This window comes from Pararhizobium sp. P1_E7 (assembly GCF_056405855.1).
Map to the genome: position 1 here is coordinate 173,015 of NZ_JBFUBH010000003.1, position 110,246 is coordinate 283,260.

Consider the following 110,246-nt stretch of genomic DNA (forward strand, 5'->3'; position numbering starts at 1 on the left):
TGGTCGAAGTCTTCAAGCGCTGGGGTTTCCCGGTCAATCCGTTGACGCAGCGGCTGTCATCGATCGAGGCCATCCTCGAACACTATAACGACATCGGCCTCAAACGTCCCGATCTCGACTACGATATCGATGGCGTCGTCTACAAGGTCGACCGGCTCGATCTGCAGCAGCGCCTCGGCTTTCGTTCGCGTTCGCCGCGCTGGGCGACAGCCCATAAGTTCCCAGCCGAACAGGCCTTTACCACCGTTGAAAAAATCGAAATCCAGGTTGGCCGCACCGGCGCGCTGACGCCGGTCGCGCGGCTGACGCCGGTCACGGTCGGCGGCGTCGTCGTCACCAATGCGACGCTGCACAATGCCGATTATATCGAGGGCATCGGCAATGGCGGCGAGCGCATCCGCGAGGAGGAACATGATATCCGCGTCGGCGATACCGTCATCGTCCAGCGGGCAGGGGATGTCATCCCGCAGGTGCTGGATGTGGTGATGGAAAAGCGCCCGGAGGGTTCCGAGCGTTATGCATTTCCAAAAATCTGCCCGGTCTGCGGCAGTCATGCGGTTCGCGAGCGCAACGAAAAGACGGGAAAACTCGATTCGGTGACGCGCTGCACCGGCGGTTTCGTCTGCCGCGCGCAGGCTGTCGAGCACCTGAAGCATTTCGTCTCGCGCAACGCATTCGACATCGAGGGGCTGGGGTCGAAGCAGATCGACTTCTTTTTCGAGGCAGAGGACCCGGCACTATCGATCAAGACCGCGCCCGACATCTTCACGCTGGAAAAGCGGCAGAATGCATCCGCCCTGACAAAGCTTGAAAATATCGACGGTTTCGGCAAGGTCAGCGTCCGCAAGCTCTATGACGCGATCAACGATCGCCGGGAGATCGCCTTGCATCGCCTGATCTATGCCCTTGGCATTCGCCATACCGGCGAGACCACGGCAAAGCTTCTGGCCCGCTCCTACGGCAGCTACACCGCTTTTGCCGATGCGATGAAAGCCGCCAGCGATATCACTTCGGAGGCCTGGAGCGATCTCAATACGATCGACGGCATTGGCGAGGTCGTCGCCCGCGCGATCGTCGAGTTTTTCAAGGAGCCGCGCAATATCGATGTCGTCTCGCGCCTGCTCGACGAGGTGACGCCGCAGGACGCCGAGGCGCCGGTAGCAAGCTCAAGCCCGGTCGCTGGAAAGACCGTCGTCTTTACCGGCTCGCTGGAAAAGATGACCCGCGACGAGGCCAAGGCGATGGCCGAACGGCTGGGCGCCAAGGTCGCAGGCTCCGTGTCGAAGAAGACCGACCTTCTGGTCGCAGGCCCCGGCGCCGGTTCGAAGCTCGAAAAAGCCCGCGAACTGGGCGTCGAAACCACCGATGAGGACGGCTGGTTTGCCCTAATCGGTGGGTAATCGCCATTCCCTGGCCGTAAGAGCTTTCCTCAACCCCCTGTCTTCTCTATGAGGGCTGCCAGATTATGACAGTTTCGTGACAACGCGAAGATAGGTGGATGAACAATGCTGGGTTGGTTTCGCAAGCTCCTGCCGCGCGAAGACAAGTTCTTCGAGCTTTTCGAAGCACATTCGCGCACCGTCGTCGGCGCAGCCGGCGCCTTGAAGGCACTGCTTGCCGGCGAGGGCGATCTTGATGCGCATTGCGACCGGATCGTAACACTCGAAGACCAGGCCGATGCGATCACCCGCGATGTTCTGCTTGCCGTTCGCCTGAGTTTCATCACGCCTTTCGATCGCGGCGACATCAAGGACCTGATCCAGTCGATGGACGATGCCATCGACATGATGCACAAGACGGTCAAGACCATCCGCCTGTTCGAGCAGAAGTGTTTTGATCCCGGCATGCGCGAAATGGGCGTTCTGATCATCGATGCCGCCCGGCTGATCGCAGAAGCCGTCCCGCTGCTCGAACGCATGGGCGCCAATGTGCCGCGCCTGACCGCCATTGCCGAGGAGGTCAACCGGCTTGAGGAGCGCTCCGACCGGCTGCACGACGAAGGGCTGAAGGACCTGTTCCGCCGCCACGGCACGTCCAACCCGATGGGCTATATCATCGGCAGCGAGATCTATGGCGAGCTCGAGAAGGTGGTGGACCGGTTCGAGGATGTCGCCAACGAAATCAGCGGCATCTTGATCGAGAACGTCTGATGGACGCTACGCTCGCCTTTCCGCTGCTCGTCGCCCTGATCGGCGTCGCGGTGTTCTTCGATTTTCTCAACGGCCTGCACGATGCCGCCAATTCGATCGCCACGATCGTCTCGACGCGCGTCCTGCGGCCGCAATATGCCGTCATGTGGGCGGCGTTCTTCAATTTCATCGCCTTCCTGTTCTTCGGCCTGCACGTCGCCGAAACGCTGGGGACCGGCATCATCGACCCGTCTATCGTCACGCCGCAGGTGATCTTTGCCGCCTTGATGGGGGCGATCATCTGGAACATCGTCACCTGGGTTTTCGGCATCCCGTCAAGCTCGTCGCACGCGCTGGTCGGCGGACTGGTCGGCGCCGGTCTTGCCAAGACCGGTGGCGATGCGATCGTTCTCTCAGGCCTTTTGAAAACCGTCGGTGCAATCTTCATGTCGCCGATGATCGGTTTCACGCTGGCGCTGCTGCTCGTCCTCATCGTTTCCTGGGTCTGCCTTCGCCAGACGCCGTTTGCCGTCGACCGCAGTTTTCGCGGCCTGCAGTTCATCTCGGCCTCGCTCTACTCGCTCGGGCATGGCGGCAATGACGCGCAGAAGACCATGGGCATCATTGCCGTGCTGCTGTTCAGCCAGGGCTATCTCGGGCAGACCTTCTATGTGCCGTTCTGGGTGGTCATCACCTGCCAGTCGGCAATGGCGCTGGGAACATTGTTCGGTGGTTGGCGTATCGTCCACACGATGGGCTCGAAGATCACCAAGCTCAATCCGATGCAGGGGTTTTGCGCGGAAACCGGCGGGGCGATCACGCTGTTTGCGGCGACATGGCTGGGCATTCCGGTCTCGACCACGCACACCATCACCGGTGCCATCATCGGTGTCGGTGCTGCAAAGCGTGTCTCGGCGGTGCGCTGGGGACTTGCCGGCAATATCGTCATCGCCTGGGTCGTCACCCTGCCGACGGCAGCGCTGATCTCCGCCCTGTTCTATTTTGCCGCGGGGCTCCTGTAGCCGGCAAGCTCGCGCGCAACCGGCCGTAGCCGCCGAAAGACGGCTCTGGCCGGTGCGGCCCCGAGCTTGCAAATTCGGYGCGACACCCGCCGTCAAATAGTGTCCTATGGGGGCAGGCGGTCAAAGAACTGCCGGTGTCAACAGAACCCGAGGAACACGCAAGCGATGAAACTGGCCACTCTGAAAGACAGTACCCGCGACGGCAAACTCGTCGTCGTTTCCAAGGATCTGACCCGCTGCTCGGAAGTCGGCCATATTGCCCGCACCCTTCAGGCCGCGCTTGACGACTGGGCCCATGTCGGCCCCCGGCTGGCACGGGTTGCCCTTGGCGTCGAGACCGGCGCGCAGCCGACCATCCGGTTTCACGAACATGACGCCGCTTCGCCGCTGCCGCGCGCGTTCTTCTGGGCCGGCGGCTCCGGCGGTTTTACCGGTCCGCGCGATTCCATTTCGGTAAGGGACGGCGCGCTAGGCATTTCGATGACCGCCCAGCTCGCGGTTATCGTCGATGACGTCGATGCGCAGGCCGGTGCGGATGAAGCAAAGCAGGCCATTCTCCTGGTTTTGCTGGCCAACGATGTTTCTGCAGATGGCACTGTTACCGCTTCTTCCTTCTCGCCGGTCGCCGTCACGCCCGATGAATTGGGCGAGGGGGCGGATATTTCCCTGCTCGTTCGCCGTAGCGGCAAGTCAATCGACGGTGGCAAGGGCAGCGCCAAGGACGGCACCGATGCCGTGGCCGGTGCGGCCGGTACGCGGCCGCTGGTCGCCGGCAGCATCGTTGCAACCGGTTCGGGCCGCGTCACGTCGGCCCTATCCTCAGGCGACGTGGTTCGCATTGAGGCGAACGATCGCAGCGGACATTCCATCTTCGGCGCTATCGAGCAGACGGTCGAAACCAGCCGCAAATGACGGGATCGGGTTCCGGGGCGCCCCGGAACCCGATTTTCCGCGGGACAATTCGTAGCCTTCAATTCTTGAATTGTCTTTTTGCACTGCACACGTTAGGAAACCGCGCCGGGTTTTTTGCGAGGTGCTCGCAGTGAGGACCGGCAAAGGGCCGCCGTGTTGGACAAGGCGGCGTGCTTGCGGATTGGAGGATCCCGAGATGGAAACAATCACCACCATTGCCGATCTGCGCGTCCGCTTGAGCGAACATCGCCGCGCCGGGAAAACCATCGGCCTCGTTCCGACCATGGGTTATCTGCATGTCGGTCATATGGAACTGGTCGCCCGCGCACGGGCGGCAAACGACATCGTCGTCGTCAGCCTGTTCGTCAATCCGCTGCAGTTCGGCGCCAATGAGGACCTGACGAAATACCCGCGCGATCTTGCCCGCGATGAGGCGATGCTTATCGAAGGCGGCGCCGATTTCCTCTTTGCACCCGGCGTGTCCGATATGTATCCGCGTCCGATGGAAACCGTGGTCGATGTGCCGACGCTCGGCAATGAGCTGGAGGGTTCCCTCCGTCCCGGTCATTTCGCCGGCGTAACGACGGTCGTCACCAAGCTCTTCAACATCGTCCAGCCGGACCGCGCCTATTTCGGCGAGAAGGATTTTCAACAGCTGCAGATCATTCGCCGCATGGTCGAGGATCTGGCGCAGCCGGTCGAGGTGGTCGGTGTCGCAACGGTGCGCGAGGCCGACGGTCTCGCCTGCTCGTCACGCAATGTCTACCTGACGCCGGCGGAACGGGCTGCGGCGGCGATCGTGCCGAAGGCGCTGGACGAAGCCGAAAGGCTGATTGCCGGCGGGCTGACGGATGCGGCCGCACTTGAAACAGCAATCACCGATTTTATCGCCGCGGAGCCCTTGGCAAACCCCGAAGTGGTTGCGCTGCGCGATCCGGAAACTCTGCAGGAATTGACGGAAATCGGCGAAACGCCGGTTCTTCTGTTGCTTTTTGTCCGCTTCGGGAGCACGAAGCTGCTCGATAACCGGGTTTTCAACCCAAAAACTGCAAAATTTGCAAAGGTGGCGTGAGCATGAGTGTACAGGCAGTAAAGCGGCGCCTGAGCCCCGGCAGCATCGAGGCATTGAAGGGCGAACGGCCAATCGTGAGCCTGACAGCCTATACGACGCCGATCGCCCGCCTGCTCGATCCGCATGTGGATTTCATGCTGGTCGGCGATTCCCTCGGCATGGTGCTCTATGGTCTCGATTCGACCGTCGCCGTGACGCTCGACATGATGATCGCCCATGGTCAGGCCGTCATGCGCGGTTCTGAAAAAGCCTGCGTCGTCGTGGATCTGCCGTTCGGTTCCTATCAGGAATCCAAGGAGCAGGCCTTCAACAGCGCCGCCCGGATCCTCAAGGAAACCGGCTGCAGCGCCGTGAAGCTCGAAGGCGGCGCGGAGATGGCGGAAACCGTGGATTTCCTGACTCAGCGCGGCATTCCCGTGCTCGGCCATGTCGGGCTGATGCCGCAGCTCGTCAACACCATGGGCGGCTACCGCTCGCTTGGCCGCAACGACAAGGAAGCGGCCAAAATCAGGCGCGACGCCAAGGCCATCGATGATGCTGGCGCGTTTGCCATTGTCGTCGAAGGAACGATCGAGCCGTTGGCCCGCGAGATTTCCGAAACGCTGAGGGCGCCGACCATCGGCATCGGCGCGTCGCCGGCCTGCGATGGCCAGATTCTCGTCACCGACGACATGCTCGGCATCTTCAGTGATTTCAAGCCGCGTTTCGTCAAGCATTTTGCCGAACTGGCGCCGCAGATGTCGGCGGCGTTCGAGGCCTATGCCAACGAGGTCAAGGCCCGCACGTTTCCCGGTATCGAGCACACGTTTCAGGTCAAGCGCTGACGCGCTGAGCGGGCCGGGCGTTGCCCGGCGCCGTTCTGATCAGAAATTTGGATCACTGCATCAAACTTATTGAATTGTTCCGTAGCCGGTCGCGGCCTATCTGTGCGTTTCATCGCGAGCGCACCTCGGCAAACGTGATTTGGCCGATGGCGGCCGCGGCTGCGGAAAGTTTCCTTCATGACAAAAGACGATTTCTGGCAGGGCGTGCGCGGCGGTTTTCCCGTCATGATATCCGCGTCTCCCTTTGGCGCATTGTTCGGTGCGCTTGCGGTCGATAACGGTTTCTCCGTTTTCGATGCCGTGTTCATGAGCGCCACGGTCTTTGCCGGCGCCAGCCAGATGGTCGGCATCGAGCTGTTCGGCCACAACGTCCAGCCCTGGCTGATCGTGCTTTCGGTCTTCGCGGTCAATTTCCGCCATGTCCTCTATTCGGCGTCGATCGCCCGGCATATCCGCCATTTCTCCGGCCTCCAGAAGTTCTTCGCCTTCTTCCTGCTGGTCGATCCGCAATATGCGGAAACGGAAAGGCGGGCAGAGCGCGGCGAGCCGGTGACGTTTGCCTGGTATCTCGGTTTCGGGTTGATCATCTATCTGCCGTGGCAGGTCACGACGCTGCTCGGTGCGATCTTCGGGCAGATGATCGGCGATCCCAAGGCAATCGGTCTAGATGTCCTCTTGCCGATCTATTTCATGGGGCTGGTGCTCGGTTTCCGCAAGCGTGACAACTGGCTGCCGGTCGTGGCGGTCAGTTCGCTGGCATCGGTTGCGGCAATGCATTTCGTCGGATCGCCATGGCATGTCAGCATCGGCGCGATTGCCGGCATCCTGCTTGCCGCCTGCATGCCCCTGTCGAAACAGCACGAAGAACCGGTCACGCTGGAGCATGAGGTCTGATCATGAATAATGCAGAACATATGCAACTGATCTACGTGATCCTTGCCGCCGCCGTTGCGACGTTCCTGACCCGTATCGGCGGCTATGTGATGATCACGCAGATGAAGCGCATCCCGCCGCGCATGGAGGCCGCGTTGAATGCGGTGCCTGCAGCCGTGCTTTCGACGCTGGTGGCGCCCGCCTTCCTCTCCGACGGCTGGGATGTGGTGGCGGCAATGCTCGTCGCTCTGGCTGTGGGCCTGCGCGTTTCGTCGCTCTGGATGCTGCTTGCCGGCTGGCTGGTCGTGATGGCGATCCGGCATGTGCTGATGTAGAAAAGTGCCCGCTCCCTGCGGAGCGGGCTTGGTTCTTAGCGACTCAGCGGCGCGGTCGCTGCTTTCAGCCATTCCAGCACTTTTTCATCGGCGATCAGCGGCGAAAGCTTGTCATGGGTTTCCCTATGATAGGCGTTCAGCCAATCCAGTTCCTCTGCGGTCAAAAGGCTGGCRATCACCAGGCGGCGGTCGATCGGGCAGAAGGTCAGCGTCTCAAAACCCAGCATCGGCAGGTCGCCGCCGTCGATATCGTTGGCTGCAAGCACATGCACGAGGTTTTCGATGCGGATGCCGAACGCGCCGGGGCGGTAATAGCCGGGCTCGTTGGAGAGGATCATGCCGGGCAGGAGTTCCTGCATCGAGGCACGCGATATGCGCTGCGGCCCTTCATGCACCGACAGGTAGGAGCCGACGCCGTGGCCCGTGCCATGGGCGAAATCGGCACCCGCCTTCCACAGTGCGATGCGCGCCAGTGGATCGAGGTCGATGCCGCGTGAGCCTTTCGGAAAGCGGGCGACGCTGATGGCGATCATGCCCTTCAGTACCAGAGTGAAGAAACGGCGCTGTTCCTCCGGCACGGTGCCGATTGCGACGGTCCGGGTAATGTCGGTGGTGCCGTTGATATACTGGCCGCCCGAATCGATCAGGAACATGGTGCCGCCGGCGATGGGAAGGTCGGTTTCGGTCGTGACCCGGTAATGCATGATCGCCGCGTGCTCGCCGGCGCCGGAAATCGTGTCGAAGGAAATGTCCTTCAACGGATTCTGCATCCGCTGGCCGACGCTGGCACGGCAGGCTTCAAGCTTTTCGACAGCTGCAATCTCGGTGATCGTTCCCGGCTGTGTCTGGTCTAGCCAGGCGAGGAATTCGACCATCGCTGCGCCATCCTGCAGGTGGGCGCGGGCGGAGCCCTCAAGCTCGGCGGCGTTCTTGCAGGCGCGGGGCAGGCGGGCGGGATCGACCGCCTCGATCACCATGCCGCCGCTGACGCGGATGCGTTCGGCCAGCGCRAAGGGCGCGTGATCGGGATCGATCATGATCTTCTTGGCCGTTGCCGCAAGTGCTGCGACCTTGTCTTCAAACGACGATGGTGCCTCAAGGCTTGCAAGCTGGGTCAGATAGGCTTCTTCCTCGATGCCGGTCTTGCGCTTGTCGAGGAACAGTTCGGCTGTGCCATCCGCATGGACGATGGCGCGGGCGAGGGGGTGCGGCGTGTGCGGCACGTCGCTGCCGCGGATGTTGAAGGTCCAGGCGATCGACGAGGGGTCGGTCAGCACGACGGCGTCGGCTCCGGCCTTTCCGATCTCCGCAGCCATCGTTGCGAGCTTGTCCTTGGCAAGAATGCCGGAATGATCGAGCGGCTGGATCTTGACGCGGCCAAGCGGTGCGGCCGGCCGGTCGATCCACTGGCGGTCGAGCGGATTATGGTCGAGAAAGACCAGCGCGCCGCCCAGCCGTTCCAGAACCTTTTCAAGCTTGCGAACGTCTGCGCCCGTGTGCAGCCAGGGATCGATGCCGAGGCGGAAGCCCTTTTTGCCGTTATGCTCCAGCCACAGATGCGGTGGCTCGCCGACCAGATCGCCGCCAGTGAAAACGGTGCTGTCGACCTGTTCCTTGAGCTGGGTGACGTAGCGGCCATCGACAAAGACGATCGCCTGGTTCTGCATGATCAGGGCAATGCCGGCCGAGCCGGTGAAGCCCGTGAGCCAGGACAGGCGCTCGGCGCATGCCGGCACATACTCGCCCTGAAACTCGTCAGCCCGGGGCACGAGAAATCCATCGACGTTCAGTGCTGTCAGGGCAGCACGCAGGCTGTTGGTGCGCTCCTTGCCGAATTGCGGAGTGGAGGTGACTTCAAAGGATTGGAACATCTGATTTTCCTGCGATGGGAAGGAGCCGATAGCCGGGCTTGGGCTGTGCGAAGGACATCGATTCCTGAATGGTACTGACACTCTAGCGGAAACAACCAGTGCTGCGAAAGCCCGTCTTTCTTGCTCACCCCTTGACGAATTTCCGGATGACATCCGCGGTCAGCCGCTGATTATTCTGCGCCCATCGGTCTTCCGTGAAGAACACCGGTTCCTTGGCGTCCCAGCCGCTGCACGTGAAGTCTGACTGCCGGGCGAAGAAGGCGACGAAATCTGCTTCGCTATTCCAGCTGGCGATAGGATCACCCACAGTGCATCCACCGTCGTAGATCTCGCGCAGCGTGATTGCATTGCCGGTACGGATCAGTCCATGTCCGCAGTAATCCCGGTGGAATGCGTGGATGAGCCCTGAACCCGATTCGCAGGTCATCAGATGCCGGTAAAGGTCACGTGCGACCCTCGTGCCGAATGTTGCATGGCTGAGCCGGTCCCGGCATTCGAGATGGCGGCGCTCCATCTCCTCTTCCGAGGCGTCTATCAGCGGATAGGGCGGCCATTTGATCTGGTTTTGCTTTTTTCCGCGGCGCATTGACCGGAGCACCGTGCCAAAAATCCAGCCGATCAAGCCCAAGCAGATGAGAGGTATGATCGTCGCCAGCATCTGTCCTCCTGTCTGAACTCTCATATTCATCATACTTATGCACCATGTGCATGGCACCCATGCTGCATTGCAGCTAGACCGATTTCAAAAATAGTCTATAAATCCGCTCAACGAACACGGACGCAAATCTGTTGTTCCTGCGAATGCCTGATGGCAAGAGCTGCACGGTCTGAACATGGTTGGTCATCCTTCTCCTCCTCCCTCCGGGTGGCCAATTTCAGACTGTGAAGAGTCCGCTTGAGCGCTCCTCCTCCTCAAGCTCGCGGACATGACCGGCTTGCCGGTCAGCGGGCGGTGCTTCGGCATCGCCTTTGTATTGAAAACCCGCTTGTCCATGACGGACAGGCGGGTTTTCCTTTTTCAAGCCTTTGAAAATTCAGCCCTTTGAATTCCCCATCCGTCACTGGCGGTCAAGATGGATCGTCACCCAGCCATTGCGCCAGATGGTGCGCACGTGGCGCAGATGCTGGCCATTATAGGCCGAGAGTACCTTCCAGCGCTGCGACGCAAGGATGCCCGAGAGAATGACGGAACCGCCCGGTGCCAGATGGCTTGCGAGCTGCGGCGCCATCTTGATCAGGGGACGGGCCAGAATATTGGCGATGATCAGATCGAACGGGCCGTGCGCTGCGAAAGACGGCGAGTGGAAGCCGGGCGCAGTGATCGTCGTGATACCGGTGGCRATGCCGTTGCGCTTGACGTTCTCGGCGGCGACGCGGGTGGCGATCGGATCGATGTCGGTTGCCAGAACCGGAACCGGCTTGATCTTGCGCGCCGCGATTGCCAGGACGCCGCTGCCGGTGCCGAGATCGAGCGCATTGCGAACCTTGCGGGCGCGCATGACGGTTTCGATCACTTCGAGGCAGCCCGCCGTCGTGCCGTGATGGCCGGTGCCGAACGCCTGGCCGGCATCGATCTCGATGGCGATGTCGTTCAACCGGACCTTGTCGCGGTCATGCGAGCCATGCACGAGGAACCGCCCGGCGCGCACCGGCGACAGGCCTTCCAGCGATTTGGCGATCCAGTCGACATCCGGAATGACCTCACGCTCGATGACGGCATCCGGAAACTGGGCGGCGACAACCTCGGCGAAACGTGCGCGCATCTCGTCTTCTTCGTCGAAATCGAGATAGAGCGAGGCTTCCCAGATATCCTTCTTCTCGTCCATCTCCATGGTTGCGATGGCATAGCCGTCGTCTTCGAAAGCATCGGTCATCAGGTCCATAAGGACTTCGGACAGCTTTTCGGTGGTGGTGATGAAGAGGCGCAGGTCGCTCAATGTCTTTGTCCTTGTCGGCAAGTGCTTGCCGGTGGGCAGTAGCATGAGGGGCGATGCGAGGTAAAGCGCAGCGCCTATTGCGCGCCGGGAATCCAGGGCGGTGGCGGCGTGTCCTGACCGGCAACATTGTGCAGAAACATCGCCGTGAAGCCGGGGATACGGTTTACCAGCGGCAATAGGAGGGAGCGCAGCCCTGTGAGGGCCGGATTTTTCAGGGTGATGAAGGTGGTGTTGCGCCGGGTATCCTTAATGACGGTTTTGATCGCCGGCATTCGGAGCTTTGAATAGTCCTGCTCCCGCCCTTCCGATATTAGAAAGGCAAGCCAGCAGGCGTCTTCGATACCGAGATTCATGCCGCGCGCGCCGGCCGGCGAATGCACGTGGGCGGCATCTCCGGCCAGAAATACATGGCCACGGCTCATGGTCTCGACATGGCGGAAGCTGATGTGGAATTCCGAAACCCAGGTTCGCTCCGACACCATGGCCGGATGGTCGATACGAGTTTCGAAATCCTCGACCGTCGAAAGATAGCGCAGCGTATCCTCACTCACCGGCAGCCGGCCAAGCACACCGGGATTGAGGAAGTTCAACTCGATGAAGCTGGTATCGACCGGCTGCGTGTAGCGGTAGTCGGCGAGGAAAAAGCGGCTCTCGATGGCATTGCCCGGGAAGGCAAACCCAAAGGCCTTGCGCACGACGGAATGGGCTCCATCGGCACCAACCAGCATATCCGGCTCGACCGTCTCCGTCCGGCCATCGCAATGCTGAAGCGTGACGACGGGCTTCGTCACGTCGCCGGACAGCGAGGAGATCTCCGTCAACCATTCAGGAGCGATGCCGAAGGCCGACAGCTTTTGCTGCAGCAGCCGTTCCGTTTCGCCCTGTGGCAGAATCTGGATCGGGCAATAGCGGCTGCGGAAGGTCTCCGTCTCGACCGTCAGCAGCGGTTTTCCGGCGGCCAGTATCTTGAACTTGGTCAGGCGCCGGGCTTTTGCCAGGATCATCGCGCTGACGCCCGAGGGTTCCAGAAGCGTCAGCGTTCTGGCATTGACGCCGAGCGCCCGGCTTTCGTTGATGGGGGTCGGCTCGGCTGCCTTCGCCACGAGGCGGGATTTAAAACCCCGCCGCGCCAGTTCAAGCGCCAAGGTAAGCCCCGTTGGTCCGGCTCCGGCGATCAGAATGGACTTTCCGCTGCGTTCACCCATCCGACCCTCACGACGATCATTTATGTCTTGAGCAGGTTTTCCAGTTTCTTGACTGCCGTATCCGGATTTTCGCCATAGGCGATCGTACCGGTGAACTTGCCCTCGGAATCGAGCAGGAACACCGACGCAGTATGATCCATCGTGTAGTCGCCGTCAGGTTTCTTTTCGTCCAGCGGGACTTTCTTGGCGTAGACGCGGAACCCCTTGACCATGTCCAGAACCTTTTCCGGCGGGCCGGAAATGCCTGTGATGCGCTTGGAGACGTTGGAGACGTACTGGCCAAGCACCTCCGGCGTATCGCGCTCGGGATCGACGCTGATGAAATAGGCCTGCAGCTTCGTGCCGTCCGGATCGACCTTTTCCAGCCAGCCGTTCAGCTCAAACAGGGTGGTCGGGCAGACTTCCGGGCAATGGGTGAAGCCGAAGAACAGGGCCGTCGGCTTGCCAGTGAAAGCGGCCTGCGTGATCGGCTTGCCGGTCTGCGAAACCAGTTCGAAGGGAACGCCGAAGGGACCGGCAGCGATCTGATCCTTGCCTGTCGTCATTTCGTAGCTGATCCAGCCGAGTGCGGCTGCGACGACGGCAACGGCCGCCCAAAGAACGATGCGAAGTGTTTTCATGAGATGTCCGCTCAAAATCTGCCAAGTATTGCTGTTCAGATAGCGGTTTGGCCCGGACGTTGCAAAACATTCACGCCAACAGCGTCAAAATGCGGCAGGTTTCGTCAGAAGCACCACGACATGCCGTTTTCAGCCATCGTCAGCAGCATTTCAGGCCCCTGGACGACCCACCCGAGAAAAGCGGCAAGAGACAGAAGAAGGAGGACACCACCAATGGCAGTGATCATCAGGGTCGGCGGCTGTTTTCCGGCTTCGTTGTTCATGTGGCGATGATATCCTGCCAGCTTCGACATTGAAAGCCGTTTCGCCGGGGATGCCAATGCGGCGGCAGAGCTTTCCAATACGACAATTGGATGATCATTTTAGCAAAAGTTTAATTTCTGTTTGCCATGTTCTGGTTGCGTGAAGGGGGCTGGTGGGAGCCTTAGCCCTCGTTGTCCGTGCCGAAAGCATCGGGTTTCGCCGAAAACTGGGAAGAATTCTGATCATGTCAAATGCAATCAAGCAGTCCGGCGCCTATCTGGAAATCGTTTCCTTTCATCTCGGCGATCAGGAATTCTGCATCGACATCATGGCCATCCGCGAAATCCGCGGCTGGGCGCCGGTGACGCCGATGCCGCATACGCCGCCCTATGTGCTGGGCCTGATCAATCTGCGTGGCGCGGTGATCCCGGTCATCGACATGGCCTGCCGCCTCGGCATGAAGATGACGGAGCCGTCGGAGCGTTCGGCGATCATCGTCACCGATATCGCCGGCAAGCTGGTCGGCCTTCTGGTCGAGCAGGTTTCCGACATGATGACAATCAAGAGCGAGGCTCTGCAGCCGGCGCCGGAGATCATCCCGGAAGCGCAGCGCGCCTTCTGCCGCGGCATCGTCGCCCTGGAAAAGACCATGGTCTGCTTCCTCAATCTCGATACCGTCATTGCCGACGAGCTGGCGCAGGCCGCTTAAGCCGTCATTTGCAAAAAAATGGCAAACACCGTGCGGGAAACCGGGCGGTGTGTTCCCGCATTCGGACGACAGCGCCGCGTGTCGTTCATGACGTGCAAAGGGCGCTGTAGCACTTTAAATTTGCAGCATAATTTTTTCCTCAAATCGATTCCGGTTTCAGGAATTATGCAGTAGATTGATCGTGCGGAAGCCTCGTTTTTCCGCCGCTCCGGGACTATCGTGAATGCGAGATCAAGCCGCCGGACTCTACCCGAATTTGCCGCAGGAATGATGGGAGACCGCCCGTGAAATGCCTCCTGCTTGTCGATATCCAGAACGGCTTCTGCTCCGGCGGAAACCTTGCCGTGCCGAACGGTGAGGATATCGTGCCGGTCGTCAATCGGTTGATCGCAGAAGGCAAGTACGATCTCGTCGTCGCCTCGAAGGACTGGCATCCTGCCGATCACGGCAGCTTTGCCTCCCAGCATCCGGGCAGCAAGCCTTTCGAGATGGGGACTTTGAAAGGCGCGCCTCAGATGCTTTGGCCGGATCATTGTGTCCAGGATACCCACGATGCCGAGTTCCATCCCGGTCTCAACGTGGCAGGCATCGACCACGTGCAGCGCAAGGGCGAAAACCGAGACGTCGACAGCTATTCCGCCTTTCGCGACAATGATCAGTCCGCGCTGACGGGGCTTTCGGGCTACCTCAAGCGGGCAGGGATCGGTACGCTCGATATTTGCGGCCTTGCGACCGATTATTGCGTCAAGGCTTCGGCGCTCGACGCCAAGCAGATGCTGCCTGACGTCGCCGTCCGGTTCATCGCTGATGCAAGCCGGGGCATCGATGCCGCCGGCGTCAAGGCTGCGATTGAGGAGATGACCGCCGCCGGCGTTCGCATCATCGCATCCAAGGATGTTTTCGCGGCGGCATAAGCGGCTGTCTTCGATGCGGCTATTTCGGTGCGCCGTTCGTCCATGTCACAGGCTGTTCGAACAGCGGAATAGTCGAGATCGACATCTTGGCGGAACCGTCGGTCAATTCGCGCGAATGGGCAAGATAGATCAGCGTGTTGTTTTTCTTGTCATAGATGCGGGTAACCACGAGTTTCTTCCAGATCAGGGAAAGCCCCTCGCGGAACACTTCCTCGCCGTCCCGGCCAAGCTCGATATCGCCGATCGTCACAGGTCCGGTCTGGCGGCAGGAAATCGAATTGTTCGACGGATCTTCGAACCAGTTGCCGTTCTTCAGGCGGTCGATGACGCTGCGGTCGAAATAGGTGACATGGCAGGTGACACCGGCGACTTTGGGATCGCTGACGGCATCGATGGTGATGTCGTTGCCAAGCCAATCGACGCCGACTTCCCCCACCGTTTCTGCCTTGGCGGAAAAACCGGCAAGGCTTGCGGCAAGAAGAGCGCAGGCGCTGATGAAGCGGATGGGAAACGGCATTGTTGGCTCTCCGGATGCAGCAAGTTTAAAGCGCTACAGCGACTTCGCGCGTCATGAGTAACGCGCGGCGCTGTGTGCCCAACTCACATAGGAAGGGCGGCCGGCAATGCAAGCGGCGAGCCCGAAAGTCAGCCCATGCTGGACAGGGGTTGTGCCTGTGAGTGCACCGGGCCGACGGCGGCGCGCATCTGCGCTGCAGCACCCGCAAGGGCGCGGGCGCTGGCAAGGGATGCGGCATGAAAGCTTCCGGCGATGCTGAGCCTGTCACGCCCCAGCGCCTTGGCCTCATAGAGTGCCACGTCCGCCTGTACCATGGCGTCTGTCAGCGACCCGCCCGCATCGACCATGGCGACGCCGATGCTCACCGTCAGTCCGATATCCCCGCCCATATTCGCCCTGGCGGGCGTTGTTCTGACCGCAGTGCAGATCATCTCGGCGATCTCCGTCACTTCCAACCGGCCGGCGCCGGTAAGAGCGATGCCGAATTCCTCTCCGCCCAGCCGTCCGAAAATGCCGCGGCCGGCCAGCGTTTCGCGAACGGTCTGTGTGAAGTGCACGAGGGCTGCATCGCCACCGGCATGGCCGTGCTGATCGTTGATCTGCTTGAACCGGTCCAGATCAAGCAGCATGAACGCCGTCTGCTGACCGGATACAGCAGCTGTCGAAAACATCTGCTCGAATGCCGTCATGAAGGCGCGGCGCGACAGGGCGCCCGTCAGATCGTCATGCGCGATCATGTGGCGCAGACTGGCGATCATCCATCCATGCAGCATCAGGATGATGCCCAGAAAGAACAATGGCATGATCAATAAAAGCGCTGCCAGGAAGGCCGCCGTCCAGATCGGTGGTTCGAGGGCGCTGCCAGCCGTGTCGAAACCGGTGCTAGCCGACACGACCCGCAGCGCATGAAGGACCGCGACCAGGAAAGCCAAGACGCAGCAAAACAGCATGTAGGGGGTGATTGCCCGCTCCCTTGGCCAATGGCGCACGATGGTCGCGCTGATCAGGAAACAGATCAGGCTTGAAAGCCCGGCGCTGACCGAGATGCGCGCCGGCGGATTGTCAGCGGCGTAGCTGAAGAATACCAGCGCCGTGGCGACACCGGCAAGGGTGATGCCAATCGGCCATGCCCCAAGCGGCCTGCGGCCGAGGATTTGCTTGAAGCCTCTCAGTATCAAGAGGCCGGCAGCGACCATCAGCGTTCCGCCGACAATCGTATGAAACCACGCCGGCACGACACCTGCCGCCATCGCGACCGATGCTGCGAGCGTCGTCACAAGGCAAGCGGCGCAAAAGCTGGCGACACCCGGAACGCCGGTCTTGCGCAGGGACAAGAGCACGGGAAACATGACCATAAGGGAAATGACTGCAATGGCGGAAAGAAAGCTCATGGGCGGGTATTCCTGCCAAGTGGCGCTCAAAAAAAATTGGTCCGTTCATGCGGATAAGGCCGAATTCGTAATCTCGGCGATTTAATTTTTTCAGCCGAAATTCGCTGCAATTTTAGCCAATCTGGCGACCTCTGCACAATTTCCACGGGTATCTGCGCAAGGGTTGGCCAAGCGCGGCTGCCACCGGTGAAAACGGGGGAAAATCCGGCCGGCGCTTGCCGGTCAGCGGGTGTTCGTTGACGATATCCGGGGCCGCGGCAGAGCCGTCGGGCGACAGGCCGATGTCGAGAAAAAAAACACGGATCATATAAGTGTCTCCTTATTCTCGCCAAAAATTAAGGCTCTGAGACCGGACGCAAATGCAGTTTTTTGAGCTTCAGGTTCAACACAAGCGTTGATGCGCCGGTGTTTCAGGGGGCTTGCCAGACCACGATGTCCTGGGCGGGAAGGGTGCCTTCTTCGCTTTTTTGCCTGCGGCAGGTGCCGCTCCTTCTATGCCCACCATGCTCCCTGATATTTCTTGGGGCCCGTGTAAAGGAATTGGTTACCATACTTTGTCATTCTTTTGATCGACCGGCAGGCCCCGGCAAGCGCGCTTTATCGCGCATCGCGGGCTTTGGACCGGCCTCGGCGGCAATGTGTCTTGTTGCTCTCCGATTGAGTAATGCGTTTCGGGTAACGAGTATCATGGCGTTTGCAGCAGAAAAATGCAGTCACCCAGCATCTTCAGGCAGGGAGGGCGCGCGGGCCAGGCCATCGTCGCGGTTGCTTGCCGGCGCCACCGTTGTCGGCATTGCCGCCTCCGTCTGGATGATTGCGACCTTCGCGGCGATGCAGGGCATGGGGTCTTCGCTGCCGTCCAGCAAAGGGCCACGGCTGGAGGCTTCGCTGGGGCTCAACCCGATCGTGCACTCGGCCCCGCAGCAGCGCGTCGTGCGCCTTTCCAAATTTTCGCGGCTCACCGTTCTGCCGCGCATGAACCTTCTGGCTCGCGCCGCGCCGCAAAAGAGCCTGGCTGCGATCGCCATGGTCAAGCCTGCCGTGGATTTTGCCGAAAAGACGCAGGTGCTGGCACTTGCGAACGCGGCTGCAGCCAGGGGCGACGCCGTCATCACCGGCTCGACACCGGTGACGGCCAATGCGCTCGTCGAGACCGTTTCTCTGAAGGAGCAGGGCCTTGGCAAGCCATTCAACCTGGTCATGCCGGAACCGGCATCGTCGCTGAACGGCATGCTGCCCGATCTCGGGCCGCTGCCGCAGGCAAAGCCGCGAAGCCTTGCTGAGGCTGCCGGCAAACCTGGCGACAAGCCCGAAAAGCCGGCCGCCAAGGAACTCGCTTACGCCAAGCCCGATTTTCCCATGGACGACGACAACGAGGTTCGCCCGACTTTCCGCGGCAAGAAGGGCGTTGCCTACTACGATATCTCCGCCGGCGTGGTCTACATGCCGAATGGCGAGAAGCTGGAGGCGCATTCCGGCATCGGCAAGATGCGCGACAATCCGGCCTATGTTCATGTGAAGATGAAAGGTCCGACACCGCCCGGCACCTACAAGGTGACGATGCGGGAATCGCTTTTTCACGGTGTTGCCGCCGTGCGCCTGACACCGGTCAATGGCGTCGCGCCGCATGGCCGCGACGGCCTGCTCGCCCACAGCTATCTGCTCAGGAACCGTGGCGATAGCCATGGCTGTGTTGCCTTCGAGGAATATCCGCGCTTCCTGAAAGCCTTCAAGCGCGGCGAAATCAGCCAGATGGTCATCGTCAACAGCATGAAGGGCTTTTCCGCGCCCAAGCGCACCTTCGCATCGCTGTTTTCCAAGGGCGCTTAACAGGGCGCGCTTGACAGGCGCGCGCGCAAACAGGTTCGCTTCGATCACGTGATTGGATGCTGTCCCGGCTGGCCGGGACGCTGAAGAGTTTGGCTCTTTCCCGGTCGCATTTCCTCATTTGCAAGCATCTCACCGGGCGAACGCAAGAGTTCCGCTCGCCGGCGCCTTGCATCGGCGAACTGTTGCTGATGAACCAGGAGACAGTATACTTAATTATGTGCTAATATGCCGGTAATGGGAGGGGGCTATGTTAACTCCTTATCGGTTGAGTGTCGTTGCGTGCGGTTTTCTGGTCTACGGCACACTGCCGTTGAGTGCGGCCGAGTCGATCGGCAAGGCAGTCGAGATCAAGACTGCGGTAACGGGGATGCGAGGTGACCTGTCGATCAACGACCCGGTCTTTCAGGATGAGCGGATACGAACGTCCAAATCCGGCCTTGGCCAGTTTATCTTTCGAGATGGTACCAAGCTCGCCGTTGGATGGGGATCATCCGTGGTTGTCGATAAATTTGTCTTCGACGGCTCCAATTCGGTGAAAAAGCTGACGATCAAGGCGGCAAAGGGCACTTTCCGCTGGGTCAGCGGCAATTCCCGGCACACCGCCTATGAAATTTTGACACCGGCCGGAACGATTGGCGTGCGCGGAACCGCATTCGATTTCTATATCGGCGGTGACGGCACGACGGCCGTGGTGCTGCTCGGCGGCTCGGCCAATTTTTGCGGTGCGGGCGGTTGCCGGGAGCTGACACGGCGCTGCGATTCCGTAGTTGCCAAACGCAGCGGTGCGGTGACCGATGTCCGTAGGGTCGATCGCGGCATCTTCAATACGCTCGGCAATGCAAAGGCGCTGCCCTTCCTGTCGGGCAATCAGAAGCTTTCGGCGAGCGGCGGTTACGGTGGTTGCGGACTTGCCAGAGCGATCAAGGTCAAGCCCGACGAGATCACTCCTCGTCTTCCCAAGCCGCTGCGCGCGCCGATCAAGACGCCGGTCAAGCCCGGCAAGGACCCCAAGCCCGATGATAAACCGCACGAGGACCCCGGAAGATATAAGGATCATCCCGACAGACCGGACGGGCATCATGACAAACCCGACGGATCGCATGGCGATCGCGGCAACCACGATAGACCGCAGGGCGATCCCGGCAAGCATGACGGACAGTCCCATAACGACACAGGCGGTGGCCAGGGCGATAATGACAACCGCAACCAGGGGAACGACAACTAATACCAAGTCTCTCTCATCGGGACTTGGTATTGGGACGCGGGTCGTGCTTTAACCGGGGATTGAACCCGCGCCTAGGCGGAATCCGGGACCTGACGTCCGTCACTCGGCCGGCACGTCATCTTTCTTTGCCGTGACGTGCGAAAAATGTTCTGTCCTGCGCGAGATGCGGCGATAGAAATCGGTCAAGTTGACGGGCAGCCCAGCGGCCTTCAATTTTGCCGCCCGCAGAAGTTTTCGCGTAGCCGCCGATCGGGATGCCAAGGCGTCGATCATCTGAGCGTGGATGGCTTTCAGGTCGCGAAATTCTGACGAGAGGGCGAGCCGTTCATCGCCGACGACGGCGAAGGTCCGGGTCCGGGTGCTTTTGCCTTTGAGGGGCAATGCGCCCGCTTCGAGCAAGGCATATCGTGACGCGAGGTTGGCGGTACTCTCCGACACGAGGATGTCGAAACTGACGTCCTTGCAGGCGGACTCTATGCGCGCGGTAACATTGACTGTGTCGCCCACGGCGGAATAGTTGAAATGCGTCTCGGCACCCATGTTGCCGACGCAGGCGAGCCCGGTATGGATACCGATGCCGATGCCGACGGTATGGGCAGGGCCAAAGCCGAAGGCGTCTTCCGCGTTGAGGCGAGCAAGGGTTTCCCGCATCGCCAGTGCGGCATGGACGGCCTTGGCGGGATGATCGCCGACATCGACCGGTGCATTCCAGAAAGCCATGATCGAATCGCCGATGAACTTGTCGAGCGTGCCTTCGTTGGCGATGACGTGGCGGCTCAGCGCGTCGAGAAACGTGTTGAGGAACCCGACGACGGCGGCCGGCGTCAACCGCTCGCTGAGCTCCGTGAAATTCCTGACATCGACGAACATGACCGTCAATTCCCGATCGTCGCCGCCCAAACGCAATGCGCCCTGGGTATGCTCGATACGGTAGAGCAGCGATGGGGAAAGGTAATGACCGAAGGCAAGCCGAACCTCCCGGCGCTCCCGGTCAATCACCAGGAAGCGGAATGCAGTTGCGGCGAAATGCGTGATGGAGCCGCTGACGATCGGCGCCAGCGGGTCCAGGAGAAGCCCGCCATAGTGGAAGGCGAACCAGGAGGCGGCAAGGGCAAGTGCGGTGATCAAAAGGCCACAGGCCAGCGCGACCGCCGGGCTGACGAATGTGGTCAGGATGACCAGCAGGAATCCCGTCACCGCGATGGACAGGATTTCAAGCCCGTCAGCCCAATCTGGCCGCGACAGAAATTGCCCGGACAGGATCTGCTCGACGATCTGGGCCTGAAGCGAAACGCCGGGAACGTTCTCTCCCAGGGCTGTCGTGCGAATGTCCTGAAGGCCGGCGGCCGATGTTCCGATGAAGACAATACTGCCCTGGATGGCTGCGCTTGTTTCGGGCGAGGGACCCTTTTCGTCCAGTATATTCCGTGCCGAAATGTATCTGTCCGCGCTGTCGGGGGTGACATAGAGCCAGAGTTCTCCAGCCGACGTCACCGGGACGACGAACTCACCGATCTTGATCATCGTAATCGTGTCGGGCACGTCGGGTGCATCGGCCAGAATATAGGTCGATGCCCCTTGCGCCACGCGCAATGCTTCCAGTGCCAGATTGGGATAGAGCTGGTCGCCGTCGCTGAGTAACAGCGGCACGGTTCGCACCACGGCCGACGGATCCCCGGGATTGAGACTGATATGTCCAAGGCCGGCGGCGGCGGCCTCGAACTGGGGCCGAAGCGGCGTCGCGCTGTGAATGCGGGGCGGTGCGTGGAAAGGCGGTTCGCCCGTGAAGGCAAAACCGGCCTTCATTTCCGGTCGAAAGTTTCCCTCGTTTGAAAGCGCAAAGCCCAATATGACGGACCTGTCGGTCATCGACTGCGCGAAGATTTCGTCGTTGTCCGGCAAGTGCTCAAGCAGCGCCGGATCGATACCTGCGACATCGCGAACGACCGTGCGCGGCGAAAGGCGGTCCGGTTCCGAGAAGAGGACGTCGAATGCAATCGCTGATGCGCCCATCTGCGAGAGCCTGTCCACCAGTCTGGCGATCCGATCCCTCGGCCACGGCCACTGGCCGAGCTCACGAAGCGATGCTTCGTCTATATCGACCACACGGACCGGCACGTCCTGAAATGGACGCGGCGCCAGGCGTTGATATTCATCGAACGCCACTTCGCGGGCCTGCCTCATCAGCTGCGGATCGCTTGCCCGCAGGATCGTAAGGGCCGTGACGATCACCAGACCGACAATAACGCCAACTTGCTGCGCACGCGTCATGACTATGCCATCCGCCCCCGAGTCAGCTGAGCCTAACACAAGCAATGACAATGGGGAAAACAGGCGTACCTGACACCGGATGCGCCTGCTTCCGATACAGAGACAGGAGCCGCCTGGACCAGAGGTGTCTGAAGGTTAGGGAATTGCCACCGGAAGCACCGTGCTTTAATCCCATCCATACTCTTTGGAGGCGGCTTGAATGCGAATCAATGCAATCACGAATTGGGCCTACGGCGTTACGGTCGTCCTGACCGTGCTTTCGGGCGGTGCGTTTATCCTTTCGGCCAATAGTGCCGATCAGGAGCGCCTCGCAGTTGAAGAGCATCTCGTGTTCGATACGCTTGCGGAGGAGCTCGCACTTGGAGCCGAAGAGCGAAGCGACGAAGCCCGTCTGTATGTGATGCGCGGTGATGAACGCCATCTGCAAGCATTCCATGGCAGGGAGAGCGAGGAGCGCCGCCGCGAGGCGGCCATCAAGGACGCCCGTGCGCAGGGCGCCTCGCCGGCGGAACTGGCAGCGCTTGCAGAGGTTGAGCAGGACGCCGAGGCGCTGGACAAGATCGAGATTGCCGCAGTCGATATCTATCGCGGCGGCGATCGGGCAACAGCGCAGCAAACCCTCTTTGGTCCTGAACATGAACGCCTCCAGACAGATTTGCTGGACAGTGTCGGGCGATTTCGCGCTCTGGCCAATGAAAGGACGAGTACTGCGCTCAACGACGCACGCTTGAGAAGCGATTGGTTTGGTCTTGTCGCCAAGACAATGCTGGCGTTGACCGCTGCGCTTTTTCTCGGTGTTCTCTATTTCGTTCTCAAGCGGCGCATTGCCATGCCGCTGACGCGCATGACCGGCATCGTGACGCGGCTGGCAAGGCAAGACTACGCCGTGGAAGTGCCGCTCGACCGCCGGCGCGATGAAATTGGCGAGATGAACGAAGCCATCCATATTTTCCGAGCCAGCGGTCTCGAGCGCGACCGGCTGGATGCGGAGCGCCGGCTCGACCAGCAGACCAAGGATCTGATCCTGCAGATGATGCACCGGCTGCAGGCCTGCCAGACGCAGAGCGAACTGGCCGATGTCGTGGCGCGGTTCGCACCGCAGATATTCCCCAATCTTGCCGGCCACCTCTATGTCCTGAACGAAAGCCGGACATCGCTGTCGACTGTCGGAAGCTGGCTCGATCCGCATCAATCGGCGGCATCCTTTGCGTCCAGCACCTGCTGGGGGTTGCGCCGCGGTCGGCCGCATCTGAGCAATCGCGGCCAAGGTGATATTGCCTGCCAGCATCTTGGCGAAAGCGACGTTGCCGGTCTCTGCGTGCCCCTGACGGCGCAGGGAGATACGATTGGGCTCCTTTATTTCGAGGAGCGATCCGATGCGACGGTGCAGGTGGAAACCTCGCGTCTCTATCTCGAATTGATTGCCGAGAATATCGGCCTGGCCGTCGCCAATCTGCAATTGCGCGAGAAGCTGACCCTGCTTGCTGTCCGCGACGCGCTGACGGGATTGTTCAACCGGCGTTGCCTGGATGAGGCTCTCAACCGGCAGGCGCGCGATGAAGCGGCAAATCCGCTGGTCTGCTTGATGATCGACATCGATCATTTCAAACGCTTCAACGATGAATTCGGCCATGATGCAGGCGATGTGGTGATGCAATATGTTGCCCAGATCATCATCGACACGGTGGCGGAGGCCGGCAGCGCCTATCGCTTTGGCGGCGAGGAGTTCGCGGTGCTTCTGCCGGGAATAACCGAGGCGGCCGGTTTCGCCTTCGCTGAACAGCTGAGGACCAGGATCAGCACGGCACCCCTGTCGCATCGCGGCCGGATCCTTGGCTCGGTGGCGGTCTCCATCGGCGTGGCATCGTCTCCTGCTGGCGGAACCGTGCCGACATTGCTGACGCGGGCCGACGCCGCACTCTTGAACGCCAAGGCCGGCGGGCGAAACATGACGGTATCGGCGTCGAAGCTGATCTTGAGCGAGGCGCGGGACCGGGCTTGAATTCCGGTGATCTGGCCTGCGGTAGCGGGCCTTTTCGATCTGAACCTTGCGGCTAAAAACCGGCGAAACGCTGAAGCGTTCGCCTGTAAAAGCAAAAACACTTTCAAAAAAAACGCGTACAGTCAAAAATCACCGGCCCGCTATGGTTTCATGACATGCATTCGGGAGAAATGCATGGAAGCATGAACGAATTCTGGGAGGAGCGGTTTTGCTGCAGAGGAATCTGGAAACGGCGCAGGGTATCAGGCCGGAAGATGAACGGCTGGGTGCAGGTGCAACAGTGGTCTATGGTCTGCAGCACGTGCTGACCATGTATGGCGGCATCGTCGCCGTGCCACTGATCGTCGGCCAGGCCGCGGGACTTTCGCCAGCCGAGATCGGGCTTTTGATTACCGCCTCGCTGTTCGCAGGCGGCCTTGCAACGCTTCTGCAGACGATCGGGCTGCCGTTCTTCGGCTGCCAGTTGCCGCTGGTCCAGGGCGTTTCCTTCGCCAGTGTCGCGACGATCGTTGCGATCTTGAGCGGTGGCGGCGAGGCGGGCGGGCTGCCTGCGGTATTGGGCGCCGTCATGGTGGCGTCGCTGGTCGGCTTGCTGATCACGCCGGTCCTGTCGCGAATTACAAAATTCTTTCCGCCGCTGGTCAATGGCATCGTCATCACCACGATCGGGATGACGCTGATGCCGGTGGCGGCCAACTGGGCGATGGGCGGCAACCGCAATGCGCCTGATTTCGGCAGCGTGTCCAATATCGGCCTTGCGGCACTGACGCTTGTTGTCGTGCTTTTGCTGAGCAAGGTCGGCAATGCCTCGATTTCCAGGCTTTCCATCCTGCTTGCGATGATCATCGGAACGATGGCCGCCGCGGTCTTCGGCATGGCAGATTTTTCCAGAGTTGGCGCGGGGCCCTTTGTCGCCCTGCCGTCGCTGTTTCACTTCGGTTTGCCGGTGTTTCATCTGGCCGCAATTATCTCGATGTTGATCGTCGTGATGGTCATCCTCGTCGAGACCTCGGCCGATATTCTCGCGGTCGGTGAAATCATCGAGACGAAGGTGGATTCCAAGCGGCTCGGCAACGGCTTGCGCGCCGACATGCTGTCGAGCCTGATCGCACCGGTGTTCGGCTCGTTCACACAGAGCGCCTTTGCCCAGAATGTCGGGCTGGTGGCGGTGACGGGGGTGAAGAGCCGGTATGTCGTGGCGGCAGGCGGCCTCATCCTGGTGACGCTCGGGCTTTTGCCGGTGATGGGACGGGTGATTGCGGCCATTCCGCCGTCTGTTCTCGGCGGCGCCGGCATCGTTCTGTTCGGCACGGTGGCCGCAAGCGGCATCCGGTCGCTGTCCAAGGTCGATTACAACAACAACATGAACCTGATCATCGTCGCGACCTCGCTCGGCTTCGGGATGATCCCGATTGCTGCGCCGCAGTTCTACCATCAGTTCCCGGCCTGGTTCGAGACGATCTTCCATTCCGGCATCTCGTCCTCGGCGATCATGGCCATTTCGCTCAACCTGTTGTTCAATCACTTCAGGACGGGCAATTCGGACCAGCAGTCGGTGTTTGTGGCGGGAACGGAGCGCAGCCTGCGCTACCAGGACATTTCCGAATTGCACGACGGCGATTATTTCCAGGGTGGCAAGATCTATGACGCCAAGGGCAATGAGGTGCCGATTGTTGCCCAGCCGGGGCGGGCGCACGGGCACTAAATGGGTCCGTATACCTATCGCTGCGCATAAGGGGAAGGGCGTGGTTTTGGACCACACCCGCCGACGTGGATCCTCGGGTCAAGCCCGAGGATGACGGAGTGGAGGATTGGCTGCGGAATGCCTGGCTACGGAATGCTTGGCTCCGGGATGTTTGTTAGCCTGGTGCCCTGTGGAAGTGGTTCTCCGATCTTTCTCGGTCAGTCCCCGAGGTCGTCATCCTCGGGCTTGACCCGAGGATCCACTCCCAAGCATCATCACGGCCATGGCGGGCTATGTTTACATCGTCGCAAACCACAAGCGAGGAACGCTTTACATCGGCGTGACTTCCGATCTGGAGCGCCGCATTTTTGAACATCGCGAAGGCACGACCCCTGGCTTCACCGCCAAATATGGTTGCAAACAACTCGTCTGGTACGAAGAGCATCTATCGATCGGCACGGCGATCCAACGCGAAAAATCGCTCAAGCGGTGGTATCGGCAGTGGAAGATCGAATTGATCGAGGCGATGAACCCGGTCTGGCGGGATCTCTATTACGAGCTTTGGTAGGCTTGGGAGTGGATCCTCGGGTCAAGCCCGAGGATGACGGAGGGGAGGGATGCGCGGTTTAAAGTGGGACACCTCCAGTTTCTGGGTGTCTTGCGACTTTGCTGACCCCAAAAGGTCGTCATCCTCGGGCTTGACCCGAGGATCCACTCCCAGGCCGACCCGTTCCTCACACCCTTTCCACAAACCCGTCCAGCACCCGCTTCTGCCCCGCCCGGTCGAAATCGATCGTCAGCTTGTTCCCCTCGATCCCGGCAATGTTGCCGTTGCCGAACTTGATGTGAAACACCCGGTCGCCGACAGCGAATTTCGAGGGTTCGTCGATCTTGGACTTGGCGATCAGTTCGCCGTCGATGGTGCGGGCCTTGGGGCCTGACTCGCCGTAGCCGATGCGGTCGATGGAAACGCCGGAACGGTTGCCCCAGTTGTCGCGGGTGGCGTCGGTCTTGTTGGCCTGGGCGCGTTTCCAGCCCGGGGTGGAATAGGTATTGGCGAAGGGTTCCTGCTTGTCGAAGCGGGATTGGCCGTAGCCGCCGCGATTATAGCCGCCATAGGACTGTTCGGCTTCCGAGACCTCGACATGGGCGGTCGGCAGCTCGTCGAGGAAGCGCGAGGGCAGGGTCGATTGCCACAGGCCATGAATGCGGCGGTTGGAGACGAACCAGATGTGGCAGCGGCGTTTTGCACGCGTCAGCCCGACATAGGCGAGGCGGCGCTCTTCCTCAAGACCCGAGCGGCCGCCTTCGTMGAGCGCGCGTTGATGTGGAAACAGGCCTTCCTCCCAGCCGGGCAGGAAGACGGTTTCGAATTCGAGACCCTTGGCCGAATGCAGCGTCATGATCGAGACGGCGTCGAGCTCGGCATTCTGCTCGACATCCATCACCAGCGCGATGTGTTCGAGGAAACCGCGCATGCTCTCGAACGCTTCCATCGAGCGGATCAGTTCCTTCAGGTTTTCCAGCCGTCCGGGGGCTTCGGCCGATTTGTCGTTCTTCCACATGTCCGTATAGCCGGACTCTTCGAGGATAATTTCGGCAAGCTCGGTATGCGGTGTGGTTTCAAGCAGGCCCTGCCAGCGCTGGAACATGGTGACGACGTCGAACAGCGACTTGCGGGGCTTGGCCTTCATCTCGTCGGTTTCGATGATATCGGCAGAGGCCGCCAGCATCGGGATGTCGCGCTTGCGGGCATAGTCGTGCAGGGCACGCACTGTGGTATCACCGAGGCCGCGCTTGGGGGTATTGACGATGCGCTCGAAGGCCAAATCGTCGGCCGGCTGGCAGACGAGGCGGAAATAGGCGAGCGCATCGCGGATTTCGAGACGCTCGTAAAAGCGCGGGCCGCCGATGACGCGGTAATTCAAGCCGAGCGTGACGAAACGGTCTTCGAACTCGCGCATCTGGAAGGAGGCGCGCACCAGGATCGCCATGTTGTTGAGCGGGTGCTTGGTGCGCTGGAGCTGTTCGATCTCCTCGCCGACGGCGCGGGCTTCTTCCTCCGAATCCCAGGCGGCGTGCACCTGCACCTTGTCGTCGTTGGGGTCGATGCGGTCGGTGAACAACGTCTTGCCGAGGCGGCCTTCATTATGGGCGATGAGATGGCCGGCCGCACCGAGAATGTGCTCGGTGGAGCGGTAGTTGCGCTCAAGCTTGATCACCTTGGCGCCGGGAAAATCTTTCTCGAAGCGCAGGATGTTGTCGACCTCGGCGCCACGCCAGCCGTAGATCGACTGGTCGTCGTCGCCGACGCAGCAGACGTTCTGCGGCACGCCCTTCGGCCGCTGCGCCAAGAGTCTCAGCCACATGTACTGGGCGGTGTTGGTGTCCTGATATTCGTCGACGAGAATATAGCGGAACTTGTCGTGATACTCGCGCAGCACATCCGGATTGGTGCGGAACATGCGGATCGGATGCAGCAGGAGATCGCCGAAATCGCAGGCATTCAGCGTCATCAGCCGGGCCTGATAGGCGGCATAGAGTTCGCGGCCCTTGCCGTTGGCAAACGAGCGGGCGTCACCTTCGGGGATATCGGCGGGGCCAAGCCCCTTGTTCTTCCAGCCGTCGATCATCTGGGCGAACTGCTTGGCCGGCCAGCGCTTGTCGTCGATGCCATCGGCCTGGATCAGCTGCTTGACCAGGCGCACGACATCATCGGTATCGAGAATGGTGAACGAGGATTTCAGGCCAACCAGTTCGGCATGGCGGCGCAGAAGCTTGACGCCGATCGAGTGGAACGTGCCCATCCACGGCATGCCTTCGACGGCGCCGCCGACGAGAACGCCGACGCGCTCCTTCATCTCGCGGGCCGCCTTGTTGGTGAAGGTGACGGCGAGGATTTGTGAGGGAAAGGCGCGGCCGGAGGCAAGGATGTGGGCAATGCGGGTGGTGAGCACGCGGGTCTTGCCGGTGCCGGCGCCGGCCAGCACCAGAACCGGGCCGTCGAGCGTTTCCACCGCTTCGCGCTGTTCCGGGTTGAGGCCGGAGAGATAGTCGGGCGCGCGGTGCTGGTCGCGGGCTGCCATGGCGCGCGCGGCGATGCCGCCGATAGGCGCAGGCGGGGCCGGCTGCGGGCTCACGCCACGCTGCGGGCGCGGCGCCGGTTCCTCGTCGAAGAAGGGGATATCGTCAAATCCATTGCTCATGCGGCTCAATGTAGTGATTCGGAGCCGAAAGGCCAGAATTCCGTTCTGCTTTTATTCCATAAAGTCCAGCTTCTTTGTGGAGACAACCGTTTTTCCGCCGCGATCAGGGCCGATCATCGGCATTGAAGACGGGATCGACGGGGAGCTGCAGGGCCGTCGCCAGCTGGTTGGTCTTGGCGGCAAGCGCAATGACGCGCAAGAGATCGGCGTGCTGCTCTGACGTCATGCCCTTGGCTTTGGCGGCCGCCGTATGCGAATGGGCGCAGTAGCCGCAGCCATTGGTGACGGAAACGGCGATGTAGAGCATTTCCTTGACGAGAGGATCGAGCGCCGACGGCGTTGCCATCACGGATTTCACCTCCGCCCAGGTCGTTTCGAGCAGGTCGGCGTCGAAGGCGAGATAGTGCCACATGTTGTTGATGAAATCGGATTTGCGGGTGGCGCGGATATCGTCGAAGACGGTTTTCACGCGCGGATTGGTCTCCGGGTCCTGATGTCTGGCGATGGTGCTCATGGGGTCCTCCAATCGCCTGAAGGTAGGGCCGCGAAGGCGTCGTGTCGAGCACCCGTGAGGGCTCAAGGAGCCGAAAAAAGCTTTTGTTACAATTGCGTAATGATGGCATTCTGGCATTGCCTGCAATGCAGCAAAAAGGGATAGTTGCCGGCAATGACGGGTTTCGCGCGCCACCCTGGCCGAAACACGCCTTCATCAATTTGGAGTTTTGCATGCGGCTTTGGAAGCAGCTTCTGATCTGCCTGGTCATTCTCGTCGTCGGCCTTGGCGTCTGGGTTCGCTTCGTGCCGGGTGCCGGTGCGATGCTGGCAAAGGCCGGCGTGCCTCAGCAGCTGCTGGCCTATGCCGCAAAACCGGCGGATGGCGCCAAACAGGGCGAGGGGCAGGGCCAGGGCGGCCAGAACCAGGGCGGGCGTGGCCAGGGCGGCGGTGCACCGCTGGTCGTTACGCAACCGGCCGATACCGCCGTCGTCAACGACCGGCTGAATGCCATTGGCAATGGCGAGGCGATCCTTTCGGTCAGCGTTACGCCGCTTGCGACCGGCAATCTGACGGAAATTCTGGTGAAGTCCGGCGACCTCATCGAAAAAGGGCAGATCATCGCCCGTCTGGACAGCGACGAGCAGAAGATTGCCGCTGCCCAGGCGAAAGTCGCCGTTGACAGCGCCCGTGAAAAGGTCGAGCGCAATCGCAGGCTCGGCAATGCCGTGTCGGTCGCAATCCTGCGCGAAGCCGAATTTGCCATGCAGGCGGCCGAACTGGCACTGCAGACCGCGGAACTGGACCTGAAGCGCCGCGATATCGCCGCCCCCTCCGGCGGTATTGTCGGCATCATCACTGCCCATCCCGGCGACTATGTCACCACGTCGACGCCGATCGCCGTGGTCGATGACCGCTCGCAGATTCTCGTCGATTTCTGGGTGCCGGAGCGGTTTTCCACCAAGGTCACGGTTGGCCAGGATATCTCCGCCACGGCAATTGCGCTGCCAACCTCTGAGCTTTCGGGCGTCATCGACGCCGTCGACAACCGTGTCGATCAGGCGAGCCGCACACTCAGGGTACGGGCGCGGATCGACAATCCCGACGATACGCTGCGGGCCGGCATGTCGTTTTCCGTTTCCGTGCGGTTTCCTGGCGATCACTATCCGACGGTCAATCCGCTGGCGATCCAGTGGAGCGCCGATGGCTCCTTCGTCTGGCGTGTCGAGGCGGAAAAATCGCAGAAGGTTCCGGTCAAGATCATCCAGCGTAATTCCGACAAGGTGCTGGTTGACGCACAGCTTGCCAAGGGCGACGCCGTGGTGATCGAAGGCCTGCAAAGATTGCGCGACGGCGGCACGGTTCGTCTCGTCGGCGAGCAGCGACAGCTGAAACAGGAGCCGCAGCCGGGCGGCGCTGAGCAGAAGGTCTCCGAGGCGGAGGCCAAGAAATGAGCGGCGGCTCCGAGCACACGGGCCCTGGCCGCACAGCCGGTTTTACGGCGCTTTTCATCCGCCGGCCGATTCTCGCGCTGGTGGTCAATACGCTGATCATCGTCGCCGGTCTCGCCGCGTTGAACGGCATCGAGATCCGTGAGCTGCCGCAGGTCGACCAGCTCGTCGTTTCCGTCAACACGACCTTCGATGGCGCTTCGCCGGAAACGGTGGACCGCGAACTGACCTCGGTGATCGAGGGAGCGGTGTCGCGGGTGCAGGGCATCAAGGATATCTCCTCGACCTCGCAATATGCCCAAAGCCGCGTCACGCTGCAGTTTTCCGATACGACCGATATCGGCCAGGCATCCAACGATATTCGCGATGCGCTCGGGCGCGTCACCAATCAGTTGCCCGACGATGCCGACGAACCGCGCATCGTGAAAGCCGATGCCGACAGCCAGCCGATCATGCGGCTGGCGCTGACGTCGGATACGCTGTCGATGGAAGACCTGACGCTGCTGGCGGAAAACGAGATCACCGACCGGCTGGCCGCCGTCGAGGGCGTCGCCGACGTGCAGATCAACGGCGACCAGGAAAAGATATTCCGCATCGACATCAACCAATCGAAGCTTGCCAGCCGCGGCCTGACAGTTGCCAATCTGCGCGCCGGACTTGCCAGCGCATCGATGGACGTGCCGGCGGGCTCGCTGACCAGCGCCAACCAGGACATTTCGGTGCGCGCCACCGCCGACCTGCAGACGCCGGAGCAGTTCGAAAACCTGATTCTTGGCGACAATGTGCGCCTTGGCGACATCGCTACCGTGACGCTCGGCCCGGATATCGGCACCTCGTCGTTGCGCTCGGACGGGCGTCAGGGCATCGGTCTTGGCATCATCCGGCAGGCGCAGTCCAATACGCTCGACATTTCTGAAGGTGTGAAAAAAGCTGTTGAGACCATCGCCGAAATCCTGCCGGAGGGAACGCAGCTCAAGGTTACCAGCGACGACGCGGTGTTCATCGAAGGCGCCATCCACGAGGTGGAAATCGCGCTGGCCGCTTCCGTGCTGATCGTCACCCTGGTCATCTACATGTTCCTGCTCGACTGGCGGGCGACACTCATCCCGACGCTGACCATGCCGATTGCGCTGGTCGGTACCTGCGCGGCGATCTATCTTGCCGGTTTCTCGATCAACATCCTGACGCTGCTGGCGATCGTTCTGGCGACGGGGCTTGTGGTCGACGACGCGATCGTGGTCCTGGAAAACATCGTGCGACGGCGTGGCGAGGGCATGGGGCCGCGTGCCGCCGCCGTGCTCGGCACGCTTGAAGTGTTCTTCGCCGTCATTGCGACAACGGCGACGCTTGCTGCCGTGTTCGTGCCTTTGTCGTTCCTGCCGGGCCAGACGGGCGGGCTGTTCCGCGAGTTCGGCTTCGTGCTGGCCTTCGCCATTCTCCTGTCCGCCTTCGTGTCGCTGACGCTGTGCCCGATGCTGGCGTCGCGCATGCTGAAACCCCATGGCGAAAATCACGGCCACACCGGCATCATGCGCCGGATCGGCGCTTTTGCCGCCGGGTTTTACCGGCGAACGCTGCGGGCCTGCCTCAATTCGCCATTGGTGGTCTTCACGGTCGCCATCATGGTGACGGCTGCCGGTGCCGGTGCCTTCACGCTGTTGAAATCGGAGCTGACGCCGACCGAGGATCGTTCGCGTATTATGGTCCGGATCCAGGCGCCGCAGGGCGTTTCGCTGGAATATACCCAGGCCCAGATGCGCCGCGTCGAGGATGGATTGAAGCCGCTGGTCGACAACGGCGAGATTGCCAATGTCTTTTCGGTTTCCGGTCAGGGCGGATCGGTCAATACCGGCTTCATGGTGCTGACGCTCGCCCCTTGGAGCGACCGCGACCGCACGCAGCAGCAGATCTCTGCCGATATCACCCGGATAACCGCGAATATTCCCTCGATCCGCGCCTTTCCGATCCAGCCGAACAGCCTTGGCATTCGTGGTGCCGGCAATGGCCTGCAGGTGGCGCTTGTTGGCAACGACTATGCCAAACTCGGCGATGCCGCCTCAAAGCTGGTGCGGCAGATGGAAGACAGCGGCCGCTTCGAGAACGTCCGCCTGAACTATGAGGCCAACCAGGCCCAGCTCTCGGTGACGATCGACCGCGAACGCGCGTCCGATCTCGGTATCGATATCGCCGGTCTGTCGGCAGCACTGCAGGCGATGCTCGACGGCAACAGCGTGCTCGATGTCTATGTCGAGGGCGAATCCTATCCCGTCAAGCTGTTGTCGACGACCAATCCGGTCAATGACCCGACCGACCTGCAGAATATTTTCCTGAAGACCGGCGACGGCAAGATTGTGCCGATGTCGACCATCGCTTCGGTCGAGGAAAAGGCTGTTGCGCCGCAATTGTCCCGGCAATCCCAGCTTCGCTCCGTTTCTCTGTCGGCGGGCCTGACCTCCGGTCTCGCACTGGGCGACGCTCTCACGATGGTGGAGCAGATGGCCGAACCGCTCTTGCCGCCCGGCTCGCGTGTCGTGCCGCTGGCCGAAGCTGCGACGCTGAACGAGAATGCCAATGGCCTCTTCGTCACCTTCGGCTTTGCCCTCGTCATCATCTTCCTGGTGCTGGCGGCGCAGTTTGAAAGCCTGATCAGCGGCCTGATCATCATGTCGACCGTGCCGCTGGGGCTTGCCTGCGCAGTGTTCGCGATGCTTTTGACCGGCAATACCCTCAATATCTACAGCCAGATCGGGCTGGTGCTGCTGGTCGGCATCATGGCCAAGAACGGCATCCTGATCGTCGAGTTCGCCAACCAGCTGCGTGATCGCGGCGAGGACCTGCGTTCGGCGATCGAGAACGCGGCGAATATCCGCCTTCGACCGGTGATGATGACGATGATCGCCACCATCACCGGCGCGGTACCGCTGGTGCTGGCGAGCGGTGCTGGCGCTGAGGCCCGCATTGCACTCGGCGGGGTGCTGGTCGGCGGTCTCGGGCTTGCAACCGTCGTCACGCTCTACCTGACGCCGGTCGCCTATCTGGTCATTGCGCGTTTCACCAAGCCGCATGTTGATGAGGAGCGGCGGTTGCAGCGCGAGATGCAGCATGCCGCGACGCTGCAGCTGGCGGAGGCTGCGGAATAGCTTTGGCGGCGACGGCGTTCGCGTTCGCCGCCGTCCGTTTTCCTCCCTCCCGAACCCATTCGCACAGTCTGTTCGCCCTGTGTCCGGACTGTCTCACTTTGTCGCAATTCTTTGCTAAACCCGTCGTGTAGCAGATGAGGTTCTGGACAAAGTGATTCCGATTTGCACAGTAGAGCGTTGAAATCTAAGAATTTCCGCGACGCTAGGCGGCGGTTCGGGGGAGGCATATGGCATTGAAGGCGATCAGGGCGGGCATCCGCAACGAAACCGGCATAGCAGCCGCTCTACGGCTGTTGGGCGAGCGGTTTGGCGATCGCTTCCAGACCGGCGAGGCTATCCGCGCCCAGCATGCGCATACGACCACCTATATTCCCGCACAGCTTCCCGACGGCGTCGTCTACCCGGATGACACCGCCGAGGTCGAGGCGATCGTCGCCATTGCCAGTGAACATGGCGTTCCGCTGATCGCTTTCGGCACCGGCTCGTCGCTGGAAGGCCATGTCAACGCACCGCATGGCGGCATCAGCGTCGATATGAGCCGCATGGACAAGGTGCTGGAGGTCAATGCCAGCGATTTCGACTGTACCGTCCAGCCGGGGATCACCCGGGAAGCGCTGAACATCTATCTGCGCGATACCGGCCTGTTTTTCCCGATTGACCCGGGCGCCAACGCCTCGATCGGCGGCATGGCCTCCACACGGGCTTCCGGCACCAATGCGGTGCGCTACGGCACGATGAAGGACAATGTGCTGGCGGTGACTGCGGTAACGGCGGGGGGCAAGGAAATCCGAACGGCCCACCGCGCCAAGAAATCATCGGCCGGCTACGATCTCACCCGTTTGTTCGTCGGGGCTGAAGGCACGCTTGGCATCCTGACGTCGATCACGCTTCGGCTGCAGGGCATTCCCGAACTGATCGCCGGTGGCGTTTGCTCGTTTCCATCGGTGGGCGACGCCTGCAACACGGTGATCCTGACCATCCAGTCGGGCATTCCGGTGGCGCGCATAGAATTGCTCGATGCCTTGCAGATGAAGGCGAGCAATGCCTATTCGGGGCTGACCTTTCCGGAAGCGCCGACGCTGTTTGTCGAGTTTCATGGAAGCGCGGAGAGCGTCGCGCTGCAATCGAAGCAGTTCGCCGAGATCGCCGCCGAATTCGGCGGTTCCGAATTCAAGTGGACTGCCAACACCGAAGAGCGGAACGCGCTGTGGAAGGCGCGGCACAACGCCTATTGGGCACAGAAGAGCCTGGCGCCGGGGCTGGCCATTCTGTCCACCGATGTCTGCGTGCCGATCTCGCGGCTTGCCGATTGCGTCGAGGCGACGCATGAGGATATTGCCGCGCACGGGCTGATCGCGCCGATCGTCGGTCACGCGGGAGACGGCAATTTCCATGTCGGGCTGTTGTTCGACGACAAGGACGATGCCGATATTGCCAAGGCGGAGGCCTTTGTCGCGCGGCTGAATGGCCGGGCGCTGGAGATGGATGGAACCTGCACCGGCGAACATGGCATCGGCCAGGGCAAGATGCCGTTTCTTCAAGACGAACTCGGTGATGCGCTCGATCTGATGCGGCAGGTGAAGCGGGCACTTGATCCCGGCAATATCTTCAATCCCGGCAAGATTTTTGCCATGTGAAAACGATGGGTGGGTGTTAAGGAGTGGTAGGCGCTAAGAGGCGCGTTATCGTCAGCGGTCGAATGGGATAGGATTTTCAACTGGTGCTTTCGCGAATTCTGGTCTTTGTCGGTGGTCTTCTGGTCGTGGCGCTGTTTGCCGCGCTGATTGCCCCGCTGTTCGTGGACTGGACGGATTTCCGCAAGGACTTCGAGCGTGAGGCGAGCCGGATCATGGGCAAGCCGGTGGTCGTTCACGGAAGCGTCGATGCCCGCCTGATTCCGTTTCCTTCGGTAACCCTCAATGACGTGCGTGTCGGCCAATCCGAAACGGGCGAGCCGCTGATCCAGGTCGAGCACTTCAAGATGAATGCCGAGCTTGCGCCATTCCTCTCCGGCGAAGCCCTGATCTTCGACATGCGGCTGGAGAAACCCAAGGCGAAGATCAGGCTTTTGCCCGACGGCACGCTCGATTGGGCGCGGGGGCGCAAGGCGTCGATACCGGCCAAGACCGTGATTCTGGAAAACGTCGCCATCACCGGCGGCCAGATCGATTTCATCGACGAGCAGACCGGCCGGACCCGGCGCGTCACCGGGCTTGAGGCCGATCTTTCGGCCCGCTCGCTTGCCGGTCCCTGGAAGATGGAAGGCCGCGCGGCGCTGGACGGCGAAGCCGGCAGTTTCGCCTTTTCCAGCGGCGAGGCTGACGAAACCGGCACGCTTGGACTGCGCTCGCGGCTGACGCCTGACAAGCGGCCCTTCGGCGTGGAACTCGACGGCGATCTGAAGATCGTCGATTTCAAGCCGGTCTATCAAGGCAAGTTCACGCTTACGGAAAACAAGCCGGCGGAGGCACAGAAGACGCAGGACAAATCGGCCGCCCTGCGGGTGACGGGCGGTTTCGAGCTGACCAATGAACGCATTCGCGTTCCTGATTACCGGCTGGAAATCGGCCCGAAGGACGATCCCTATCTGGTGACCGGTGAGGCGACGCTGGATACCGGCAAGGAACAGGAGTTCCTGCTTCTGGCCGATGGCCAGCAGATCGACGTCAGCCGTATCGGCAATGCAGGTGCTGCCGGCAAGACCGGTCGCGATCCTGCGCTTTCGGTGCGGCAGAGACTTGCGGCGATCACGGCGATCGCAGCCGACATTCCGATCCCGCAAGTACCCGGCCGGGCGAGCCTGAAACTGCCTGCAATCGTCATCGGCGATACGACCGTGCGCGACGTCCGGCTCGATCTGCGGCCCGACGGGGTGGGCTGGATGGTCGACAATGCCGTGGCACAACTTCCCGGCCGTACCCAGTTCGAGGCCAAGGGCCGGCTGCAGCTGAGCGGTGTGCGTGCCTTTCGTGGCGAGATGCTTGTTGCCTCCAACCAACCCTCGGGGCTGGCGACCTGGCTTGCAGGCTCTGTCGATCCGGCGATCCGCAAATTGAAGACCGCCGGTTTTTCAGCGACGGTGAACCTGACGGATACGCTGCAGCAGTTCGAGCGGCTGGAGGTGGCAGCGGGGCCTGCTGTCCTGCGTGGCCGGATCGAGCGGCAGGCCCTGGACGGCGTGCCGCCAAACCTGTCGCTGCAGCTCAAAGGCAACAGCATCGATCTGGAAGCGTTGCAGGCGCTGGCCGGACTGGTGGCCGGCGATGCCTCCAGCGCGACGCTTCTGTCGCACACGATCGCGGCGGACCTTTCGGCCGAAAAATTCTCCGCTTTCGGCGAGGATGCCAGCGACGTGCAGCTGGTGGCGACCCTGAAGAACGGCCAGCTGCAGGCCGAGCGCGTATCGATCGGCAATATCGCAGGCACGCAGCTTGCCTTGTCCGGACGGATGAGCGGCGAAATGACCGCGCCGGTGATTTCGGCCAAGATGAAGCTCGCATCTCCCGATCTTACCCCCTTTCTGACGATGATCGAACGCCATGCCGCGGCCCATCCGGCGCTGGAGCGGCTGGTGAAGAGCGGCTCCTATTACAGCAACGCAGCACTGGACCTGACGCTGTCTGCCGGCAGCCAGGACGGCAAGGCGCCAGTTACGTTCGGCATTCTCGGTTCGGCCAACGGCACCAAGATCGCCGCCAATTATCAGGCGCCCGACATTGCAAAGGCGCTCGCCGGGCAAGGCATCCTGCTCGAAGCCACGATGGAGAACCCATCGACGCCGGTTCTCTTCGGCCAGCTCGGTTTTGATCCCCTGCCGTTCGATGCCGATGAGAACGCCATCCTGTCGGTGAAGCTTCAGGGCACCGACGGCCAGAAGGCGAATGCTGGCCTTACGTTCACGACAGCACGCACATCATTTTCGGCGAATGGCGACATCGATCTTTCGCGCGATAATTTTCTATCCGGCCAATCGAAGATTTCGCTCGAAAGCCAGGATTTCGAACCGTTCCTGCTGTTGCAGGGGATCGGCCTGCCGCAAATGGGGACCGGCCTGCCGCTGGCGCTGAAGGCGGATATTGCAACGACGGCCGACGCCGTGACCTTGTCGGGCATCGAAGGCAAGGCGGACGGCAACGCATTTTCCGGCACGTTTGCGGTCGACCGGAAAACACCCGGCAAGGCGACTGGCCAAATTGCCCTCGACACGCTTGATCTGGCCTGGATCGGCGAGGGGATACTCGGCGCCGTGCAGGATGCGGCAAGCGGCGACTTGTCTGTCTTGCCTGTGGTTCAGCCGGCCTGGAGCGGGCTCGATGTGGCTGTCGATATTTCCGCCAAGCGGTTCTGGCCCGGCGTCTATGGCGCCGTATCCGGCATGTCCGGCAAGCTTGCCTGGAAGGGTGACCAGATTTCGATCGATACGATTGCCGGCAGCTGGCTGGGTGGCAAGATCGAGGGGCGTCTGCTGCTTGGCAATGGCGATGGCTCCGGCTTCTTCCAGACGCGGCTCGACCTGAAGGACGGCGATCTTGGCGCTGCGGTTTGGAAGACCGGCGGAGCGGCCGTTGCCGAGGGGAAATTTGACCTGACGCTTGCCGTCGAGGCGTCCGGAAAGACGGCGCGGGCCATGGTCGAATCGGCAAGCGGCTCGGGTACGGCAACGCTGCGCGACACCGTTGTGAATGGTCTGAACAGCGCTGCGCTGCCGGATATCTTGGCGGCAGCCGATCGCATCGAAGGCGATATTACGCCGGAATCGGTCAAACCGTTGGCGCAGAAGGCCGTATTGTCGGGGCAGACGGCGCTTGGCGGCGTAACGGTGCCGTTCAGCATTGCGGGCGGGACATTGCGGGCCCAGAACGTTACCGCCGCCGATGCCGCCGCCGGGCTGTCCGGAAGTCTGGAAATCAGCTTTCCGGATGAGCGGATGAACGCCGGCGTCGCGGTCGATTTCCGTCCGGGCGAGGAGGCGCTGACCGGCGCAGAGGCGCAGGTGAGCCTTGACTATGCGGGGCTCCTGCATGCGCCCGGCCTGACGTTCGACGTAACCGACCTGTCGAATTTCCTGTCGCTCAGGGCTTTCGAGCGTGAGCGCCGCCGTGTCGAGACGCTGCAGGCAAACGTGCTTGAAAAGCAAAGACTGCGCCGCGAAGTGGCGTTGTACAAGGCTAACGCGATCGAGCGCGAGGCGGCGCGCCTGCGGGCTGCGGAAGAACAGCGCCGGCGCGCGTTAGCTGCCAAGGAGGCCGCGCGGCAAAAGGCGGAAGCTGACGCCAGGGCGCTGGCAGAGAAGAAAGCGGCAGACGAGGCTGCGGCTGCCAATGCCGCCGAAGAAGCCGTGCGAAAAGCCGAAGAACAGAAAAACCAGGGCCTGTTGCCGTTCGACCCGACCGGCGGCGTGGTACGGGGCGGGGAGTTGAGCGCGCCGCAGGGTGCCGGCCAGAAATCGGTCATCCAGACCCCGCAGCAAGGGCTTAATTTTGAAGTCCTGCCGGGGGTCCGGCCGCAGTAGACTTTTTCAAAGGCGCTGGCATCACGGCACAGATGCCGTGCTCAAGGGCTGCTGCAGCCGCGCATCATTCATGACGTGCAAAGGTCGCTGCAGCATCTTTGATCCAGGTCAGGACATGGACTCTCAGCGCAGATGAAAGATTGCTGTCGGCTGGACGCCCGTCGTCGATCTCGGCGATGAGTTGTGCAAGCGGGATCTGGCGGATCTCGGCGATCGCCTTCAGCTCCTGCCAGAACGGCTCCTCCAGCGAAAAGCTGGTGCGGTGGCCGTGCAGCGTCGCTGAATGCTTGCGGATCACATGCGCCTCAGATCACAATTGCGCCTCAGAATATGAATCACCTTGATCTCAAAGTGATTCCGGAAATCGGTCTTATCTATTGATTTTAAAATGACTTATTGGCTTTTGGCAGGCGCGGCGCTTACTTCCCGTCGTCCGGGGTAACCGGCGGCGTCTCGCGCCGGCCCTGGTCGAGCGCTTTGCTGGCCTTGTCGTTGAGCGTTTGGGTCAGCTGTTTTTCGGCTTTTGTCCGCCCGAAGGATATGCGGTTCTGATCCGCCGTCCGGTCCTTCTCCGCCCGCGCCTTCTGCTTGCGGAACTGACGGAGATTGACGATGTCGCCGGTCATGATGAGCCTGTCGGACGTTTCGTTTTCAGTTCTTCTTGCGGAAGGAATCCAGCGAAACCACCGAGCCGCCTTCCTTCTTGCCGTCATCGCCGGATTTGCCGGACGCTTCGGTTTCCGGTTCGCCGGATTTTTCCGCCGTCGCGACCGGATAGGCGGTGATTTCGGCGGTTTCTTCCTCCTCAACGGCGGCGACATCGAACTCAAGCTCGAAATTGACGGACGGATCGTAAAAGCCGCGGATCGCGTTGAATGGGATCACCAGCTTTTCCGGCGTGTCGGAGAAAGACAAACCGATTTCGAACAGCGTGTCGGTGACCTTCAGATCCCAGAACTGGTGCTGCACGACGATTGTCATCTGCTCGGCGTATTTGGCCTTCAGATGCTGGGAAATGCGCACGCCGGGTGCGCCGGTGAGAAAGGTGATGAAGAAATGATGATCGCCAGGAAGGGCACCGGTGGCTGCGACTTCGATCAGGACCTTGCGAATGACGCTGCGAAGCGCATCCTGCGCCAGAATGTCGTAGCGGATATGGTCTTGGCCCATAAGATCCCCGTCTTTCTTGTAACTCAACTTTGTCACACTTATGCCATTTGCTCTGTACGCAGGAAAGTCCTGACATACGAGTCATTTGTGCATCATCTATAGACCATTTCAAGGCGATCGAGAAGGCGACCTCGGTGGAGAGACGGTGGCGTCGGGGAGAGAGAAGTGGAGGTTTCTGTTGCCAGGTACCTCCGAACCCCGCCTTACGGTGCGAACCGCAAGGGCTTGATTTGAAGTGTCACACTGCGATTAAGCAGCGAGACGAGCTTCCGCATAGTTGTCGTTTGCAACTACAATTTTAGCCCGATAACGGTGGTACAATGCCGAGCAAAAAGTCGATCTTTACGCCCTTGTCGATCCTATTTCGCCCCCATCAAAAGCCGGTCTGTCATGCCTGACATAAAGCCGTTTTCGACCGGTTTTTGGTGGAGGCGCCGGGTACCGCCCCCGGGTCCAATAGGTTTATTTCATCGCCTGTTTATCGCCATAGCCGCCCGAAGACGGCAACTGTCATATAGGTCTTAAACCGCGCCAAGAAAAGGGCCTTTTCGAAAATACAATCAGGGCTTGGTGCTCATCCGGGGCGGATGGGTCTTGACATGCTCGCCAAGCGTGAAAAAACTCGTGTGATGCAGCTTTCATCAGGAAAGGTGCGCGGCGTGAAGCCAACCCGTGAGGAGACACCATGACGGATTATCTCGCAGATGTGAAGAAATACGACAGCGCCGCCGACGAGGCTGCTGTGAACAAGATCGTCAAGCATCTGGGCATTGCCTTGCGCAACAAGGATTCCTCGCTCGTCTCCGCCTCCGATCCGACAGAACTCGACCGGGTCAAGGAGAAATGGTGCGGCAAGAAGCTGGGTGTCACCGGCCCCGACGCCGATGCAGCCGTCGATGCCGTTGCCAAGACGATGGCCGGCGACCGTTCGAAGTCCCGCGTGACCTTCTATTACCTGGTGGCAAAACACTTGGGCAAGCTCGCGACGCTTTGATCACTCGAGCCTTTTGATCGTTGCGCCTGGGGAAACCCGGCATTTACCGATTGGTTCGCCGCCGCCTTGCGCCTATTTTACCGCGAAACGAATCGGCGGCGGACCCCATGAAACAATATCTCGACCTCTTGCGTCACGTGATGGAGACCGGCTCGGACCGCGGTGATCGGACGGGAACCGGCACACGGTCTGTTTTCGGTTATCAGATGCGTTTCAATCTGGCCGATGGCTTTCCAGTCCTGACAACGAAGAAGCTGCATCTCAAGTCGATCATCCACGAACTGCTATGGTTCCTGAAAGGCGACACCAACATCGCCTATCTGAAGGACAATGGCGTCCACATCTGGGATGAATGGGCCGATGCGAACGGCGATCTTGGTCCGGTTTACGGCTATCAGTGGCGCTCCTGGCCGGCTCATGACGGCCGTCACCTCGATCAGATCGCAGCCCTTGTCGATGGGTTGAAGAACAACCCGAACTCCCGCCGTCATATCGTCTCGGCCTGGAATCCGGCGCTGATCGACGAGATGGCGCTGCCGCCGTGTCACTGTCTGTTCCAGTTCTATGTGTCCGACGGCAAGCTGTCCTGCCAGCTCTATCAGCGTTCCGGCGATGTCTTCCTCGGCGTGCCGTTCAATATCGCCTCCTACGCGCTTCTGACCCTGATGGTGGCGCAGGTCTGCGGCCTTCAGCCGGGTGATTTCGTCCATACGTTCGGCGACACGCATATTTATCACAATCATTTCGACCAGGTACGCGAACAGCTGGCGCGCACGCCGAAGGCGCTGCCGAAGATGGTCATCAATCCGGATGTGAAGGACCTGTTTTCCTTTCGTTTTGAAGACTTTGAACTGGTCGGCTACGATCCCGATTCACATATCAAGGCGCCGGTTGCGGTGTGACCGCAATGATGACACCGTCGCCGGACAGGATGACCTGAGGTTGAACGGTCGAGGAGGACCCTATGCTGACGTTGATCCATGCGCCGCAGTCGCGCTCTTCGCGTATCATTTGGCTGCTTGAGGAGCTGGGGGCAGAGTACGATATCCGCTATGTCTCCATTCGCCGCCGGGATGGCTCTGGCGGGCCGGATGACGACAATCCGCATCCGCACAAGCAGGTTCCGGCCCTGCTGCACAATGGCGCGCTGATCACCGAATCGACGGCAGTCGTGCAATACCTGGTCGAACTCTATCCGCAGTCGGAACTGGGCCGGCCGCCGGGACATGCGGAGCGCGGCGCCTATCTGTCTTGGCTTGCCTATTATGCCGGCGTGATAGAACCGTCCGGAAGCGCTTTCCTGACCGGCGTTGCCGCCGGACATCCGGCTCTTATGAAAGTTTACGAGGACATGTGCGTGCATGTGGTCGAGACGCTGACGAAGCAGCCTTATCTGCTTGGCAACACGATCAGTGCCGCCGACCTGCTGCTGGTCAGCGCGCTGATGTGGATGCGCAAGCTGTTGCCGGACAGTACGGTGGTCGATCAATATGTTCAGTCGATAACGGCGCGGCCGGCACTTGCCCGTGCCCGTGCGGTCGATGTCAAGCCGGATGGATTTCATGACTGAGCCGAAAGTAAGCCTTGTCGTTGCGGTGTCCGCCAACGGCGTGATCGGCAGGGACGGCGGTCTGCCGTGGCACCTGCCGAGCGACCTCAAGCGCTTCAAGGCGCTGACGCTCGGAAAGCCGGTGATCATGGGGCGAAAGACCTGGATCTCGATCGGAAGGCCGCTTCCGGGCCGTCCCAATATCGTCGTCAGCCGTGATGCGCATTTCGCGGCAGAGGGGGCAATTGCCGTTCAATCGCTGGAGACCGCGCTCGACGAAGCATTGAGGCTTGCCATTGATCTTGGCGTCGATGAGGTTTGCGTCATCGGGGGTGGCGAGATCTACCGTCAGGCAATCGGCCGGGCCGATCTCTTGCACGTCACCACGGTCGCCGCCGAGGTTGAGGGTGACACCCGGTTTCCCGCTATCGATCCCTCGGTTTTCGAAAGGATCGTCGACGAGCCGCTGCCGCGAGGCGAGAAGGACAGCCACGCGATGCATTTCTCGACCTGGCGGCGTAAAAGCTGAGCAATGCTAACTATTTTGCCGGATTTACGGTGAAGTTGGATGCGCTGCGTTGAAAGCCGTTCTGGACATACCTATAACGGGTTCACATCATGGCCTGCGGCCTGTCCGCGGGGTATTGATCTTAGAATTCTTTCTGTAGAAGAGGTATGAATGCCCTGGAGCAATCAGAACGGCGGCGGCGGTGGTCCTTGGGGCGGCGGCGGCGGTGGAAACAAGGGTCCCTGGGGCCAAGGGCCGAACCGGCCGCGTGGCGGTGGCCGTGGCAATGGCGGTCCTCCGGATCTCGAGGAGATCTTCCGCCGGGGTCAGGACCAGCTGAAGGGCGTGGTGCCGGGTGGTTTTAACGGCGGCGTCGCCGCGATCATCGGCCTTCTGATCGTCGGCTTCATCCTCATCAACTCCATCTACACCGTCCAGCCGGACGAGCGCGGCGTCGAAATGCGGTTCGGCAAGCCGAAGGACGAGATTTCCATGCCGGGTCTGCACTATCATTTCTGGCCGCTTGAAACGGTCGAGATGGTCAAGATCACCGAGCAGCAGCAGAATATCGGCAGCAAGTCGGGCATTGGCGACCAGTCGGCCGCAGGGCTGATGCTGTCGGGCGACCAGAATATCGTCAACGTCCAGTTCTCCGTCCTGTTTTCCGTGACCGATCCGAAGGCTTATCTCTTCAACGTCGAGGATCCGTCCGACACGCTGCAGCAGGTTGCCGAAAGCGCCATGCGCGAAGTCGTCGGCCGCCGTCCGGCGCAGGACATCTTCCGCGACAACCGCCAGGCGATCGCAGCCGACGTGAAGACGACGATCCAGGCAACGATGGATACCTATGGTGCCGGCGTCTCCGTCAACACGGTCGCCATCGAAGATGCGGCGCCGCCGCGCGAAGTCGCCGATGCGTTCGACGAAGTGCAGCGCGCCGAGCAGGACGAAGACCGGTTCGTCGAAGAAGCCAACCAGTATGCCAACCAGGTGCTCGGCAAGGCCCGCGGCCAGGCAGCCCAGTTGCGCGAAGAGGCGGCCGCCTACAAGGGCCGCGTCGTCAAGGAAGCACAGGGTGAGGCGCAGCGCTTCATCTCTGTCTATGACGCCTATTCAAAGGCTCCCGACGTGACGCGCAAGCGTCTCTATCTCGAAACGATGCAAGGGGTTCTCGGCAAGTCCAAGAAGGTCATTCTCGACGAGAAGAACGGCCAGGGTGTGCTGCCCTATCTGCCGCTCAATGAAATCGGCAAGCCCGTGCAGTCGGGAGGGGCCCAGTAATGACCAATCGTCTTCCCTATATCCTCATCGGCCTGGCACTCCTGCTGATGGCGGTCTATTCCTCCGTGTTCATCGTCAACCAGCGCCAGCAGGCCATCGTCGTGCGCTTCGGCCAGATCAAGGACGTGAAGACCGAGCCGGGTCTCTACTTCAAGCTGCCGTTCGCCTTCATGGATGCCGACCGCGTTCAGTATGTCGAAAAGCAGGCCCTGCGCTTCGATCTCGACAACATCCGCGTCCAGGTTTCCGGCGGCAAGTTCTATGAAGTTGACGCCTTCGTCGTCTATAAGATCGCCGATGCCCGGCGCTTCCGCGAGACCGTTTCCGGTGATCGCGAATCGGCCGAATCGCGCCTTCGCACGCGTCTCGATGCTAGTTTGCGCCGGGTCTACGGTCTGCGCGGCTTTGAATCGGCCCTGTCCGAAGAGCGTGCATCGATGATGCGCGAAGTCCGCGCCGACCTGAAGACAGACGCAGAATCGCTCGGCCTCAACATCGAGGACGTTCGCATTCGCCGCACCGACCTGACGCAGGAAGTCTCGCAGCAGACCTTCGAGCGGATGAAGGCGGAACGTCTGGCGGAAGCCGAACTGATCCGCGCCCGCGGTAATGAAAAGGGCCAGACCCGTCGTGCCGTTGCCGATCGTCAGGTGGTCGAGTTCGTTGCCGAAGCGCAGCGCGATTCGGAAATCCTGCGCGGTCAAGGCGAAGCCGAGCGGACAGCCGTCTTTGCCGATGCCTTTTCCCGTGATCCGAAGTTCTTCGAGTTCTACCGCTCGATGGCGGCCTATGATCAGGCGATCGGCAGCCCGGAGACGACGCTGGTTCTGTCGCCGGACTCGGAATTCTTCCGCTATTTCAACAGCTCGGACGGGGCCGCCGCTCCTTCCGCCACTCAGCCCGCCGCAGGAAACTGATCAGCGCAATGGGTGATTTTCTGACAGGAATTGCATTTTTCCTGATCATCGAGGGGCTGGTGTACGCACTGGCCCCTTTGGTTTTGGTGGAAATGGCCAAGCGTTTGCCCCATATTCCAGAGCAACAGTTGCGGCTGTTCGGGCTCGTATCCGTCGCCATTGGCGTCGCACTTGTCTGGATGGTGCGAGGATAAGACATGACACATAAATTGCTTATTCGATTGGTGGACGCAGAATATGCGATCACGAGGCTCAACATTGGAACGCCACTGCCGGAATGGCTGCCTGGAGCCGGTTTCTGGGCCGTCTCAAGTTCGCGCGAGGAAATGACGCTGGTTTGCCGGGCGGCGCGTATTCCCTCCAATGTCCAATCGTCAGGCGGCTGGCGCTGTTTCCGCATCGAGCAGCATTTCAATTTCGAAGTTCCGGGCGTTCTCGCCTCCGTGCTCAATCCGCTCTCCGAAGCCGGCGTCGGCATCTTCGCCAATTCCACCTTCAGCACTGATTACATCTTCATCATTGCCTCCGACCTCGACAAGGCCGTGGCGGCGCTGAAGGCACACGGTCACGAACTGACGAATTGACGGGGCGGGCGGGTGGCGCTTTTGACGCTAACGAAAAGATGACTGGACGCGTCCCAAATCCGCCTTATCTTCGAATAGATTCTACGCCAACTTACGCAGCTTAGAGGTTGACGGAAAACCAATCTCCAAGCTCGTCCGTAGGACGAAATTTCCTGCTCGCCGTTGTTGCGGCGGCATGCGTTGCCAAATCGAGAGAACCCCATGGGCTTGTCCATCCGCGCTTCCTTTTTCCGGTCCGTCACGCTCGCGGCGAGTGCTGCTCTCATGATGAATACCGTGCCGGCCCTGTCTGTCGCCCATGCGCAGATCAAGGCGCCGGCGGCGACGCAGCAGGGTCCGGATTCGGTTGCCGATCTTGCCGCCGGACTGCTTGATGCCGTCGTCAACATCTCCACCTCGCAGAACGTCAAGAATGACGACGAGGCGCCGATGCCGCAGGTACCGGAAGGCTCGCCGTTCCAGGATTTCTTCGACGAATTCTTCAAGGGGCAGGGTGGCCAGGGCGGCAATCGCCAGCGCACGGTCAACTCGCTCGGGTCCGGTTTCGTCATCGATCCCTCGGGGATCATTGTCACCAACAATCACGTGATCGAGGGCGCCGACGATATCGAGGTCAATTTCGCCAATGGCTCCAAGCTCAAGGCTAAGCTGATCGGCACGGATACGAAGACCGACCTCGCTGTTTTGAAGGTCGAGCCGAAAAGGCCTTTGACCGCCGTTCCGATCGGCGATTCCAGGCAGATGCGGATCGGCGACTGGGTGATGGCGATCGGCAATCCGTTCGGTCTGGGCGGCACGGTGACGGTCGGCATCATTTCGGCGCGCGGCCGCAACATCAATGCCGGCCCCTATGACAATTTCATCCAGACCGATGCTGCGATTAACAAGGGCAATTCCGGCGGCCCGCTCTTCAACATGAAGGGTGAGGTCATCGGCATCAATACGGCGATCATTTCGCCTACGGGCGGATCGATCGGCATCGGTTTCTCGGTTCCCACTGAACTTGCCGGCAACGTCATTTCGCAGCTCAGGGAATTCGGCGAAACCCATCGCGGCTGGCTCGGCGTGCGCATTCAACCGGTCACGGCCGATATTGCCGAAAGCCTGAAGATGGAGACGCCAAAGGGGGCGCTCGTAGCCGGTATCATCAAGGGCGGTCCTGTCGATGGCGGTGCGATCAAGACAGGCGACGTGATCCTGAAATTCGACGGCCGCGATGTCGTCGAAATGCGCGATCTGCCGCGTGTCGTCGCTGAAAGCCCGGTCGGCAAGGCCGTCGATGTGGTGATCGTGCGCGACGGCAAGGAGATGACCGTCAAGGTAACGCTCGGCCGCCTCGAAGACGGCGACAATCTTGCCGAGGCGGACGCCAAGACCTCGCCGACGGAAGAAGGCACCGATCAGGCCGAGCCGCCGGCCGCTGACTTGCCGGCGTCCGACATCGTGCTCGGGATGAAACTCACCGTGCTTGATGCTGAAAGCCGCAAGACCTATGGCATTTCGGAGGATGTCGAGGGCGTCGTCATCGCGGAGGTTCAGCCGCAATCGGCCGCCGCCGAACGGCGGATCGCGTCTGGCGACGTGATCGTCGAGATCGGCCAGGAGGCAATGAAAACGCCGGAAGACGTTTCGGCAAGGGTCGAGGAACTGAAGGCGGATGGCCGGCGCAATGCGCTGTTGATGATCGCCAACAAGACCGGCGAACTGCGGTTTGTGACCGTGCGGATGGAATAGTTTTCGCCGGCTGGTTCTGATTGAGCGTGAAGGCGGCTGGAGTGCTTCCGTTTGAACTTGAAGCGCTCTAAAAGCCCGCCTTTATCGTCTCAGCCACTCATGCCGGCCGATGGCATAGACGACGTGATGCTTGAGCTGTGGCGTGGTGTCCGGCACCCGCGGATGCTCAAAGTCTCGGGACGGATCGTGGCGCATGCCGAGGCGTTTCATCACGGCCGTCGAGCGCTGGTTGTTTTCAACCGCGAAAGAGACGATTTCTGGAAGCGCGTGCGCTTCAAACCCATGCTGCAGCATCGCTTCGGCCGCTTCGGTGACAAATCCCCGACGCCAGAAACGGACGGCGAGCCGCCAGCCGATCTCGACCGTGCCATCCGGCAGGAATGGCTCCAGATCGGTGCGGGCGAGGCCGAGAAAGCCGATCGGCTCGTCCGTGTCCTTGAGTGCAAGGGCGAAAAAACCAAGCCCGGTTTCGCTGATGCGGCGCCGCGCCTCATCCATCAGCGCATCGGATTCTTCGCGCGAGCGTTGACGCGGAAAGAATTCCATCACCTTGGGATCGGCGTTGATTTCGGCAAACAGCGGCCGGTCTGTCTCCAGCCAGTTGCGGATGCGCAGGCGCTCCGTTTCCAGGATGATCACCTGACGAAATCCGTCTTCCGGTAGCCCTGGATATAGAGAAGGGCGGAGAGGTCGGCATGGTCGATGCGAATTTTGACCTGCGCGGAGACGACGGGCTTGGCATGCAGGGCGACGCCGGCGCCGGCCAGATGCAGCATGCCGAGATCGTTGGCGCCATCGCCGACGGCAAGGGCGTCAGCGGTCGAAATCCCAAGCTTCGTCGTGATATCGACGAGCGCATCGACCTTGGCCTGCTTGCCGAGGATAGGCTCGGCGACCGTGCCGGTCAGATAGCCGTCCTTCTCGATGAGGATATTGGCGCGGTTTTCGTGGAAGCCGAGCGTTGCCGCAATCGGACCGGTAAAGACGGTGAAGCCGCCGGAGACCAATGCGGTATAATAGCCCTTGGCTTTCATCGTCGCGACCAGTTCGCGGCCGCCGGGGGTCAGCGTGATGCGCTTTTCGATGACATCGCCGACGACGCTGAGCGGTAGGCCCTTGAGCAGGGCGACGCGTTCGGTCAGCGCTGGCTCGAAGGCGATCTCGCCGTTCATCGCGCGGGCCGTGATCGCCGCGACCTTGTCCTTCAGGCCGACTTCGGCGGCTAGTTCGTCGATACACTCCTGGCCGATCATGGTGGAGTCCATGTCGGCGATCAGGAGTTTCTTGCGGCGCGTCTCGGCGTTCTGGACGATGACGTCGACCGGCGTATCGCCGATCACGCCGCGCAGCAGCGCTTCCTGCCAGTCCGGATTGGCGCCGTCTTTCAGCGCGATGTCGCAGGCGACGCCGTCGGCAAGCCAGTAGAGGCCGGATGCATCGACTGCGGCTGCTGCCTCTTCGGCGAGCGCCGTGGTCAGGACAGGATTTGACGGATTGGCAACAAGCGTGGCAACGAAGGCCATGATGAAAAACCTTGAGATTGGACAGGACGCGATCCTGATAACCGGGCCGACCGCCAGCGGCAAGTCCGCTCTCGCCGTTCAGCTGGCGAAACGGCACAATGGCGTGGTGATCAATGCCGACAGCATGCAGGTCTACGATACGCTGCATGTGCTCACCGCGCGTCCGTCCGACACGGATATGCAGGGCATCCCGCATCATCTTTACGGCCATGTTCCGGCCTCCCGGCACTATTCGACGGGCGAGTGGTTCCGGGATGCCACTGAGGTTCTCAAGGTAGCCCGTAGCCAAGGTAAGATACCCGTCTTCGTCGGCGGCACCGGGCTCTACTTCAAGGCGCTGACCGGTGGCCTGTCGGATATGCCGGCTGTGCCCGCCGCGATACGCGACGATGTGCGGGGCCGGTTGCAGGCGAAGGGGGCCGAGGCTCTGCATGCGATCCTTTCGCAGAAGGATCCGGAAACCGCCGCAACTTTGCGGCCGGGCGATGGACAACGCATTGCGCGCGCTCTGGAAATATTCGAGGCGACCGGCCAGTCCATTCGTATCTTTCAGGCGCGGCAGGGGCCGGTTGCAATCGATCCCGAAAAAGCCTTGAAAATCGTCGTGCTGCCGGAACGGGCGCTGCTGCGCCAGCGGATTGACCGACGCTTTGCGGGGATGCTGGAGAGTGGCGCCGTCGAGGAGGTAAGGGCTCTTCTGTCGCTTGATCTCAAGCCGGAAATGCCGGCGATGAAGGCGATCGGCGTGCCGCAAATAGCGGCTCTGCTTTTAGGCACGATGAGCAAGCTGGAGGTGATCGAAACCGCATCCGCCGCCACACGGCAATATGCCAAGCGGCAGATGACGTGGTTTCGCAACCAGCTTGACGACAGCTGGTTACGCCTAGACCCGCAGAGCGCCTGATCCGTGGTATAAGCCTCCCGCATTCCAGGCTATTTGCGGATGATACTGCTCAGCGGTTTTTTCAACAGGCTTTCGCGCAGGGATGGCCGGGGTTGATCCGGGTTCGATTGCGAGAAGCTCGGTGTGGTGCGGGGCGGCGCCCGGTATGGATCCGGCCGGGGTTGCGCCGGCGGCTCATCCGAAAGCAATTGGCTACGGATCTGGTTGAACCGCTCAAGCTGCGGATTGGCGAGCTCGGCGCGCGGCAGCATTGCCGGATTATAAGGCTCGACAGCCGGCCCATCCGCCTCATGTTGCGGTGCTGGTGCGGTTTGGCTGAACGCACTGTTGTCTGCGAAACCATCCTCCACCGCAACAGGCTCATGGTCGAGCCCGCCGAGGCTTGCCGAGTAAGCCTGCTGGAAGCCGGAAATGTCCGGTCCGTGCATAGCGCGCATGCGCGACACGACGTTGCGCAGATCGACGGTGTCGGGGGTCTCGTCGGTTACCTTGACGGTAATGCCGTTGGCTTTCGGCAGGCTTTTTTCATCAACCCGGGTAAACCGCATGCGCATCGGCACCGCCACGGCCTCGCCGAACGCGATTGCTTCGCCATTGCCGATCGAGGAAATGAAGCTGGTGGTCGAAATCGACGAATTCGGAATGGCCGAGCGGATGATTTCCTGGTCGCGGTCGTTGGACAGACGCATGGCAAAGACCGTCGAGCACTGCGACAGGATGGTCGGATCAAGTTCGCCCGGGCGCTGGGTGATGATCCCCAGCGAGACACCGTACTTGCGGCCTTCCTTGGCAATGCGGGCGATGGCCTGACGGGTCGGAACGAAACCGAGGCTGATATCGGCTGGGACGTAGCGGTGAGCCTCCTCGCAGACGACCAGCATATGCACGCCGCCATTGCTCCAAAGCGCAATCTCGAACGCCATGCGGCAGAGCACGGAGGCAACGGAGTTGACGACTTCCGAGGGGATTCCGGCGAGCTGGAAGGTCGTGATCGGCCTGCCTTCGCCCGGAATACGGAAGATCTTGGCGATCGTCTCCAGGATCGTATCGGTGATCGTGTTCGACGAGAACATGAAATTGTAGCGTGGATCGTTGATCGCGCCGATCACCTTCACCTTCAGCGAACGCAGATGCGGCTTGTCGCTGCGGCCTTCGAGGCGCCCAATGCGCTCGTCGATCATCGCCAGCAGATCAGCCATGCGGTAGGGAACCGGCGTATCGGCGGTGATCGAGCTTTTTTCGCTGGTTCTGCGCGCCAGGCCGGACTCCGCCGAACCCTTGAAGGCACGCTTGGCGTCCGGAATGACATCGCGAAGGATATCGAGTTCTTCCGGTACCGGCGGCCGGCCGCGAAAAACCACCTCGGCGAACTCCTCAAGCCTCATCAGCCAGAAGGGTAGATCGAGGTTATCCGTATCGATGACCACGGCGATTTCGGGAAAGGCGGCGGCGAATTCGTTGTGCGGATCAAGGATCAGCACGCGCAGCTTCGGATCCGAGGCGATGGCCTTGTGCAGCAGCAGGCTGACGGCCGTCGATTTGCCGACGCCGGTGGTGCCGACGATGGCAAAATGCTTCGATAGCATCGAGGGGACATGGATGGCGGCGTCGAGGCTGTCGTCCTGGGTCAGCTTGCCGATGACACAGGTGTCGTTCTTGCCGGTGTCGTAGATGCGGGCAAGGTCGGCCGAGCGGATGCGATGGGCGATGGCACCGAGATAGGGATACTGGCTGATGCCGGCGGAAAATTCTTCGCGTCCGTTCGGGCTTAAATGAACTTCGCCCATCAGCTCCACTTCGATGCGGAACGTGTTGTCGAGTTCCTCACCCCATTCGTTGGTGGCGGTCTGCATGGAATAGACGAGCGCGACGACACGGTTCTTGCCGACCGTGATCGAGATCAGCCGGCCGACTGACCAGAGTTCGGTGAGCGACGTCTCGCCGTTTTCGGCAATGGCTGCGATGGTCGCCCGCGAACCGCTGCACGCAACGACGCGGCCGAGGAACCGGTTGCCCCGTTTCAGGGCATCGCGGCGATCCTGCTCTCCGGCGCTTATCGACGAATGTAGGTCATTGTTCAGCAATGGGAAACCTCTGGTCAAGAGTGTGCCATATTACTGGAAGGGATTTAACAAGTTGTTTCTTGGGCTTGCACGTGCCTGTATCGTTTTGGACTGGTTCCGGTTGTTTTCGGGAAAGGCGTTGACGGGGCGGATATTTCTGTTTATCAATCGCGCCCATGATCAATATCGCAGCAATTCTTGTGGTGGGACGGCGCATGGGCAGGATGGTGTAACCATCCGGCGATAGCACCCATGCGCAAAACACGAGGCCCTCAAGGGGCCTTTTTTTATGCCTTCAAACACGATACTCACAGCCAAAACGCGAACATGGACGGAAACAGGCCAATGAGCGGTACAGAAAGCCAGATGCAGATGACAGGGGCGGAAATTGTTCTTCAGGCACTGAGGGACAACGGTGTGGAGCATATTTTCGGTTATCCGGGCGGTGCCGTCCTGCCGATCTATGACGAAATCTTCCAGCAGGACGATATCGAGCATATCCTCGTGCGCCACGAGCAGGGCGCCGGCCACATGGCCGAAGGCTATGCCCGCTCGACCGGCAAGGTCGGTGTTATGCTGGTGACGTCCGGTCCGGGTGCGACCAACGCCGTCACGCCGCTGCAGGATGCGTTGATGGACAGTATCCCGCTCGTCTGCCTCACCGGCCAGGTTCCGACCTCGCTGATTGGCTCCGATGCCTTCCAGGAATGCGACACCGTCGGCATCACCCGGCCCTGCACCAAGCACAACTGGCTGGTCAAGGACGTCAATGAGCTGGCCAGCATCATCCATGAGGCGTTCCGCATCGCCCAGTCCGGCCGGCCTGGCCCGGTCGTCGTCGATATTCCCAAGGACGTCCAGTTCGCTACCGGCACCTATACGCCGCCTTCGGCAGCCAAGGTCCAGCACAGCTACCAGCCGAAGCTCCAGGGCGACATGCGCCATATCGAACAGGCCATCGAGTTGATGAAGGGCGCGCGCCGTCCGGTCATCTATTCCGGCGGCGGCGTTGTCAATTCCGGGCCGGAAGCATCGCAATTGCTGCGCGAACTGGTCGAGTTGACCAACTTCCCGATCACTTCGACGCTGATGGGGTTGGGCGCTTATCCGGCATCGGGCAAGAACTGGCTCGGTATGCTGGGCATGCACGGCACCTTCGAGGCCAATATGGCCATGCACGACTGCGACGTCATGGTCTGCATCGGCGCGCGCTTCGACGACCGTATCACCGGCCGTCTCAACGCCTTCTCGCCCAATTCCAAGAAAATCCATATCGACATCGATCCTTCATCGATCAACAAGACCGTGCGCGTCGATGTTCCGATCATCGGCGATGTCGGCAACGTTCTGGAAGACATGGTCCGCGTCTGGCGTGCCTTGGCCAAGGATGCCGACAAGACGCGTCTGGCCGAGTGGTGGGACGGTATCGCCCGCTGGCGCGGCCGCAATTCGCTTGCCTACAAGATGAGCGACGACGTCATCATGCCGCAATATGCCATTCAGCGCCTGTACGAGCTGACCAAGCACCGCGACACCTACATCACCACGGAAGTCGGCCAGCACCAGATGTGGGCGGCCCAGTTCTACGGCTTCGAGCATCCGAACCGCTGGATGACCTCGGGCGGCCTCGGCACCATGGGTTACGGTTTCCCGGCGGCGGTCGGCGTTCAGGTCGCCCATCCCGACAGTCTCGTCATTGACATTGCCGGAGATGCGTCGATCCAGATGTGCATTCAGGAAATGTCCTGCGCCGTGCAGTATAATCTGCCGGTCAAGATCTTCATCCTCAACAACCAGTACATGGGCATGGTTCGCCAGTGGCAGCAGCTGCTGCATGGCAACCGCCTGTCCAACTCCTACACCGAAGCCATGCCCGATTTCGTCAAGCTCGCCGAAGCCTATGGCGGCGTCGGCATTCGCTGCGAAAAGCCGGCCGACCTCGATGCAGCCATTCAGGCGATGATCGACAGCCCGGCGCCGGTGATCTTCGATTGCCGCGTCGCCAATCTCGCCAACTGCTTCCCGATGATCCCGTCGGGCAAGGCGCATAACGAGATGTTGTTGCCGGACGAAGCCACGGACGAAGCGGTCGCCAACGCGATCGACGCCAAGGGCCGCGCACTGGTTTGATGGAATAGGAAAAGGACACGATCATGAACGCACATCTTCAGCCGACCGGCTCCGCCTATTTCATCGCCAAGGAAACCGAGAAGGCGGAAAACCACACGCTTTCGGTTCTTGTCGACAACGAGCCGGGCGTCCTTGCCCGCGTCATCGGCCTGTTTTCCGGCCGTGGCTACAATATCGAAAGCCTGACGGTCTCGGAAACCGAGCACCAGTCGCACCTGTCGCGCATCACCATCGTCACGCGCGGCACGCCGCATGTGCTGGAGCAGATCAAGGCGCAGCTGGAGCGTATCGTACCGGTCCATCGCGTCGTCGATCTGACCGTGCGTGCTGCCGAGCTTGGCCACGACCGGCCGATCGAGCGCGAAGTGGCTCTGGTCAAGGTCAGCGGGCACGGTGAAAGCCGGGCGGAAACGCTGCGTCTCGCCGACGCCTTCCACGCCAAGGTAATTGACGCGACGCTCGAGCATTTTATTCTCGAAATCACCGGCAAATCCTCCAAGATCGACCAGTTCGTGGCGATCATGAAGCCGCTCGGCGTGCTCGAAGTCTGCCGCACCGGCATCGCGGCGATGAACCGCGGCCCACAGGGAATGTGAAATGACGAAGGGCGCCACTGGCGCCCTTCGTCATAAAGACTGTTTGCTCAAATCATCTCCAGCGGCATTTTCCTTTTCGGCGGCGGAAACGCCCTGTCGAGGATTGCCAGATCGTCGTCGGTCAGATGGACCTCGACCGTTGCCCGGTTTTCCCGCGCGCGCTCCGGCATTGCCGTTTTCGGAATGACGATGACGCCCCGATTTCGGATCAGGAAGGCAAGCGCCACCTGTGCGACCGTCGCCTGATGCGCCTTGGCGATATGGATGAGGTCGGGGTGGCGCATCAGCCGGCCCTCGTCGAGCGGCGAATAGGCCATGACGGGAACCCCGCGGGCCTGGCTGTCCTTCAGGAGGTCGTATTCGATCCCGCGGCGGGCGAGATTGTAGAGCACCTGGTTGGCTGCGACATGGCCGCCGTCCGGCACGCTGAGAAGCTCCTCCATATCGTCCGTATCGAAATTGGAGACGCCCCAGGCGCCGATCTTTCCGGCCTGGCGCAACGCTTGGAAGGCTTCGACTGTCTCGCGGAGCGGATAGCGGCCGCGCCAATGCAGCAGATAGAGGTCGATGTGATCGGTGCCGAGCCGCTTCAGGCTTGATTCGCAGGCCCTGATCGTGCCTTCGCGGCTGGCATTGGTGGGCAGCACCTTGCTGACGATGAAGGCATCGCCGCGGCGGCCCTTGACCGCTTCCGCCACGATCCGCTCGGCGCCGCCGTCGGCATACATTTCGGCGGTGTCGATCAGCGTCATGCCGAGATCGAGGCCGTGGCGCAGGCACCTGGTTTCGTCGGCGGCACTCGTCTTGCGCTCGCCCATGTGCCAGGTTCCCTGGCCGAGCACCGGGACGGTTTTGCCGCCGGGAAGGGATGTGGTGGGAATCGGGATTTGCATGCGAGACCTCTCACTTGTCGATGACGGCTACGTTGTTCGCATGTCAGCGTCATGATATACACAGTATATCATTGAGGCGCGGGCATGACCAAGGTCACAATCTCCAGATGGGGCAACAGTTCCGCTATCCGGTTGCCGAAGGCGGCCATGGATGAACTCGGCTTTGCGGACGGCGATACCGTCGATCTGACCGTTCGCAATGGTCAAGCCATCATTGAAAAGAAGCGGCTGCAACTGGCTCCTCCGTTGACGGAAATGATCGCCGAAATGGACCGTATCGGGTGGGAAAACGAACCCAAAACCGTCGATTGGGGGCCTGACGTCGGGTCCGAACGCTTCTACGATCATGACTGACAGGATCCCTGCTGCCGGCGACATCTATCTTGCCGATCTCGACTCGATAAGGGGGAGCGAGCAGTCCGGTGTCCGGCCGATTCTGATTATTTCCTCCAATCTCATGCATGAAAAATCACGGCGGGTGATCGTCTGTCCGATCACCGGCAATATGCAGGTCTGGGCAACGAAAGTGGCGCTGCCGGAAGGCTTGAAGACGTTGGGTATGGTTCTGGCCGATCAGGTCCGGGCGATCGACAAAAGCGAAAGGCTTCTTCGGCATGTCGAAACCGTTCCTGCAGACTTCGTCACAATCGTTCGCAGCTATGTCGGCCGGTTGCTCGAACTCGAAGTACCACCCTTTGCGCGCTGAGTGCTTCTTGTCACCATGACAAGTTTCGGGTGGCCTTTGAAGATAGGTCAATTAACCTGACATAAGTGCATCGGGAGGACTTCATGCAGGCCGACACGCTTCTGGCGCTGTTTCTTTTTGCGTTCACGACATCGATCACGCCAGGCCCGAACAACATGATGCTGTTCGCCTCGGGCGTCAATTTCGGTTTTGCCCGCACCGTCCCGCACATGCTCGGCATCGGCGCCGGGTTCCTGACGCTATTGATTGCTGTCGGCCTTGGACTGGGCGCGCTTCTGCATTCCCTGCCGCTGCTTTATACGGGGTTGAAATTCGCAGGCGGTGCCTATCTCGTCTGGATCGCCTGGAAGATCGGTTCGTCGCGGACGCTGTCGGAGGGCAAGGCGGGTGCCGTGCCGATGACATTCGTGCAGGCGGCGGCATTCCAGTGGATCAATCCGAAGGCGTGGGTGATGGCCGTGACGGCGATGGCGACCTATACGACCGAGCAGAGCTATCAGGCGAGCGTCCTCATCGTCGGTGCCATCTTTGCCATCGTCAACGTTCCCAGTGTTTCGACCTGGGCCGGTTTCGGCTCGGCGCTTCGGCAATGGCTGTCCGAACCGGCGCGGCTGAAATGGTTCAACATCACCATGGCGGTCTTGCTCGTTCTCAGTCTTTGGCCGATGCTGCGATAGCAGGCGAAGCATGGTCTATTTCCAGACCGGATGGGGATGCAGGCATGTCGGACATGGTTACCTCGATCGTTATCGGCATTGCCTTCATTACCGGTGCACTTGTCATCGTCTTCGGCTGCTATTTCGCGGCGCGGAAATTGCTCAATCCTGGCCTGGAAGGCGATCGGACCCATGATGCGGCAGCGACAGTTGCAGTGCGCATCGCTGCCTTGCACGGTCTCATCCTCGCCCTGGTCTATGCGCAGGAACTCGACGACTACAAAGGTATACGTAACAATCTGATGGAAGAGGCTGTGGCGATATCCGATGTGTACACCGACGCGGGGCGATATGGCGGGCCGGTCGTCGCACCGATTCAACGCGGTCTGTCCAGCTATGTGGTGACCGTTGTCGGCGAAGAATGGGACATGCTCGGACATGATCAGGGGCTGTCCGCCAGGGCCTGGGTCGAATGGAACGGCGTTTATGACCGGCTGCTCGATCTGATGCCGGAAACGGACCGCCAGCGCTATCTGGCCAATCGGATGCGCGACCGAGCCACTGCGATTGCGCGCTTCCGCCAGATTCGCGAAGAGACGGCGGCGGGCGGATTTGGCGGGATGTTCTGGGCGCCGGCTTTGATCGGCCTTTGCCTGCTTTCCATCCCGTTCTATGTCTATCGTCCGACGCGGACACATATGTTCCTGCTGTCGATTTTCGGCGCCTATTCGGGTGTCGTCCTGTTCTTCATTTTTGCTTTTTCGAACCCGTTCGAGCAACCCGGAAAGCTGGCTCCCGTGGCTTTCGAAAATCTGCTGCGTGGGGATATCGGCAAGGGCGTGTCGCCCGCCGCCCTGACCGGAGAACCCAGTCCATGACAACCGAGGACGCCATGCACGATCACGACGATCACGATCACCACGACAATCATTTCTCCGGGATGCAGGCCCGGGTGAAGGCGCTCGAAACCGTGCTGACCCAGAAGGGATTGATCGATCCGGCGGCGATCGATGCGATCGTCGATACCTATGAGACGAAGATCGGTCCGCGCAACGGCGCCCGGGTGGTGGCCAAGGCCTGGAGCGATCCGGGCTTTGCCGACTGGCTGGGCCGCGACGCCACGGCGGCGATTGCGAGCCTTGGGTATACGGGGCGGCAGGGCGAGCATATGCGTGCGGTGTTCAACACGCCGGAAACCCACAATCTCGTCGTCTGCACGCTTTGCTCCTGCTATCCCTGGGCCGTGCTTGGCCTGCCACCGGTCTGGTACAAGGCGCCGCCCTATCGTTCGCGCGCGGTGATCGATCCGCGCGGGGTGCTTGAGGAATTCGGCGTAACGCTGCCTGACGCCAAGAAAATCCGCGTTTGGGATTCAACGGCCGAACTTCGCTATATCGTCATTCCAGAACGCCCCGCCGGCACCGAAAACCTCGGCCAGGAGGCGCTTGCCGATCTGGTGACGCGCGATTCGATGATCGGCACGGGGCTGGCGATTGAGGCCGGAGGCACGCGATGAACGGCGCGCAGGATCTTGGCGGGCAGCATGGCATGGGTCCAGTGGCGCCGGAAAAGGACGAGCCGTATTTCCATGCGGAATGGGAAAAGCGGGCGCTCGGCCTGACGCTCTCCTGCGGTGCCTTCGGAGCGTGGACGATCGACGAGAGCCGGCATGCGCGCGAAAGCCTATCCCCGGCGACCTATCTCTCGGCCAGCTATTACGAAATCTGGACTCGCGCGCTGGAGACCCTGCTGAAGCGGCATGGTTTCGTTTCCGCCGCCGAACTGGCCGCTGGCCGGATGCTGGACAAGGGCAGGGAACCCAAGCGTATTCTGACGGCGGACATGGTTCCCGGCGTTCTGGCCAAGGGCGGGCCGTGCGACCGGCCGGTGTCCGCGGGACCGGTCTTTGCAGCCGGTGACCGGGTACGGACGAAAAACTTCAATCCGAAGACCCATACGCGGCTGCCGCGCTATGCCCGCGCCAAGACCGGCATTGTCGAAGCCGTGCAGGGTTCGTTCGTCTTTCCCGACGATAACGCCCATGCCAAGGGCGAGAATCCGCAGTGGGTCTACACGGTTGTTTTCGACGGCGGTGAAATCTGGGGCGAGGGGGCCGATCCCTCCCTTACTGTTTCGATCGATGCATGGGAGAGTTATCTTGAACGCGCATGAGCCTTCGCTCACGTCCTCTCCGGGACTGCCGAAATCCACCGAGGGTGACCCTGTCTTCGCAGAGCCATGGCAGGCGGAAGCTTTTGCCATGACCGTCCGCCTGCACGAAAAGGGCGTTTTTTCCTGGAGCGAATGGGCCGAAGCCTTGTCGCACGAACTGTACAAACCCGGCCGCCGGGCCGACGCCAGCGACTATTTCGATTGCTGGGTCGCAGCCCTTTCCCGCCTCGTCACCGAACTGTCGATCACCTCGCAGGATAATCTCGACCAACTGACGCAGAGTTGGCAGAGAGCAGCCGAGGCGACACCGCATGGCAGGCCTATCCTCTTGGAAAATGATCCGGAACGCTGATCTCTGCCAATGACTTGGTCAGGGCAGGGTGCTTTCACATCCTGCACTCACTTTACGGGCGTATCGCCCTCAGGTCTCGAATTGCCGGTAACATTCCTCGGCGATTTGCTGCAGCTTAGCGCGGCTGACCTCGCCGGTGACGGCATAGCCGATGGCGCCATCGATCCAGTAGAATGTTTCGAGCGATCCTGTGGATTCAAAGCGGAAGCTGGTTTCGCCGTTCTGCGGGTTTTTGCCGAGAAGAACGGTCAGACGTTGTCCGGCCGTGTCCTGATACATCAACATAGCCCCGGCCTTGCCGTTGACCGGCAGGAGCCTGCCGCCGACAAGCGAAAATCCCAGGCCTTTGAGGTCCGGAGCAACCAGCTTGTAGTCGAGGCGCTTGCCGAGCCAGGTGACCAGATGTTCCTCCTGATCGGCGCCGACCTCGACCGGATGGCGCTTTTCGCTGGCATAGACGAGGAATGCCGTCTTGCTCTGGCCGGGCAGGCTTTCGAACATGGCGGTGTTTTCGGCCGGCGCGGGCTGGCTGAGCAGCCGCCCGCCGTAGATCCCCGCAGCCGTGCCCGACAGGAAGAGAATAAGCGAGGCGGCGATGAGGGCTGTCTGGCGCCAGACCGCCGAGGACGTTCTGGCAGGAGCAGCCTTGCTCACCAGCTTGCCGTCATTTTCGCCTGGTCGCGCATAGCTGGAGAAGGCTGCTTTCAATTCCGTCGCCTGTGCCTGCCACTGCCGGATCTCGGCGTCTTCCTCCGGATGGTCCTTCAACCAGAGTTCGATCTCGCGCCGGCGTTGCTCGTCGAGAAAGCCGTCAACATAGGCGTGGAGGTCTATTTCGGTGACCGGTTTGTGGTTGTCAGTCATTTCGGTCTCCGCAGTGTCACAATGTTGTTCTCGGCCAGATGCGCCGCCATCTGACGGCGCGCGCGCGACAGGCGGGACATGACGGTGCCGATCGGGATGGCCAGCATGTCGGCGACATCCTGATAGCCATACCCCTCGATGACGACGAGCATCAGCACTGAACGGTGGTCCGCGCTCAGCGCATTGAGCGCGTCGTGCAGCCGGGTCTTTTCCAGCGGGTCGCCGGACACGTCCTCGGCTGTCAGGCCCAGTGTATCGTCGAGTTCTACCGACGGGTGCTGAACGACGCGCCGGTGCCGGTCGCGGTACAGATTGGTCATGATGGTGAAGGCCCAGGCCCGCAGGTTGATGCCGCGCCATTGGCCGCGGCGAACCAGCACCTTCTCGATGCAGTCCTGCAAAAGGTCTTCGCCATCGCTGTCGGATTTGGCAAGGCTGCGGGAATAGCGCCGCAGCGACGGCACCAGCGACAGGATCTGCTTTTCAAACGTCTCGGCGGAAGGGGGATGTTCCCCCTTCACGCGCGTATCGGGATCATGGGCGTGCGGCATCCCAGACCTTTCCTACACCGTCGCCGGTGGCGTCGCCCTTTTTCGCGTCCTTGACGAAGAAGTAGAGCGGCATGCCCTTGAGAGCCCATTGTTTCTTGCCATCCTTGCGCTCGACCAGCGTATAGTCGCCGTCGGCCTTGGCCGAAGCGTCGCCGAGGAAAGGCGGCCAGTTGGCGGCGCATTTATCATAGCAGTAGGATTCGCCTTTTTCATCCTTCTTGTAGGTATAGAGCGTCATGCCGTTTTGGGCGGCCAGCACCTTGCCCTTGCCGGTCTCGACGGTCTGGACCACCGGGGCGGCGAAGGCGGAGGCGGCTGATATCAGGGAGAATGCGGTAACGAGCGGAAGGAGTCTCATTGGATGTGTCCTCTTTCGAATTTTCCGAACGAACCGCCGTTTAGCCGGTTCGAACATAAGACACATCAGGGCCGCTTCTTATTCCCGGTTTGAGCAAAAACTTATTGCGGCGGCATGGCCCTTGAGGCGACGATGCGGGCAAGTGTCGGGCCGACGGCCATGATCATCAGCAACCGGGCCGTCTGTAGCGCCATCACGAAGGGCACATCGACATCGCTGGACGCAGCGATGATGGCGATCGAATCCATGCCGCCGGGGCTGGTGGCAAGATAGGCCGTCAGCGGGTCGATGCCGGCGGCCTTGACGAGGATATAGGCAAGCAGCCCGGAAAAGCCGATCAGGACGAGGATGGAAACGATCGTCGGGACCAGCGCGCGGCGGGCATGCGCAAGGATCGGGCGGGTGAAGCCCAGCCCGATATTCCAACCGAGCATGGCATAGCTCAGCGCCAGCAGCCATTCGGGGATCTCGATGACCAGCATGCCGCTGACGCTGAGCGCTGCGCCCAGCAGGAACGGCACCAGAAACACGCCGGCCGGCAGACGCAACCATTTGCCGAGACAGCCGCCGGCAAGGGCAAGGGCCAGCGTTTCAAGGAAGGGAACGAGGTGGATCGGCCCGAACCAGACGATTTCGGGGCCGGGTCCATCGACGCCTGCCCAGTAGCGCGCCACGATCGAGGCTGCGGCGGCAACGAAGACGACGCGCAGATATTGCATGAAGGCGACCAGGCGGACATCGGCGCCATAGGCGTCGGCCATGACCAGCATCGAGGTGGCAGCCCCGGCCGAAGAGCCCCAGATCGCCGTCGTGCCGGGCAGAATGTTGAGCTTGCTGATGACGAAGCCGCTCAGCGTGCTCATGGCGATGACCGAAAGCACGATCGCAAGGAAAAGCGGCCAGTTTGAAAAGAAGGTCGTCAGAATGCCGGGGCGGATGGTTTCGGCGATCATCGTGCCGATCAGCGCCTGGGCGCAGAGAAAGGCGGGTCTCGGCAGGCGGATGGTGCCGCCATTCATACCGACGATGGCGCCCGCCACCATCGGTCCCATCAAAAGGGCCGCCGGAATGCCGGTGAGTTCGAGCCCGGCGGCAAGGACTGCGGAAAGCAGGAGCAGGAAGCCCCATTGGAATGCGATAGTCCAGCGGCCGATGCCCGAGGCCACGGGAGCGGACGGGTCTTCGGAAGGTTCAGGCGTCACGTTGGGTACTTTCGAATTACACGAGAGGCAGCGCTTGGGAGGCGGGCGGATAAGGTATTATCATGAGCGGCCACCCTGGGATATGCGGGCGATGTGGCACTTTCTTGCGGTAACCGGCACTTTGAAGCGAAATGTGATGCGGCGGGGGCAGCACGGCGAACTGCCGGCCAGCGCTGCAGGGCGCGACAGGTCCCTGCGAATCGGGCAATAGAACAAACATGGAATTCGCACCGCAACAGGATGAGGCCCTCAAGGCCGTTTCGCGCTGGTTGAAGGAAGGGCGCTCGCCGCTGTTCCGGCTGTTCGGTTATGCCGGAACCGGCAAGACGACGCTTGCCCGGCATTTTGCCGAGAATGTCGATGGCGAAGTTCTCTTTGCCGCCTTCACCGGCAAGGCGGCGCAGGTACTGCGCTCGAAGGGCGCAACGAATGCCCGGACCATCCATTCGCTGATCTACCGGCCGCGCGGCGAGGAAGAGGTGTCCGACGAGGAGACCGGCAAGACCTCGATCGCGCCGATGTTCTCGATCAACCGGCAGTCGCCTGTCGCCAAGGCGGCGCTGATCATCATCGACGAGTGCTCGATGGTCGACGAGGCGCTCGGCCGGGACCTGATGAGCTTCGGCACGCCCATTCTGGTGCTGGGCGATCCGGGCCAGCTGCCGCCGGTGTCCGGTGGCGGTTACTTCACCAATGAGGAGCCGGACTACCTGCTGACGGATATCCACCGTCAGGCGCGCGACAATCCGATCATCCAGCTTGCCATGCATGTGCGCGAAGGCAAGGAGATCATGCATGGAGACTATGGCTCGACGGCCAGGGTGATTTCCAAGAACGAGGTGACGCAAAGCCTGGTGCTCGACGCCGATCAGGTGCTGGTCGGCACCAACAAGACGCGGCGGCGCTACAACATGCGGCTGCGCGAGCTGAAAGGGTTTACGACCGAGTATCCGCAATCCGGTGACAAGCTTGTCTGCCTGCGCAACGATCCGGCCAAGGGCCTTCTCAACGGTTCGCTCTGGCAGGTGATGACCTCGTCGAAGGAAACGGTGAAGCCGGGCATCAATCTGATGATCCGTCCGGAAGACGACGACATGGACCGGGGTGCAGCCAAGATCAAGCTGTTGAAAACCGCGTTCGAGGATGTCGAAGGGGAAATTCCGTGGTCGACGCGCAAGCGCTACGACGAGTTCGATTACGGCTATGCGCTGACCGTGCACAAGGCTCAAGGCTCGCAGTGGAACGACGTTGTGCTGTTCGACGAGAGCTGGGCTTTTCGCGATACCCGCGAGCGCTGGCTCTATACCGCGATCACCCGTGCGGCCGAGACGCTGACGATCGTGCGCTGACGCCTATTCAGCCTATACAAATCCCAAAAGCACAGCCTTGGCGACCGCCTGAAAGCGGTTGTGGCCGTTGAACTTGCGGATGATGTCGGATTCGAGGGTCAGAACGGCAGTCAGGTCCATGTCCATCATCGTGGCGATGCGGTTTGCCGGATAGCCTTCGGCCATGAACGTAAGGCATTTCGTCTCGATCGGCGAAAGATGGATGGGTGGCAGGGCCGTGCGCTCCGGATTGTCGCCGTCGGCCACCGATTCCAGGAGCTCGCTGATCCGTTGCATCTGGCGCCGCAGGATGGACTGCTGGGCCGCAAGTTCCCGCTTTCGGGCGTGCAGCGCGTTTTCGAAAATCTGCGCGGCATCCTTCTGGCTGGTCGAGGCGCTGAGTGCTGACATCAGGTCCTGTATGGCCGCGATCGGCATATCGATCTCGCGGCAGGCATTGATGACGGTCATGCGCCGGATGTCCTCCAGTCCGTAGACCCGCATCGGTCCCATCCTGTCGGCCGACAACAGGCCCTTTTCCTCGTAGAAATGCAGGGTGCGGTGGGTCACCCCGAAGGCATCGGCCATGTCGGCGATGGCGACATGATTGTCCGCAATGGTTCCCGGCAAAGGCAGATGGGGAAGAAAGCCGGGCCGGCTACCCGGTGCAGAAGGATGTGGTTTTCCGTGTTCTGGCATAGCGTGAAAAAGCCCCCCGCTGATCGACTGGCGGGAAAATATCCTGGAAACGGCAACCGCCTGTGACGCATCAGGACGCGGCGCGCGTTTCCCTGGGCTGCTCTTAAGGCCTGCACGCCATCCCTGGGGAAGGATACTCGCAACCATCGTGCGCGCCTGATGAGCGACCAGGCTTTCTCCCACTTGCACAGTTACAATACACGCCCGGCGCGTATATGAACAGCTAGTAACTTTTGGGGCGAAATCTGGGGTTTTTCGGCAGATTCTCGTGTTTCGAGCCGGGATATACGATTTGGAAGGGAAGATTATCCCGGCTCTTGTTCTGCGGGTGAAAACAACCCAGCCTTGCTAGCGGATGAGAGTCAGGGGCAATGCACCGGCATTGATCTCGAATTTCAGCTTCCGCTGATGATGGACCGACAGTTTCTCTTGGCAGGACTTGGCTTCCTGGAAAGCCTCGCGGGTCTGCTGATGGCGGTAAGCGTCGGTCAGGACCATGCATTCCATCAACGGGCTATCGATCTTCGTTGCACTGGCGTAGCGGAAAATATTGCCATCGGGCGCCAGAACCTTGGCTGCAAGTGCCAGGCTCTCGTAGAGAATGTCGGCTTCGCTCGCCAACTGCGCGCCACCGATAAACTGGTCGTAGAGAATGTCCGCCGCCGCATCGCTGTTGATCAGGACCCGAACGCCCGCCGGTGATTTCTGCGGCAGGATGGACACGGTGAAAGCCAGCGGATCGGCAACCGGGGGCGTCGGCCGTCGCCAGGATACAGCGGCTGGCACCGCGGCAATCGTCCGGTAATGCGATGCGGCGTTGCGAAATGCATCGGCAAAAAGCCCGGCCGTTCCGCCGCGTGGCCATTGCGATCGGATCATTATTTTTGGCAGGTCATCGGCGAACTTGCGTTCAAGCACAGCACCGTGCAGGCCCGATTGGGCCGGAATGTTGACGCTCATCGCCGGCGATGACAAAGGAACGAAAATCAAAAGTGGCAGGACCGACAAGACCGCAAGCGGCGAGGATAGGGGCGCAGGCAGCCACGAGAAACGTCTGTTTGCGGTCCGCCGCGATGGGGCAGCGGCACGTGCCACATCTGCCKCCAGGGGCGGTGAAATCCGCTGGCGCTTGTATTCGGGCACATAGGTGCCCTTCGGAATGTCGATGCGCCAGAGATCCTGTGCACCTTCGCCGGCATAATAGGCCGCCAGCAACTTTCGCAGCTTGCCGGCATGGACGCGCACCAGCGGATCGCTATCGGCATTGAAGGCCTGCGGCCGGTCGAAAACGTCGATGCCGATCGTGTAGCCCTTCAACTGGTGTCCCGTACCCTCGATCTCCTTGTCGACGACATATTTCAGGAAGGCGCGCAGGCGCTCGGAGCGGGAAAAAAGTGCGCTCGACATCACGGCGTCAAGGGATTGACGGATCGTCTGGTCGTCCGGTCTCTCGTGTTGCGCCATTATCGTGTTTCTCCCAAAGACGCCATCGGGTCCATCGCGCCTTTGTCGGGAGCGGAGGGCGACGGGGTTGTGTCGAGGCAAAAACGAGGGCTCATCGGTTCCGGCTTGGATGATTGCGTGGGGTTCAGTACCGCCGCTCGCGATTCGGCACGTGCATGGCCGGTACTATGAGCGTTCATTAAATCGAAGTTTTATCGGTTTGTCAGGTATTGCGTTCATTTAACTTGCGTTTCGTCTGAAATAAAGCCGTTGCGGCTGCGGCCGATTGTTGTAACCGAGACGCTTTCTCTTGCTGCAGATTTGTTGCGGGGCGGCGGGCGAACCGCTACAGCGCCGCGCGTCATTCATGACGCGACACGGTCGCTGTAGCACTTTAAATTTGCTGCATAATTTTCCTTAAATCGATTCCGATTTAAGGAATTATGCAGTAGAAAGGGCACCGTAACGACGGCGGTATCCTTGGAAGGTGCTGAAATGGCTGCGAAACTCTCTGTGAACCTGAATGCGATCGCCATGCTGCGAAACCGGCGCGATCTTCCCTGGCCATCCGTTACCGGACTTGGCCGGATCGCCCTTGAAGCGGGCGCCAGCGGGCTCACCGTGCATCCGCGTCCGGATCAGCGCCACATCCGGTTCTCCGATCTGGCGCCGATCCGCGCATTGATCGATGATCTTTATCCTGAGACCGAATTCAACATGGAAGGGTTTCCGAACGAGGAGTTTCTGCAACTCGTCGAGCGCCACCAGCCCGAGCAGGTGACGCTGGTGCCCGACGATCCCGCGCAGGCGACGTCCGATCACGGATGGGACTTCCGCAAGAACCACAATCTGCTCGGCAATGTCGTTGGGCGGTTGAAGAAGGGCGGCTTTCGCGTGTCGCTGTTTGCCGACGGCGATCCGGATCTCGAGGCGCTGACGATCGCCAGGGAAACCGGTGCCGACCGGATCGAACTCTATACCGGGCCTTATGGCGGATGCTACGACGATCCCGAGCGCGGCGCGGTTCTGCTTGAAGAATTGGGCCGGACCGCCGATCTCGCTGCGACCTTGGGACTTGGGGTCAATGCCGGCCACGACCTGACGGTCGCCAACCTGCCGGCACTTGCTACACGGATTTCCAATCTGGCCGAAGTCTCGATCGGCCATGGTTTGACCGCCGAAGCGCTGGAATACGGCATGGCGGAAACCGTCCGCCGCTTCTGCCGCGCCTGCGGCCAGGTCGTCTGACACCTGCGGAAGAGGGCTCCGCGTGTGCGGAGCCCTCTGTCATTTAGCCGAGCAGCACTGCCTTGCTGGCCGCCAAAAAATCTTCGAGACTGGTCAGCTTCTGGCCGGAAAGCCTGCCGGCATCGGCTGTCACCATGTCGATAAGGCCTTTGCGCGTGTTGGTGTCGAACGAGACGACGACGGGGATGATGAAGTCGGGAAGGCCGGCTGCCTTCAGGCCGCCTGCGAGTTGTTCGTCGGTGACGTGGATGACCTCAAGCGGCTTTCCGGTGACCTTCGAGACAAGCGCTGCGACTTCATCTGCCGTATGTGTCTTTTCGCCGGTCAGGGTAAAGGTCGCACTTTCGCTCGAGCCTGACGCGAGAGCGCCCGCCGTTGCCTTGGCGATATCGGTGCGGGCGATATGGGCGAGCTTTCCCGAACCGGACGCGCTGTACCATTTGCCTTCGCTCAACGCATGCGGCAGAGCCATGAACAAGTTTTCCATGTACCAGCCATTGCGCAGGATGGTGTAGGCGATCCCGGTTGCCTTGATCGCATTTTCGGTGCCGAGATGGTCCGGCGCAAAGGGGATGACCGAGGTCTCCGGGTTTGGCATCGAGGTGTAGAGGATATGCTTGGCGCCTGCCTTTTGTGCTGCGGCAACGGCGGCCAGATGCTGGCGCAGGCGCTTGCCCGGTTGGTCGAGCGCATCGGTGGAGATGATCAGGATGCGGTCGGCGCCCTTGAAGGCGGCATCCAGCGACGCGGCATCGTCGAAATCGGCAGCGCGGGTCTGCACGCCCTTTGCCGCATAGCCGGCGAGCTTGTCCGTATCGCGGCTGGTGGCGATGATGTCTGTCGGCGCAACCTTTCCGGAGGCCAGCAGTTCGTCGAGCACGAGACGGCCGAGTTTGCCGGTGGCACCGGTGACGAGGAGGGTTTGCGACATGTTCATTCCTTTGTCTGTCAAATGGCGCCCGGTTTGTTGCCGAAACATCCTGTTTGAGATATGGTTCCTAATTGAGACCTTCTCTAATTTCGTTATCTGCTGGCGGATGTAAAGGAGGCAGTTTTTTATGCGGTGGTTACGTGAAGGATACCGAGCCCCATGAACAAGATGACCGGAAAGACCGAAGGCGAGCGGGTGATCGTCGTGATGGGCATGACGTTTTCGCGGGACCAGTGTCCGGTCCGCGACGTCATCGACAATATCGGCGGCAAATGGAACACGCTGATGATTCTGGCCCTGGCCGAGGGACCAATGCGGTTTTCGGCACTGCGCCGTCTGATCCCGGATATTTCCCAGCGCATGCTGACCCAGACGCTGCGCGACCTGCAGCGGGACGGCTATATCGGCCGGGAGGTCTTTCCGACCCAGCCGCCGAGTGTCGAATACAGCCTGACCCCGCTCGGCCAGTCCTTCCTCGTGCTGGTCCGGGGGCTGGTGGACTGGTCCATGCAGCATCATCAGGCGATCCGTGCGGCCCGTGTCGCGTATGACGCAGCTGCCTGAGGATACGATCCGCGCTTGTGGGCTGGACGGTTCGTCACGCACGCTGTTAGAGATGCGGCCGAGGAAGCGTCCGGATAGGCATTGATGAAACAGCTCGATATTGGCGTGGTCGGCGCGGGGCCTGCGGGACTGGCGACGGCCCTTTTCCTGTCGCGCTCCGGTCACCGGGTTGAAATCCTCGAACGCTTCGATACGCCGGCACCGGTCGGTTCGGGCCTGTTGATGCAGCCGACAGGTCTGACGGTCCTTGCCGCTCTCGGCCTGTTCGATACCATCCAGTCACTTGGTAATCGCATCGACCGGCTGCATGGTGCCGATGCCGTCAGCGGCCGAACGGTCCTTGACGTGCGTTACGATGCGGCACCGGGCGGGCGCTACGGGCTGGCGGTGCAGCGCGCGGCTCTTTTCAATACGTTGCATGATGCGGCGCTTGCCGACGGCATCGCCATTCGCACGGGGATCAATCTGGTCTCGACGGCACAGCGGGCAGGCCGCGCTGTGTTGATGGATCAGGCGTTGCAGGATGCCGGTGACTACGATCTGGTGATCGATGCGAGCGGCGCGCGCTCGATGCTGGCTGCCGGTTCCACCTCGGCGCCAGCTATTCGCGACCTGACCTATGGCGCCTTCTGGGCGACGCTGGATGGCGCGGGCGCGGACTATGACCGAACCGCGCTGTCGCAGCGCTATGACAAGGCCAAGGTGATGATCGGATTGTTGCCGGCCGGGCGCGCTGCCGCCGGCGATCCGAACAAGGTGGCATTTTTCTGGAGCTTGAAGATCGCCGATGCCGAGGCGGTCAAGGCGGCTGGACTTGGGCAGTGGAAGTCGCTCATTCAGGGCTACTGGCCGGAATGTCAGCCGTTTCTCGACCAGATCGACGATTGGGACCAGCTGACACTGGCGCGCTACGCCCACCGGACCGCGCTGCCTCCCTATTGCGGCAATGTGGTCTTCATCGGCGACAGCGCCCATTCGACCAGTCCGCAACTGGGGCAGGGTGCCAACATGGCCCTGCTCGATGCGGCAGCGCTCAGCTATGCGCTGGCCACTTGTGCCGATATTGCCTCCGCTCTGGCCACCTATGCACGCGCCCGGCGCAATCATGTGCGGTTGTTCCAGATGCTGTCACTCGCCTTTACGCCGTTCTACCAGTCGGATTCGACCGCGATTGCCTGGGTGCGTGACCGGCTGGTTTCGACCATCGCAAAGGTCCCACCGATGCCGGGGCTGCTGGCTGCGATCGTTGCGGGTACAGTGATCGATCCGTTCGTATCTGCCGGTTTGACGGAATATGACTGGCTTTCACAGGGATATCAGGCCGACAGGGCATTGCCGCAGGTTGAGGCCGTCAAATCCAGTGCCCAAATCTGACCGGTCAGATCCTTGCCGAAGGAATGGTGGGCTTCTTCCTTCTCCAGCGTAAACCCGGCCGCGACATAGATGCGGCGCGCGGAGACGAGGATATCGTTGGTCCACAACTCCAGCCGCCGGTAGCCGGCGCTTTTGGCAAAGCGGATGCATTCGTTGACCAGCCTCGTGCCCAGGCCCTGACCGCGCGCAGCACTGTCGACGTGGAGAAGACGAAGTTTCGCCGTCTCTTCGCTGCCCCCCTTGACGAGAAAAATGCTGCCGAGGAATGTGCCGTCGCTTTCCGCGATCCAGCAGCGTTCGCGGGCGGAATCGAAGTTGCGGATGAAGGCTGCGCAGATTTCAGCGACCAGCGCTTCGTACTCGCCGTTCCAGCCATAGGTTTCGGTATAGGCTCTTGCCTGGCTTGCGATCACCATGCCCATGTCGCCGATCCGGTGCGGCCGGATGGTGATGGAAGCCGGGGCGCTTTTGCCACCCGACAACAGCAACTGCACGGACGCCATGGCGGCGCCAAGATCCCGGCGCTGCTGTTTCGCAATCGGCTCGAGCAGGGCTGCGATGCGCTGGCGTGAGCGCTCTGCCAGATCGGCCGCCACACCCAGGCCGCGCGGCGTCAGCTGCAGCAGCCGGCCACGGCCGTCCGCCGGGTCTTTCGTGGTCTCGATGAGGCCGGTATCGCCAAACGATTTGAGCATGCGGCTGAGATAGGCCGGGTCGAGTAGGAGCTCTTCCGTCAGTCTGGATGCGGATGTGGTGCCCTGGGCGGCGAGCTCGTAGATCACCCGCGCTTCGGTGAGTGTATAGGGCGTTTCCATGAAGGCGCGGTCGAGCACGCCGATCCGCTTGGTGTAGAACCGGTTGAAGGCGCGGATCGCCTCGATCTCGTCATTGCCGATTTCGGCAAAGGCTGAGTGTGACAACGCTCGGTGTGACGATTCTTGGTGTGACATGGCACTCTCCTTTGAATGCCATGATCGCAATTTATTTGACTGAGTCAAGTATTATTGAGGCAGTCTCAGGCAGCCTGCTTGCCGCTCTGCGAAACGCCTTCAAGCGCGAATTCGACGGCTGCATCGGCATGGATCGCGGTCGAATCGAAACCGGGCAGGGGCAGGTTTTCCGGATCGAGAATCAGGCAGATCTCGGTGCAGCCAAGGATGATGGCATCGGCACCATCGTTTTTCGCCCGTTCGATGACGGCCATCAGCGCGGCCCGCGAGGTGTCGAGGACGACGCCGGCGCAGAGCTCGTTGAAGATGATGTCGTGAACGAGGGTGCGATCTTCGGCATTCGGCACCATGACATCGACGCCGTCGGCTGCCATGCGGCCGGTATAGAAGCCGTGTTCCATCGTGTAGCGCGTGGCGAGCAGCAGCGGACGCTTGATGCCGGCGGCCTTCATCGATGCCGCGGTTTCGTCGATGATGTTGATCAGCGGCACGGCAATCGACGCCTGAACCTCGTCGGCGATCAGGTGCATCGTGTTGGTGCAGATCAGAACGCAGCCGGCGCCAGCGGCCTCCAGCCCCTTCGCGACCTCGGACAGGCGCTTGGCCGCGTCGTCCCAGCGGCCGGCCTTCTGCATGTCGACGATGGTCTGGAAGTCGATGGAATGCAGCATGACTTCGGCGGAATGCAAGGCCCCGAGACGCGCGCGCACGGCCTCGTTGATCATCCGGTAATAGACTGCCGAGCTTTCAAAGCTCATTCCACCGATGAGGCCGATCTTGCGCATGATGCCGTTCCTGTTCCGCTTGCGTTTGTTGATGCTGCAATTGTCGCCGATGTATGGCGGAAAGAGTTCGCTTTGTTGGGTGACATCGCATTTGTTTGCGCGTATTTTTTGCGCGATTTGAGTTTTTGGCGCAAATTTCTATCGAGTGCGTCAATGGGATGGGGAGAATAGGGCGTGCTGGACGAAAGGGACCGGAAGATTCTATCGTTGCTGCAGGAGGATGCCAGCCTGTCTGTTGGCGATCTCGCCGACAAGGTCAGCCTGTCGGTCTCGGCCTGTTCGCGCCGCATCCAGCGGCTGGAGGAGGCCGGCTATGTCGCCCGGCGGATCGCGGTTCTCGACCGCGACAGGATGGGCGTGCCGACCACGGTCTTTGCGCTGATCAAGACGGCGCACCATGCCGATGACTGGATCGACACATTTCGCAAGGTGATCGCCGGCATCCCCGAGATCGTCGAGGCACACCGCCTGACGGGCAATTACGATTATATCCTCAAGGTCGTCCTGCCGCGTGTCGAGCACTATGACGTCATCTACAAGCAGATCGTCCGCAAGGTCGAGCTGTTCGATGTCTCGGCCTCGATCTCGATGGAGATTTTGAAGAGTGGCATGGCCGTGCCGGTGGACTACGCACGATAAGCGAAAACGTGCGGCATAGCTTCGGGACGCACCGCCCTTGTGTGCACGGTTGCCATGCCGAAAGCGCAGTTGTGTATCGGTGCTGAAGCGTAGAGGCTACCTGTCAAACAGGAGAACAATCATGCCGCATGAGAATCTTCACCATGTCGTTGTCGTCGGTGGCGGGTTCGGTGGCCTGCAGCTGGTCAAGGATCTCAAGGGTGTGCCCGTCAAGATCACCCTGATCGACCGGCGCAACCATCATCTCTTCCAGCCGCTGCTCTATCAGGTCGCAACGACCCTTTTGGCGACATCCGAAATCGCCTGGCCGATCCGCCTGTTGTTTCGTGATCGGCCGGAGGTCACCACGCTGCTGGCGGAGGTGGAAAGCGTCGATCCTGCGGCCAGGACATTGGCCCTGAGGGGCGGCGAGACCATCCGCTATGATACGCTGGTGCTGGCGACCGGGGCGACGCATGCCTATTTCGGCCGTGACGACTGGGAGCCCGTGGCGCCGGGGCTGAAGACGCTGGAGGATGCTACCACCATTCGCCGGCGCCTGTTGCTCGCCTTCGAGCAGGCCGAGATGGAGACCGATGCCGAGGCGCGGGCAGCACTTTTGACCTTCACCATCGTCGGCGCAGGGCCGACGGGCGTCGAGCTTGCCGGGATTATCGCCGAACTGGCGCATGTCACCCTGCCGCAGGAATTCCGCAATATCGATACGCGTCAGACCCGGGTGATCCTGGTCGAGGCGGGGCCGCGCGTGCTCGCGAGTTTTGCCGAAGAACTCTCGGTCTACGCCCAGACCGCGCTCGAAAAACTGGGCGTAGAGGTTCTCATCGGCGAGCGGGTGACGGAGTGCAGCGCCGGGGGCGTGATGATCGGCGACCGCTTCGTCGGCAGCCGGACCATCGTCTGGGCGGCCGGTGTTCAGGCCTCTCCCGCAGCAGAGTGGCTGGGCGTGCCGGCCGACAGGGCAGGCCGCGTCATCGTCGAGAAGGATTTGAGCGCGCCGGGCTTGCCGGATGTCTTCGTCATCGGCGATACCGCGTCTGTCATGGAGGGCGACGGCAAGCCGGTACCCGGTATCGCGCCTGCCGCCAAGCAGCAGGGCGCCTATGTTGCAAAGCTCATCAAGGTAGGGCTGGCGCAGAAACCGGCGCTGCCACCCTTCCGCTACCGCCATCAGGGCAGTCTTGCGACCATCGGCCGGCGGTCGGCGATCATCGATTTCGGCCGCTTCAAGCTGACCGGCGCCCTGGCCTGGTGGATATGGGGCATCGCCCACATCTATTTCCTGATCGGCACGCGCAGCCGCTTCGTCGTCGCCTGGAGCTGGCTGTGGATCTATCTCAGCGGCCAGCATACGGCGCGGCTGATCACCCAGAAGGAAACGCTGCAGACGGCACCACCGGATGGCGGCAAAAGCAGATGACCGCGTCGCCTCCAGCGCCTCCGGTGATCCGGCGCGGGATGTCCCACGCGCCGGATGGCTAAAGGTATCGATTACGGAATGATCCGCTGCCTGCGCATCTCGCGAAACACCGACGGGAACATTTCGCCGGTCTGCACATAATCATGGAACCCCAGCCGGCGCGCCTTGGTTCCATCGGCGAAGAAGTCATAATTCCAGCTGAACACCGCATCTCCAAAACCCCAGGAGGAGACGGCTTCATAGGGGTGATCGGCGAGCCCGTATTTCTTCTTCATCTCTTGCCAGAGCGCTGCCTTGTCCGCCATCACCACGTTGAGCGACATCGGCAGCGGCGCCGCTGTCTCCATCTCGAAGAAGCGCGCGATCTTTGGCCACATCTCGTTCCACCGGAACAGGTCGCCATTGGTGATGTTGAAGGCCTGGTTGGCACATTGCGGATTGGTCGCCGCCCAGACGGTTGCCCTTGCCAAAAGCCCGGCATCGGTCATTTCGATCAGCGTATCATAGGCGCCGGGCTTGCCGGGGAAGCGCAAGGGGAGCCCGAGTTCCTTCGACATCGAGGCATAGAGACCGATGACCATCGCAAGATTCATCGGATTGCCGGTGGCGTCGCCGACGACGACCGAGGGGCGCAGCGCCGACCATGTCCAGGACTTGCCCCGCTGCTCGCTTTGCAGAAACGCCTGCTGGTCCATGTTGAATTCCGGCGGCATGTGATTGTCTTCGTCCTCGTGGGCGGGCGTCTTGAAGGGGCCGAGATGGGCGCCGTAGACCTTGTAGCCCTGCATCAGGCTGACATGAGCAAGGTTTGGCGCCACCCGCTCGACGGCGGTGACGACGTTGACCAGCATGGCGAGGTTGGGCTCGACCAGCTCGGCCCAGGTCGGGCGCTCCTGATAGGCGGCGTAGAAAATGTGAGTCACTTCCGTGAGATCGGCGAGTTTGTTGAAGCAATCTGCCGGGTCGAGCAGATTGACCGATATGTGCCTGATCTTCCCGGTCGAGGCGCCGCCGCGCCGGGAAAGGCCGATGATCGACCAATCCTCAAGCGTTTCCAGATGCCGGGCGAGATTGCCGCCGATGACGCCCTGGGCGCCGACGATGAGGGCGGTTTTGCGCTGATTGTCCATGACGGTCTCCTGATGTGCCGATGCATGAGATATGGACGCGCCTCGATTTGAGAACTAGACAACGATAAGGCACAGGATTTGTGAGGTGAGGGCACAATGGCGCGGCTGGATATCAATCGCTCCGGCGAGATGGAAGTGTTCGTGCGGGTGGTCGATCTTGGTGGCTTCTCGGCAGCTGCACGGGATTTCGCCATGACGCCCTCGGCGGTGAGCAAGCTGGTGACCCGGCTGGAAAGCCGGCTGAATGCGCGGCTGGTCAACCGCTCGACACGCAAGCTGCAGCTGACGCCGGAGGGCTGCCGTTACTACGAACATGGCGTTCGGGTGCTGGCCAATCTCGATGAGGCGGAGCGTGCGGCTGCCGCTGCCGACAGCCCGAGCGGGCGCATTCGTGTCAGCACCAATGTTCCTTTCGGCCGGCACGTGCTTTTGCCGGTCGTGCCGGATTTCGTGGCGCAGTTTGCGGATGTGTCGCTCGACCTGTCGCTGACCGATCATGTCGTCGATCTGCTGGAGGATCGCACCGATGTCGCCGTGCGGGCAGGGCCACTGAAGAGTTCGGCATTGATGGCGCGAAAACTGGGTACCGTGAAAATGCATATTGCTGCGGCGCCCGCCTATCTCCAGCGCAAAGGCGTACCCCTGCATCCGGACGATCTGGCAGGGCACAATCTGCTCGGCCCCAATTATGTCCGCGCCAGCGGCGGCTGGCCGTTTTCCGACGATGGCATCGACGTGACCATCAAGCCGGCCGGCTGCATACAGGCGAGCGACGGGGAGGCCCTGCGGGAGCTTGCGCTGGCTGGCGCAGGGCTGGCGCGGCTTGCCGATTTTCAGCTGCGGCAGGATTTTGCCCGTGGCGCGCTGGTACCGGTGCTGGAAAAGTTTACGCAGTCAGACAGCGAGGAGGTTCATGCGATCTTCCTCGGTCAGGGCGGACATATGCCCGCGCGGATACGGGTGTTTCTGGATTTCCTCGCCGAGCGCTGCCGCGTTAGCTGAATCCTGTCGCGGAGCGGACATCGTGCCGTCGTTCTTGCATTCCAAGAGCGTCAGATGCCGGAATGACAGGATTGCTGTAATCGCGTTGCCGCCGGTCTCGACCGAAAGACAGTCACTGGTTGTTGATGCTGATCACCGCCCAGTGGGATGAGCTGCAATCGCCATTGTCGCAGACATTGCTCATCCAGACGGCACCGTCCGCCAGCATCACGCCGTCGCTGTTGACGAAGAGCTGGTCGAAAGTCTGGCCTGCAACGGCATCCCTTGTGTCCTGGGTCACCAGCGTGTCGAAATTCTCGACGAAATCATCCGCGTTCTGGATCTCATAGCTTTCGCCATTGGCCGCAACCCGCAAGGGATATTCGGCAAGCCCCGCGATCGTTGCCGCATCGTCATTGCCCATCGCTTCCACCAGGCTGAGCAGCGGCTCGCTCAGGTCTCCGGCATTGCCATGCAAAGATTCGATCCGGTTGTAGACTTCCTCATCGGATTGAGCCGACGCCGAAACCGGCAGAAATGAAAGGGTGGCGGCCAAAAACAGGGCGGCTTTATTCACTCGAAGCATGAAGACTCCAGGGTAGACGATGATGTTAGCCGCACATTAGCGGAGCATCCTTGGAAACGAAACGGGGACGGGAGCGTCCATTTCGGGGTGAGTGCTGTTCTCCCCATGACGTTTGGCGGCGCGGCAATATTCGATGTGACTGCTCCTCAATCTTGCGGGAACACGGCAGTTCAAAATCCTTCCAAATCAGGCTTGACCGGTCCCCGGCTTTGCGGCATAAGCGGCGAACCGTACCGTACGGTACTGTGAATGGAGATGATTTTTGCAGCTTGCCGCCCACCCGCACCAGCCGGACTATTCGCCACGCCAGAACGATGTTCTGGACAGCGCGCTGCGTCTGCTTGTCGATGGCGGGGAGAAGGCGCTGACGACGGCGGGTGTGGCGCGGGCCGCCAACTGCTCGAAGGAAAGCCTGTACAAATGGTTCGGTGATCGCGACGGTCTGCTGTCGGCGATGATCGGCTTTCAGGCAAGCAAGGTGCGGACGTTCGACGATACCGCCGAAACGCTGACGGCGGCGGCGCTGCAGGAGCACCTGGTGCTGTTTGCGCGCGATCTGCTGGAAGTTTTGGGCGGCGATGTTTCGCTGGCGCTCAACCGGCTGGCGATCGGGCAGGCGAGCCGCGACGGCTCCAAGCTCGGATCGATGCTGCAGGAGCGCGGCCGCCGGCAGATCGGCAAACGCGCGGGCGCGCTTCTGGAAGCGGGGCGGGATGCCGGACTTCTGGTGTTCGGCGACCGCGACGACGCCTATGATACGCTGTACGGCCTGATCGTTTCCGATCTGCATCTGCGCATGCTGCTCGGCGAGGACAGGGACCGCATAGTCAAGGATTTCGGCCGCAGGGCGCAAAAGGCGGTGTCCGCCTTTCTTCGCCTCTACGGCAGTGAAAAGAGTTCGGCCAGGTCCTGAGGGCGGCCGGAAGAGTTTATAGAGAGACAAGCAAAGGGAAGGAAATTACAATGCGCGTCTATTACGATCGTGATGCTGATCTCAACCTCATCAAGTCCAAGAACGTCGTTATCGTCGGTTACGGTAGCCAGGGCCGCGCCCACGCGCTGAACCTGAAGGACAGCGGCGCGACCAATGTCGTCATCGCGCTCAAGGCCGGTTCCGCCACCATCAAGAAGGCCGAAGCCGATGGCTTCAAGGTCATGACCGTTGCCGAAGCTGCCAAGTGGGGCGACCTGTTGATGATGGCGACCCCGGACGAGCTCCAGGCCGACATCTACAAGGCAGACATCGCCGGCAACATCCGTGACGGCGCTGCCATCGCCTTCGCGCACGGCCTCAACGTTCATTTCGGCCTCATCGAGCCGAAGGAAACGCTCGACGTCGTCATGATCGCACCGAAGGGCCCCGGCCACACGGTTCGCGGCGAATACCAGAAGGGCGGCGGCGTTCCCTGCCTCGTTGCCGTCGAGAAGAACGCTTCCGGCAATGCGCTTGATCTCGCTCTCTCCTACGCCTGCGGCGTTGGCGGCGGCCGTTCGGGTATCATCGAAACCAACTTCAAGGAAGAGTGCGAAACCGACCTCTTCGGCGAACAGGTCGTTCTGTGCGGCGGTCTGGTCGAGCTGATCCGCGCCGGTTTCGAAACGCTGGTCGAAGGCGGCTATGCGCCGGAAATGGCCTATTTCGAGTGCCTGCACGAAGTCAAGCTGATCGTCGACCTGATCTATGAAGGCGGCATCGCCAACATGAACTACTCGATCTCCAACACGGCCGAGTGGGGCGAATACGTCTCGGGTCCGCGCATCATCACGGCTGAAACCAAGGCTGAAATGAAGCGCGTTCTCACCGACATCCAGACCGGCAAGTTCACCTCCGACTGGATGCAGGAATACCGTTCGGGTGCGGCCCGCTTCAAGGGTATCCGCCGCATGAACGATAACCACCAGATCGAAGAAGTCGGCGCCAAGCTGCGCGGCATGATGCCGTGGATCGGCAAGAACAAGCTGGTCGACAAAGCCAAGAACTAATATTTGCTGCATAGCGGCATCGTAGTGTTGCATTGCACTATAAGTATAGGCCGGGATTGTATTTCTCGGCCTATTTCTGTTTTTTCTATAGTCTTTGGAACTTAGGGGTTTCTAAGGTATTCTTGACCTTAGGAGGGTACCCCATGGCTACGTTCTTCTATCATTTCGCAACCTTCGACGTCGTGATCATTGGCGCTATCGTCATGCTGATCGCACTTAGTTACTACGGCYGGGAAGTTTGAATCCGGAACTGCTGGCGGAAGACTTGTGAAATCGGCGGCAAAATTGTCCACGTCAAAGAGCTTCCTCGTTCGCTCTTCAACGTGGCCAAAACCGCATGTCGCGTCCGACGCAACCGGGGACTACAGGACGAAGAAATCGCTGGAGCCGAGGCTCAGGTTCTTGTCGAGAAGTGCGAACTGCACCTGCGCCGTCCCGCCTATCCCATCCAAATCGTAAAAGAGTTTACCGGACGTCGCATCGTAGATGATGTGGTCCGAGCTATCCTTCGCCGATGTGCCGATACGGAACTCCGTGGATGTCATGCTGCTTCCAAGCGCCTTGAAGATCGCGTCGTCGAGGCCAATGAGGTCTTTCGCCGCATCGAAGCTTTTGATGCGGTCGATATTGCCCGAGCCCAGCTTGGTGTCGAATGCGAAAGTGTCCGCTCCGCTCTTGTGTCCCGTTAGCGTATCGGCACCGATCTTCCCGTTCAGCACCATCGTGTCGCCACGGGCCACAATGCTATCCGCGCCGGAGCCGCCGTTCACGGTCACCGTGTCGCCGGCGGCGACCTTGAGCGATCCGAGTGAGGCATACCGCGCCATATCGAATACGAATGCGTTGTTCGTTGCATCGATCGTGTCTACTCCGGTGGTTTTGAGCGCCGAGATCTGGGCGGCCGTCAGCGACTGAATCTTTGCACCGGTATCTGTGAGCGTCACCGTATCGCCGGCATCGATGACAATGCCTGCTGCCGTCAGTGCCTTGGCTTGATCGACGGTGAGAACGAGCTTGTTGTCGCTCGCGTCCAGCCGGTCGAAGCCTGCGCTATCAAGCAAATCAATCTGCGCGACCGACAATGTTTTCAGGTTCGCGCCCGTATCGACGACCGTTGCGGCATCGCCGGACGCGATGCTCAAACCCGCTGTCCCAAGGACCTTCGCCTGGGCGACAGTCAGCGAAAGCATGTTATCGCTCACGTCGATGCTGTCGACGCCCGTTGCCTTCAGGGAAGATATCTGGGCAGCCGTCAAGGCTTTGATTTTTGCCCCGGTGTCTGTGAGCGTCACCGCATCGCCGGCTGCGGCGACAATGCCCGCTGCAACCAGGGCTTTGGTCTGATCGGCCGACAGAGACAGTTTGTTGTCGGTCGCGTCCAGCTTGTCGATGCCGAGTGCATCAAGGGCAGCGATTTCCGCCGTGATCGATGCCTTCAGGTTCGCGCCCGTATCGGTGACGGTGACGACATCGCCGGATGCAATCTTTCGGCCCGCAGCAACAAGTGCACGGGCTTGCGCGAGCGATAGCGCAATGGCGTTGTCGGTCGCATCGATTGTATCGACGCCCGTTGTCTTGAGCGCTGAAATCTGCGCAGACGACAGCGTTTTCAAATTGGCGCCCGTGTCTGTCAGCGTCACCGCATCGCCGGAAGCGATGGTGATGGCGGCTGTTGCCAGCGCCTTTGCCTGTGCGAGGGAGAGGGACAGTTTGTTGTCGGTCGCGTCCAGCTTGTCGAAACCGGCCGTGTCGAACCGCGCGATGTTTGCTACGGATAGAGTTGCCGCCAACTGCGCACCGGTGTCCGCGAACGTCACGACGTCGTTGGCCGCGAATTTGATCGTGAACGACGTAAACCACGATGCCTGGTCAGACGAAACCGACACGACATTGTCCGTTGCATCGACAACGAGCCTATTCGGATCGGGCACGGTGCCGAAGGCCCTCGGTATCAACGCGCCGATATCCGTGACCCTGATCGTGTCAATCATTTCCAGGTAGCCGGGTGACAGAAATCTGGCCTCCGCCGTCGTGATGTCAAGCGTAATGGTGTCTGCCTCCATCAGAGTGATACCGGCGGTGCTCAACGCGTCGAGTTGGACATAGGAGAGGGCAAAGGCGTCCTTGGCGTGGAGTGTGACGCCGGCGTCGGTAAGCGAACCAAGCGTCGCAATCAGTTCTGCGGTCAGTGCGGCGATCGCGCCAGGAGAGTCGTCGATCACAACCGCCGGCTCGACAGCAAAGGAGCGTTCGGCTGCGGTGACGGCCTGCTGGATGCTCCAGGTGAGTACCCCGCCGCCGTCAACCACGAGTTTGTCAAGCCCCGCGGCTTCGAGCGCAATCATGTTCTCGACGGAAAGGCCGCTGATATTGTCGGCCGTATCCTCGATGTGAACCTGGGTCGCTTCTGCAAAGGCCACTCCACCCTCGACCAGTGCCAGTGCGTGTTGCACGGTAAGCGCCATCTGACCGCTTGATGCCGAGACCAGGTTGACGCCGACCCCGCCGAGCTTGAGCAGATCCGATACCGGCAAGGCGTCCAGCGTCTCGGTCTGTAGCGTTACCACGCCGCCAACGAAGTGCAGCCCCTTGTCGAAGGCGGCAAAGAGGGGAGCTGCGCTCTCGAACGTGACCGCGTTGTCCAGGACGTACAGCTCATCGATATAGAGACCATCCGTGCCGATCTTGTCGAAATTGATGGAGGCCATATAGGCGAGCGCATCGTTGCTCGCCATCAGCGTGACCGTGTTGCTCGCCAGAAAGTGCGTGCCCCCGCCGCTCAGCATGTATTGTGCCTGAGCGAACGTCACCATTCCCGGATTGTCCGACGAGTTGAAGTCGATAATGTCGATCTGCGCCGAGGAGAACAGTTCGAGTGTGCTCGGAGAAAGCGCGGCGAATTCGTCTGCAGTCAGCGACAGGGTGTATGTGTCGTCTTGCGTAAGCGGTATGCCGCTTTCCGCGATGAGTGTTGCCTGGGCGACCGTGAGCGTGAGACTGTCCGTCCCGGAAAGTTGGAGGGGATCGATGACATCGACACCCGCCGCGCGCAGGGTGCTCAATTGATCCGCAGTCAGCGCGGCGATGTTCTCTATGCTGTCGGCCAAGGTGATCGGGTGATCATCGCCAAATTTGAGGCTTGTGGAAGCGATCGTCGCGGCCAGAACCGCGTTCATCGACAACGCATCAGTCGGTGCGATCATCTCGATGGAATTCAGAACGAGCGATGCGAAGTCGGTCTCGGAATAGGCGGCGATATTTTCGGGAGTGTCTGTGAGCGTCACGGTGCCCGCTCCGCCGAAGGTCACTCCGCCGGCAATCGCCGCGAAAATCGTCTCGGCCGAAAGGATCAGGTTGCCTTCGGTTACGTGGATATGGGTTATGTTCGGCGCCAGGCTCAACAGATCGATGAAATCGTCGGCGGAAAACGCGGCGAAATTCTCGGCGGTATCCCTGACCAGGACAAACGAGCCGGTGGAGATCGTGTAGCCGGCTTGTGCCGCAAACAGCGCGGGGGTAGCCGAGATTGCCGGGTCCCCGAAATTCACCAGACGAAGCGTATGAATGCCGGTGGCGTAAAAATTCTCGAAATCACTGTACGACAGAGTCTTCAACTCGCTGTCGATGGTCTGAAGCTCGCCCGCTATGCCGTCGGTAAAGTGAATGCCCGCCTCAACGACGGCCTGCAGTGATGATACGAGAACTGTGATGGCTCCGCTCCCCGAGCCGACGATGTCGACCCCGGCGTTGCCAAGCAATGTGTAGCCTTGTGCCGAGAGGTTGTAGGTATAATTCGTCGTGTCTATAAAGGTGAGGCTCCCGCTTCCCTCGAACGTCACGTTCGCGACTGCAGGATTGATCTGCCAGCTGGTGATCGTGATATCGCCACTCGGCGCGAACACGTTCACCCCTTTGGAGACGAAGTCGGAAAACTCATCGGCACCCAGCGCTGCGATGTTCTCGGGCGTATCGGCGATCGTGTAGTTTCCGGACCAGGAACCGAGCGCTGCGAATTCCGCAATCGTATACGTCGTCATGAAACTTTTTTCCTTTGCATCAGGCTCGCTTTGCCGAGCTCCAATATGCTGCATGACTGCGGGCAGCGTGCCCGAGGGCCATGAAAGGTTGCGGGAGGCAATTCTTCTAAAACTTAAAATCGGGCCGAGCTTAACTACCAAATTCGTTTCGAATCTATTTACGGGCAGCTGATTGGCGTGGCCATTTTTGGTGACGTTCTGCGATAGGACAAACGCAGATCGATGGGTAGGAGCTCGTCGTCTCGAAAGGCGCTGCCATGAGGCGGGCTCTCACAGAGAAGACGAGAATATTTTAGTGAAATCAATATGTTCTGTGTTATCACGCCTACTTGACTATGAGCTGGCGCAGCGGTTCAAGGCACCGGATTCCTTCCGGCCAAATAAGGCTAACAAGGCGCGGTCGTTGACCAAATCTGATGAGCCGCAGGTGATGCCGTCGCCGGGTGACTTGGCGGGTCGCGGCGCCATTTTCCTGCGTGAATACTGAAGGTTTAATCGATCTCAGATTGCAATATTTTCTGGTCATCCTGCTGGCGGCTTCCATTGACAGGTTTCTATGAGCGGTGATCATGGGGGGCTGCCTGAAGAGCCATTTCGGAGGAAGATATATAGGTCAGCATTATTGACTTAATAAGCGCGGCGTGATGTGCTCCGGAAAAAGCATAATCTGAGGAAACTTCCATGCTCGATTGGGAAAATATCTTCGCGACGCGCTCTTCACGGATGCGCGCTTCGGAAATCCGTGAACTGCTGAAACTTTTGGACCGGCCCGACATCATCTCCTTTGCCGGTGGCATTCCGGATCCGGCGCTGTTTCCGGATGAGGAATTCAAGACCGCCTATGCCGATATTTTCGGCGGCCCGACGGTCAGCGCAGCGCTGCAATATTCGGTCAGCGAAGGCTATCTGCCGCTTCGCCAATGGCTGGCCGGCCGCATGGCGGACATCGGCATTCCGTGCGAACCGGAAAATATCCTGATCACCTCAGGCTCGCAGCAGGCGCTCGATTATCTCGGCAAACTGTTCCTGTCGCCCAACGATACCGCTCTGGTTACATGGCCGACCTATCTTGGTGCGCTGCAGGCATTCAACGCTTATGAGCCGGCCTACGATCAGCTATCGCCGGCGGGCAACCGCACGCCGCAGACCTACCGCGATGTCGCGGCAGAAGCGGGCGGCCGGGTGAAGTTCGCCTACATGTCGGCCGAGTTCGCCAACCCGACCGGCGAAACGCTGGACCTTGCAGCGCGCGAAAAGGTTCTCGACCTTGCCGAGGAACTCGATATCGCCGTTATCGAGGATGCCGCCTATCAGTCGCTGCGTTATGACGGCGAAGCCGTGCCGCCGATGCTGGCGCTCGAGATTGCCCGCAAGGGTTCGATCAACGAAACCCGCACGATCTATTGCGGCAGCTTCTCCAAGACGCTGGCGCCCGGTCTTCGCGTCGGTTTCGTGGTTGCGGCCATGCCGATCATCCGCAAGCTGGTGCTGATGAAGCAGGCGGCAGACCTGCATTCGTCGACCATCAACCAGATGGCCATCTGCCATGTTGCCGAGCGCGGCTTTGATGCGCAGGTCAACAAGATCCGCGCCGTCTACAGCAAACGGCGCGACGCCATGCTGGCCGCCTTGGCGAAATACATGCCGAAGGGCGTCAGCTGGACGGTTCCGGAGGGCGGCATGTTCGTCTGGCTGACCTTGCCTGCCGGCATGGATGGAGCGGATCTCCTGGCCAAGTCGCTGGTGTCCGCAAAGGTTGCCTTCGTGCCCGGCAAGGCGTTTTTCGCCGATGGTTCGGGTGCCAACACCCTGCGTGTCAGCTTCTCCTGCGCCGACGAGGCGATGATCGAGGAGGGGATTTCCCGTCTCGGCGGCCTGATCGGCGCAGAAGCAGCGGCGATTGCCGCCTAACTTTCATCTGCGAGGCAGGCGAGAGCCGCCTCGTAGATCACATCAGGCAGCACGTCGAAGGTATAGGGCATGTGGACGCGTTCCCATTTCTGATGGTAGTCGCGCCCCCACGGCCCGATATTGACCACCGGATAGGACAAAAGTCCGTCCGGGGCTTTGTCGATGAAGGCCTGGCAGGGGGTGTTGCCGGACAAAAGCTGCGTCTGTCCCGCTGCCGGGCGATGCCCGAAGAAGCTCATGTCGGAAATGCCGGCGAAGAACTGTTTCGCCTTGATGCTTGTCCGGTGCCGCTTCGCGCATGTTTCTGCGGCCGACATCATATTGCGCTCGAAAGCACGGCCGCGATCGCCGGCGCTGTCCAGATGGACGCGCGGATAGTGCAGGGTCGAGAAACCGACGACCACCAGAGGCCCTTCCAGACCCGCCTCGGCCAGTGTTGCCGCAACGATCTGGCGGGTGGTCGACAGCGGGTCTTCACCGCCGGACAAGGATTGATCGAGCGCCTCCAGCCGGCCGGCCGCGGCTTGTCCGCCATGAGCGACGGCCAGGCTGTGCAGCTCGGCGTAGGACAGAACCTGTCCCTGATGGGCTTCTGCGCGGCCTGAGCCCTGACGCGCAAAGAACGCCTTTGCATTCCGTGTCTGTGCGTCGAGCGCCGTTTGCATGGCATTTGCCGCAATCGCGCGAAACTCGGCGAGAACATCTTCCGGGGTGCGCCGGTGCGTCAGCCAGTTGAACGACAGCCAGACATGCGCGGGCGTCGTCACCTCATATCCATGGCGCACATCCTTGGCTTCCAGGCAGACCGGTGCCGGCGAAATCTCCCCATGGGCTTCATCGCAAAGCGCGCTGTTCATCTCCATGGCGCGCATGATCTCGGCGCCGATCAGGTGGGCGCTGACGCCGTCGAAGGCATAACCGGCATGGGTGGGGCGGCCGGCAACGAAGGCGAACGGAGAGAACTTGCCGACCGAGCCGAGATAGACGGCGCGGCCTTCTTCGCCGTCGCCATCATCGCCGCTGGCATCGAGATTGATGCCGCCGATCATGTCGAGATCGAACTTTTCGGCGATGGCGGGCAGGGCATCGCGTAACGCGCGCATGCCGCGCGACCGGTTCTCTTCATCGGGCGTCGCGACGAACAGGAGATTGCCGGGTGGTTCGTCCAGTTCGGCAAAGCGCTCGAGAGCGGCGATCCCTGCGGCAAGGCCGCTCTTCATGTCGAGCAGACCGCGGCCCGCGAGGAAATCGCCGGTCATGAGGTCGCTCAACGCCTTGTCTTCCGCCGGATTGCGCGTTTTGGCGGTGAGTTCGTCGATCAGGGCCTTGGTCAAGGCTTCCGGTTCGCAGGCAAGCGACACCAGCGAACCATAATTGGCGATCGAGACGGTATCGAAATGGCCCGCCAGAACCAGGCATCGCCGGCCCTTTCCGCGCACCAGCGCCAAAACGTTTTGGCGGGCGGGTGCGCCGTGGCTATCCAAAGCCAGCAGATTTTCCGGGTGCTTGCGAAAATAGGGCGTGCCGCCGAGCAGTTCGATCAACCGGCCGGAGAATGCAGCCTCGCCGTCGCTTTCCGTGACACTGGGCCACCGCGTCATTTCGACGGAGAGTTCGCCGGCGCGCGACAGCGAATTGCGGAGAGACGTGCGGTCGGCAGACGGCATTTTCGGCGATCCTCTAGCGATTTGAGTAGCCCCCTAATGACGAGGCTGGTGAACTCTAGCGGCCAGCTCCATAAAGCGAAATGGCAATATTATGGAAAATTGCTTGATATTTTGAGCAAAATGGCAGGGTATGTTGCCATAATAGCAAGGGTACACTCATGGACAGCACAGACCGGCGCCTGTTGGCAATTCTCAGGACCGATGGCCGCGCCTCGATTTCGAAACTGGCAGAGCTTCTGAAAATATCACGCGGCACGGTGCAGAACCGGATCGACCGGCTGACTGCCGACGGCGTTATCGCCGGATTTACGGTGCGCATCGCGACGGCGGAAGACCCGCATGCCGTCCGGGCCGTCATGCTGATCGAGATCACCGGTCAGAAAACGGTCTCGGTGGTCAAGACGTTGCGCGGCATTCCGGAAATCCGGGCGCTGCACACGACCAATGGCGCCTGGGACCTCGTTGCCGAAATCGAAACCGAAAACCTTGCCGCGTTCGACCGCGTCCTGCGCCATGTGCGGGCGCTGGAAGGCGTCTCCAAATCGGAAACCAGCCTGTTGCTGACGACGATCTGAGCGGCACATTCCATCCGGCAGACATGACGCGTAGCAGCCTGACTTCGCTCTGGGACAACTGGTTACGGCCAGGCGCGGCTGTGCTATTGTGTCATCAACCAGGTTCTGCAGGAGCCCAGGTGACCAACAGGGACACTATCGAGTGGTGGAGATGTCCGTTCAGCGCCGTCTTGCTGCCATCCTTGCCGCCGATGTAGTCGGTTACAGTCGCCTCATGGGCGTGGACGAGGACGGCACCTTGGCGGTCGTGCGGAACCTCCGCGCCGAAGTGATCGAAACTAGGATCGCCGAGCACCAAGGTCGGCTGTTTAAGTCTATGGGGGATGGCTTTCTCGCGGAATTCCCCAGCGTCGTGAAAGCCGTGGCCTGCGCAGTTGCATTACAGAAGGATATGGCAGCACGGAACGCAGAGCTGTCAGAAGACCAAGCCATCCAACTCCGCATTGGCGTCAACTTGGGGGATGTGATTGCTGAGGATGGCGATGTTTTCGGTGAAGGCGTGAACGTCGCTGCGCGGATCGAGAGGCTTGCCCCGGCGGGCGGCATTGCAGTCACCGGCATGGTTCATGACAACGTAGGAAGTCGCCTTGATCTCTCGTTTGAAGACATGGGTGAGCAGCAACTCAAGAATATCGCCCAGCCGGTCCGGGTCTATAGTCTGGGAGCTCCCTCAGGAACATCGGTGCGACCAACAGCGGTAGAACGAATCAAACCGTCCATAGCAGTACTGCCATTTACCAACATGAGTGGTGATCCCCGGCAACAGTACATTTCCGATGGGATCACCGAGGATATCATTACCGAACTCGCCCGCTTTCGCGGCCTATCCGTAGTAGCTCGCCACGCGTCGTTTCATTTTGCCAACAAAGGAAAAAGTCATATCGAAGTAGCGCGGGAACTGGGCGTTGCCTATGTAGTTGAGGGTAGTCTACGCAAATTGGGCGACCGAATACGCATCACAGCCCAGTTGGTCGATGCCATAACCGGCACTCACGTCTGGGCCGACCGCTACGATCGCGATGCGCAGGAAATCTTCGCTGTCCAGGACCTTGTTGTGGCCGCAATCGTAACAATGCTGGAGGGCCGTATGTACGCTGCAGAAGCAGCAAAAGCCCGTGCAAAACCAACTACTAGCTGGTCGGCTTATGACTGTCTGTTACAAGGCCGCAATCTATGTGACCATCAGCGTGATGCCGAAGCCGTACCCCTACTTGAGCGGGCAGTTGCCGTCGATCCGCATTTTGCACTTGCGCATGCCTGGCTGGCGATAGCTCTTACCATCAGCAATATCATTGTGCTCGATGACGATCAGATGRCCAAGGCTGAGAGCGCTTCGAAACAAGCGCTGGAACTCGATGCCAACGACGCCACGTCTCATTGGGCAAGAGCGCTCTACTACCTTTGGACAGGGGACCATGACCGTTCACGCTTCCATTTTGACAGGGCGCTGACGCTCAATCCGGCGGATATACAGATTAAGGGCGATTACGCGAACTGGCAGCGCGCCAGTGGCAGGCCGGCCGATGCGTTGGCCACAATCGATGCCGCCATAGGCTTGGGTCCCTTCGTGCCCGATTGGTTTGCAGCGATTCGCGGCCTGACGCTCTTTGACCTCGCTCGATATGCTGACGCAGTCGAAGCGCTCGAGAGTGTCCCTGTACAACGCTCCAGTGGCCTCTTGTACCTAGCCGCCGCGCGCGCGCAATTGGGCGACTTTACTGGTGCAAGTGAGATGATCGCCAAGGTGAAGCTGGTGAAACCGGATTTATCGCTTCGGAATGTGATCCAGGTACTGCACTACGCACGCCCTGAAGCTCAGCAACACTTGATTGATGCCCTGCGGAAGGCGGGGCTGCCGGAGCAGTATGTGCGCCCCTTGCGAGCAAGTTGAGTTAACTTCTGCTCGTGGCCCATTGCTTCTTTTCGCTGCGCTGCAAACGTTGGTCGCTTTCGGTGCATAGCGGACGCCGGCAAGTCGTCCGCCCGGCTGATTTATGGGTTTGCGGCCTAGTCAGGGGCGAAACTCATGCACCGGCAGTCGCCGCATCTGATAGCCGACGCCATGATCGCAGCCGTCCTGCCTATACGCAAGCCATGCCAGTCGCGGGACATCAAAAGGAAAGGGGCGCTTCGACGCTCCCCCAAGGTGCTGTCCCCGCTCAGTCCTTTGCAAGCACGATAACGCGGTCGGCTGCGCTATAAAGCAGTTTCCCGGACTTTGAGGGATTGACGGTGACGCCGCCGAGCCGGCGCAGGTCCGTATCGCCGTCGCGCTGGCGGCGGTAGCCGATCGCCACCTCGCCGCGTCGCAGGGCGGCAAGGCAGATCGTGTAGAAGGTGACGGGTTCACCAATGGCGACATAGTCGCTGACCGGCCGCATATAGATTTCCGATCCGTCTTCATCGAGAAGTTCGTCGAAAATTGCCGCCATGCGCTCGTTTTCGGAAGCCTGCGCCAGCATCAGGCTGACCAGCTTGTTGCTGACGACGAAATCGTCGGCGCGGGTGACTTCCGCCAGCTCCCGGTTGCGCACGTCGGTCATCTCGCTGACGACGCTGATATGGCGGCCCGCCTGTTCGGCGATCTTGCGCAGCTGCAGCAGCGTCACCAAAGTCCGGGTGTCGGCCGGCTGCGGCGCCATATGGTCGCTGTAGCCGAGAACCAGAACGTGATCGTAGCTTGGAATGTCCAGCGCATCGAGTTCGCTGCGGTTGCTGGTGTCGATGACGCGGTAATCGACGGACATATTGCCGTTTGCCACTTTGAGAGCCGCGATTTCATCCTCAAGCTCCGGCGTGTCGGCGGCAATCGTCAGCAACGAGCCGGATGCGACGTAACGCGAGAGTTCGAAGGTGATGATCGGGCCGCGACGGTTCCAGCCGAGAAGCAGGGTTCGTTCCGGCCCCTGTTCGCGCGCTGCCACCGGAAGAATGGCGTTCTTCTCGATATGGATTTCATTGTTTCCGGATTTGATCGCGGCATCGTCCTCGGCGATGATGACGGCGCGTTCGCCCGGCTTGAAGATACGGCCCGGCGGTGGATTGAGATGCACCTGGCCGGCCTCGTCGCAAAGGCCAATCAGGGTCGAGGTCTCATAGGCCATGACGGCGGCGGCAAAGCTCTTGCCGGTGATATCGGGCTGTTCCAGCGTATAGATCTCGCAGCCGTCGAAATCGAGCAGTTCGGAATAGACGGCGCTCAAGCCCGACTGGCGGCTGGAATGCACGACAATGCGGGAAATCAGGTCGTCGGCCAGAATGAGCTGCAGTTCGGCTCCGCCGACGATGCGGGCGACGTCGGCGTTCTTGCTGTCGCGGATCTCGGCAGCGATCTGATAGGGCTTGGCGCGCCGGTTGGGGGCGTTCACAAGGGCCAGGATGCTCTTGATCACCTGTGAGTCCGGGTCGTCGCCTTCGGGCGACAGCACGATGACGGAGCGCGATGTCTCCGGGTTGACGATGTTCAGGTCGTAGAGATCGGTCGGATCGCCGCTGCGGCAGATGATCCTGGTGTTCTTGAGGTCGGCCACCTTCGTGGCGATCTCGTCCTCCATCTCCACCTTGTCCTTGTGGGCCATGATGACGATGCGCGGCTTCTTGCGGCTGGTGTTGGCGATGACCAGTTCGGAAATCACGTCGAAGATCGAAGGGGACCAGTTGAGGATGATCGTGTGGTCGTTTTCCAACACCTGCGAGCGGCCCTTGCGCAGCTCCTCAAGCTTGTTTTCAAGACCGGAACTGAGCACGCCGATCAAGGCCGAGAACACGAAAATGCCGGCAATCGTGACGAACAGGGACACGCCGCGAAAGCCCCAGCCGAGGTCGCCACCCATGGCGCCGGCATCCATGGTGCGCATGAGCGATTCCCAGGTGCCTTCGATAAAGCTTACCGGTTCGCCACCGTCCGGTGCGATCTTGGTGATGGCGAGAAAGGCACCGGCAACGATGATGACGATGAGTGAAATGACGGTTAGCCAGCCGATCAGCGCAATCGGTCCCGCGGCCATGCTCTTGTCGAACTCATAGCGCAGCCGCGCGCCCCATGACGTATTCTTGTTCATCGATTCCCCTCGGCCCCGCTTATGCGCTTTGCATCCGCATTTGCAGATATTCCTAATATATTCAACAGGTTTGGCTGGATGAGCGCCAATCCGCCCAGTAATGGTCATCTGCCCGTCCGGCTATCTATTCACATGACGCTTGCGGCTGGCTGTTTATTCTCCAGGGGAGAAAGGCGTTCGACTTTTGCCTGTGTTTGTCTAAAGTCGCCTCGATTGCATCCGGAAACTRCCGATGACCCTTCGCCTTGCCACCTTCAATATCGAAAACCTGATGAGCCGGTTCGATTTCTCCGGCTTTCGCAACCACCTGAAGCGGGATCGCGTTCTCGGGCTGTTCGACGTCAGGAGCGAGGCGGAATACCAGCGGCTGGAGGAAGCCCGCACGATCGCCAACACCGATGATACAAGGCAGATGTCGGCGTTGGCCATTGCCGATTGCGACGCCGATATCCTTTGCCTGCAGGAAGCCGACAACATGGCGGCGCTGCAAGCCTTTGAATACGGCTATCTCTTCCGCATGGTCGGCAACGGCTATAGGCAGAAATATCTGATCGAGGGCAATGACAGCCGTGGCATCGACGTTGCCGTTCTGGTGCGCGAGGAAACCCGCGACGGCCAGAAGATCGAGTGCATCGACGTCAAATCCCATGCCGGCGTTACCTATGCCGATTTCAATCTGTTCAACGATGCATTGGGTGCAACCAATGTGCCGGGCGACCGCATTTTCAAACGGGATTGCCTGGAGCTCGATTTCCGCATCGGCGGGCGGCCGTTCACGCTGTTCGTCGTGCATTTCAAGTCGATGGGCCCGGCGCGCGAAGGGTTGGACGGACGCACGGCGACGATGCCGGTGCGAGCCGCGGAAGCCGCGGCCGTCCGCCGTATCGTCGAGAACCGCTTCGGGGCAGGCAATCTGGACGGCAAGATGTTCGCCATCTGCGGTGACATGAACGATTATCAGGAGCGCGTCGATGTGCTCGGCGACCGGCGCAACGGCTACAGTTTCGTGCCCCGGCAGGAAGCGGCAAGCGCGCTGGATGTGCTCAGCCATGACGGTTTTGTCGAGAACGTCATGCGACGGCGGCCGGAACTCGACCGCTGGACATTGTTCCACAGCCGTGGACCGGAGGAGCGGCACCTTTGCCAGCTTGACTATATCTGGCTGTCGCAGGCCTTGGCCAAGCGCAATCCGGCAAGCGTGCCGGAGATTATCCGCGGTGGCCAGCCCTATCGGACGATCTTCCCGACGGGGCAGGAGGTCGAGCGCTATCCGAGAACCGGCTGGGATCGTCCCAAGGCTTCCGATCATTGCCCGGTCGTCATCTCGCTGAATGTATGAAACGTCCAAGGCAGCATCCATGTCGCAACTCATCAGTACGACCTCCGAATGGCCCGTCGAACGTGTGATTTTCCCCGTCAGCCGCATTGATGTCAGGGTGGCCGATGAGCCGCATCCCTATTCACACAGCCATAGGACCGAGATCGCCGCCAACTGGGAGCGGGAGATTGCCGCGAATCCTGCCCTCTATGACGGCCGCATGCTTTTGATGCGCGCGCTTGAGATGCGGGACGGCGCGATTTCGGGTGAATGTCACGCCGTGCCATTTTCTGCGTTTCTGCTGTGGCGCAAGACCCGGCCCGCCGGCTTGGCCATCCATCTGTTCGGCCTGCCGGTCATCGTTTCCTCCGATGGTGCCGTGATTGCCATTCGCATGGCCCAGCACACGGCCAATCCGGGGCGCGTCTATTGTGCTGCAGGTTCGATGGACCCTGAGGATATCCTCGACGGACATTGCGATCTCGAAGGCAACATGGCGCGCGAAGTGCTGGAGGAAACCGGGCTGTCGCTGTCGGAGGCGAGGACCGTGTCCGGGTACCATGGCTTGCACGATCAGGGCGCCGTCACGATTTTTCGCGCCTACCATTTTGCCGATACCGCCGCGGAGCTGATCGAACGAATCGCTGCCCATATCGTTGTTGATCCCGAACCGGAAATCGACGCCGCCATTGCCATTCGCACCGCCGACCCCGGGCAGTACCCCTATCCGCCTTTCATGCCGCCAATCCTGGAATGGGTCTTCAATAGGATAAGGTGACGTTTTTGCGCTTGCCGCGGGCTATCCGCCATGCAAGGTCTGATGGCGGAAAACAGCAAAGGGAGACCCTGGTGGCGCGGCGCTATGCAATCTACGACGTTTTCACCGCCAACAGGCTGGAGGGAAATCCGCTCGCCGTTGTCTTCGATGGCGAGGGCCTGAGCGACGCAGCGATGCAGGCGATCGCCGGCGAGCTCAACCTGTCGGAAACGGTGTTCCTCCTAAAGCCTGAAAAAACCGGGCATGCGGCAAGGTTGCGTATTTTCACCCCCGGCTATGAATTGCCCTTCGCGGGTCATCCGACGGTGGGGGCTGCGATCGCGCTGGCCGAGGATGGGCGTGATTCCGAAGGTAAGGACTATGATCTGGTCCAGATGCTTGAGGAAAATGTCGGTCCGGTGCGCTGTGCCGTGCGCGGCAGATCAGGGGAGGCAACCTTCGCCGAATTCGACGTGCCGCGCAAATCGATGCGGCTTGATGCCAAATTCGAAAAGCAGGCGATTGCCGACGCGTTCGGCCTGAAGGCGACGCAGATCGGTTTCGAAAACCATGTGCCTTCGTTCTGGAGCGCCGGGGTGCCCTTCGTGATGATCCCTGTTCACGATGTCAGTGCGGCAGGCGCCGTGGAGTTCGATGCCGCCCAGTGGGAACAGATCACTCCGATTGCCGAGGGGCGGCTCGCAGCTGCCTATATCTACTGCCGCGGCGGCGTCAATCACGTCGCCCGCTTCCATGCCCGCATGTTCGCCCCGGCGATGGGCATTGTCGAGGACCCGGCGACGGGCGCTGCGGTCGCGGCCTTTTCCGGCGCGATCCACTGTTTCGACCAGCTGATCGACGGACATCATCCGTTCCTGATCGAGCAGGGCGTGGAGATGGGGCGCCCGTCGCTGCTGCACCTTCACATCGACGTCGCCGGCGGCGAAATCAGCACGGCCCGGATCGGCGGGCAGGCGGTGAAGATTGCGGCCGGCGAACTTTATCTTTGAAAAACAGCCTCTAAACAGCCCACACAGATTTTTTTGAGAAATCCGAAAGAAAATCGCTCGGGGAACTAGACAAGCCCGCCGAACGCCATTATACGCCCCATCAGACCGCAGCAATGTGGTTCTGGAGACCGCAGCGAAGCGGTTCTGGCGGGTGATTAGCTCAGTTGGTAGAGCAGCTGACTCTTAATCAGCGGGTCGTAGGTTCGAACCCTACATCACCCACCATTCTTTCTTCACGATATCAATAGGTTGCGCTGACTTGATAAGTCAGCGGGCAAAACACAGGACCCCCTCGCGATCACATTAGATCACGCGGGGTAAGTATCTGTTTTCGTGTTCCTTTTTCATTCGCCGTCAACGCAATTGTGGATGACCGGATTCTTCCGACACCCGTCTGCCGACGCTAGATCGCCTTCGGTTCAAAACCGAGGAGTTGGGCGACGGCCGGAATCGAACGGCACTTCGTGAATACTCGTATTTCATGCTTTGCCGCGACAGGGGACCCGCATCGAGTTCGGCTTCAAGTATCCCCTAAAGGTGCGATCGCTATAAAGCGCCGCGCGGGCGATCTCCAACGTCCTCGGCATTTCGCTGCATTGTGGGAACAACAGAGACCGACTTCACGTTTTGAAATGAACGGTCACCGAAAATGAGTTCCCATTCTGTGCCAGTGCGGTCATGTCTGTGTGAAAGCTCGTATGAGCCATTGCTCGACGACACAAGGATCAAAGAGCCGACAGCATGGAAAATCCGGTTGCACTGAATCGTCTTTCCGAGAACACGGTCTTCCGCAAAGGCGATGTTTTCGTACTCTTCGGCGAACTGTTCGGCCGCGGATACGCCACCGGCTTGCTCGACGAAGCCAGGCGGGCTGGAATGGAGATCGTGGGGATCACCGTCGGGCGGCGCGACGAGAACAACGCGCTGCGGCAGCTCGACGCCGAGGAACTGTCTTCGGCGGAGGCCCGGCTGGGCGGCAGGATCATCAACATACCTCTTATGGCGGGTTTCGATCTCGATGCGCCCGCAGACGGCCCAACGCCCACCGATCTCCTGGCAAAGATGACGCTTGAGAGCTGGGAACGCGACAAGCTCGACTGGGACTATGTCAGGCAATGCCGCGACATCGCCACTGCGCGTTTTACCGAGTCACTTTCAAAGGTCATGGCCGTTCTCGACGGAATGATCGCCGCTGGCCGCAATGTTTTCTTCGCCCACACAATGGCCGGGGGCATCCCGAAGGCGAAGGTATTCTTGGTCGTTGCCAATCGCATCTACAAGGGGACCGGAAGCCGCCACATGTCGTCGCAGACCTTGCTCGACAGTGACATGGGAAAACTCATCCTGCAGAATTTTGACGACGTCTCCGCAAACACCTTTCGCCATCTCATTGATTTCAGCGCGGCGATCCGCGAGCGCGTGGAAGCTTCGGGCGGTCAAGTGCGATATACGGCCTACGGTTACCACGGATCGGCGGTCCTGATTGACGGAAGCTATCGTTGGCAGACCTACACCAACTACACCCAGGGTTATGCGAAGAGGCGGCTCGAAGGCATTGCAGAGGAAGCCTGGGCGACAGGGATCAAGGCAACTGTCTATAACTGTCCCGAAATCCGGACCAATTCGTCCGACGTGTTCACGGGTATCGAGCTGCCCCTGATACCGCTGCTGCTTGCGTTGAAGAAGGAAAACGGTGGTCAATGGGCAGACGAACAGTGGCAGGCCTGCCAGCAGCTTCTGGCAGACGGCTTAACCATGAAGGATGTGTTTCGGAAGATCACCGACATGCAGGCCAGCGAGGTCATGCGTCCGTTCTATGACTTTTCGGCATGGCCCATGGCAAATAGCCAGGCACAGGCCGATCTGACCATCGGCACGTCCAACGAGATCACCCAGATGCATCGGGATAGCAAGTTGATGATCAGCGACCTCCTGAGCGGTCTCGTTGTGAAGGCAACCGGGCAGCTGATTTTTGGCGAATCTTCAGAACCCTCCGGTCCCGTCCTGTGGCTCAACCACGATATCGTGGCGCGGCGCCTTAACGCTTCCCACCCGCATTCGACGTCTCCTCAGGGAACGGAATCCTCGCACCTTGAGATGGCGTGACGGCTTCCCAGCTTAGCTTGGAAGCTGGGTGTCTTGGCCATGAAGCGACGAATGTTGCGGCAGGAGTTTCGTTGCGGACGTAGCACCGTCAGCGACTACTTTGCTTGTTTCCTTCCAAGCTTTTCTTCAATGCCGCCATTATGTCGATGACATTGTCGACCCCTGAAGGCTTTTTGTTCGCTGCCTTCGCGGGTTTTTTCATCGTCTTCTTCTTCGTGGCTATGAGTTCGAGATATCGATCCTGAATGGGATCAGTGATCGGAGACCATTCCTTCGTCTGCTTCTTGATCAGTTGCTTCATCAAGGGAGCAAGCCCGCCCTCGGGCTTCGCCTTGATGCCTGAGAAGTATTCCTCCTCGGGCCTCACCTCATCACCGTAGCGAAGTGTCCACAGGACAATGCCCTCGTCGCGGGGTTCGAGCATGACCGCGCGCTCCCGGTGGCCGAATACCAGACGGGAAATCCCAACCACGTTTTCTGCCCGCATAGCGTCGCGGATCACGGCGAACGCGTCTTCTCCAACCTTGTCGTTCGGAACGAGGTAATGGGGCTTGTCAAGCCAAATCCATTCGATGGACTCGCGCGGCGTGAACATCTCGATTTCGATTGTCCGGACGCTATCGAGTGCCACCGCATCAAGCTCCTCCTCCTCGAGCATTATGTATTCGCCGTCGCCGCGCTCATATCCCTTCACCTGGTCTTCTGTGTTGACCTCCTTGCCTGTGACGTTATCGACGTAGCGAGACGCCACACGATTTCCGGTTGCCCGGTTCATCGTGTGGAAGCGCACCTTTTCGGTGTCGCTGGTGGCGGGTGACAAGGCCACGGCGCAGGTGACCAGCGAAAGTTTCAGATAGCCCTTCCAATGCGGCTTGATGGCGGCCATGGCTTAGCCCGCCTTCTTGCGCGCAGCCGGCCGGGGTGCCGGAACTGCCCGCTGCGCTGCTGCAGTGCGGGGTTTGGATGCGCGGGCTGATCCGAAGCCAGCGCTCATGCGCAGCGCTTCCATGAGGTTGCTCGAAGGCTCGGCTTTCGGCTGCTTCTTCACCTTGACAGCCCGACCTTCCATCTTCGCCTTCACGAGCTCGAGCAGAGCGGCGTCATAGCGATCATCGAACGTTCGCGGATCGAACAGCCCAGCCTTGGTCTTGATGATGTGCTTTGCCAGGTCGAGCATTTCGCCCTCGATCTTCAGCTTCGGTATTTCGGCAAAAGCCTCGTTTGCAGAGCGGACCTGATAGTCGAAGTTGAGAGTGGTCGCGATCAGTCCACCACCATGGGCGCGGATCAAAACCGTACGCAGCCGGCGAAAGAGCACGGCCTGGGCGAGCGCCCCGACATTGGATTCCTGCATTGCATCCCGGATCAAGACGAAGGTTTCTTCTCCGAGCCGATCAGGCAGGAGATAGTAAGGCTTGTCGAAGTAGAGATCGTCGATCTCGCCAAAGGGTACATAGGATTGGATGCGCAGCGTCTTGTCGCTTTGTGGAATCACCGCGGCGAGTTCATCCGGCTCGAACAGGACGTAGTGGCCGTCGTCGATTTCGAAGCCCTTGATCTGATCTTCGCGCTCCACAACCTTCCAAGTGTCGATATCGACATACTCCCGCTTTACGCGGTTGCCGGTTTCCCGATTGAGAGTGTTGAAGCTGACGCGCTCGGACGTCGAGGCGGCGCTATGCAGCGCCACCGGGCAACTGATCTCGGCAAACTTCAGGAAGCCCTTCCAAAGAGCACGTCCGAGCATGTTGATTTCTCCCGATGAACCCGGCTTCAACGTTGGGAGATTACGTTTGTTCCAGCTAATACGCGAATCAATTGTGGCTTTTGATCGACTGTCTATAGTAGGATGAACCTATCCACGAGTATTGCGTTAGAGGAGTCTGCTGCAGCAATCCCACGACAGGAGGGGAATGCCATGAACGCGAAACTCCACATCGACGGATCGTTTCAAGCCATGCGCCAGGCACTGGACGAGGCCAATCGCGAATTCGCGCGTACGGGCGCCGATCGTCACAGAGACGCCTTGCAGCACCTTGGTCGCATCATGATGAGCTCGATTGCCGAGATTATCGAGACTGACGGCGGCACGGACGGCTACCTCTACGGCCCGGACGGTATCGCCCAAGATATCGAGTCTTGCTACCACAAGCTGGTCCTGCAGGAGGAAGCTGATGAGCCCGACCTTACGCCGCGACAGTCCAGCCACGGGACGTTGAATCTCAGCCAACAGGGGATAGGGCGATGATTACGGGAACGGATCTGCTGCAGATTTCACTCGCTCGCGTGAACATGGATCGGACCGACCTTGAGGCGGCCGGCGTGATCGAGCGCGGCGAAGCGGGTGATAAAGCTTGGTCGAACTTCGGGCGGGATATGGACACCTTCATATTGAAGCTACCGGACTGGCGGCGCGCGGCATTGGCGACGGCGATCCAAGAACAAGCGAGCCGGCAAGGCCTCTCGAACTAGTCCTGAGTAATCGGCCGACCTTGCGTAACAGTCGCAAGTGCTTGCGTTGGCCGTTAGCGCCGCGCCGTTCACCTTACCAAATAACCCTAACGTTGGCTTTATCACACGCGACATGAAGGTTGTGGCAAGCTGCATGTGTCGGGCGAGGGGGCGTTCGGTGTATTTCAGTACGAAGGCATTTAGGCCCACGGTGGAAACAGCGTGGGCTGCCTCGCGTCCACGACGTGGGCATCGCAGGATCAAGCCGGACTCGCTGGTCATCCGTTCTAGGCAGAAATCGATCACCGTTCGGTCGAGTCGGACGTTTAGACGCTGGCCCCCACAAATCGCAGATGGCGATGACTCTTTTCACCTCGTTGGAACGTCGTTGTTGCGACCGTCGTCGGGCGGCCGGACTCGACCCAAATGAGGACTGAGAGATGGATCTGGAAGGAAAGCGAATGGTGGTTGTCGGCGGGAGCCGCGGCTTGGGGAGGGGGCTCGCCGAGGCATTTGTGGCTCGCGCGGCCGAAGTCACCGTGGTAGCCCGAAACGCGGCTGCCATGCAGGGGCCAGGCGAGCAACCGGCCGTCACCGCCATATCGGCTGATGCAACCGATGTCGATGCGGCATGGCGGATCATGGAGGAGACGCGACCCGATCTCGTCATCATGAATGCCGGTGCGGAACCGCCCATGGAACGGATCGACCGGATTGGCTGGGAGGCCTTCACGACCAACTGGAATGTGGACGTCAAGGCCGCGCTGCACTGGGTACAGGCCGCTCTGACGTTGCCGATGATGCCGGGCGGGCTTGTCGTCCTGGTTTCCAGCGGGGCCGCCGTGCAGGGGTCGCCGCTATCGGGCGGTTATGCGGGAGCCAAGCGCGCGCAGTGGTTCATTGCAAAATATGYCGAGAGCCTGTCGGCGGAACTCGGCCTGGGTCTGCGCTTCCGGGTCATCGTTCCCCGGCAGATGTTCGCCGGAACCGGTGTGGGCGATACCGGCATCGCGGCCTATGCCGCGGCGGCGGGTCGGACATTTGCCGAACAGGCCGCCACCTGGCCGGACATGACGCCGCAGGCTTTTGGCGATATGGTCGCTGACCTGATCGGCAGGACAGGCCTCGCCGAGGCCATGGTCTACGCAGTGCGTGGGGATACGGGTGTGACGGTCATCGAATGACAGAAGACGCTGCTCTCGAAGACGAAGAGAGGAAAACTCTGCTCGCAGCCCTGGCCAGGGAAGCGGACGCGCTTCGCCCCGAACTGCACCGCTATGCGGCTCGTCTGTTGGGGTCGGTGATCGATGGCGAGGATGTGATCCAGGACGCGTTTGCCAGGGTATTTGCGACGGCTGGCTCGATCCCGCCGGGCACGCCGCTGCGACCCTGGCTGTTTCGCATTGTCCACAATCGAGCCATAGATGCCCTGCGCCAGCGCAGTACGCGCCGATCGGAGCCTCTTGAGATGGCTTTCGATCTGGCCGATATCAGCGCCGTCGGTCCGGAGGACGCGCTGATCCGGCAGGACGCGGTGCGGGTCGCCCTGGGCCACTTTGCAGAATTGCCGGTGCCGCAACGCAGCGCGGTGATCCTCAAGGATGTGTTGGGAGAGTCACTTGCGGACATCGCAGCGCTGCTGGAACTGAGTGTCGATGCCGTCAAGGCCCATCTGTCGCGCGGTCGGACGAGATTGCGCGCCATCTCCGACGTGCGGTCCGAGGTTCCGCCACCGCCGAGTCCCGAGGTCCTGAACTTTGCAGCGCTCTTCAACGCCCGAGACTGGGACGCTTTGCGTCGCATGCTGGCGCAGGATGTTCGGCTTCGTCAGGCGCGCCGGCCGGAAATCTCTGACGCCGCCAATGTCGGTCGATTTTTCACCTTTTATGCCGAGTATCCACCGGTCAGGATCGAACCGGCTTGGCTGGAAGGCCGGGAAATATTGCTGGTATCAGCCGAACCGTCGGGCGGTCCTTCATATTTCATGCTGCTCGAATGGCTGGGGCAAAAGATAACGCTGATCCGCGACCATCGCTATGCGACCTATGTCATGGACGGTGCGGACGTTATGCTGGCCGCATCACGGTGACCGATATTGATTAGGACGCGCTTTCTCGAGGTCCAATTGCGGTCATTGGGGCCTTCAAACCGAAGTGAAGACGCCACCTTGCTTTGCGGTGGGCCGCTTTCCGCCCTGGTTCGGCCTCCCGGCCCGTTGCAAATGGCCCTCACGCGACTATTTTTGTATGCTTCGCCACCCTCCTGTCGGTGGCAGAGAAAAGCGCTCGGGAGCAAGTCATGTGCAGAAATATCAAGCCCCTGTTCAATTTTGATCCGCCAGCGACGAACGAGGAGATTCACGATGCAGCGCTTCAGTTCGTCCGCAAGGTGAGCGGAACAACCAAACCATCGAAACGCAATGAGGCTGCGTTCGAGCGTGCGGTTAACTCGGTCGCGGCATGCGCCCGCGAGCTGCTTGGAGCGCTGGAAACTTCTCAACCCCCTCGCGATCGCGAGGAAGTCGCCGCAAAGGCGCGCGCGAGAACAGCGGTCCGGTTCGCGTAAGGGGTCCTGTCACGGCCGCCGGCTCACCGAAGGGGGCAGGAAACTCAAAGCGGCCGTCGCTCAACCATATCGGCGCTTTGCGGCCTCTAGGTAAGAATGATTGTTGTCCCACTTCGACAAGACCGGCGTCGCCGTATGGAGATCACGCCGGTCAGACGCTTGTTGCGATTGACGGCCGACAGAGGGAGAACTTGAACCTCGCACATGTTGCGCACACCGTCATCAATATCCTCGTTCAAGCAATATTTGACATCTGCATCGCCGCCCAGGCCGTCGGCCAAGGCGTATTCGTGCTGCCGTTCAAAGGTAATGTAGCCGATCTCAGGCACCATCACGAATGGCTCAAATGTCTGGAACGCGGTCGCGGTCTGGTAGGCGGCGGTTGGCATATTGTCGCCAAAGTTTGTCTGCGTCGACCAGAGCGACTGACCGTCCCGCCGCAAATGGTCGCTCTTCGACTGCTTTGAGGCCACCATCAGGCCGGTTGCGGCCTGATGCTCCGGATTAACGGCCGGGAAGTGACCACTCTTCTTGATGTAGGAGGCCATGAGATAGGACATATCGTGTGTGCCGAGGGGGGCGCGGCTCACATATTGCACCCGAACGGCGCCCGTGCCACGGGGCTTCAGGTCCAGCATGTCGGCTGCCTTGCTGGAAACGTCGATGATGCGACCCCGATGAAACGGACCGCGATCGTTGACACGCACGATGAGCGAAGAACCGTTTTCAAGATTGGTCACTCGCACATAGCTGGGCAAGGGAAGGGTCGGATGCGCGGCGGAAAGGTGATCCGGGTCGTAAGTTTCGCCGTTTGCGGTCCTGCGCCCGCGAATCCTCGAGCCGTACCAGGAAGCGACCCCCTTCTTGTCGTAGTTCGGGTCTTCCTTCGGATAATAGCGCTTGCCTTTCACGACATAGGGCTTGCCGACCATATAGACGCCGCCGCCGTTGGGAACAGTCCTGCCGTGGGCCACCCGAGGGCTCGCCTTAACGCCGTGTACCCTTTCGAAAACATATCCTTTGCTGCGGTTTGTGTTCGGCGCTTGCGTGGTCGTACAGGCAGCACAACTGGCGCAAACCATCGTGATCGCCAGCCAACGCAAGGCTTTGACAGCCGTCCTTACATCAATAGCCATCCGTCCAACGCTAGCGACGGCCTTCCGTGCATCTGCGAGAGCCAGGCGGAATAGCAGTGGAGGCACGCGTCGATGCGTTGCTGCATTCTGGGGTCGGCCATTAATTCGCTCCTTTCATAATTGTAAAATCGGACCTGATACCAAAAGTTCCATTAGGACATGCGAACTTACACCGCCCTTCTGCTTCGGCCGGCGTTGGCAGCGCTATCGCGGAGGCCAACCCGCGACAGTGACAAGACTGCCACTTCGCCTCGACGCACGGAGCGGTTGCCGTGCAAATTGCCACGGCGCTTGGCTGGATCGTCGCAACTGGCGAAGAAAATCTTCACGATCGCCGCCACTCGAGGACCAGGCTGTGCAGAAATTCGTCGCCTCAGAGCGTGTCGATCAGTCCTCCGTCCACGCGCATGGAAGCCCCGGTCGTCGCGGATGCCAAAGGCGACGCCAGATAGGTTACGAGGTTGGCGATCTCCTCGACGCTTGCAGCTCGTTGGATGATCGAACTGCCACGATGCTTCTTGACGAAGTCCGCCGCGACCTCCTCGATCGACTTGCCCGTCTTCGCACGCTCTTCGGCAAGCATCGCTTCGACGCCTTCGGACAGTGTCGGGCCGGGGAGGACCGAGTTCACGGTAACGCCCGTACCAGCCATGCGCTTGGCGAGCCCGCGGGCAACCGCGATATCGGCGGTCTTGCTAACGCCGTAGTGAATCATCTCCACCGGAATGTTAAAGCCGGATTCCGACGCGATGAAGATGACGCGACCCCAGCCGACGTTCTGCATGCCGGGAAGGTAGGCACGTGAAAGCCTGACAGCCGACATGACGTTTACCTGCCAGTGGCGATCCCAGACCTCATCGTTCGCCTCGAAGAAGTCGAGCGGCTGGAAGATGCCCGCATTGTTGATCAGGATATCGACATGAGGAACCTTGGCGACGAGGGCGTCACACCCTTCGCCGGTGGCGACATCGGCTGCGACGGCGGCTACGGCGCCTCCGGCACCTTCACCTTTCAGGCGATCGGCGGCCTTGGCGGTCTTTTCTTGGGACCGTCCGTTGATCACCACGTCCGCGCCAGCCCACGCGAGCTGGCGGGCGATCGCGTAGCCGATGCCTTCGGTAGATCCAGTAATCAGAGCGGTCTTGCCTGCGAGGTCGATCTGCATCTGCTGCTCCTTTTGATGTTGGACAGAGAAGGTATGAACTAGCGGTCGGTCTCGCAACAGCCCAGCCGCCGATACCCGATCGAACCTCTGGAAGTCGATGGTCTGCTTCGCCATTGACCACGTCCGAAAAGCGCCAAAAGTGGTCATTGCGCACCCCCAAAAAATCTCTAATTTTCGATTTGTTTGGTGCCAGTCGGAACCCCTCGGGGTGCCGCCCCGATCGAACAAGCGCCAGCCTTGGATGAGGGAATCTAGTAATGCCGTACGAGGACGCTTACGGGCCGGTAGTGGATGTTCGCTCCTGGTTCGCTGTGCCAGAGCAAACCTGTGAACCTCCTGAATGGTCAAAGATGTTTGATGCCCTGTGCCATCAGGGCGATATCTATACTGCGTCCTATGCAGCCGTCCCGCATATTCTGGAGTACATTGCTAAGTCTGGGAGTGACTGGCAACCCTACGCTCTCATCGCATCCATCGAAGAAGCCCGCCTGCTCGGAAAGGCACCAGCGATTCCTGCTGAGCTAGAGGGAAATTACCACGACGCGATAACGACAGCCGTTAGCCTCGCCCTGCAAGCGTTTCCTCACGCTTCCGAACCCCTTCTAAGCAGGAGCATCATTGCATTGCTCTCGCTGGCTAAGGGGCAAATCTCTATAGCGACATTTTCCCTATTGGATGAGAGCGAGCAAGCAGACCTGTTGGCCATTTAAGATCGGGGAGTAACGACCAGAATACGCCCTCATAATGGTCATCGAGCCACCGGTCGCTGTTGCTGCAAAGCGGACGTGACGCAGTGACAACGCGGGTCGCAGTTGCGCCAAAAGCGGACGAAGCGTGACTGCCTCGCGGGCAATGCTGATAATCTCAAACAGTAAGGACGCCGCCCGGGCAGGGGCGGCGTCGCTTTTCTTTACCCGTCTATTGCGCGATTGGTTGGGTCGGCACCGCCTCATAGGGATTGCGTGGTGCGACTTCAACAGTGCGGGCTTTGCCTCCCGGCATGATCTCGAAGCGCAGATCGAAATCGACCATCGTTGAAGCGAGCTTGGCAAGCACGCTGATGTCGCCGTCCGCTTTGGCAGTTCTGTCGGCCAACTGGGCTTCGAGCTCACTCGGCTTCAGGTCACCAGATCACCTGTGCGCTCACCGAGTGGATCGAATTGTTGCCATAGCCTAGACGATTCCACTCGGCGCGCTCAGGCTGGGTCCGGCCCGCTGTGTCGGTGGCGCGCGCCCGCACGGCGAGCGGCCCCGTCTGCTCAAGTCGCGTGATGAGCTCCCACCATTGCCACGCAGAGGGCCGCCGTTCGCCAACGAGCCGCGCCTCGCGCCACGGGCCGTCATTTAGGCTTACCTCGACCTTGGAAATGCTCCCGGCGCCAGACCAGGCGACGCCACGAATCGCGGTTTCACCGCGCGGCAGGCTCTCCCCCTGATCGGGCGAAGCGATCAGCGCCCGCACATTCATGAGCGTCACCGGCGCACGCCCGTCGCGCCCATTCCGCACCCAGTGGTACCAGTACTTCTCCGTCTGATAGTGGGCCTCACAGGGCTCGTCGGTAACGATGATCTCGGTCAGCCACTTGACGGACGCTACCGCATACCAGCCAGGCACGATCAGCCGCAGCGGGTATCCGTGGGGCGACGACAGTGGCTCGCCGTTCATCTCGTAGGCGAGCAGCGCTCCTGTTTTTCGGATCTGGTCGAAGGTGAGGCCGCGTTCGAAACGGATCGGCGCATCATGACCCTCGAGGAGCCCGCCGTCCGCACCACGGAACATGAGCTGCGTCGCGCCGGATCGCATGCCTGCTCGTTCGATCACCTCTATCAGGGGAACGCCGGTCCATTCGGCGGTGCTGACGGCGCCCAAGCCCCAGGCCTCGCCGGGCACCTCCGGATCGAACAGGCTGCGGCCGTTGCCTGCGCATTCGAGGGTCACCACGAGGCTTTCGGCGTGAAGATTGTGAAGGTCCCTCATGCTCAGGCTCAGGGGCCTTTCGACCAACCCGCCGACCGAGAGTCGATAGCGCTCGCCATCGAGCCTCGGAATATCGAAGTGGTTACGCAGGTAGAATCGGCCGTTGGGCATGACTGCCCCGCCCGCGAGGTCAGGCACCGACGTCTCGCCGTTCAGCGGATAGGCGCGATGAACGACAAGTCCGGCCTCGACGGCGTCCTGGCAAGCGTCGGCCGGATCGAGCAACGCGGCCGAAACGTCCACCGGGGGCGCTTCGCAGCCACCACTTGCGACCACCCCGGCGCAGGTCGACGCCGCCATCACTTCGACCGCGCCGACTTGACGGAACGGCGTCAAGAACGCCTGGAGAACGGCCTCATCCGCCGCCTCGACGATGAAGAACAGCGAATGGGCACCGCGAACGACGGCCTCGCCCTTTATAACCACGCCATGGCGAGCGGCGTTCGGCCGGCTCAAATGGTTCAGCAGCATCGCGCCCTTGGCCGGATCGCGCGCGGGGCATGTTTCTGGCGAATGCTGATGGTGCACAATGAACAGAGGCATTGGTAATCTCCACTCCGTAGGGCTGTGCTACTCTACACCAGAGCTGGGCCGTGTCTCGCAAGTTGCACTTCATTCGCCCGATTCGTCGATGAATGGGTGACCGCAATTGGTCTACGACCCGCGGCACGCACTCGGCAACGCGCCGTCATTTCGGCCAGTCACACCACCTGCTGACGTTCCTGAAAGCCGTCTGTTCGCTTCGCCAGTGTGGTCACGTCCGGAACGCGCCGATATTGCTGAAAACTCCTGAGAAGTGGCGCTGGGGCGCATTCACCTGACGCTCATAGGAATGATGATCCGGCCCGCTGCAAATTTGGCGTCTTCCGACGGTTTGCCGCTGGGCCGATCTTCCGATAATGAACGTTCCAACCGTCATCGCACCGGAGGAACAGTCATGGAATATCGCCGCCTTGGAAAATCAGGCCTGCAGGTCAGCGAGTTTTCGTTCGGCTCCTGGGTCACGTTCGGCAAGCAGGTCGATGGTGGCGACGCCGTGAGCTTGATGGCGCATGCCTATGACAATGGCATCAATTTTTTCGACAATGCCGAAGGCTACGAGAGCGGCAATTCCGAGATCGTCATGGGCCAGGCGCTCAAGACCTTGGCCTGGAGCCGCGATAGTTTCATCGTGTCCAGCAAGGTGTTCTGGGGTGGCGAGAAACCGACGCAGCGAGGGCTGTCCCGCAAACATGTCACCGACGCGGCACATGCCGCTCTGAAACGTCTGCAGGTGGATTATCTCGATCTGTATTTCTGCCATCGCCCGGACATCGACACGCCGATAGAGGAGACGGTTCGCGCCATGCATGACCTCGTAGCCCAGGGGAAGGTCCTTTACTGGGGCACATCGGAATGGTCGGCCCAGCAGTTGACCGAGGCCTATGCCGTGGCGCGCGATCTCCGCATCACGCCGCCGACCATGGAGCAGCCGCAATACAATCTCTTCGAGCGCCAAAAGGTCGAGGCCGACTACCTTCCGCTTTACGACCTGATGGGCCTGGGGACGACGATCTGGTCGCCGCTGGCCTCGGGCATCCTGACCGGAAAATACAACAAGGACATGCCGAACGACAGCCGCCTGAATCTTCCCGGCTACGAATGGTTGAAGGAAAAATGGTCGAGCGAAGCTGGCCGTGCGCAGCTTGGCAAAGTCAGGGAATTGACGGCACTCGCGGATGAGATCGGCCTTTCGATGACCCATCTCGCACTGCTCTGGTGCCTTTCAAACCGCAACGTATCGACCGTCATCCTCGGTGCCTCGCGCAAGAGCCAGTTGGAAGACAACCTGGCTGCGCTGGATAACAAGGACAAACTGACGCCAGAGGTCCTGGCACGCATCGAAGAGATCGTTGGAAACAAGCCACCGGCTCCGCAACGGTTTTGAACCGGGAGCGCCTGGTGCGCCCATGAAAAAAGGCCGGGCAAAATTTGCACCGACCTTCCACGATCTGCCTCTACGACACCCGCCAGTGCATCCGTGGTCGGGGCGGAGACAAATTTCTCGCTGATCACAGTATTGGAGACCGTATGTGCTGATCTCAAGGCGTCGCCTCGCGTTTATGCTGACGCTACTCGACAAGCGGTACCCCGGTGAAGATAAGTTTTGCCATTGCTGTGCTATTGGAATGCTCCCTGGATAGGAACCAGCATGAACGACGACAACGTTGTAAAATTTCAGCGCCCGAAGCCGAAGAAGCAGCCACGAACAGTTTCTTCTGGACAGAGAAAGGCCCTGATCTGGTTCGCCGTGATAGCGGGCCTCCTATTGGTATGGGCTTACTATCAGTACGTTGCCGTACTGCCAGGCCAGTGATTCCTGTCTGAGGATCAAGCTACCCAGCGGCTATCGTCTGCCAAAAGTGCCTTGAGGTTTTCGTTTTCGCCAGGCTGTTATTCACCGGAACCGGATAGTGGTTTGAGCGAATTCTGCAACTGTCAGCCAACCGATTTGGATGGACGACCTATCCCCCCGCCAAATGTAACCTCTGACATCAGGCTGAATTCGTGGCCATGATGGGTGATCCTACGGTCGCGACAAGCCTGACGATATCTGCCTGCCGGGCGGTGTCTGTTTTGGCGAATATCCGGCTCAGATGAGTCTTCAGTGTGTTCTCACTGATATCAAGCACCGCGGCACATTGCGGCGCTGTCAGTCCCTTGCCGATCTGCAAGACCACGCGCGCCTCCGCCGGCGTCAGGTCGTAGAGCGTGATCAGGACGTCTTCGGGCGGCGGTGAGGCCGCCGTCGTTGTGGATATGAACACTGCGGCGCATGCCGGGCGAAAAGCCGCCCGCGCGGTTCCTTCGCTAAGCGGCAAGACGTACGCGACGGCAGGCGGCTGGCCCGGAGCAGAAATGGGCAAGCCGATGCCGCGCGACCCCAGCGACGTTTCGGCTCGCGCAGCAGCAGCAATGGCATCCAGCAGGGCACGCGCCACCACCGGCGTTTGCGCCTGCAGAACGCCATTTCGTATGCGAAGCGGCATTTGTGCCGCGAGTATGCGCTCGGCATGAGCATTGGCGTGGAGAACTGCACCGTCCGCGCCGGTGAGGATAACGGGCACGGCCAGACTGTCGAGCGCGCCTCGATAAAGCCCTGCTGTCACGCGGGTCTGATCGAGCAGATCACCGATTAGCGATGCCCGGCGCAGGTGCGGCGAGAGTAATGCCAGAAACCGCTGCTCCTCGGCGCTGATCGGCGGACGGTCCGCCCACGTCGTCGTGCTGAACAGGCCGATGCGATCCGGTGTGTGCACGAATTTCGTCGTGCAGCCTTCACGCAACCCTTGAGGCTTTGCCCATTCCTGAAAAAATGCCGAGCGCTCCAGTTCTGCCTCGCTGACCACAGACAGCGTTGTCAACGGCAGGTCGATATCGCCCATCACCGCCGCCTTGAGGCCGGGGATCTGATCAAGCTCGTAATCCTGAAGGGCGCGCATCTGCGCATGGTCCCAGGGGGAGTGGGCTGCGAACCTGCCACGGCTATCCGTGATTCTGGTCAGCGCGATCGTCGTGTAGGCCGCATCGATCGTCTGGGTGATGCGGGTCATGACCCCGCCCCAACCCTCGGGGCTCAAAGCACAATCGTAGATATCTCCGATAATCGAAGACAGTGTTTCGTCGTCCAGTCTTTTCATCCTGCCCCATCTCCACGCCCGCAATGCCCGTCATCACTGACGACAGTGTCAAGATCTTCTGGCGCATGCAAATGAACGTTTTCCAGAACAGTCAGAATAGGTCGATCGAACGTGGTCAAGCATCATACGGGCGGTTAACGGCAGGGAGTTCGTCGGGCTTTAAAAGCGCGGTCTCGAGGTTCGCCGTTGTCACCAATCTGATTGGCCAAGCTGATCCCGGTGACGCGGAAACCACCAGCCTGATAGACATGCTGGTGCATGTCCGCCACTACCCACAGCTTGATCTCGTTATACCCGTGGGTATGCCGCGTCGTCTCCAAGGCGATCAAAGCACGCTGGCCTTGGCCTTTTCCCCTTTGCTTCGGCAGGATGCAGAAATCGCAGATGAAGACAGAACGCTGCTTGTCGTCGCGACAGCGTCCTGCCAGCGCCAGTCTGCCGGTAAAAAATACGCTGTGATGCGCAGGATTCGCGAAAAGTCATGCTTTTGGGTGACGACACGCAAGGCCGGCAAGGTTTAACGAACCGGTCAAGTGACAACGGTTGAGACCATGAGCCACGATAACTCGATCGACTGCAAGTCTGACCAGCGGCGCACTAGCCGTCGATTTTCCTGTCCCTGTCATCGCATCTTTTGGAGATCCGCATGGGTGAGCATTATTCGGCCCGATTGCCG

102 protein-coding genes, 1 tRNA gene and 1 other RNA gene (1 of these 104 cut by a window edge) are annotated in these 110,246 nt (G+C 60.6%); 63 read left to right on the forward strand and 41 right to left on the reverse strand.

What is annotated here, in order from left to right:
• From ligA to AC1D17_RS05490, 8 genes are all read left to right on the forward strand, one after another.
• Positions 1-1,400, forward strand: the 3' portion of a protein-coding gene (gene ligA, locus AC1D17_RS05455) for an NAD-dependent DNA ligase LigA (RefSeq protein ID WP_477564399.1). It extends 760 nt beyond the left edge of the window; 1,400 of the gene's 2,160 nt are visible here — the last part of the coding sequence; the start codon falls outside the window, past its left edge; the stop codon is at positions 1,398-1,400.
• Positions 1,401-1,505: 105 nt separating this feature from the next.
• Complete coding sequence (locus AC1D17_RS05460) at positions 1,506-2,150, forward strand: DUF47 domain-containing protein (protein ID WP_477564400.1); 645 nt, start codon at positions 1,506-1,508, stop codon at positions 2,148-2,150.
• Entirely contained in the window at positions 2,150-3,151 is a 1,002-nt protein-coding gene (locus AC1D17_RS05465; RefSeq protein WP_477564401.1) for an inorganic phosphate transporter, read from the forward strand. Before AC1D17_RS05460 ends, AC1D17_RS05465 begins: the two co-directional genes overlap by 1 nt.
• A gap of 165 nt (positions 3,152-3,316) precedes the next feature.
• A complete protein-coding gene (locus AC1D17_RS05470; RefSeq protein ID WP_477564402.1) occupies positions 3,317-4,063 on the forward strand; it encodes a fumarylacetoacetate hydrolase family protein in 747 nt (248 codons plus the stop codon).
• Between the two features lie 196 nt (positions 4,064-4,259).
• Entirely contained in the window at positions 4,260-5,135 is an 876-nt protein-coding gene (gene panC / locus AC1D17_RS05475) for a pantoate--beta-alanine ligase (RefSeq protein WP_477564403.1), read from the forward strand.
• Between the two features lie 2 nt (positions 5,136-5,137).
• Positions 5,138-5,959: a 3-methyl-2-oxobutanoate hydroxymethyltransferase gene (gene panB, locus AC1D17_RS05480; protein WP_477564404.1), complete on the forward strand. Its 822-nt coding sequence runs from the start codon at positions 5,138-5,140 to the stop codon at positions 5,957-5,959.
• A gap of 177 nt (positions 5,960-6,136) precedes the next feature.
• The gene (locus tag AC1D17_RS05485; protein WP_477564405.1) at positions 6,137-6,853 is read left to right on the forward strand and encodes an AzlC family ABC transporter permease; all 717 of its coding nucleotides are present in this window, start codon (positions 6,137-6,139) and stop codon (positions 6,851-6,853) included.
• Between the two features lie 2 nt (positions 6,854-6,855).
• Complete coding sequence (locus AC1D17_RS05490; RefSeq protein ID WP_477564406.1) at positions 6,856-7,167, forward strand: AzlD family protein; 312 nt, start codon at positions 6,856-6,858, stop codon at positions 7,165-7,167.
• Between the two features lie 35 nt (positions 7,168-7,202).
• On the opposite strand, the gene AC1D17_RS05495 is transcribed toward AC1D17_RS05490, so the two are convergent.
• The 6 genes from AC1D17_RS05495 to AC1D17_RS05520 form a co-directional block, all read right to left on the reverse strand.
• Entirely contained in the window at positions 7,203-9,038 is a 1,836-nt protein-coding gene (locus AC1D17_RS05495) for an aminopeptidase P family protein (RefSeq protein WP_477564407.1), read from the reverse strand.
• 124 nt (positions 9,039-9,162) lie between these two features.
• Positions 9,163-9,696 carry a hypothetical protein gene (locus AC1D17_RS05500; protein WP_477564408.1) on the reverse strand — a complete coding sequence of 178 codons (534 nt, stop codon included), beginning with the start codon at positions 9,694-9,696 and terminating at the stop codon, positions 9,163-9,165.
• Between the two features lie 400 nt (positions 9,697-10,096).
• The gene (locus AC1D17_RS05505) at positions 10,097-10,975 is read right to left on the reverse strand and encodes a 50S ribosomal protein L11 methyltransferase (protein ID WP_477564409.1); all 879 of its coding nucleotides are present in this window, start codon (positions 10,973-10,975) and stop codon (positions 10,097-10,099) included.
• Between the two features lie 74 nt (positions 10,976-11,049).
• Positions 11,050-12,180, reverse strand: a complete 1,131-nt coding sequence (locus AC1D17_RS05510) for an FAD-dependent oxidoreductase (protein WP_477564410.1) — start codon at positions 12,178-12,180, stop codon at positions 11,050-11,052.
• 20 nt (positions 12,181-12,200) lie between these two features.
• Positions 12,201-12,800: an SCO family protein gene (locus AC1D17_RS05515; protein WP_477564411.1), complete on the reverse strand. Its 600-nt coding sequence runs from the start codon at positions 12,798-12,800 to the stop codon at positions 12,201-12,203.
• Between the two features lie 104 nt (positions 12,801-12,904).
• Positions 12,905-13,063 carry a hypothetical protein gene (locus AC1D17_RS05520; RefSeq protein ID WP_477564412.1) on the reverse strand — a complete coding sequence of 53 codons (159 nt, stop codon included), beginning with the start codon at positions 13,061-13,063 and terminating at the stop codon, positions 12,905-12,907.
• A gap of 224 nt (positions 13,064-13,287) precedes the next feature.
• On the opposite strand from AC1D17_RS05520, the gene AC1D17_RS05525 reads away from it, so the two are divergent.
• Positions 13,288-13,752: a chemotaxis protein CheW gene (locus AC1D17_RS05525; protein ID WP_037096270.1), complete on the forward strand. Its 465-nt coding sequence runs from the start codon at positions 13,288-13,290 to the stop codon at positions 13,750-13,752.
• Positions 13,753-14,036: 284 nt separating this feature from the next.
• On the forward strand, positions 14,037-14,666 hold the full coding sequence (gene pncA, locus AC1D17_RS05530; protein WP_477564413.1) for a bifunctional nicotinamidase/pyrazinamidase: 630 nt from the start codon (positions 14,037-14,039) through the stop codon (positions 14,664-14,666).
• Positions 14,667-14,685: 19 nt separating this feature from the next.
• On the opposite strand, the gene AC1D17_RS05535 is transcribed toward pncA, so the two are convergent.
• The 3 genes from AC1D17_RS05535 to AC1D17_RS05545 form a co-directional block, all read right to left on the reverse strand.
• Positions 14,686-15,183: a CreA family protein gene (locus tag AC1D17_RS05535; protein WP_477564414.1), complete on the reverse strand. Its 498-nt coding sequence runs from the start codon at positions 15,181-15,183 to the stop codon at positions 14,686-14,688.
• 128 nt (positions 15,184-15,311) lie between these two features.
• Positions 15,312-16,574, reverse strand: coding sequence for a GGDEF domain-containing protein (locus AC1D17_RS05540; RefSeq protein WP_477564415.1), 1,263 nt, complete (start codon positions 16,572-16,574; stop codon positions 15,312-15,314).
• Positions 16,575-16,686: 112 nt separating this feature from the next.
• Positions 16,687-16,881: a hypothetical protein gene (locus AC1D17_RS05545; protein WP_477564416.1), complete on the reverse strand. Its 195-nt coding sequence runs from the start codon at positions 16,879-16,881 to the stop codon at positions 16,687-16,689.
• A 380-nt stretch (positions 16,882-17,261) separates the two neighbouring features.
• Here AC1D17_RS05545 and AC1D17_RS05550 point away from each other — a divergent pair, with 380 nt between their 5' ends.
• Complete coding sequence (locus AC1D17_RS05550; protein ID WP_477564417.1) at positions 17,262-18,404, forward strand: DUF2778 domain-containing protein; 1,143 nt, start codon at positions 17,262-17,264, stop codon at positions 18,402-18,404.
• Between the two features lie 247 nt (positions 18,405-18,651).
• Positions 18,652-19,629, forward strand: coding sequence for a FecR domain-containing protein (locus AC1D17_RS05555; protein ID WP_477564418.1), 978 nt, complete (start codon positions 18,652-18,654; stop codon positions 19,627-19,629).
• Between the two features lie 99 nt (positions 19,630-19,728).
• Here the strand turns inward: AC1D17_RS05555 and AC1D17_RS05560 are convergent, their stop codons facing one another.
• Positions 19,729-21,900 (reverse strand): CHASE2 domain-containing protein, encoded by a 2,172-nt coding sequence (locus tag AC1D17_RS05560; RefSeq protein ID WP_477564419.1) that lies wholly within the window; start codon positions 21,898-21,900, stop codon positions 19,729-19,731.
• A 199-nt stretch (positions 21,901-22,099) separates the two neighbouring features.
• Between AC1D17_RS05560 and AC1D17_RS05565 the strand changes: the two genes are divergently transcribed.
• The 3 genes from AC1D17_RS05565 to AC1D17_RS05575 all read left to right on the forward strand — a co-directional run bounded on the left by AC1D17_RS05565 (position 22,100) and on the right by AC1D17_RS05575 (position 26,154).
• On the forward strand, positions 22,100-23,902 hold the full coding sequence (locus AC1D17_RS05565; RefSeq protein ID WP_477564420.1) for a diguanylate cyclase: 1,803 nt from the start codon (positions 22,100-22,102) through the stop codon (positions 23,900-23,902).
• 208 nt (positions 23,903-24,110) lie between these two features.
• A complete protein-coding gene (locus AC1D17_RS05570) occupies positions 24,111-25,607 on the forward strand; it encodes a nucleobase:cation symporter-2 family protein (protein WP_477564421.1) in 1,497 nt (498 codons plus the stop codon).
• Positions 25,608-25,869: 262 nt separating this feature from the next.
• On the forward strand, positions 25,870-26,154 hold the full coding sequence (locus AC1D17_RS05575) for a GIY-YIG nuclease family protein (RefSeq protein ID WP_477564422.1): 285 nt from the start codon (positions 25,870-25,872) through the stop codon (positions 26,152-26,154).
• A 166-nt stretch (positions 26,155-26,320) separates the two neighbouring features.
• On the opposite strand, the gene AC1D17_RS05580 is transcribed toward AC1D17_RS05575, so the two are convergent.
• On the reverse strand, positions 26,321-28,792 hold the full coding sequence (locus tag AC1D17_RS05580; protein ID WP_477564423.1) for an ATP-dependent helicase: 2,472 nt from the start codon (positions 28,790-28,792) through the stop codon (positions 26,321-26,323).
• A 103-nt stretch (positions 28,793-28,895) separates the two neighbouring features.
• On the reverse strand, positions 28,896-29,306 hold the full coding sequence (locus tag AC1D17_RS05585; RefSeq protein ID WP_477564424.1) for a carboxymuconolactone decarboxylase family protein: 411 nt from the start codon (positions 29,304-29,306) through the stop codon (positions 28,896-28,898).
• A 212-nt stretch (positions 29,307-29,518) separates the two neighbouring features.
• Here AC1D17_RS05585 and AC1D17_RS05590 point away from each other — a divergent pair, with 212 nt between their 5' ends.
• The 4 genes from AC1D17_RS05590 to AC1D17_RS05605 all read left to right on the forward strand — a co-directional run bounded on the left by AC1D17_RS05590 (position 29,519) and on the right by AC1D17_RS05605 (position 39,388).
• On the forward strand, positions 29,519-30,739 hold the full coding sequence (locus tag AC1D17_RS05590; RefSeq protein ID WP_477564425.1) for an efflux RND transporter periplasmic adaptor subunit: 1,221 nt from the start codon (positions 29,519-29,521) through the stop codon (positions 30,737-30,739).
• Positions 30,736-33,876, forward strand: coding sequence for an efflux RND transporter permease subunit (locus tag AC1D17_RS05595; protein WP_477564426.1), 3,141 nt, complete (start codon positions 30,736-30,738; stop codon positions 33,874-33,876). Before AC1D17_RS05590 ends, AC1D17_RS05595 begins: the two co-directional genes overlap by 4 nt.
• 227 nt (positions 33,877-34,103) lie before the next feature.
• Complete coding sequence (locus tag AC1D17_RS05600; protein WP_477564427.1) at positions 34,104-35,513, forward strand: FAD-binding oxidoreductase; 1,410 nt, start codon at positions 34,104-34,106, stop codon at positions 35,511-35,513.
• A gap of 83 nt (positions 35,514-35,596) precedes the next feature.
• Complete coding sequence (locus AC1D17_RS05605) at positions 35,597-39,388, forward strand: AsmA family protein (RefSeq protein ID WP_477564428.1); 3,792 nt, start codon at positions 35,597-35,599, stop codon at positions 39,386-39,388.
• A gap of 64 nt (positions 39,389-39,452) precedes the next feature.
• On the opposite strand, the gene AC1D17_RS05610 is transcribed toward AC1D17_RS05605, so the two are convergent.
• The 4 genes from AC1D17_RS05610 to ssrA all read right to left on the reverse strand — a co-directional run bounded on the left by AC1D17_RS05610 (position 39,453) and on the right by ssrA (position 41,102).
• Positions 39,453-39,686 carry a ribbon-helix-helix domain-containing protein gene (locus tag AC1D17_RS05610; protein ID WP_477564429.1) on the reverse strand — a complete coding sequence of 78 codons (234 nt, stop codon included), beginning with the start codon at positions 39,684-39,686 and terminating at the stop codon, positions 39,453-39,455.
• Positions 39,687-39,807: 121 nt separating this feature from the next.
• Positions 39,808-40,014, reverse strand: coding sequence for a DUF4169 family protein (locus AC1D17_RS05615; protein WP_477564430.1), 207 nt, complete (start codon positions 40,012-40,014; stop codon positions 39,808-39,810).
• Between the two features lie 25 nt (positions 40,015-40,039).
• The gene (locus tag AC1D17_RS05620; RefSeq protein WP_477564431.1) at positions 40,040-40,558 is read right to left on the reverse strand and encodes an SspB family protein; all 519 of its coding nucleotides are present in this window, start codon (positions 40,556-40,558) and stop codon (positions 40,040-40,042) included.
• Positions 40,559-40,722: 164 nt separating this feature from the next.
• Positions 40,723-41,102, reverse strand: a transfer-messenger RNA (tmRNA) gene (gene ssrA, locus AC1D17_RS05625).
• 141 nt (positions 41,103-41,243) lie between these two features.
• Between ssrA and AC1D17_RS05630 the strand changes: the two genes are divergently transcribed.
• From AC1D17_RS05630 to AC1D17_RS05670, 9 genes are all read left to right on the forward strand, one after another.
• Entirely contained in the window at positions 41,244-41,552 is a 309-nt protein-coding gene (locus AC1D17_RS05630; protein ID WP_060506112.1) for a DUF2853 family protein, read from the forward strand.
• Positions 41,553-41,659: 107 nt separating this feature from the next.
• On the forward strand, positions 41,660-42,454 hold the full coding sequence (locus AC1D17_RS05635) for a thymidylate synthase (RefSeq protein ID WP_477564432.1): 795 nt from the start codon (positions 41,660-41,662) through the stop codon (positions 42,452-42,454).
• A 62-nt stretch (positions 42,455-42,516) separates the two neighbouring features.
• Entirely contained in the window at positions 42,517-43,122 is a 606-nt protein-coding gene (locus AC1D17_RS05640; protein WP_477564433.1) for a glutathione S-transferase family protein, read from the forward strand.
• Entirely contained in the window at positions 43,115-43,630 is a 516-nt protein-coding gene (locus AC1D17_RS05645; protein ID WP_477564434.1) for a dihydrofolate reductase, read from the forward strand. The genes AC1D17_RS05640 and AC1D17_RS05645 overlap by 8 nt, the downstream gene beginning before the upstream one ends.
• Before the next feature lie 150 nt (positions 43,631-43,780).
• A complete protein-coding gene (gene hflK / locus AC1D17_RS05650) occupies positions 43,781-44,890 on the forward strand; it encodes an FtsH protease activity modulator HflK (protein ID WP_477564435.1) in 1,110 nt (369 codons plus the stop codon).
• Entirely contained in the window at positions 44,890-45,807 is a 918-nt protein-coding gene (hflC, locus tag AC1D17_RS05655) for a protease modulator HflC (RefSeq protein ID WP_477564436.1), read from the forward strand. Before hflK ends, hflC begins: the two co-directional genes overlap by 1 nt.
• Positions 45,808-45,815: 8 nt before the next feature.
• A complete protein-coding gene (locus tag AC1D17_RS05660; protein ID WP_112840202.1) occupies positions 45,816-46,001 on the forward strand; it encodes a DUF2065 domain-containing protein in 186 nt (61 codons plus the stop codon).
• Positions 46,002-46,004: 3 nt separating this feature from the next.
• Positions 46,005-46,391, forward strand: a complete 387-nt coding sequence (locus tag AC1D17_RS05665; protein WP_477564437.1) for an ACT domain-containing protein — start codon at positions 46,005-46,007, stop codon at positions 46,389-46,391.
• Positions 46,392-46,592: 201 nt separating this feature from the next.
• Complete coding sequence (locus AC1D17_RS05670) at positions 46,593-48,125, forward strand: DegQ family serine endoprotease (RefSeq protein ID WP_477564438.1); 1,533 nt, start codon at positions 46,593-46,595, stop codon at positions 48,123-48,125.
• An 81-nt stretch (positions 48,126-48,206) separates the two neighbouring features.
• Here the strand turns inward: AC1D17_RS05670 and AC1D17_RS05675 are convergent, their stop codons facing one another.
• Positions 48,207-48,764, reverse strand: a complete 558-nt coding sequence (locus AC1D17_RS05675) for a GNAT family N-acetyltransferase (protein ID WP_477564439.1) — start codon at positions 48,762-48,764, stop codon at positions 48,207-48,209.
• Complete coding sequence (gene serB, locus AC1D17_RS05680) at positions 48,761-49,648, reverse strand: phosphoserine phosphatase SerB (protein WP_477564440.1); 888 nt, start codon at positions 49,646-49,648, stop codon at positions 48,761-48,763. The genes AC1D17_RS05675 and serB overlap by 4 nt, the downstream gene beginning before the upstream one ends.
• On the opposite strand from serB, the gene miaA reads away from it, so the two are divergent.
• A complete protein-coding gene (gene miaA / locus AC1D17_RS05685) occupies positions 49,647-50,552 on the forward strand; it encodes a tRNA (adenosine(37)-N6)-dimethylallyltransferase MiaA (protein ID WP_477564441.1) in 906 nt (301 codons plus the stop codon). The two genes, serB and miaA, sit on opposite strands and share 2 nt — an antisense overlap.
• Positions 50,553-50,581: 29 nt before the next feature.
• Here miaA and AC1D17_RS05690 read toward each other — a convergent pair whose 3' ends face one another.
• Positions 50,582-52,636, reverse strand: a complete 2,055-nt coding sequence (locus tag AC1D17_RS05690; protein ID WP_477564442.1) for an ATP-binding protein — start codon at positions 52,634-52,636, stop codon at positions 50,582-50,584.
• 324 nt (positions 52,637-52,960) lie between these two features.
• Here AC1D17_RS05690 and AC1D17_RS05695 point away from each other — a divergent pair, with 324 nt between their 5' ends.
• Both AC1D17_RS05695 and ilvN read left to right on the forward strand, forming a co-directional pair.
• Positions 52,961-54,745, forward strand: a complete 1,785-nt coding sequence (locus tag AC1D17_RS05695) for an acetolactate synthase 3 large subunit (RefSeq protein ID WP_477564443.1) — start codon at positions 52,961-52,963, stop codon at positions 54,743-54,745.
• Positions 54,746-54,768: 23 nt separating this feature from the next.
• On the forward strand, positions 54,769-55,341 hold the full coding sequence (gene ilvN / locus AC1D17_RS05700) for an acetolactate synthase small subunit (RefSeq protein ID WP_264223667.1): 573 nt from the start codon (positions 54,769-54,771) through the stop codon (positions 55,339-55,341).
• A 47-nt stretch (positions 55,342-55,388) separates the two neighbouring features.
• Here ilvN and AC1D17_RS05705 read toward each other — a convergent pair whose 3' ends face one another.
• Positions 55,389-56,234 (reverse strand): aldo/keto reductase, encoded by an 846-nt coding sequence (locus AC1D17_RS05705; RefSeq protein ID WP_477564444.1) that lies wholly within the window; start codon positions 56,232-56,234, stop codon positions 55,389-55,391.
• Positions 56,235-56,318: 84 nt separating this feature from the next.
• Here AC1D17_RS05705 and AC1D17_RS05710 point away from each other — a divergent pair, with 84 nt between their 5' ends.
• The 7 genes from AC1D17_RS05710 to AC1D17_RS05740 all read left to right on the forward strand — a co-directional run bounded on the left by AC1D17_RS05710 (position 56,319) and on the right by AC1D17_RS05740 (position 60,120).
• Positions 56,319-56,588 (forward strand): AbrB/MazE/SpoVT family DNA-binding domain-containing protein, encoded by a 270-nt coding sequence (locus AC1D17_RS05710; protein ID WP_477564445.1) that lies wholly within the window; start codon positions 56,319-56,321, stop codon positions 56,586-56,588.
• Positions 56,581-56,940 (forward strand): type II toxin-antitoxin system PemK/MazF family toxin, encoded by a 360-nt coding sequence (locus AC1D17_RS05715; protein WP_477564446.1) that lies wholly within the window; start codon positions 56,581-56,583, stop codon positions 56,938-56,940. Before AC1D17_RS05710 ends, AC1D17_RS05715 begins: the two co-directional genes overlap by 8 nt.
• An 83-nt stretch (positions 56,941-57,023) precedes the next feature.
• Positions 57,024-57,617 carry a LysE family translocator gene (locus tag AC1D17_RS05720; RefSeq protein ID WP_477564447.1) on the forward strand — a complete coding sequence of 198 codons (594 nt, stop codon included), beginning with the start codon at positions 57,024-57,026 and terminating at the stop codon, positions 57,615-57,617.
• 44 nt (positions 57,618-57,661) lie between these two features.
• A complete protein-coding gene (locus tag AC1D17_RS05725; RefSeq protein ID WP_477564448.1) occupies positions 57,662-58,474 on the forward strand; it encodes a bestrophin-like domain in 813 nt (270 codons plus the stop codon).
• A 14-nt stretch (positions 58,475-58,488) separates the two neighbouring features.
• Positions 58,489-59,112 carry a nitrile hydratase subunit alpha gene (nthA, locus tag AC1D17_RS05730; RefSeq protein WP_477564504.1) on the forward strand — a complete coding sequence of 208 codons (624 nt, stop codon included), beginning with the start codon at positions 58,489-58,491 and terminating at the stop codon, positions 59,110-59,112.
• Entirely contained in the window at positions 59,109-59,768 is a 660-nt protein-coding gene (gene nthB / locus AC1D17_RS05735; RefSeq protein ID WP_477564449.1) for a nitrile hydratase subunit beta, read from the forward strand. Before nthA ends, nthB begins: the two co-directional genes overlap by 4 nt.
• Positions 59,737-60,120, forward strand: coding sequence for a nitrile hydratase accessory protein (locus tag AC1D17_RS05740; RefSeq protein WP_477564450.1), 384 nt, complete (start codon positions 59,737-59,739; stop codon positions 60,118-60,120). Before nthB ends, AC1D17_RS05740 begins: the two co-directional genes overlap by 32 nt.
• A 69-nt stretch (positions 60,121-60,189) precedes the next feature.
• On the opposite strand, the gene AC1D17_RS05745 is transcribed toward AC1D17_RS05740, so the two are convergent.
• From AC1D17_RS05745 to AC1D17_RS05760, 4 genes are all read right to left on the reverse strand, one after another.
• Positions 60,190-60,984 carry an anti-sigma factor family protein gene (locus AC1D17_RS05745; protein WP_477564451.1) on the reverse strand — a complete coding sequence of 265 codons (795 nt, stop codon included), beginning with the start codon at positions 60,982-60,984 and terminating at the stop codon, positions 60,190-60,192.
• Positions 60,981-61,535 carry an RNA polymerase sigma factor gene (locus AC1D17_RS05750; protein WP_477564452.1) on the reverse strand — a complete coding sequence of 185 codons (555 nt, stop codon included), beginning with the start codon at positions 61,533-61,535 and terminating at the stop codon, positions 60,981-60,983. The genes AC1D17_RS05745 and AC1D17_RS05750 overlap by 4 nt, the downstream gene beginning before the upstream one ends.
• A complete protein-coding gene (locus AC1D17_RS05755; RefSeq protein WP_477564453.1) occupies positions 61,519-61,893 on the reverse strand; it encodes a COG4315 family predicted lipoprotein in 375 nt (124 codons plus the stop codon). The genes AC1D17_RS05750 and AC1D17_RS05755 overlap by 17 nt, the downstream gene beginning before the upstream one ends.
• A gap of 101 nt (positions 61,894-61,994) precedes the next feature.
• Entirely contained in the window at positions 61,995-63,095 is a 1,101-nt protein-coding gene (locus tag AC1D17_RS05760; protein ID WP_477564454.1) for an AbrB family transcriptional regulator, read from the reverse strand.
• Positions 63,096-63,313: 218 nt separating this feature from the next.
• Between AC1D17_RS05760 and AC1D17_RS05765 the strand changes: the two genes are divergently transcribed.
• Positions 63,314-64,444: an ATP-dependent DNA helicase gene (locus AC1D17_RS05765; protein WP_477564455.1), complete on the forward strand. Its 1,131-nt coding sequence runs from the start codon at positions 63,314-63,316 to the stop codon at positions 64,442-64,444.
• A 12-nt stretch (positions 64,445-64,456) separates the two neighbouring features.
• On the opposite strand, the gene AC1D17_RS05770 is transcribed toward AC1D17_RS05765, so the two are convergent.
• Complete coding sequence (locus tag AC1D17_RS05770; protein WP_477564456.1) at positions 64,457-65,122, reverse strand: MerR family transcriptional regulator; 666 nt, start codon at positions 65,120-65,122, stop codon at positions 64,457-64,459.
• 348 nt (positions 65,123-65,470) lie between these two features.
• Complete coding sequence (locus AC1D17_RS05775; protein WP_477564457.1) at positions 65,471-66,586, reverse strand: hypothetical protein; 1,116 nt, start codon at positions 66,584-66,586, stop codon at positions 65,471-65,473.
• Positions 66,587-67,060: 474 nt separating this feature from the next.
• On the opposite strand from AC1D17_RS05775, the gene AC1D17_RS05780 reads away from it, so the two are divergent.
• Positions 67,061-67,813, forward strand: coding sequence for a pyridoxine 5'-phosphate synthase (locus AC1D17_RS05780; protein WP_477564458.1), 753 nt, complete (start codon positions 67,061-67,063; stop codon positions 67,811-67,813).
• Between the two features lie 43 nt (positions 67,814-67,856).
• Here AC1D17_RS05780 and AC1D17_RS05785 read toward each other — a convergent pair whose 3' ends face one another.
• Positions 67,857-68,744 carry an SDR family oxidoreductase gene (locus AC1D17_RS05785; RefSeq protein ID WP_477564459.1) on the reverse strand — a complete coding sequence of 296 codons (888 nt, stop codon included), beginning with the start codon at positions 68,742-68,744 and terminating at the stop codon, positions 67,857-67,859.
• A gap of 159 nt (positions 68,745-68,903) precedes the next feature.
• Between AC1D17_RS05785 and AC1D17_RS05790 the strand changes: the two genes are divergently transcribed.
• Together AC1D17_RS05790 and AC1D17_RS05795 are read left to right on the forward strand one after the other, a co-directional pair.
• Positions 68,904-69,308 (forward strand): winged helix-turn-helix transcriptional regulator, encoded by a 405-nt coding sequence (locus tag AC1D17_RS05790; protein WP_477564460.1) that lies wholly within the window; start codon positions 68,904-68,906, stop codon positions 69,306-69,308.
• Between the two features lie 84 nt (positions 69,309-69,392).
• Positions 69,393-70,682, forward strand: coding sequence for an FAD-dependent oxidoreductase (locus AC1D17_RS05795; protein WP_477564461.1), 1,290 nt, complete (start codon positions 69,393-69,395; stop codon positions 70,680-70,682).
• Here AC1D17_RS05795 and AC1D17_RS05800 read toward each other — a convergent pair.
• Together AC1D17_RS05800 and AC1D17_RS05805 are read right to left on the reverse strand one after the other, a co-directional pair.
• A complete protein-coding gene (locus tag AC1D17_RS05800) occupies positions 70,625-71,632 on the reverse strand; it encodes a bifunctional helix-turn-helix transcriptional regulator/GNAT family N-acetyltransferase (protein ID WP_477564462.1) in 1,008 nt (335 codons plus the stop codon). The genes AC1D17_RS05795 and AC1D17_RS05800 overlap by 58 nt on opposite strands.
• A 65-nt stretch (positions 71,633-71,697) precedes the next feature.
• Positions 71,698-72,417: an aspartate/glutamate racemase family protein gene (locus AC1D17_RS05805; RefSeq protein ID WP_477564463.1), complete on the reverse strand. Its 720-nt coding sequence runs from the start codon at positions 72,415-72,417 to the stop codon at positions 71,698-71,700.
• Between the two features lie 174 nt (positions 72,418-72,591).
• On the opposite strand from AC1D17_RS05805, the gene AC1D17_RS05810 reads away from it, so the two are divergent.
• Both AC1D17_RS05810 and AC1D17_RS05815 read left to right on the forward strand, forming a co-directional pair.
• A complete protein-coding gene (locus AC1D17_RS05810; protein ID WP_477564464.1) occupies positions 72,592-73,056 on the forward strand; it encodes an Lrp/AsnC family transcriptional regulator in 465 nt (154 codons plus the stop codon).
• Between the two features lie 121 nt (positions 73,057-73,177).
• A complete protein-coding gene (locus AC1D17_RS05815; protein ID WP_477564465.1) occupies positions 73,178-74,473 on the forward strand; it encodes an NAD(P)/FAD-dependent oxidoreductase in 1,296 nt (431 codons plus the stop codon).
• 71 nt (positions 74,474-74,544) lie between these two features.
• Here the strand turns inward: AC1D17_RS05815 and AC1D17_RS05820 are convergent, their stop codons facing one another.
• Positions 74,545-75,603, reverse strand: a complete 1,059-nt coding sequence (locus tag AC1D17_RS05820; RefSeq protein ID WP_477564466.1) for an SDR family oxidoreductase — start codon at positions 75,601-75,603, stop codon at positions 74,545-74,547.
• 96 nt (positions 75,604-75,699) lie between these two features.
• Here AC1D17_RS05820 and AC1D17_RS05825 point away from each other — a divergent pair, with 96 nt between their 5' ends.
• Positions 75,700-76,605: a LysR family transcriptional regulator gene (locus AC1D17_RS05825; RefSeq protein ID WP_477564467.1), complete on the forward strand. Its 906-nt coding sequence runs from the start codon at positions 75,700-75,702 to the stop codon at positions 76,603-76,605.
• A 112-nt stretch (positions 76,606-76,717) separates the two neighbouring features.
• On the opposite strand, the gene AC1D17_RS05830 is transcribed toward AC1D17_RS05825, so the two are convergent.
• A complete protein-coding gene (locus AC1D17_RS05830) occupies positions 76,718-77,170 on the reverse strand; it encodes a hypothetical protein (protein WP_477564468.1) in 453 nt (150 codons plus the stop codon).
• A 262-nt stretch (positions 77,171-77,432) separates the two neighbouring features.
• On the opposite strand from AC1D17_RS05830, the gene AC1D17_RS05835 reads away from it, so the two are divergent.
• Together AC1D17_RS05835 and ilvC are read left to right on the forward strand one after the other, a co-directional pair.
• On the forward strand, positions 77,433-78,083 hold the full coding sequence (locus AC1D17_RS05835) for a TetR/AcrR family transcriptional regulator C-terminal domain-containing protein (RefSeq protein ID WP_477564469.1): 651 nt from the start codon (positions 77,433-77,435) through the stop codon (positions 78,081-78,083).
• Between the two features lie 50 nt (positions 78,084-78,133).
• Entirely contained in the window at positions 78,134-79,153 is a 1,020-nt protein-coding gene (ilvC, locus tag AC1D17_RS05840) for a ketol-acid reductoisomerase (protein ID WP_264223688.1), read from the forward strand.
• Between the two features lie 362 nt (positions 79,154-79,515).
• Here ilvC and AC1D17_RS05845 read toward each other — a convergent pair whose 3' ends face one another.
• Positions 79,516-83,190 carry a hypothetical protein gene (locus tag AC1D17_RS05845; protein WP_477564470.1) on the reverse strand — a complete coding sequence of 1,225 codons (3,675 nt, stop codon included), beginning with the start codon at positions 83,188-83,190 and terminating at the stop codon, positions 79,516-79,518.
• 681 nt (positions 83,191-83,871) lie between these two features.
• Between AC1D17_RS05845 and AC1D17_RS05850 the strand changes: the two genes are divergently transcribed.
• Positions 83,872-85,101 carry an aminotransferase-like domain-containing protein gene (locus AC1D17_RS05850; protein WP_477564471.1) on the forward strand — a complete coding sequence of 410 codons (1,230 nt, stop codon included), beginning with the start codon at positions 83,872-83,874 and terminating at the stop codon, positions 85,099-85,101.
• Here AC1D17_RS05850 and AC1D17_RS05855 read toward each other — a convergent pair.
• Complete coding sequence (locus AC1D17_RS05855; RefSeq protein WP_477564472.1) at positions 85,098-86,768, reverse strand: M20/M25/M40 family metallo-hydrolase; 1,671 nt, start codon at positions 86,766-86,768, stop codon at positions 85,098-85,100. The genes AC1D17_RS05850 and AC1D17_RS05855 overlap by 4 nt on opposite strands.
• A gap of 158 nt (positions 86,769-86,926) precedes the next feature.
• On the opposite strand from AC1D17_RS05855, the gene AC1D17_RS05860 reads away from it, so the two are divergent.
• On the forward strand, positions 86,927-87,343 hold the full coding sequence (locus AC1D17_RS05860; RefSeq protein WP_477564473.1) for an Lrp/AsnC family transcriptional regulator: 417 nt from the start codon (positions 86,927-86,929) through the stop codon (positions 87,341-87,343).
• 151 nt (positions 87,344-87,494) lie between these two features.
• Complete coding sequence (locus tag AC1D17_RS05865) at positions 87,495-89,234, forward strand: adenylate/guanylate cyclase domain-containing protein (protein WP_477564505.1); 1,740 nt, start codon at positions 87,495-87,497, stop codon at positions 89,232-89,234.
• A 268-nt stretch (positions 89,235-89,502) separates the two neighbouring features.
• Here the strand turns inward: AC1D17_RS05865 and AC1D17_RS05870 are convergent, their stop codons facing one another.
• Positions 89,503-91,404, reverse strand: a complete 1,902-nt coding sequence (locus AC1D17_RS05870) for a CASTOR/POLLUX-related putative ion channel (protein ID WP_477564474.1) — start codon at positions 91,402-91,404, stop codon at positions 89,503-89,505.
• Between the two features lie 232 nt (positions 91,405-91,636).
• On the opposite strand from AC1D17_RS05870, the gene AC1D17_RS05875 reads away from it, so the two are divergent.
• From AC1D17_RS05875 to AC1D17_RS05895, 5 genes are all read left to right on the forward strand, one after another.
• Positions 91,637-92,743, forward strand: coding sequence for an endonuclease/exonuclease/phosphatase family protein (locus tag AC1D17_RS05875; protein ID WP_477564475.1), 1,107 nt, complete (start codon positions 91,637-91,639; stop codon positions 92,741-92,743).
• Positions 92,744-92,762: 19 nt separating this feature from the next.
• Complete coding sequence (locus AC1D17_RS05880) at positions 92,763-93,500, forward strand: NUDIX hydrolase (RefSeq protein WP_477564476.1); 738 nt, start codon at positions 92,763-92,765, stop codon at positions 93,498-93,500.
• Positions 93,501-93,571: 71 nt separating this feature from the next.
• Complete coding sequence (locus AC1D17_RS05885) at positions 93,572-94,489, forward strand: PhzF family phenazine biosynthesis protein (RefSeq protein ID WP_477564477.1); 918 nt, start codon at positions 93,572-93,574, stop codon at positions 94,487-94,489.
• Between the two features lie 149 nt (positions 94,490-94,638).
• Positions 94,639-94,714 (forward strand) — tRNA-Lys (locus AC1D17_RS05890).
• 516 nt (positions 94,715-95,230) lie between these two features.
• The gene (locus AC1D17_RS05895; protein ID WP_477564478.1) at positions 95,231-96,595 is read left to right on the forward strand and encodes an enoyl ACP reductase FabMG family protein; all 1,365 of its coding nucleotides are present in this window, start codon (positions 95,231-95,233) and stop codon (positions 96,593-96,595) included.
• An 88-nt stretch (positions 96,596-96,683) separates the two neighbouring features.
• On the opposite strand, the gene ku (AC1D17_RS05900) is transcribed toward AC1D17_RS05895, so the two are convergent.
• Together ku (AC1D17_RS05900) and ku (AC1D17_RS05905) are read right to left on the reverse strand one after the other, a co-directional pair.
• Positions 96,684-97,481: a non-homologous end joining protein Ku gene (gene ku / locus AC1D17_RS05900; RefSeq protein ID WP_477564479.1), complete on the reverse strand. Its 798-nt coding sequence runs from the start codon at positions 97,479-97,481 to the stop codon at positions 96,684-96,686.
• A gap of 3 nt (positions 97,482-97,484) precedes the next feature.
• A complete protein-coding gene (ku, locus tag AC1D17_RS05905) occupies positions 97,485-98,342 on the reverse strand; it encodes a non-homologous end joining protein Ku (protein WP_477564480.1) in 858 nt (285 codons plus the stop codon).
• A gap of 171 nt (positions 98,343-98,513) precedes the next feature.
• Here ku (AC1D17_RS05905) and AC1D17_RS05910 point away from each other — a divergent pair, with 171 nt between their 5' ends.
• From AC1D17_RS05910 to AC1D17_RS05930, 5 genes are all read left to right on the forward strand, one after another.
• Entirely contained in the window at positions 98,514-98,843 is a 330-nt protein-coding gene (locus AC1D17_RS05910; protein ID WP_477564481.1) for a hypothetical protein, read from the forward strand.
• Complete coding sequence (locus tag AC1D17_RS05915; protein ID WP_477564482.1) at positions 98,840-99,067, forward strand: hypothetical protein; 228 nt, start codon at positions 98,840-98,842, stop codon at positions 99,065-99,067. Before AC1D17_RS05910 ends, AC1D17_RS05915 begins: the two co-directional genes overlap by 4 nt.
• 419 nt (positions 99,068-99,486) lie before the next feature.
• On the forward strand, positions 99,487-100,230 hold the full coding sequence (locus tag AC1D17_RS05920) for an SDR family NAD(P)-dependent oxidoreductase (RefSeq protein ID WP_477564483.1): 744 nt from the start codon (positions 99,487-99,489) through the stop codon (positions 100,228-100,230).
• A complete protein-coding gene (locus tag AC1D17_RS05925) occupies positions 100,227-101,135 on the forward strand; it encodes an RNA polymerase sigma factor (protein WP_477564484.1) in 909 nt (302 codons plus the stop codon). Before AC1D17_RS05920 ends, AC1D17_RS05925 begins: the two co-directional genes overlap by 4 nt.
• A 209-nt stretch (positions 101,136-101,344) precedes the next feature.
• Positions 101,345-101,611, forward strand: a complete 267-nt coding sequence (locus AC1D17_RS05930; protein WP_477564485.1) for a DUF2277 domain-containing protein — start codon at positions 101,345-101,347, stop codon at positions 101,609-101,611.
• Positions 101,612-101,697: 86 nt separating this feature from the next.
• On the opposite strand, the gene AC1D17_RS05935 is transcribed toward AC1D17_RS05930, so the two are convergent.
• Positions 101,698-102,747: a septal ring lytic transglycosylase RlpA family protein gene (locus tag AC1D17_RS05935; RefSeq protein ID WP_477564486.1), complete on the reverse strand. Its 1,050-nt coding sequence runs from the start codon at positions 102,745-102,747 to the stop codon at positions 101,698-101,700.
• Between the two features lie 373 nt (positions 102,748-103,120).
• A complete protein-coding gene (locus AC1D17_RS05940; RefSeq protein WP_477564487.1) occupies positions 103,121-103,912 on the reverse strand; it encodes an SDR family NAD(P)-dependent oxidoreductase in 792 nt (263 codons plus the stop codon).
• Positions 103,913-104,169: 257 nt separating this feature from the next.
• Between AC1D17_RS05940 and AC1D17_RS05945 the strand changes: the two genes are divergently transcribed.
• Positions 104,170-104,622 (forward strand): hypothetical protein, encoded by a 453-nt coding sequence (locus tag AC1D17_RS05945; protein ID WP_477564488.1) that lies wholly within the window; start codon positions 104,170-104,172, stop codon positions 104,620-104,622.
• 208 nt (positions 104,623-104,830) lie between these two features.
• Here the strand turns inward: AC1D17_RS05945 and AC1D17_RS05950 are convergent, their stop codons facing one another.
• Both AC1D17_RS05950 and AC1D17_RS05955 read right to left on the reverse strand, forming a co-directional pair.
• The gene (locus AC1D17_RS05950) at positions 104,831-105,007 is read right to left on the reverse strand and encodes a hypothetical protein (RefSeq protein ID WP_477564489.1); all 177 of its coding nucleotides are present in this window, start codon (positions 105,005-105,007) and stop codon (positions 104,831-104,833) included.
• A gap of 28 nt (positions 105,008-105,035) precedes the next feature.
• Positions 105,036-106,433 (reverse strand): molybdopterin-dependent oxidoreductase, encoded by a 1,398-nt coding sequence (locus AC1D17_RS05955; RefSeq protein ID WP_477564490.1) that lies wholly within the window; start codon positions 106,431-106,433, stop codon positions 105,036-105,038.
• Between the two features lie 394 nt (positions 106,434-106,827).
• Between AC1D17_RS05955 and AC1D17_RS05960 the strand changes: the two genes are divergently transcribed.
• Positions 106,828-107,817: a potassium channel beta subunit family protein gene (locus AC1D17_RS05960; protein ID WP_477564491.1), complete on the forward strand. Its 990-nt coding sequence runs from the start codon at positions 106,828-106,830 to the stop codon at positions 107,815-107,817.
• A 607-nt stretch (positions 107,818-108,424) separates the two neighbouring features.
• Here the strand turns inward: AC1D17_RS05960 and AC1D17_RS05965 are convergent.
• Positions 108,425-109,570 (reverse strand): helix-turn-helix transcriptional regulator, encoded by a 1,146-nt coding sequence (locus AC1D17_RS05965; RefSeq protein ID WP_477564492.1) that lies wholly within the window; start codon positions 109,568-109,570, stop codon positions 108,425-108,427.
• Between the two features lie 71 nt (positions 109,571-109,641).
• Between AC1D17_RS05965 and AC1D17_RS05970 the strand changes: the two genes are divergently transcribed.
• Positions 109,642-110,091, forward strand: a complete 450-nt coding sequence (locus AC1D17_RS05970) for a hypothetical protein (protein WP_477564493.1) — start codon at positions 109,642-109,644, stop codon at positions 110,089-110,091.
• Positions 110,092-110,246 lie beyond the last annotated feature (155 nt).

What these genes read in the sequence shown, in the direction of transcription:
- AC1D17_RS05460 (WP_477564400.1), top strand. Translation starts at nt 1,506, where the DNA reads ATGCTGGGTTGGTTTCGCAAGCTCCTGCCGCGCGAAGACAAGTTCTTC.
- AC1D17_RS05465 (WP_477564401.1), top strand. Translation starts at nt 2,150, where the DNA reads ATGGACGCTACGCTCGCCTTTCCGCTGCTCGTCGCCCTGATCGGCGTC.
- AC1D17_RS05470 (WP_477564402.1), top strand. Translation starts at nt 3,317, where the DNA reads ATGAAACTGGCCACTCTGAAAGACAGTACCCGCGACGGCAAACTCGTC.
- panC (WP_477564403.1), top strand. Translation starts at nt 4,260, where the DNA reads ATGGAAACAATCACCACCATTGCCGATCTGCGCGTCCGCTTGAGCGAA.
- panB (WP_477564404.1), top strand. Translation starts at nt 5,138, where the DNA reads ATGAGTGTACAGGCAGTAAAGCGGCGCCTGAGCCCCGGCAGCATCGAG.
- AC1D17_RS05485 (WP_477564405.1), top strand. Translation starts at nt 6,137, where the DNA reads ATGACAAAAGACGATTTCTGGCAGGGCGTGCGCGGCGGTTTTCCCGTC.
- AC1D17_RS05490 (WP_477564406.1), top strand. Translation starts at nt 6,856, where the DNA reads ATGAATAATGCAGAACATATGCAACTGATCTACGTGATCCTTGCCGCC.
- AC1D17_RS05500 (WP_477564408.1), bottom strand. Translation starts at nt 9,696, where the DNA reads ATGCTGGCGACGATCATACCTCTCATCTGCTTGGGCTTGATCGGCTGG.
- AC1D17_RS05510 (WP_477564410.1), bottom strand. Translation starts at nt 12,180, where the DNA reads ATGGGTGAACGCAGCGGAAAGTCCATTCTGATCGCCGGAGCCGGACCA.
- AC1D17_RS05515 (WP_477564411.1), bottom strand. Translation starts at nt 12,800, where the DNA reads ATGAAAACACTTCGCATCGTTCTTTGGGCGGCCGTTGCCGTCGTCGCA.
- AC1D17_RS05520 (WP_477564412.1), bottom strand. Translation starts at nt 13,063, where the DNA reads ATGAACAACGAAGCCGGAAAACAGCCGCCGACCCTGATGATCACTGCC.
- AC1D17_RS05525 (WP_037096270.1), top strand. Translation starts at nt 13,288, where the DNA reads ATGTCAAATGCAATCAAGCAGTCCGGCGCCTATCTGGAAATCGTTTCC.
- AC1D17_RS05535 (WP_477564414.1), bottom strand. Translation starts at nt 15,183, where the DNA reads ATGCCGTTTCCCATCCGCTTCATCAGCGCCTGCGCTCTTCTTGCCGCA.
- AC1D17_RS05540 (WP_477564415.1), bottom strand. Translation starts at nt 16,574, where the DNA reads ATGAGCTTTCTTTCCGCCATTGCAGTCATTTCCCTTATGGTCATGTTT.
- AC1D17_RS05545 (WP_477564416.1), bottom strand. Translation starts at nt 16,881, where the DNA reads ATGATCCGTGTTTTTTTTCTCGACATCGGCCTGTCGCCCGACGGCTCT.
- AC1D17_RS05550 (WP_477564417.1), top strand. Translation starts at nt 17,262, where the DNA reads ATGGCGTTTGCAGCAGAAAAATGCAGTCACCCAGCATCTTCAGGCAGG.
- AC1D17_RS05555 (WP_477564418.1), top strand. Translation starts at nt 18,652, where the DNA reads ATGTTAACTCCTTATCGGTTGAGTGTCGTTGCGTGCGGTTTTCTGGTC.
- AC1D17_RS05560 (WP_477564419.1), bottom strand. Translation starts at nt 21,900, where the DNA reads ATGACGCGTGCGCAGCAAGTTGGCGTTATTGTCGGTCTGGTGATCGTC.
- AC1D17_RS05565 (WP_477564420.1), top strand. Translation starts at nt 22,100, where the DNA reads ATGCGAATCAATGCAATCACGAATTGGGCCTACGGCGTTACGGTCGTC.
- AC1D17_RS05575 (WP_477564422.1), top strand. Translation starts at nt 25,870, where the DNA reads ATGGCGGGCTATGTTTACATCGTCGCAAACCACAAGCGAGGAACGCTT.
- AC1D17_RS05585 (WP_477564424.1), bottom strand. Translation starts at nt 29,306, where the DNA reads ATGAGCACCATCGCCAGACATCAGGACCCGGAGACCAATCCGCGCGTG.
- AC1D17_RS05590 (WP_477564425.1), top strand. Translation starts at nt 29,519, where the DNA reads ATGCGGCTTTGGAAGCAGCTTCTGATCTGCCTGGTCATTCTCGTCGTC.
- AC1D17_RS05595 (WP_477564426.1), top strand. Translation starts at nt 30,736, where the DNA reads ATGAGCGGCGGCTCCGAGCACACGGGCCCTGGCCGCACAGCCGGTTTT.
- AC1D17_RS05600 (WP_477564427.1), top strand. Translation starts at nt 34,104, where the DNA reads ATGGCATTGAAGGCGATCAGGGCGGGCATCCGCAACGAAACCGGCATA.
- AC1D17_RS05615 (WP_477564430.1), bottom strand. Translation starts at nt 40,014, where the DNA reads ATGACCGGCGACATCGTCAATCTCCGTCAGTTCCGCAAGCAGAAGGCG.
- AC1D17_RS05620 (WP_477564431.1), bottom strand. Translation starts at nt 40,558, where the DNA reads ATGGGCCAAGACCATATCCGCTACGACATTCTGGCGCAGGATGCGCTT.
- AC1D17_RS05630 (WP_060506112.1), top strand. Translation starts at nt 41,244, where the DNA reads ATGACGGATTATCTCGCAGATGTGAAGAAATACGACAGCGCCGCCGAC.
- AC1D17_RS05635 (WP_477564432.1), top strand. Translation starts at nt 41,660, where the DNA reads ATGAAACAATATCTCGACCTCTTGCGTCACGTGATGGAGACCGGCTCG.
- AC1D17_RS05640 (WP_477564433.1), top strand. Translation starts at nt 42,517, where the DNA reads ATGCTGACGTTGATCCATGCGCCGCAGTCGCGCTCTTCGCGTATCATT.
- AC1D17_RS05645 (WP_477564434.1), top strand. Translation starts at nt 43,115, where the DNA reads ATGACTGAGCCGAAAGTAAGCCTTGTCGTTGCGGTGTCCGCCAACGGC.
- hflK (WP_477564435.1), top strand. Translation starts at nt 43,781, where the DNA reads ATGCCCTGGAGCAATCAGAACGGCGGCGGCGGTGGTCCTTGGGGCGGC.
- hflC (WP_477564436.1), top strand. Translation starts at nt 44,890, where the DNA reads ATGACCAATCGTCTTCCCTATATCCTCATCGGCCTGGCACTCCTGCTG.
- AC1D17_RS05660 (WP_112840202.1), top strand. Translation starts at nt 45,816, where the DNA reads ATGGGTGATTTTCTGACAGGAATTGCATTTTTCCTGATCATCGAGGGG.
- AC1D17_RS05665 (WP_477564437.1), top strand. Translation starts at nt 46,005, where the DNA reads ATGACACATAAATTGCTTATTCGATTGGTGGACGCAGAATATGCGATC.
- AC1D17_RS05670 (WP_477564438.1), top strand. Translation starts at nt 46,593, where the DNA reads ATGGGCTTGTCCATCCGCGCTTCCTTTTTCCGGTCCGTCACGCTCGCG.
- miaA (WP_477564441.1), top strand. Translation starts at nt 49,647, where the DNA reads ATGATGAAAAACCTTGAGATTGGACAGGACGCGATCCTGATAACCGGG.
- serB (WP_477564440.1), bottom strand. Translation starts at nt 49,648, where the DNA reads ATGGCCTTCGTTGCCACGCTTGTTGCCAATCCGTCAAATCCTGTCCTG.
- AC1D17_RS05695 (WP_477564443.1), top strand. Translation starts at nt 52,961, where the DNA reads ATGAGCGGTACAGAAAGCCAGATGCAGATGACAGGGGCGGAAATTGTT.
- ilvN (WP_264223667.1), top strand. Translation starts at nt 54,769, where the DNA reads ATGAACGCACATCTTCAGCCGACCGGCTCCGCCTATTTCATCGCCAAG.
- AC1D17_RS05705 (WP_477564444.1), bottom strand. Translation starts at nt 56,234, where the DNA reads ATGCAAATCCCGATTCCCACCACATCCCTTCCCGGCGGCAAAACCGTC.
- AC1D17_RS05710 (WP_477564445.1), top strand. Translation starts at nt 56,319, where the DNA reads ATGACCAAGGTCACAATCTCCAGATGGGGCAACAGTTCCGCTATCCGG.
- AC1D17_RS05715 (WP_477564446.1), top strand. Translation starts at nt 56,581, where the DNA reads ATGACTGACAGGATCCCTGCTGCCGGCGACATCTATCTTGCCGATCTC.
- AC1D17_RS05720 (WP_477564447.1), top strand. Translation starts at nt 57,024, where the DNA reads ATGCAGGCCGACACGCTTCTGGCGCTGTTTCTTTTTGCGTTCACGACA.
- AC1D17_RS05725 (WP_477564448.1), top strand. Translation starts at nt 57,662, where the DNA reads ATGTCGGACATGGTTACCTCGATCGTTATCGGCATTGCCTTCATTACC.
- nthA (WP_477564504.1), top strand. Translation starts at nt 58,489, where the DNA reads ATGCACGATCACGACGATCACGATCACCACGACAATCATTTCTCCGGG.
- nthB (WP_477564449.1), top strand. Translation starts at nt 59,109, where the DNA reads ATGAACGGCGCGCAGGATCTTGGCGGGCAGCATGGCATGGGTCCAGTG.
- AC1D17_RS05740 (WP_477564450.1), top strand. Translation starts at nt 59,737, where the DNA reads ATGCATGGGAGAGTTATCTTGAACGCGCATGAGCCTTCGCTCACGTCC.
- AC1D17_RS05745 (WP_477564451.1), bottom strand. Translation starts at nt 60,984, where the DNA reads ATGACTGACAACCACAAACCGGTCACCGAAATAGACCTCCACGCCTAT.
- AC1D17_RS05750 (WP_477564452.1), bottom strand. Translation starts at nt 61,535, where the DNA reads ATGCCGCACGCCCATGATCCCGATACGCGCGTGAAGGGGGAACATCCC.
- AC1D17_RS05755 (WP_477564453.1), bottom strand. Translation starts at nt 61,893, where the DNA reads ATGAGACTCCTTCCGCTCGTTACCGCATTCTCCCTGATATCAGCCGCC.
- AC1D17_RS05765 (WP_477564455.1), top strand. Translation starts at nt 63,314, where the DNA reads ATGGAATTCGCACCGCAACAGGATGAGGCCCTCAAGGCCGTTTCGCGC.
- AC1D17_RS05770 (WP_477564456.1), bottom strand. Translation starts at nt 65,122, where the DNA reads ATGCCAGAACACGGAAAACCACATCCTTCTGCACCGGGTAGCCGGCCC.
- AC1D17_RS05780 (WP_477564458.1), top strand. Translation starts at nt 67,061, where the DNA reads ATGGCTGCGAAACTCTCTGTGAACCTGAATGCGATCGCCATGCTGCGA.
- AC1D17_RS05785 (WP_477564459.1), bottom strand. Translation starts at nt 68,744, where the DNA reads ATGTCGCAAACCCTCCTCGTCACCGGTGCCACCGGCAAACTCGGCCGT.
- AC1D17_RS05790 (WP_477564460.1), top strand. Translation starts at nt 68,904, where the DNA reads ATGAACAAGATGACCGGAAAGACCGAAGGCGAGCGGGTGATCGTCGTG.
- AC1D17_RS05795 (WP_477564461.1), top strand. Translation starts at nt 69,393, where the DNA reads ATGAAACAGCTCGATATTGGCGTGGTCGGCGCGGGGCCTGCGGGACTG.
- AC1D17_RS05800 (WP_477564462.1), bottom strand. Translation starts at nt 71,632, where the DNA reads ATGTCACACCAAGAATCGTCACACCGAGCGTTGTCACACTCAGCCTTT.
- AC1D17_RS05805 (WP_477564463.1), bottom strand. Translation starts at nt 72,417, where the DNA reads ATGCGCAAGATCGGCCTCATCGGTGGAATGAGCTTTGAAAGCTCGGCA.
- AC1D17_RS05815 (WP_477564465.1), top strand. Translation starts at nt 73,178, where the DNA reads ATGCCGCATGAGAATCTTCACCATGTCGTTGTCGTCGGTGGCGGGTTC.
- AC1D17_RS05820 (WP_477564466.1), bottom strand. Translation starts at nt 75,603, where the DNA reads ATGGACAATCAGCGCAAAACCGCCCTCATCGTCGGCGCCCAGGGCGTC.
- AC1D17_RS05825 (WP_477564467.1), top strand. Translation starts at nt 75,700, where the DNA reads ATGGCGCGGCTGGATATCAATCGCTCCGGCGAGATGGAAGTGTTCGTG.
- AC1D17_RS05830 (WP_477564468.1), bottom strand. Translation starts at nt 77,170, where the DNA reads ATGCTTCGAGTGAATAAAGCCGCCCTGTTTTTGGCCGCCACCCTTTCA.
- ilvC (WP_264223688.1), top strand. Translation starts at nt 78,134, where the DNA reads ATGCGCGTCTATTACGATCGTGATGCTGATCTCAACCTCATCAAGTCC.
- AC1D17_RS05845 (WP_477564470.1), bottom strand. Translation starts at nt 83,190, where the DNA reads ATGACGACGTATACGATTGCGGAATTCGCAGCGCTCGGTTCCTGGTCC.
- AC1D17_RS05850 (WP_477564471.1), top strand. Translation starts at nt 83,872, where the DNA reads ATGCTCGATTGGGAAAATATCTTCGCGACGCGCTCTTCACGGATGCGC.
- AC1D17_RS05855 (WP_477564472.1), bottom strand. Translation starts at nt 86,768, where the DNA reads ATGCCGTCTGCCGACCGCACGTCTCTCCGCAATTCGCTGTCGCGCGCC.
- AC1D17_RS05860 (WP_477564473.1), top strand. Translation starts at nt 86,927, where the DNA reads ATGGACAGCACAGACCGGCGCCTGTTGGCAATTCTCAGGACCGATGGC.
- AC1D17_RS05870 (WP_477564474.1), bottom strand. Translation starts at nt 91,404, where the DNA reads ATGAACAAGAATACGTCATGGGGCGCGCGGCTGCGCTATGAGTTCGAC.
- AC1D17_RS05875 (WP_477564475.1), top strand. Translation starts at nt 91,637, where the DNA reads ATGACCCTTCGCCTTGCCACCTTCAATATCGAAAACCTGATGAGCCGG.
- AC1D17_RS05880 (WP_477564476.1), top strand. Translation starts at nt 92,763, where the DNA reads ATGTCGCAACTCATCAGTACGACCTCCGAATGGCCCGTCGAACGTGTG.
- AC1D17_RS05895 (WP_477564478.1), top strand. Translation starts at nt 95,231, where the DNA reads ATGGAAAATCCGGTTGCACTGAATCGTCTTTCCGAGAACACGGTCTTC.
- ku (WP_477564479.1), bottom strand. Translation starts at nt 97,481, where the DNA reads ATGGCCGCCATCAAGCCGCATTGGAAGGGCTATCTGAAACTTTCGCTG.
- ku (WP_477564480.1), bottom strand. Translation starts at nt 98,342, where the DNA reads ATGCTCGGACGTGCTCTTTGGAAGGGCTTCCTGAAGTTTGCCGAGATC.
- AC1D17_RS05910 (WP_477564481.1), top strand. Translation starts at nt 98,514, where the DNA reads ATGAACGCGAAACTCCACATCGACGGATCGTTTCAAGCCATGCGCCAG.
- AC1D17_RS05915 (WP_477564482.1), top strand. Translation starts at nt 98,840, where the DNA reads ATGATTACGGGAACGGATCTGCTGCAGATTTCACTCGCTCGCGTGAAC.
- AC1D17_RS05925 (WP_477564484.1), top strand. Translation starts at nt 100,227, where the DNA reads ATGACAGAAGACGCTGCTCTCGAAGACGAAGAGAGGAAAACTCTGCTC.
- AC1D17_RS05930 (WP_477564485.1), top strand. Translation starts at nt 101,345, where the DNA reads ATGTGCAGAAATATCAAGCCCCTGTTCAATTTTGATCCGCCAGCGACG.
- AC1D17_RS05935 (WP_477564486.1), bottom strand. Translation starts at nt 102,747, where the DNA reads ATGGCTATTGATGTAAGGACGGCTGTCAAAGCCTTGCGTTGGCTGGCG.
- AC1D17_RS05940 (WP_477564487.1), bottom strand. Translation starts at nt 103,912, where the DNA reads ATGCAGATCGACCTCGCAGGCAAGACCGCTCTGATTACTGGATCTACC.
- AC1D17_RS05945 (WP_477564488.1), top strand. Translation starts at nt 104,170, where the DNA reads ATGCCGTACGAGGACGCTTACGGGCCGGTAGTGGATGTTCGCTCCTGG.
- AC1D17_RS05955 (WP_477564490.1), bottom strand. Translation starts at nt 106,433, where the DNA reads ATGCCTCTGTTCATTGTGCACCATCAGCATTCGCCAGAAACATGCCCC.
- AC1D17_RS05960 (WP_477564491.1), top strand. Translation starts at nt 106,828, where the DNA reads ATGGAATATCGCCGCCTTGGAAAATCAGGCCTGCAGGTCAGCGAGTTT.
- AC1D17_RS05965 (WP_477564492.1), bottom strand. Translation starts at nt 109,570, where the DNA reads ATGAAAAGACTGGACGACGAAACACTGTCTTCGATTATCGGAGATATC.
- AC1D17_RS05970 (WP_477564493.1), top strand. Translation starts at nt 109,642, where the DNA reads ATGAACGTTTTCCAGAACAGTCAGAATAGGTCGATCGAACGTGGTCAA.